Source organism: Streptomyces sp. A01 (assembly GCF_059026195.1).
Genome location: NZ_JBWLKN010000004.1, coordinates 113721 through 227826 on the forward strand (window position 1 = coordinate 113721; position 114106 = coordinate 227826).

Annotated in this window: 94 protein-coding genes, 2 pseudogenes and 1 riboswitch (2 of these 97 only partly in view); of the genes and pseudogenes, 54 read left to right on the plus strand and 42 right to left on the minus strand. The window is 72.4% G+C overall.

Going from position 1 to position 114106, the window contains the following annotated elements:
* A protein-coding gene (locus tag AC5P1B_RS06710; RefSeq protein ID WP_493885614.1) for an MMPL family transporter crosses the window boundary here: on the minus strand, positions 1-1120 show its 5' portion. The gene continues 1013 nt to the left of window position 1, outside the view; only the first 1120 of its 2133 coding nucleotides appear in the window; the start codon lies at positions 1118-1120; its stop codon lies beyond the left edge, outside the window.
* Positions 1121-1253: 133 nt separating this feature from the next.
* Between AC5P1B_RS06710 and rpe the strand changes: the two genes are divergently transcribed.
* Both rpe and AC5P1B_RS06720 read left to right on the plus strand, forming a co-directional pair.
* Positions 1254-1949, plus strand: a complete 696-nt coding sequence (rpe, locus tag AC5P1B_RS06715; protein WP_493885615.1) for a ribulose-phosphate 3-epimerase — start codon at positions 1254-1256, stop codon at positions 1947-1949.
* A gap of 127 nt (positions 1950-2076) precedes the next feature.
* Positions 2077-3105, plus strand: coding sequence for a sugar-binding transcriptional regulator (locus AC5P1B_RS06720; protein WP_493885806.1), 1029 nt, complete (start codon positions 2077-2079; stop codon positions 3103-3105).
* Between the two features lie 118 nt (positions 3106-3223).
* Here AC5P1B_RS06720 and AC5P1B_RS06725 read toward each other — a convergent pair whose 3' ends face one another.
* The 3 genes from AC5P1B_RS06725 to AC5P1B_RS06735 all read right to left on the minus strand — a co-directional run bounded on the left by AC5P1B_RS06725 (position 3224) and on the right by AC5P1B_RS06735 (position 7233).
* On the minus strand, positions 3224-4414 hold the full coding sequence (locus tag AC5P1B_RS06725) for a zinc-dependent alcohol dehydrogenase (RefSeq protein ID WP_493885616.1): 1191 nt from the start codon (positions 4412-4414) through the stop codon (positions 3224-3226).
* Positions 4415-4941: 527 nt separating this feature from the next.
* Positions 4942-6075: a baeRF2 domain-containing protein gene (locus AC5P1B_RS06730; RefSeq protein ID WP_493885617.1), complete on the minus strand. Its 1134-nt coding sequence runs from the start codon at positions 6073-6075 to the stop codon at positions 4942-4944.
* Between the two features lie 201 nt (positions 6076-6276).
* Positions 6277-7233 carry an LLM class F420-dependent oxidoreductase gene (locus tag AC5P1B_RS06735; protein WP_493885618.1) on the minus strand — a complete coding sequence of 319 codons (957 nt, stop codon included), beginning with the start codon at positions 7231-7233 and terminating at the stop codon, positions 6277-6279.
* 267 nt (positions 7234-7500) lie between these two features.
* Here AC5P1B_RS06735 and AC5P1B_RS06740 point away from each other — a divergent pair, with 267 nt between their 5' ends.
* The 4 genes from AC5P1B_RS06740 (at position 7501) to AC5P1B_RS06755 (ending at position 11268) form a co-directional block, all read left to right on the plus strand.
* Positions 7501-7824 (plus strand): plasmid stabilization protein, encoded by a 324-nt coding sequence (locus AC5P1B_RS06740; RefSeq protein WP_493885619.1) that lies wholly within the window; start codon positions 7501-7503, stop codon positions 7822-7824.
* 174 nt (positions 7825-7998) lie between these two features.
* Positions 7999-8670 carry an HhH-GDP family DNA glycosylase gene (locus tag AC5P1B_RS06745; protein WP_493885620.1) on the plus strand — a complete coding sequence of 224 codons (672 nt, stop codon included), beginning with the start codon at positions 7999-8001 and terminating at the stop codon, positions 8668-8670.
* 251 nt (positions 8671-8921) lie between these two features.
* Positions 8922-10427, plus strand: coding sequence for a GuaB1 family IMP dehydrogenase-related protein (locus AC5P1B_RS06750; protein ID WP_493885621.1), 1506 nt, complete (start codon positions 8922-8924; stop codon positions 10425-10427).
* Between the two features lie 340 nt (positions 10428-10767).
* Positions 10768-11268 (plus strand): Lrp/AsnC family transcriptional regulator, encoded by a 501-nt coding sequence (locus AC5P1B_RS06755; protein WP_493885807.1) that lies wholly within the window; start codon positions 10768-10770, stop codon positions 11266-11268.
* Positions 11269-11287: 19 nt separating this feature from the next.
* On the opposite strand, the gene AC5P1B_RS06760 is transcribed toward AC5P1B_RS06755, so the two are convergent.
* Positions 11288-12787 carry an MFS transporter gene (locus AC5P1B_RS06760; protein ID WP_493885622.1) on the minus strand — a complete coding sequence of 500 codons (1500 nt, stop codon included), beginning with the start codon at positions 12785-12787 and terminating at the stop codon, positions 11288-11290.
* Positions 12788-12945: 158 nt separating this feature from the next.
* Between AC5P1B_RS06760 and AC5P1B_RS06765 the strand changes: the two genes are divergently transcribed.
* The 3 genes from AC5P1B_RS06765 to AC5P1B_RS06775 all read left to right on the plus strand — a co-directional run bounded on the left by AC5P1B_RS06765 (position 12946) and on the right by AC5P1B_RS06775 (position 17039).
* Entirely contained in the window at positions 12946-13965 is a 1020-nt protein-coding gene (locus AC5P1B_RS06765) for a LysR family transcriptional regulator (RefSeq protein ID WP_493885623.1), read from the plus strand.
* Positions 13966-14314: 349 nt separating this feature from the next.
* Positions 14315-15163 carry a carbon-nitrogen hydrolase family protein gene (locus AC5P1B_RS06770; RefSeq protein ID WP_493885624.1) on the plus strand — a complete coding sequence of 283 codons (849 nt, stop codon included), beginning with the start codon at positions 14315-14317 and terminating at the stop codon, positions 15161-15163.
* Between the two features lie 151 nt (positions 15164-15314).
* Positions 15315-17039, plus strand: a complete 1725-nt coding sequence (locus AC5P1B_RS06775; RefSeq protein ID WP_493885625.1) for a flavin monoamine oxidase family protein — start codon at positions 15315-15317, stop codon at positions 17037-17039.
* 219 nt (positions 17040-17258) lie between these two features.
* Here AC5P1B_RS06775 and AC5P1B_RS06780 read toward each other — a convergent pair whose 3' ends face one another.
* The 3 genes from AC5P1B_RS06780 to AC5P1B_RS06790 form a co-directional block, all read right to left on the minus strand.
* A complete protein-coding gene (locus AC5P1B_RS06780; RefSeq protein ID WP_493885808.1) occupies positions 17259-17918 on the minus strand; it encodes a DUF5995 family protein in 660 nt (219 codons plus the stop codon).
* 170 nt (positions 17919-18088) lie between these two features.
* On the minus strand, positions 18089-19528 hold the full coding sequence (locus AC5P1B_RS06785; RefSeq protein WP_493885626.1) for a uracil-xanthine permease family protein: 1440 nt from the start codon (positions 19526-19528) through the stop codon (positions 18089-18091).
* Between the two features lie 481 nt (positions 19529-20009).
* The gene (locus tag AC5P1B_RS06790; protein WP_493885627.1) at positions 20010-21287 is read right to left on the minus strand and encodes an MFS transporter; all 1278 of its coding nucleotides are present in this window, start codon (positions 21285-21287) and stop codon (positions 20010-20012) included.
* Positions 21288-21396: 109 nt separating this feature from the next.
* Between AC5P1B_RS06790 and AC5P1B_RS06795 the strand changes: the two genes are divergently transcribed.
* From AC5P1B_RS06795 to AC5P1B_RS06850, 12 genes are all read left to right on the plus strand, one after another.
* Entirely contained in the window at positions 21397-22620 is a 1224-nt protein-coding gene (locus AC5P1B_RS06795) for an ROK family transcriptional regulator (protein ID WP_493885628.1), read from the plus strand.
* A gap of 312 nt (positions 22621-22932) precedes the next feature.
* Complete coding sequence (locus AC5P1B_RS06800; RefSeq protein ID WP_493885629.1) at positions 22933-24375, plus strand: hypothetical protein; 1443 nt, start codon at positions 22933-22935, stop codon at positions 24373-24375.
* A gap of 356 nt (positions 24376-24731) precedes the next feature.
* Positions 24732-24862, plus strand: a riboswitch (FMN riboswitch).
* A 194-nt stretch (positions 24863-25056) separates the two neighbouring features.
* Entirely contained in the window at positions 25057-26151 is a 1095-nt protein-coding gene (gene ribD, locus AC5P1B_RS06805) for a bifunctional diaminohydroxyphosphoribosylaminopyrimidine deaminase/5-amino-6-(5-phosphoribosylamino)uracil reductase RibD (protein WP_493885809.1), read from the plus strand.
* A gap of 1 nt (position 26152) precedes the next feature.
* A complete protein-coding gene (locus AC5P1B_RS06810) occupies positions 26153-26800 on the plus strand; it encodes a riboflavin synthase (protein ID WP_493885630.1) in 648 nt (215 codons plus the stop codon).
* Positions 26797-27030, plus strand: coding sequence for a hypothetical protein (locus tag AC5P1B_RS06815; protein ID WP_493885631.1), 234 nt, complete (start codon positions 26797-26799; stop codon positions 27028-27030). The genes AC5P1B_RS06810 and AC5P1B_RS06815 overlap by 4 nt, the downstream gene beginning before the upstream one ends.
* On the plus strand, positions 27027-28358 hold the full coding sequence (locus AC5P1B_RS06820; RefSeq protein ID WP_493885632.1) for a bifunctional 3,4-dihydroxy-2-butanone-4-phosphate synthase/GTP cyclohydrolase II: 1332 nt from the start codon (positions 27027-27029) through the stop codon (positions 28356-28358). The genes AC5P1B_RS06815 and AC5P1B_RS06820 overlap by 4 nt, the downstream gene beginning before the upstream one ends.
* 199 nt (positions 28359-28557) lie before the next feature.
* On the plus strand, positions 28558-29043 hold the full coding sequence (ribH, locus tag AC5P1B_RS06825; protein WP_493885633.1) for a 6,7-dimethyl-8-ribityllumazine synthase: 486 nt from the start codon (positions 28558-28560) through the stop codon (positions 29041-29043).
* 35 nt (positions 29044-29078) lie between these two features.
* Positions 29079-29351 (plus strand): phosphoribosyl-ATP diphosphatase, encoded by a 273-nt coding sequence (locus AC5P1B_RS06830; protein WP_493885634.1) that lies wholly within the window; start codon positions 29079-29081, stop codon positions 29349-29351.
* A gap of 158 nt (positions 29352-29509) precedes the next feature.
* Complete coding sequence (gene hisG, locus AC5P1B_RS06835; RefSeq protein WP_493885635.1) at positions 29510-30358, plus strand: ATP phosphoribosyltransferase; 849 nt, start codon at positions 29510-29512, stop codon at positions 30356-30358.
* 142 nt (positions 30359-30500) lie between these two features.
* Positions 30501-30950, plus strand: a complete 450-nt coding sequence (locus AC5P1B_RS06840) for a PH domain-containing protein (protein WP_493885636.1) — start codon at positions 30501-30503, stop codon at positions 30948-30950.
* A gap of 193 nt (positions 30951-31143) precedes the next feature.
* Positions 31144-32619: a hemolysin family protein gene (locus AC5P1B_RS06845; RefSeq protein WP_493885637.1), complete on the plus strand. Its 1476-nt coding sequence runs from the start codon at positions 31144-31146 to the stop codon at positions 32617-32619.
* Positions 32616-33761, plus strand: a complete 1146-nt coding sequence (locus AC5P1B_RS06850) for a hemolysin family protein (RefSeq protein ID WP_493885638.1) — start codon at positions 32616-32618, stop codon at positions 33759-33761. Before AC5P1B_RS06845 ends, AC5P1B_RS06850 begins: the two co-directional genes overlap by 4 nt.
* A 499-nt stretch (positions 33762-34260) precedes the next feature.
* Here the strand turns inward: AC5P1B_RS06850 and AC5P1B_RS06855 are convergent, their stop codons facing one another.
* Positions 34261-36165, minus strand: a complete 1905-nt coding sequence (locus AC5P1B_RS06855; RefSeq protein ID WP_493885639.1) for an AAA family ATPase — start codon at positions 36163-36165, stop codon at positions 34261-34263.
* Positions 36166-36643: 478 nt separating this feature from the next.
* On the minus strand, positions 36644-37249 hold the full coding sequence (locus AC5P1B_RS06860) for a uridine kinase family protein (RefSeq protein WP_493885640.1): 606 nt from the start codon (positions 37247-37249) through the stop codon (positions 36644-36646).
* 153 nt (positions 37250-37402) lie between these two features.
* On the opposite strand from AC5P1B_RS06860, the gene AC5P1B_RS06865 reads away from it, so the two are divergent.
* Positions 37403-38800 carry a C39 family peptidase gene (locus tag AC5P1B_RS06865; RefSeq protein WP_493885641.1) on the plus strand — a complete coding sequence of 466 codons (1398 nt, stop codon included), beginning with the start codon at positions 37403-37405 and terminating at the stop codon, positions 38798-38800.
* Between the two features lie 461 nt (positions 38801-39261).
* A complete protein-coding gene (locus AC5P1B_RS06870) occupies positions 39262-40251 on the plus strand; it encodes a MarR family transcriptional regulator (RefSeq protein WP_493885642.1) in 990 nt (329 codons plus the stop codon).
* Between the two features lie 186 nt (positions 40252-40437).
* Here the strand turns inward: AC5P1B_RS06870 and AC5P1B_RS06875 are convergent, their stop codons facing one another.
* Genes AC5P1B_RS06875 through AC5P1B_RS06895 form a run of 5 tightly spaced genes read right to left on the minus strand, consistent with a single transcriptional unit; the run spans position 40438 to position 45487 of the window.
* Entirely contained in the window at positions 40438-40728 is a 291-nt protein-coding gene (locus AC5P1B_RS06875; RefSeq protein WP_493885643.1) for an acyl carrier protein, read from the minus strand.
* Positions 40710-42578: a fatty acyl-AMP ligase gene (locus tag AC5P1B_RS06880; RefSeq protein WP_493885644.1), complete on the minus strand. Its 1869-nt coding sequence runs from the start codon at positions 42576-42578 to the stop codon at positions 40710-40712. Before AC5P1B_RS06880 ends, AC5P1B_RS06875 begins: the two co-directional genes overlap by 19 nt.
* Positions 42579-42591: 13 nt before the next feature.
* On the minus strand, positions 42592-44067 hold the full coding sequence (purF, locus tag AC5P1B_RS06885; RefSeq protein ID WP_493885645.1) for an amidophosphoribosyltransferase: 1476 nt from the start codon (positions 44065-44067) through the stop codon (positions 42592-42594).
* The gene (locus tag AC5P1B_RS06890; protein ID WP_493885646.1) at positions 44064-44609 is read right to left on the minus strand and encodes a hypothetical protein; all 546 of its coding nucleotides are present in this window, start codon (positions 44607-44609) and stop codon (positions 44064-44066) included. Before AC5P1B_RS06890 ends, purF begins: the two co-directional genes overlap by 4 nt.
* On the minus strand, positions 44606-45487 hold the full coding sequence (locus tag AC5P1B_RS06895) for a hypothetical protein (RefSeq protein WP_493885647.1): 882 nt from the start codon (positions 45485-45487) through the stop codon (positions 44606-44608). Before AC5P1B_RS06895 ends, AC5P1B_RS06890 begins: the two co-directional genes overlap by 4 nt.
* 1802 nt (positions 45488-47289) lie before the next feature.
* Here AC5P1B_RS06895 and AC5P1B_RS06900 point away from each other — a divergent pair.
* The gene (locus tag AC5P1B_RS06900) at positions 47290-49758 is read left to right on the plus strand and encodes a putative bifunctional diguanylate cyclase/phosphodiesterase (protein ID WP_493885648.1); all 2469 of its coding nucleotides are present in this window, start codon (positions 47290-47292) and stop codon (positions 49756-49758) included.
* A gap of 153 nt (positions 49759-49911) precedes the next feature.
* Here the strand turns inward: AC5P1B_RS06900 and AC5P1B_RS06905 are convergent, their stop codons facing one another.
* Positions 49912-50337, minus strand: a complete 426-nt coding sequence (locus AC5P1B_RS06905; protein WP_493885649.1) for a DUF779 domain-containing protein — start codon at positions 50335-50337, stop codon at positions 49912-49914.
* Positions 50338-50576: 239 nt separating this feature from the next.
* Positions 50577-51911: a helix-turn-helix domain-containing protein gene (locus tag AC5P1B_RS06910; protein WP_493885650.1), complete on the minus strand. Its 1335-nt coding sequence runs from the start codon at positions 51909-51911 to the stop codon at positions 50577-50579.
* 646 nt (positions 51912-52557) lie between these two features.
* On the opposite strand from AC5P1B_RS06910, the gene AC5P1B_RS06915 reads away from it, so the two are divergent.
* From AC5P1B_RS06915 to AC5P1B_RS06930, 4 genes are all read left to right on the plus strand, one after another.
* Entirely contained in the window at positions 52558-52836 is a 279-nt protein-coding gene (locus tag AC5P1B_RS06915) for a hypothetical protein (RefSeq protein ID WP_493885651.1), read from the plus strand.
* A 392-nt stretch (positions 52837-53228) separates the two neighbouring features.
* Complete coding sequence (locus AC5P1B_RS06920) at positions 53229-54449, plus strand: S8 family peptidase (RefSeq protein WP_493885652.1); 1221 nt, start codon at positions 53229-53231, stop codon at positions 54447-54449.
* 278 nt (positions 54450-54727) lie between these two features.
* On the plus strand, positions 54728-55285 hold the full coding sequence (locus AC5P1B_RS06925; RefSeq protein WP_493885653.1) for a PadR family transcriptional regulator: 558 nt from the start codon (positions 54728-54730) through the stop codon (positions 55283-55285).
* Between the two features lie 64 nt (positions 55286-55349).
* Positions 55350-57071 carry an acyl-CoA dehydrogenase family protein gene (locus AC5P1B_RS06930; protein ID WP_493885654.1) on the plus strand — a complete coding sequence of 574 codons (1722 nt, stop codon included), beginning with the start codon at positions 55350-55352 and terminating at the stop codon, positions 57069-57071.
* Positions 57072-57156: 85 nt separating this feature from the next.
* On the opposite strand, the gene AC5P1B_RS06935 is transcribed toward AC5P1B_RS06930, so the two are convergent.
* Positions 57157-58338, minus strand: coding sequence for an agmatine deiminase family protein (locus tag AC5P1B_RS06935; protein WP_493885655.1), 1182 nt, complete (start codon positions 58336-58338; stop codon positions 57157-57159).
* Between the two features lie 248 nt (positions 58339-58586).
* Between AC5P1B_RS06935 and AC5P1B_RS06940 the strand changes: the two genes are divergently transcribed.
* On the plus strand, positions 58587-59159 hold the full coding sequence (locus tag AC5P1B_RS06940) for a TetR/AcrR family transcriptional regulator (protein ID WP_493885656.1): 573 nt from the start codon (positions 58587-58589) through the stop codon (positions 59157-59159).
* Positions 59160-59299: 140 nt separating this feature from the next.
* On the opposite strand, the pseudogene AC5P1B_RS06945 reads toward AC5P1B_RS06940, so the two are convergent.
* Positions 59300-59620: pseudogene (locus AC5P1B_RS06945) on the minus strand (SDR family NAD(P)-dependent oxidoreductase); the annotation flags it as partial.
* 226 nt (positions 59621-59846) lie between these two features.
* On the opposite strand from AC5P1B_RS06945, the gene AC5P1B_RS06950 reads away from it, so the two are divergent.
* From AC5P1B_RS06950 to AC5P1B_RS06960, 3 genes are all read left to right on the plus strand, one after another.
* Positions 59847-60290 carry a MarR family winged helix-turn-helix transcriptional regulator gene (locus AC5P1B_RS06950; RefSeq protein WP_493885657.1) on the plus strand — a complete coding sequence of 148 codons (444 nt, stop codon included), beginning with the start codon at positions 59847-59849 and terminating at the stop codon, positions 60288-60290.
* 224 nt (positions 60291-60514) lie between these two features.
* Positions 60515-61075, plus strand: coding sequence for a quercetin 2,3-dioxygenase (locus tag AC5P1B_RS06955; protein WP_493885658.1), 561 nt, complete (start codon positions 60515-60517; stop codon positions 61073-61075).
* 392 nt (positions 61076-61467) lie between these two features.
* Positions 61468-62130, plus strand: coding sequence for a dienelactone hydrolase family protein (locus AC5P1B_RS06960; protein WP_493885659.1), 663 nt, complete (start codon positions 61468-61470; stop codon positions 62128-62130).
* Between the two features lie 224 nt (positions 62131-62354).
* Here the strand turns inward: AC5P1B_RS06960 and AC5P1B_RS06965 are convergent, their stop codons facing one another.
* From AC5P1B_RS06965 to AC5P1B_RS06985, 5 genes are all read right to left on the minus strand, one after another.
* Positions 62355-63287, minus strand: a complete 933-nt coding sequence (locus tag AC5P1B_RS06965) for a M56 family metallopeptidase (protein WP_493885660.1) — start codon at positions 63285-63287, stop codon at positions 62355-62357.
* A 301-nt stretch (positions 63288-63588) separates the two neighbouring features.
* Positions 63589-64287 carry a DUF5134 domain-containing protein gene (locus tag AC5P1B_RS06970; RefSeq protein ID WP_493885661.1) on the minus strand — a complete coding sequence of 233 codons (699 nt, stop codon included), beginning with the start codon at positions 64285-64287 and terminating at the stop codon, positions 63589-63591.
* Positions 64288-64579: 292 nt separating this feature from the next.
* Positions 64580-64744: a DUF6191 domain-containing protein gene (locus AC5P1B_RS06975; RefSeq protein ID WP_493885810.1), complete on the minus strand. Its 165-nt coding sequence runs from the start codon at positions 64742-64744 to the stop codon at positions 64580-64582.
* Between the two features lie 242 nt (positions 64745-64986).
* Positions 64987-65379, minus strand: coding sequence for a VOC family protein (locus AC5P1B_RS06980; RefSeq protein WP_493885662.1), 393 nt, complete (start codon positions 65377-65379; stop codon positions 64987-64989).
* Positions 65380-65505: 126 nt separating this feature from the next.
* On the minus strand, positions 65506-66189 hold the full coding sequence (locus tag AC5P1B_RS06985; protein WP_493885663.1) for a glycerophosphodiester phosphodiesterase: 684 nt from the start codon (positions 66187-66189) through the stop codon (positions 65506-65508).
* Between the two features lie 344 nt (positions 66190-66533).
* Here AC5P1B_RS06985 and AC5P1B_RS06990 point away from each other — a divergent pair, with 344 nt between their 5' ends.
* The 4 genes from AC5P1B_RS06990 to AC5P1B_RS07005 all read left to right on the plus strand — a co-directional run bounded on the left by AC5P1B_RS06990 (position 66534) and on the right by AC5P1B_RS07005 (position 70491).
* Entirely contained in the window at positions 66534-67931 is a 1398-nt protein-coding gene (locus AC5P1B_RS06990) for a DUF6421 family protein (protein ID WP_493885664.1), read from the plus strand.
* 26 nt (positions 67932-67957) lie between these two features.
* Positions 67958-68737: an SDR family NAD(P)-dependent oxidoreductase gene (locus AC5P1B_RS06995; RefSeq protein ID WP_493885665.1), complete on the plus strand. Its 780-nt coding sequence runs from the start codon at positions 67958-67960 to the stop codon at positions 68735-68737.
* On the plus strand, positions 68716-69804 hold the full coding sequence (locus tag AC5P1B_RS07000; RefSeq protein ID WP_493885666.1) for a threonine aldolase family protein: 1089 nt from the start codon (positions 68716-68718) through the stop codon (positions 69802-69804). The genes AC5P1B_RS06995 and AC5P1B_RS07000 overlap by 22 nt, the downstream gene beginning before the upstream one ends.
* A gap of 87 nt (positions 69805-69891) precedes the next feature.
* Complete coding sequence (locus AC5P1B_RS07005; protein WP_493885667.1) at positions 69892-70491, plus strand: transglutaminase domain-containing protein; 600 nt, start codon at positions 69892-69894, stop codon at positions 70489-70491.
* A gap of 436 nt (positions 70492-70927) precedes the next feature.
* On the opposite strand, the gene AC5P1B_RS07010 is transcribed toward AC5P1B_RS07005, so the two are convergent.
* Positions 70928-71647, minus strand: coding sequence for a lysophospholipid acyltransferase family protein (locus AC5P1B_RS07010; protein WP_493885668.1), 720 nt, complete (start codon positions 71645-71647; stop codon positions 70928-70930).
* A 224-nt stretch (positions 71648-71871) separates the two neighbouring features.
* Here AC5P1B_RS07010 and AC5P1B_RS07015 point away from each other — a divergent pair, with 224 nt between their 5' ends.
* The 7 genes from AC5P1B_RS07015 (at position 71872) to AC5P1B_RS07045 (ending at position 78093) form a co-directional block, all read left to right on the plus strand.
* Positions 71872-72186 carry a TlpA family protein disulfide reductase gene (locus AC5P1B_RS07015; RefSeq protein WP_493885669.1) on the plus strand — a complete coding sequence of 105 codons (315 nt, stop codon included), beginning with the start codon at positions 71872-71874 and terminating at the stop codon, positions 72184-72186.
* A 72-nt stretch (positions 72187-72258) separates the two neighbouring features.
* Positions 72259-72342 carry a putative leader peptide gene (locus AC5P1B_RS07020; RefSeq protein ID WP_493885811.1) on the plus strand — a complete coding sequence of 28 codons (84 nt, stop codon included), beginning with the start codon at positions 72259-72261 and terminating at the stop codon, positions 72340-72342.
* A gap of 67 nt (positions 72343-72409) precedes the next feature.
* Complete coding sequence (locus AC5P1B_RS07025; protein ID WP_493885670.1) at positions 72410-72916, plus strand: flavin reductase family protein; 507 nt, start codon at positions 72410-72412, stop codon at positions 72914-72916.
* Positions 72917-73107: 191 nt separating this feature from the next.
* Positions 73108-73893: an electron transfer flavoprotein subunit beta/FixA family protein gene (locus tag AC5P1B_RS07030; protein WP_493885671.1), complete on the plus strand. Its 786-nt coding sequence runs from the start codon at positions 73108-73110 to the stop codon at positions 73891-73893.
* Positions 73894-74046: 153 nt separating this feature from the next.
* Positions 74047-75009: an electron transfer flavoprotein subunit alpha/FixB family protein gene (locus AC5P1B_RS07035; protein ID WP_493885672.1), complete on the plus strand. Its 963-nt coding sequence runs from the start codon at positions 74047-74049 to the stop codon at positions 75007-75009.
* A gap of 178 nt (positions 75010-75187) precedes the next feature.
* Positions 75188-76483, plus strand: coding sequence for a DUF6986 family protein (locus AC5P1B_RS07040; protein ID WP_493885673.1), 1296 nt, complete (start codon positions 75188-75190; stop codon positions 76481-76483).
* A 128-nt stretch (positions 76484-76611) separates the two neighbouring features.
* Positions 76612-78093: an AAA family ATPase gene (locus AC5P1B_RS07045; RefSeq protein WP_493885674.1), complete on the plus strand. Its 1482-nt coding sequence runs from the start codon at positions 76612-76614 to the stop codon at positions 78091-78093.
* 106 nt (positions 78094-78199) lie between these two features.
* Here AC5P1B_RS07045 and AC5P1B_RS07050 read toward each other — a convergent pair whose 3' ends face one another.
* From AC5P1B_RS07050 to AC5P1B_RS07085, 8 genes are all read right to left on the minus strand, one after another.
* Positions 78200-79402, minus strand: coding sequence for an acyl-CoA dehydrogenase family protein (locus AC5P1B_RS07050; RefSeq protein ID WP_493885675.1), 1203 nt, complete (start codon positions 79400-79402; stop codon positions 78200-78202).
* A 35-nt stretch (positions 79403-79437) separates the two neighbouring features.
* Positions 79438-80331 (minus strand): thioesterase II family protein, encoded by an 894-nt coding sequence (locus AC5P1B_RS07055; protein WP_493885676.1) that lies wholly within the window; start codon positions 80329-80331, stop codon positions 79438-79440.
* Positions 80324-81763 carry an FkbM family methyltransferase gene (locus tag AC5P1B_RS07060; RefSeq protein ID WP_493885677.1) on the minus strand — a complete coding sequence of 480 codons (1440 nt, stop codon included), beginning with the start codon at positions 81761-81763 and terminating at the stop codon, positions 80324-80326. Before AC5P1B_RS07060 ends, AC5P1B_RS07055 begins: the two co-directional genes overlap by 8 nt.
* Positions 81751-83157 (minus strand): alpha/beta fold hydrolase, encoded by a 1407-nt coding sequence (locus AC5P1B_RS07065; protein ID WP_493885678.1) that lies wholly within the window; start codon positions 83155-83157, stop codon positions 81751-81753. The genes AC5P1B_RS07060 and AC5P1B_RS07065 overlap by 13 nt, the downstream gene beginning before the upstream one ends.
* A gap of 114 nt (positions 83158-83271) precedes the next feature.
* Positions 83272-83934, minus strand: coding sequence for a chlorinating enzyme (locus tag AC5P1B_RS07070; protein ID WP_493885679.1), 663 nt, complete (start codon positions 83932-83934; stop codon positions 83272-83274).
* 273 nt (positions 83935-84207) lie between these two features.
* Entirely contained in the window at positions 84208-86229 is a 2022-nt protein-coding gene (locus AC5P1B_RS07075; RefSeq protein ID WP_493885680.1) for an amino acid adenylation domain-containing protein, read from the minus strand.
* 280 nt (positions 86230-86509) lie between these two features.
* Positions 86510-88288 carry a hypothetical protein gene (locus AC5P1B_RS07080; protein ID WP_493885681.1) on the minus strand — a complete coding sequence of 593 codons (1779 nt, stop codon included), beginning with the start codon at positions 88286-88288 and terminating at the stop codon, positions 86510-86512.
* Positions 88289-88497: 209 nt separating this feature from the next.
* Positions 88498-89490, minus strand: coding sequence for a LacI family DNA-binding transcriptional regulator (locus AC5P1B_RS07085; RefSeq protein ID WP_493885812.1), 993 nt, complete (start codon positions 89488-89490; stop codon positions 88498-88500).
* 285 nt (positions 89491-89775) lie between these two features.
* Between AC5P1B_RS07085 and AC5P1B_RS07090 the strand changes: the two genes are divergently transcribed.
* On the plus strand, positions 89776-90759 hold the full coding sequence (locus AC5P1B_RS07090) for an ROK family protein (RefSeq protein ID WP_493885682.1): 984 nt from the start codon (positions 89776-89778) through the stop codon (positions 90757-90759).
* A 76-nt stretch (positions 90760-90835) separates the two neighbouring features.
* Positions 90836-91135 (plus strand): annotated as a pseudogene (locus AC5P1B_RS07095) (protein kinase domain-containing protein); the annotation flags it as partial.
* 44 nt (positions 91136-91179) lie between these two features.
* On the opposite strand, the gene AC5P1B_RS07100 reads toward AC5P1B_RS07095, so the two are convergent.
* Both AC5P1B_RS07100 and tnpA read right to left on the minus strand, forming a co-directional pair.
* On the minus strand, positions 91180-92391 hold the full coding sequence (locus AC5P1B_RS07100) for an RNA-guided endonuclease InsQ/TnpB family protein (protein ID WP_493885683.1): 1212 nt from the start codon (positions 92389-92391) through the stop codon (positions 91180-91182).
* Complete coding sequence (gene tnpA, locus AC5P1B_RS07105) at positions 92375-92854, minus strand: IS200/IS605 family transposase (RefSeq protein WP_493885813.1); 480 nt, start codon at positions 92852-92854, stop codon at positions 92375-92377. The genes AC5P1B_RS07100 and tnpA overlap by 17 nt, the downstream gene beginning before the upstream one ends.
* Before the next feature lie 568 nt (positions 92855-93422).
* Here tnpA and AC5P1B_RS07110 point away from each other — a divergent pair.
* Positions 93423-94475: an NUDIX domain-containing protein gene (locus tag AC5P1B_RS07110; protein WP_493885684.1), complete on the plus strand. Its 1053-nt coding sequence runs from the start codon at positions 93423-93425 to the stop codon at positions 94473-94475.
* A gap of 265 nt (positions 94476-94740) precedes the next feature.
* Here the strand turns inward: AC5P1B_RS07110 and AC5P1B_RS07115 are convergent, their stop codons facing one another.
* Entirely contained in the window at positions 94741-96129 is a 1389-nt protein-coding gene (locus tag AC5P1B_RS07115) for a dipeptidase (protein ID WP_493885685.1), read from the minus strand.
* A gap of 145 nt (positions 96130-96274) precedes the next feature.
* Between AC5P1B_RS07115 and AC5P1B_RS07120 the strand changes: the two genes are divergently transcribed.
* The gene (locus tag AC5P1B_RS07120; protein ID WP_493885686.1) at positions 96275-97534 is read left to right on the plus strand and encodes a geranylgeranyl reductase family protein; all 1260 of its coding nucleotides are present in this window, start codon (positions 96275-96277) and stop codon (positions 97532-97534) included.
* Positions 97535-97661: 127 nt separating this feature from the next.
* Here AC5P1B_RS07120 and AC5P1B_RS07125 read toward each other — a convergent pair whose 3' ends face one another.
* The gene (locus AC5P1B_RS07125; protein WP_493885687.1) at positions 97662-98153 is read right to left on the minus strand and encodes a nitroreductase family deazaflavin-dependent oxidoreductase; all 492 of its coding nucleotides are present in this window, start codon (positions 98151-98153) and stop codon (positions 97662-97664) included.
* Between the two features lie 127 nt (positions 98154-98280).
* Here AC5P1B_RS07125 and AC5P1B_RS07130 point away from each other — a divergent pair, with 127 nt between their 5' ends.
* From AC5P1B_RS07130 to AC5P1B_RS07140, 3 genes are read left to right on the plus strand one after another with little or no spacing between them, the layout of a single operon-like run.
* Entirely contained in the window at positions 98281-98985 is a 705-nt protein-coding gene (locus AC5P1B_RS07130) for a TetR/AcrR family transcriptional regulator (RefSeq protein WP_493885688.1), read from the plus strand.
* A 57-nt stretch (positions 98986-99042) separates the two neighbouring features.
* Entirely contained in the window at positions 99043-100305 is a 1263-nt protein-coding gene (locus tag AC5P1B_RS07135; protein ID WP_493885689.1) for a sensor histidine kinase, read from the plus strand.
* A gap of 26 nt (positions 100306-100331) precedes the next feature.
* Positions 100332-100997: a response regulator gene (locus AC5P1B_RS07140; protein WP_493885690.1), complete on the plus strand. Its 666-nt coding sequence runs from the start codon at positions 100332-100334 to the stop codon at positions 100995-100997.
* Positions 100998-101116: 119 nt separating this feature from the next.
* Here the strand turns inward: AC5P1B_RS07140 and AC5P1B_RS07145 are convergent, their stop codons facing one another.
* From AC5P1B_RS07145 to AC5P1B_RS07155, 3 genes are all read right to left on the minus strand, one after another.
* Complete coding sequence (locus tag AC5P1B_RS07145; RefSeq protein ID WP_493885691.1) at positions 101117-102364, minus strand: DUF2797 domain-containing protein; 1248 nt, start codon at positions 102362-102364, stop codon at positions 101117-101119.
* Between the two features lie 245 nt (positions 102365-102609).
* Positions 102610-103416: a maleylpyruvate isomerase family mycothiol-dependent enzyme gene (locus AC5P1B_RS07150; protein WP_493885692.1), complete on the minus strand. Its 807-nt coding sequence runs from the start codon at positions 103414-103416 to the stop codon at positions 102610-102612.
* A gap of 166 nt (positions 103417-103582) precedes the next feature.
* On the minus strand, positions 103583-104806 hold the full coding sequence (locus tag AC5P1B_RS07155) for an MFS transporter (RefSeq protein WP_493885693.1): 1224 nt from the start codon (positions 104804-104806) through the stop codon (positions 103583-103585).
* A gap of 17 nt (positions 104807-104823) precedes the next feature.
* Between AC5P1B_RS07155 and AC5P1B_RS07160 the strand changes: the two genes are divergently transcribed.
* From AC5P1B_RS07160 to AC5P1B_RS07170, 3 genes are all read left to right on the plus strand, one after another.
* Complete coding sequence (locus tag AC5P1B_RS07160; protein ID WP_493885694.1) at positions 104824-106083, plus strand: ROK family protein; 1260 nt, start codon at positions 104824-104826, stop codon at positions 106081-106083.
* Between the two features lie 214 nt (positions 106084-106297).
* Positions 106298-106906, plus strand: a complete 609-nt coding sequence (locus tag AC5P1B_RS07165) for a helix-turn-helix domain-containing protein (protein WP_493885695.1) — start codon at positions 106298-106300, stop codon at positions 106904-106906.
* A gap of 157 nt (positions 106907-107063) precedes the next feature.
* Positions 107064-107582, plus strand: coding sequence for a GNAT family N-acetyltransferase (locus AC5P1B_RS07170; RefSeq protein WP_493885696.1), 519 nt, complete (start codon positions 107064-107066; stop codon positions 107580-107582).
* 110 nt (positions 107583-107692) lie between these two features.
* On the opposite strand, the gene AC5P1B_RS07175 is transcribed toward AC5P1B_RS07170, so the two are convergent.
* Entirely contained in the window at positions 107693-108742 is a 1050-nt protein-coding gene (locus tag AC5P1B_RS07175) for an SMP-30/gluconolactonase/LRE family protein (RefSeq protein WP_493885697.1), read from the minus strand.
* Between the two features lie 183 nt (positions 108743-108925).
* Here AC5P1B_RS07175 and AC5P1B_RS07180 point away from each other — a divergent pair, with 183 nt between their 5' ends.
* Positions 108926-109369, plus strand: coding sequence for a MarR family winged helix-turn-helix transcriptional regulator (locus AC5P1B_RS07180; RefSeq protein WP_493885698.1), 444 nt, complete (start codon positions 108926-108928; stop codon positions 109367-109369).
* On the opposite strand, the gene AC5P1B_RS07185 is transcribed toward AC5P1B_RS07180, so the two are convergent.
* Positions 109356-114106 carry the 3' portion of a trypsin-like peptidase domain-containing protein gene (locus AC5P1B_RS07185; protein WP_493885699.1) on the minus strand. Its footprint extends 223 nt past the window's final position, so only the last 4751 of its 4974 coding nucleotides appear in the window; its start codon lies off the right edge, out of view — the gene reads right to left on this strand; the stop codon is at positions 109356-109358. The genes AC5P1B_RS07180 and AC5P1B_RS07185 overlap by 14 nt on opposite strands.

The window sequence follows — 114106 nt, forward strand, 5'->3', positions numbered from 1 at the left end:
GGCGGTGGGAGATGCGCGCGCCGACCTCGGCCCACAGGCCGCGCTCGGTCGGTTCCGGCGAGCCGTGGTGCGGGATGAGCGGCCAGAAGACCCACCGTCCGCAGATCACCAGCAAGGCCGGGAACAGCGTCATCATCGCCAGCAGTGCGACGGCGACCCCGATGGCGCACACCGGGCCCAGTCCGCTGGTCGAGTTCATCTCTGCGGCGAGCAGGACGAGCATCCCGGCCCCGACGGTGGCCCCGCTGGCGAGCACGGCCGGGCCCGCGCGGTGCAGGGCCATGGCCATCGCCTCGTGCCGGTCCTCGTGGCGGCGCAGCTCTTCCCGGTAGCGGGCGACCAGCAGCAGGGCGTAGTCCGTTCCCGCACCGAAGACGAGGACCGTCAGGATGCCCGCGCTCTGGCCGTTGACGGTCAGTCCGGCGTGCTCGGCGAGCAGATAGATGATCGCCTGGGCGGCCAGCAGCGCACCGACGACCGAGACCACGGGCACCAGCAGCAGGCTGGGACTGCGGTAGGTGACGAGCAGGGCGACGATGACGACGGCGAGAGCGGAGAGCAGCAGCGTCGAGTCGATGCCCGAGAACGCCTCGGCGAAGGCGGCCGAGGTGCCGCCGGGGCCGGTGATGTGCACCGCCAGGCCGTCCTCGCTCTCGCCCGTGACATCGCGCATGGAGTCGACGGCGGGGGCGATGCGCTCCCAGCCGTCCGCGTCCATGGTGATGGGCACGAAGACTTGCGCGGCGCGTGGCGCCTCGGCCCGGTCGAAGGCCGGGCCGCGCGTCTCGCCCCCGCGTACGCCGTGCTCGGTGAGGGTCTTCAGCTTGGCGGTGGCCTCGCTGATCCGCTCCCGGTCCCGCGCGGTGAGGCCGTCCTCGCGTGCGTAGACGACGATGGCCGGAATCACCTCGGGCCTGAAGTCCTCGGAGAGCTCCAGGACTTGGGTGGACTCCGCGCTGCCCGGCAGCCATGAGGCGGCGTCGTTGTCCTGGGCGTCGGTGAGCTTCTGCGCGAGCGGGGAGAGGGCGGCGATCACCACCAGCCACAGCACGAGAACCAGCCACTTGGACCGGCGGCCGCACACGGACCACGCGATGCCGCGACCTCGTATCTCCGGCATGAGCCCCCCTGCGGCCGGTGGCTGCCACTTTCGCACGCACCTACGTGATCCGCGAGACTTTTGGGCCGACTCGATGCGGAATGCGGCAATCCTGGGTCCACCCGCCACCGTCGGCCGTGGCAGGCTTGGCGCCATGGCCGTTCAGATCAACCCCAGTATCCTCTCCGCCGACTTCGCTCGCCTGGCGGAGGAGGCGGAAGCCGTATCGGGCCCCGAGGGCGCCGACTGGCTGCATGTCGATGTCATGGACAACCACTTTGTCCCGAATCTGACACTCGGCGTCCCCATCGTGGAGTCGCTCGGCAAGGCGACGGGCATCCCCCTCGACTGCCACTTGATGATCGAGGACCCGGACCGCTGGGCCCCGCAGTACGTCGAGGCAGGAGCAGGCTCGGTCACCTTCCACGCCGAGGCGGCCGCGGCGCCGGTGCGGCTGGCGCGCGAGATCCGGGCGAAGGGCGCCCGGGCATCGATGGCGCTCAAGCCGGGCACGCCCATCGAGCCGTACGAGGACCTGCTGCCCGAGCTGGACATGCTGCTGGTGATGACGGTCGAGCCCGGCTTCGGCGGGCAGGCGTTCCTCGACATCATGCTGCCGAAGATCCGCCGCACCAGGGAGCTGATCTCCAAGCACGGCCTGGAGATGTGGCTGCAAGTGGACGGAGGGGTTTCGTCTTCGACCATTGAACGCTGTGCTGAAGCGGGAGCCGACGTGTTCGTCGCCGGTTCGGCCGTCTACGGGGCGGACGACCCGGCCCAGGCGGTCAGCAGGCTGCGGGCGCAGGCACGTGAGGTGACCTCCACCGCCTCCTGGGCGTGCGGCCACTGAGCCACGGCTCGGTGAACGCCAAGGTAAAGGGCGAACCAAGGACCGCCGTTTCTGACAGGATGACGGTTGAGTCCAGAACGTGAACAGTGAGGAGAACGCGGTGTCGACGGGCCGTTCAGCCACGCGGATGGGACCCGCCGAGCTGGTGCAGGCGGCGGCCATGGCGCGCCGCTTCTACCTGGAGGGCAAGTCCAAGATCCAGATCGCCGAGGAGTTCGGCGTCAGCCGCTTCAAGGTCGCCCGCGTACTGGAGACCGCGCTCGACCGTGACCTCGTGCGCATCGAGATCCGGGTGCCCGCCGAGCTCGACGCCGAACGCTCGGACGCGCTGCGCGCCCGCTACGGGCTGCGGCACGCGGTCGTCGTCGAGTCCCCGGCCGAGGGTACGGACGAAACGACCACCGGCGCCGTGGGTGGCGCCGGTGGCGCCCCCACCGACCCGGAGAACCTGGGCGAGGTCGCCGCCGACCTGCTGGGGGAACTGGTCGCCGAAGGCGATGTCCTCGGACTCGCCTGGGGCCGCTCCACGATCCACATGGCCGCCGCCCTGCACCGGCTGCCGCCGTGCACGGTCGTCCAGCTGACCGGCGTCTACGACGCGGGCACCGCCGAGCGCGGCTCGGTCGAGGCCGTGCGCCGCGCCGCCGCCGTCTCCGGCGGCGAGGCGCACCCCATCTACGCGCCGATGCTGCTCCCCGACCCGGCGACCGCCGCGGCGCTGCGCCGCCAGCCCGGCATCGCCCGCGCCTTCGACTACTTCGACAAGGTCACCGTCGCCGCCGTCTCCATCGGCTCCTGGGCGCCGGGCATCTCCACCGTCTACGACATGCTGACGGAGGAGGAGCGGGCGCATTACGCGTCGCTCGGTGCCGCCGCCGAGATGTCCGCCCACCTCTTCGACGCCGAGGGCCGCCGCATCGGCCGCGATCTCGGCGAGCGGTGCATCACCGTCGAGGCGGACCGGCTGCGCCGTATCCCGGAGGTCGTCGCCATCGCGGGCGGGCAGCGCAAGGCCGAGGCGATCGGCGCGGTGCTCCGCTCCGGCCTCGTCACCAGCCTGGTCACGGACACCGCCGCCGCCGACTACCTGCTGACGGAGACCGGCCCGGGGCCGCGCCCCGCGCTGGAGCGCACGGACCCGGACGGCGTCAGCTGACGGGTCCGGTCTGGCGGCAGGAGGCCCGGAGCGCGGTGGACTGTGCGGGCGGTCGGCTCGTACCGCGGGCGGAGGGACCGGCGCCTGACCCGGCCTGTGCGCCGACTCGGGCGCCGGCTTACGCGCCCGGCTTGATGAGCGTCTTCACCATGCCGTGGTCCTTCGCCTGGAACGTGCGGTAGGCCCACGGGGCGTCCTCCAGCGGCACCTTGTGCGTGGCGAAGCCCTCGGTGCCCAGCGGGTCCCCGTCGGTGAGCAGCGGCATGATGTCGTCCACCCAGTGCTTGACGTTCGCCTGGCCCATCCGCAGCTGGATCTGCTTGTCGAACATGGTGAGCAGCGGAAGCGGGTCCGCCATCCCGCCGTACACGCCGCTCAGGGAGATCGTGCCGCCCCGGCGCACGATGTCGATCGCCGCGAGCAGGGCGGACAGCCGGTCCACTCCGACGTGCTCCATCAGCTTCTCGGCGGCCAGTCCGGGCAGCATCCCGGCGAGTTGCTGGGCGAACTTGCCGACCGGCGCTCCGTGGGCCTCCATGCCGACCGCGTCGATGACCGCGTCGGGCCCGCGCCCGTCGGTCAAGTCGCGGATCACGTCACCGAGATTCTCGCGGTGCTCACGCAGATCGAGCACGCGCACGCCGTGCGCGCGCGCCCGTTCCAGGCGTTCGGGAACGAGGTCGACGCCGATGACGCAGTCGGCTCCGCGATGCGCGGCGATCCGGGTGGCCATGTCGCCGATCGGGCCGAGCCCCAGCACCGCCACGCTGCCACCTGGCGGGATCGCCGCGTACTCGACGGCCTGCCACGCGGTGGGCAGCACATCGGAGAGGTAGACGAACCGCTCGTCGGGCGGCCCGTCGGGCACCTTCACCGGCAGCGTGTCGGCGAACGGGACCCGCAGGAACTCCGCCTGCCCGCCGGGGACCTGGCCGTACAGCTTCGTGTAGCCGAACAGGGAAGCGCCCATGCCGCGCTCGTGGACCTGCGTCGTCTCGCACTGGGAGTGCAGTCCCGCCTGGCACATGAAGCACGTGCCGCAGGAGACGTTGAACGGGATGACCACCCGGTCGCCCGCGGCCAGCGAGGTCACCTCGCTGCCGACTTCCTCGACCACGCCCATGGGTTCGTGCCCGAGGATGTCGCCCTCGTCGAGAAAGGGGCCGAGGACCTCGTAGAGATGGAGGTCCGAGCCGCAGATCCCGCTGGAGGTGATGCGCACGATCGCGTCCGTCGGCGTCTGGATCTGCGGGTCGGGAACCGTGTCCACCCGGACATCACGTTTTCCGTGCCAGGTCAGGGCCCTCATCACGACTCCGTTCTACGGGATTTCTACGGGATTACTACGGGAACCGGCGCGCCGGTCCTTCGCCGGTCCTTCCAGCGGTGTCCGTGGCGGGAAGTGCTGATCGGCGCCGGTGGCGGTCGGTGTCCCTGGCAGTCGGTGCCCGTCGCGGCCGGTGTCCAGGCGGCGTGCCGCCGTGGTGCGCCGCCCGGGTACACCGGACGCCCGCGACTCAAACCGGGTGACCGCCCCCTCCGCCGTCTCCGGGGCCGGCGGGAGCGGGCGGCGTACAGGAGCGGCCGGGAGAAACGTGGCCGGGAGCGGTGCGGGGCGCCGGACCGGAAGGTCACTTCTTCCGGTCCGGCGCCCCTGTCTCCACTCACTCCCCACAGTGAGGCCGACCGCTCGGCCTGTCGCCGAGTGCCCGCCCCGGCACACCCGAAACACTCGGCGCGGGCGTTGATGAGTTCTCTCTCGCCACCTGGACACGCGCACCCGTACGCGCCGCGTACGCCCGCACTCCCAGGTCGGTGCTCCCATCGGTGCTCCCGTCAGTGCTGCGGGGGAGCGGCCCACCGCAGGAGTGCGCCGAGGCCGCCGACCGGGGCCGCGTCGGGGTCGCTGACGAAGACCGCTTCGGCGCGGTTGGCGATGGCCGACCGCAGCAGCGCGTCGTCCGCGCGTGCCGGGGTCGGGTGCACCTCGCCGAGGTACTGGAGTTCCGTGCTGCGGACCGCGAGTTGATCGCTCTCGGGGCCGACCCACACCTCGCGGCTGGTGTCCTGCCCGTGCGGCGCGACCAGAAGCGTGTCGATCTGGTGCTCCCGCGCGGCTTCCACGAGCGCGGGCACACCCGCGACGGCGTGGGCCATCTCGCTGTGCTCGTCGCGCCCGGCTTGGTAGCGCTCCACTATCGCGGAGATGCGCTCGACCTCGCGGACGGCGCGGGCCTGGGCGATGTCGCGCTCAAGCTGGGGGCTGCCCGCCCCGGCGGGTCGCCCGCCGTGCTCGCTCTCGACGGCCGACGACCGCAGGGGTTCGGGCAGCCGGTCGCGTACGGTGCGCCGCTCCCGTGCGTCACCGACCAGGACCAGCACCTCGGCCCCGCTCTCCTGGCAGAGGTCGGCCGCGGTGGCGGCGATCTCGCCCGCGTTGTGCTCCCAGGTGTTCTCGACCGCGGTCTGGAAGTGCCGCTCGGACCACTCCGCCGTCGAGGTGCGGTGGAGTGGCCAGTCGTCGCCGGTGACGTGTCCGGCGTCCTGGCGGCTGGAGTCGTGGCGCAGTTCGAAGTCGGCGCCGGCGCGGTCCACGTAGGCCACCAGGCAGGCCGGAGTCTCCCCGGCGCCGCGCAGCAGGGGGGTGATCCTCGGCAGCGGGGCCCAGGCCGTGAGGGGCGCGGCGGGCGGACCGGCGAGGGGTACGTCGAGGACGACCTCGCCGTCGGCGGCGAAGAGGGCACGACCCGCTCGCTCACCCGGCTTCCCCAGCTCCCTGGTGTGGAGCGCGCCGTACACCGCGTCGCAGGTGGCGGGGGTCGCGCCCAGGGCGGCGAGCTCATCGGACACGGCGCGGGCGGAGAGTTCCTGGTGTTTGGCCGCGTCCTCGGTGACGTGGGAGGCGTCGGTGTACACCGACGCCCACGGTCCCGGGTGCTGGAGGATCGGCCGAAGGTGCGTGAGCTGCATGATGCCTCCTGTGGGTCACACGGTGCGATGGCGGCTCACGGCCCGGGTGCCCTGTCCGAGCGAAACGGAACAGGTTACGTCCGCGGCCGGACGGTAAAGATCCCGATGCGCCGGTCAACGGTCCGGGTAGGCCGGGCGGGCCCCCGAGGGCCGGTGGTTCTTCGTCGCTCCGTGGGGTGGTACGGCTGTCCGGCGGTGCGTTCAGACGGGCAGCTGCGGTAGGACCTTGGTGCGGTAGAAGTCGAAGAACCCGCGCTGATCAGGACCCATCTGGTTGACGTAGACGGTGTCGAATCCCGCCTCGACGTAGGCGTTCAGTGCTTCGAGGTGGGTCTCGGGGTCGGTTCCGCAGGGCACGTTCTCGGCGATCTGCTCGGCGGTGACCAGCGTCGACGCCTGCTCGAAGTGGCGCGGGGTGGGGAGCACCTGTGCGAGTTCGCCGGGTAGCTGACCGCTGGGCCACAGCCGGTGCGCGGTGCGTACGGCCTCTTCACGGTCCAGGTTCCAGCACACCTTGAGCCCGGCGAACGCCGGTTTCTGCCCGCCGCCCGCGCGCCGGAAGCGTGCTATCGCGTCGGCGTCGGGGGCCATGGTGACGAAGCCGTCTCCGACGCGCCCGGCGAGCTCGGTCGCCGCGGGGCCGAACCCTGACACGTCGATGGGCACCGGCTCGTCCGGGACGGTGTACAGCCGGGCGTTCTCCACCGTGTAGTGCCTGCCGTGGTGGTCGACCTCCTCGCCCCCGATGAGCTGCCGTATCACCTGCACCGCTTCGTCGAGCATCTCCAGCCGTTCCGGTGCGGTCGGCCACCGGTCGCCCAGGACATGCTCGTTGAGCGCTTCACCGCTGCCGACACCGAGCCGGAAGCGGCCGTCGAGCTGCACGGCGCTGGTCGCCGCGGCCTGGGCCGTGACCACGGGATGCAGCCGGATGGTGGGGCAGGTCACGGCGGTCTCCACCGGCAGGGAGGTCGCTTCGGAGAGCGCACCGATCACCGACCACACGAACGGACTCTGGCCCTGTTCGTCACTCCACGGGTGGAAGTGGTCGGAGATCCACAGCGCGGAGAACCCGGCCTGTTCCGCCATGCGCGCCTGTTCGACCAACTCCTGCGGCCCGTGTTCCTCACACGAGAGGAAGTAGCCGTACGTCGTCATGCGTCCTCCTCGGCGCCGTCCGGTATGGCACGCCGGGTAACCGGAAGCGGAGCCGGGAAACCTCCCAGCTCACGGGCCCGCGAGGGCTCGTACCGGCTCCCGGTCCGGGTGCCCCGCCGCGCCGGGGGAGCGCGTTTCGGCGCCTGCGGGACGGGTACCGGGGATGGACACCGCGAACGGCGGGCGCCTGCCGCAGGGCCCGCTCTCACGGGACGAGAGGCAAGGAAGCACGAGCGTAAGGAAGCACTGGTAAGGAGAAGTGCCGCCATGCCACGAGGAACGAGCGACAAGCGCGAGCGCCAGTACGAGAAGATCAAGGAAAGTCAGGAAGAGCGCGGGACGAGCGACAAGCGGGCGAAGGAGATCGCCGCCCGGACAGTCAACAAGGAACGCGCCCGTGCTGGTGAGTCCAAGACAGCGAGCCGTACCTCCACGCAGGACATGTCGTCCTCCCGCCGGGGAGGCCAGCGCTCCCACACCGGTGCGGCGGGCCCGACCAGGGACCAGCTGTACGAAGAGGCGAAGAAGCGTGGCGTCGAGGGCCGTTCGTCGATGACCAAGGACGAGCTCGCGAAGGCGCTCGGCCGCTGAGCCCGCGCCACCAGCCCCTTACCCCTCACCCCTTACCCCTTACCCCTCACGCCGTTGTTCCCCGGCCCCTCTGTCCCACCCTCAGCCCGGAGCTCTCCCGAACTCCTGATCCCGTGATCTCCGGGCGTGCGGGAGCGGCGGGCGTCGCGGGCGCGGAGGAAGAAGGGACCGATCATGACGACCGACCGCGGGAAGACCGATGGGGCCCAGCCCACCGCCCGTGCCCTGCTGACCACGCATGGCCAGACGTACGCGGCGGAGGCGGGCATCCGGCTGCGGGACACCCCGCAGCCGCTGTATCAACTCCTCGTCCTGTCCGACCTGCTCAGCGCCCGTATCCGCGCCTCCGTCGCGGTCGCGGCCGCGCGCGCCCTGTTCGAGGCGGGCATGCGCGGCCCCCGCGGCATGGCCGAGGCGACGTGGCAGCAGCGCGTCGACGCCCTCGGCAAGGGCGGATACCGCCGCTACGACGAGCGCACCGCCACCCAACTCGGCGACGGGGCCAACCTCGTACTCGACCGCTACGGCGGCGATCTGCGGCGCATGCGCCAAGCGGCGGACGGCGATCCGCAAGAGCTGCGCCGTCTGCTCCAGGAGGTCCCCGGCCTCGGACCCGCGGGCGCCGACATCTTCCTCAGGGAAGCGCAGCAGGTGTGGCCCGAGTTCGCCCCGTATCTCGACTCCAAGGCATTGCAGGGCGCGGAGCGTCTCGGCCTGCCTGCCAAGCCCAGCGGGCTGGCACGGCTGGTCACACCCAAGCAGACCGCGGGTCTGGCGGCGGGGCTCGTCCGCGCGGCCCTGGACAAGTCCGTCGTCGAAGACGTCCGCAAGCGGGTGTCGGCGTAGGCGGTGACGGCCGCCGCGCATGGCCGCTGCCGGGCGCCGCGACGCGGCTGGTTCGCCTCTTGCGCGGCTCTTGGGCGAAGGTACAGAGGAGACCCCGCGCCCTTGGCGGAAGCCATAGAAAAGGGAACGCCGGTTCGCCACTTCCCGCCGCCATCGGTGATGATGGCGTAGGAGCCGCAGTCCGAACCCGACTGGGCCCGGTGCTGACTCCCCACCCGCCCTTCCGTAAAACCGCAGGTGAGAGAGTTAGCATGCGATTTCTTAACGATATGAAGCCGTCGTACGACCTGACGTACGACGACGTGTTCATGGTGCCGAGCCGCTCCGCCGTGGGCTCCCGGCAGGGCGTCGACCTCGCCTCCCCGGACGGGACCGGCACGACCATCCCGCTCGTGGTCGCCAACATGACCGCCATCGCGGGACGGCGGATGGCCGAAACCGTCGCCCGGCGCGGCGGCCTCGTCGTGATCCCCCAGGACATCCCGGTCGACGTCGTCACCGAGGTGATCAGCTGGGTGAAGACGCGGCACCTGGTGCTCGACACTCCGATCGTGCTGACCCCCTCCCAGACCGTCGCCGACGCGCTGGCCCTGCTGCCCAAGCGCGCGCACGGCGCGGGTGTCGTCGTCGCCGACTCCGGCGACGGCACCGGTCCCCGCCACGGGCACTCCGTGGACGAGGCGGCGGGCGCGGCGCGCAGCGGACGGCCGGTCGGCATCGTCACCGAGTCCGACCTGACCGGCGTGGACCGCTTCACCCAGCTCTCCGAGGTCATGTCCAAGGAACTGCTGGTGATCGACGCGGACATGGACCCCCGGCTGGCCTTCAACCAGCTCGACGCCGCGCACCGCAAGCTCGCGCCCGCCGTCGACAAGGACGGCAGGCTCGTCGGCATCCTCACCCGCAAGGCCGCCCTGCGCGCCACGCTCTACACCCCCGCGACCGACGCTGACGGCGCCCTGCGGATCGCCGCGGCCATCGGCGTCAACGGCAGCGCTGTGACCCGGGCCAAGGCCCTCCTCGAAGCGGGCGTGGACACGCTCGTCGTGGACACCGCGCACGGCCACCAGGAGTCGATGCTCAGCACGCTGAAGGCGGTGCGCGCGCTCGACCCGCAGGTGCCGGTCGTGGCGGGCAACGTCGTCGCCGCCGAAGGTGTGCGCGATCTCATCGAGGCGGGCGCCGACATCATCAAGGTCGGCGTCGGCCCCGGTGCCATGTGCACCACGCGCATGATGACCGGTGTGGGCCGCCCGCAGTTCTCCGCGGTGCTCGAATGTGCCGCCGAGGCACGGAAGTTCGGCAAGCATGTATGGGCTGACGGCGGAATCAGGCACCCGCGCGACGTCGCGATGGCGCTGGCCGCCGGTGCGTCCAACGTCATGATCGGCTCGTGGTTCGCCGGTACGTACGAGTCGCCCGGCGATCTTCAGCAGTCCGCTGACGGGCGGCTGTACAAGGAGAGCTTCGGCATGGCGTCGGCGCGTGCCGTACGCAACCGTACGAGCGAGGAATCGGCCTACGACCGGGCGCGCAAGGGCCTGTTCGAGGAGGGCATCTCCACCTCGCGGATGTTCCTCGACCCGGCCCGGCCGGGCGTCGAGGACCTGATCGACTCGATCATCGCCGGTGTGCGCAGCTCCTGCACCTATGCGGGCGCGGGCTCCCTTGAGGAGTTCCACGAGCGGGCCGTCGTCGGCGTCCAGAGCGCCGCGGGCTACGCGGAGGGCAAGCCGCTGCACGCCAGCTGGGCGTAGCCGTAGCCGCGGCACTCCCGTGACGGTGCCGCGCACCCCCGTCCCCTTGGCGCCCCCGCCCCGCCCCCGCCTCCGTGGCGGGGACCGGGCGGGGGCGCCGTGGTCTGGTCCCGCCGTGCGGGGGGTGAGGGCCCGTACGGTGCGTACGGGCTCCGGCCGTCCGCGGCCCGGATCACGGCCTCCGGGGACTGGGGGCCGATCACTGCCGCGCCGGGAACACGCGCGCACGCGCGTGTGGGCAGCCGCCCGTCAGCGGCGCCCGCTCCGTGCCCTCACCTGGTGCTCGCCGGGGCGAGCGGGGCGCGGGCCCGTGGTCTACTTCGTACAGGCATACAGGCATATGCCGTTCCCCGACCGGCCACCGCAGAGAGATGAACCACCCGCAGTGCGACTGAACCCACTCGACGAACGCATCGTGCACGCCCTCGCCGAGGACGCCCGCCGGTCCTACGCCGACATCGGCGCCCAGGTCGGCCTGTCCGCCCCCGCCGTCAAGCGGCGCGTGGACCGGCTGCGCGCCGAAGGCGCCATCACCGGTTTCACCGTACGGGTGGACCCGGCGGCGCTCGGCTGGGAGACCGAGGGGTTCGTCGAGCTCTACTGCCGCAGGAACACCTCACCCGAGGACATCCACCGGGGCCTCGCACGCTACCCGGAGGTGGTGTCCGCGTCGACCGTCACCGGTGAGGCGGACGCCATCGTCCAGGTCTTCGCCGCCGACATGCGGCACTTCGAAGGCGTCCTGGAACGCATCGCGGGCGAGCCCTTCGTCGAACGGACGAAGTCCGTGCTCATCCTGTCACCGCTGCTGCGCCGCTTCACGTCGGGGGCCCCGACGTAGCGAGCGCCCCACCGCCGTCTCAGGAGCGGGTCCGGGCAGCCCGTCCGCGCAGTCCTGCCGCCACCACGAAGGTGAGCAGCACCAAAGCCGCCGCTGTGACGCGGTATCCGGTGGCGACCGCGTGGGTGTACGCCGAGATCACCTCCGCGTGCGCGGTGCCGCCCGCCCTCGACGCGGCGGACAGCGCGCGGGAGGCCGAGCCGTCCTGGTCGCCGAGGGTGGCGGGGAGGCGGGCGGAGAACCGCGCGGAGAGCACCGTGCCGATCACCGCGACGCCGAGTGCGGCTCCCAGTTCCCGCGCGGCGGCGTTCAGCCCGGAGCCGACACCCGCCTTCTCCGGGGGCAGGGACGTCACCACGGCGTGGGACAGAACGGGCATCGTCATGCCGCAGCCCGTCGCCATGACCAGCAGATAGACCATGTACAGCGGGTACGGCGTCCCGGCGTCCGCCGTGGACAGGGCGAGCAGTCCGGCCGCGATGGTCAGCAGACCACCGGCGACGGTCGGCAGGGTGCCGAAGCGCGCCGCCCAGCCCAGGCCGCGCCGGGTCACGAGCATCATGCCGACCGCCACCGGCAGCACCCCGAAACCGGCCTGGAGCGCGCCGAACCCCTTCACGTACTGCAGGAACTGCGCGTTGACGTAGAACAGCGCGAACATGCCGAAGAAGGTGGCGGCCAGCCCGATCGTCCCGGAGCGTACGGCGGGCAGCTTGAACAGCCGCGGGTCGAGGATGGGGTGCGCGGTGCGCAGCCCGTGCACGGCGAAGACGGTGAGCAGGGCGGCGGCCAGCCCGAAAGCGGCCAGTACGGGCGCTGACGACCAGCCCCGGCCCGGTCCCTCGATGACGCCGTACAGCAGCGAGAACAGGCCGAGTACGAGCAGCACGGAGCCCGGCACGTCGAGGGCCACCCGGTTCCGGGGCGGGCGCGGCGCGACGCGCGCGGTCCAGCCGAGCAGCGCGAGCCCCAGCGGCACGTACGCCCAGAACAGCCCGCGCCACGGCAGGTACTCCAGGATCAGCGCCCCGCCGGTGTTGCCGAGGATGCCGCCGACGGCGACCGCCGCGCTCCAGCCGGCGACGGCGGCGCCGCGCCGCTCGGGGGCTGTGACGTGCAGCAGCAGCGACATCGTCGCGGGCATCACCAGCGCGGCGCCCGCGCCGGACAGGCCGCGTCCGGCCAGCAGCAAGGGGACGGAGGACGCGGCCGCCGACAGCGCGGCACCGGCGGTGAACAGCCCGAGCCCGGCCAGCAGCGCGCCCTTGCGGCCGAACCGGTCGCCGAGCGCTCCGGCGGGGATCAGCAGTCCGGCGAAGACGATGACGTACGTGTCGACGATCCACAGCAGCTCGGCGGACGAAGGCCGCAGACCGCTCGCCGAGAGCAGCGGTATCGCGAGGTTGATGGCGGCGACGAGGGACTGCGCGACGAGCACGGCGGCGCACATCGCGAGGAGGACGCCGCGGTGACCGGCCGGAGAGCGGGCGGGAGCGGCGGTGGAAACGGTCGCGGACATGGCGAAGAGACCCCCGGGGGGACGTGGTGGATGGAAGGGGAGGGAGGGGAGGGAAAGGCAGAGGGACAACGAAGGGAAAGCCGAGAGACCGACGTGCAGGACGCTAGAGCCGCCGGTTGTTGATCTCAAATGCAAGGTCCACAGGGAATACTTGCGTCATGCGCAAAGAACCTGTTCGGAGCGGGGAACACGGCCCCCGTACCGACCTGAATCTGCTGATCGCCCTGGACGCGCTGCTGGAGGAGGAGAGCGTCACGGCCGCCGCCGACCGGCTGGGGCTGTCAGGGCCCGCGATGAGCCGTGCCCTGGGGCGGGTGCGTGCCGCGCTCGGCGACCCCGTCCTCGTCCGCGCGGGCCGCCGCATGGTCGCCACTCCCCGCGCGCTCGCGATGCGCGCCGAGGTGCGGCGGCTCGTCGGCGATGCCCGCGCCCTGTTCGCCGCCGCCGAACCGGTGGACCCGGCGTCCCTGACCCGCGCCTTCACCCTCTCCGCGAACGATGTGCACGTCATGGCCTTCGGCGCGCGGCTGCTCGCCGGCGTCGCCGAGCAGGCGCCGCACGCGGCCGTGCGCTTCCTCGCCGAGGGCTCGTCGGGGACCGTGTCGCTGCGGGACGGCGCGGTGGACCTGAAGGTCGGCATCCCGGACCACAACGAACCGGAGACCAGCAGCGAGCCGCTGCTCACCGACCGCATGGTCGCCGTCGTACGGCCCGGCCACCCGCTGACCGAGGGCCCGGTGACCGCCCGGCGTTTCGCCGCGGCCAGCCATCTCGTCGTCTCCCGGCGCGGCCGTCTCGCCGGGCCCGTCGATGACGCGCTCGCCGCCCGCGGTCTGCGGCGCCGGGTCGTCGGGTCGGCCCCGACGCTGGCCGCCTCGCTGTTCCTGCTGCCGCACAGCGACGTGGTCGGCCTGGTGCCCGGCAGGCTCGGCCGGGCGGCGGTCACCGCGCTGGGCCTGCGGACCTTCGAGGTGCCGCTCGATCTGCCGCCGCTGCCGATCGCCATGGCCTGGCATCCCCGGCACGACGCCGACGGCGGCCACCGCTGGCTGCGCCACCTGGTGCGCGAGGCGGTGGCGGCGGTGCCTGAGGAGCCGGGCGACGGGCCCCGCCCCGGAGGGAGCCGCCCGCCGGTTGACGGTCCCCGTGACCGGTCCGGGCCCGCCCTCAGCCCATGAGCGGGTGACCGGGCGGGGGAGCCATGCGACGGGGACTGACGGCGCCCGTCCGCCTGCCGTGAGGCTCGCCAGCGGTGCCCCTCACAAATGCGGGCACAAGACCCGGCACGGTCCCCGCAGAAGCCCTCGCGCCCGCCTCGATGACTGCCGCCCTGCACGCCTCACCGCCTGCGGCAACCCCGGGTGCAACGAATCGCCGCAGAAGCCCCTCAACGCGCAATGAATCGGTCGCTGGCGCGCAACGGACGCGCCTTGTCCGCCGTGAGCGGCGGACCGTACCGTCTATAGGGCCCCACCTGAACGTTCGTGGCCGCGCCCCCTGCCCCGCATCACCCGTCCGAGGGATTCCATGACGTCGTCGCGCACCGCCTTGCTCCAGAGTTCCGGACGGCTTGGCGACGTCGCGCACAATCTCCGGGTCCTCGACGAGGCCGCCGCGCGAGCCGCCTCCGCCGGGGCCGGGCTGCTGGTCACCCCGGAGATGTTCCTCACCGGCTACGCGATCGGCGCCCAGATCCACGAGCTGGCAGAACCGGCCGACGGCCGCAGCGCGCACGCCGTCGCCGAGATCGCCGCCCGGCACGGTCTCGCCGTCGTCTACGGCTACCCGGAGCGCGGCCCGGCGCCCGACGCGGTGGAGCCAGGCGCACCGGCGCCGGAGCCGGGCCATGAGCAGGTCGTCTACAACGCGGCCCAGCTGATCGGCCCCGACGGCGAACGCCTCGCCAACTACCGCAAGACCCACCTCTTCGGCGCCTTCGAGCAGCGCTGGTTCACCCCCGGCCAGACCTCCGTCGTCCAGGCGGAACTGAACGGGCTCCGCGTCGGCATCATGATCTGCTACGACGTGGAGTTCCCGGAGAACGTCCGCGCGCACGCCCTCGCCGGTACGGATCTGCTGCTGGTGCCCACCGCGCAGATGCACCCGTTCCAGTTCGTCGCCGAATCCCTCATCCCGGTCCGGGCGTTCGAGAACCAGCTGTACGTCGCCTACGTCAACCGCTGCGGCCCGGAAGGCGAGTTCGAGTTCATCGGCCGCAGCTGCCTGGCGGGACCCGACGGCGTCGTCAGGGCCCGCGCCGGAGCCGACGACGAACTGGTCATCGCCGACGCCGACCCGGGCTTCCTGGCGCGGTCGCGGCAGACGAACCCGTATCTCCTCGACCGCCGCCCCGCGCTCTACGCCTCGTTGAGCTGACACCGTCGCCACCACCCACCGGCGCCGATCACCTCAATCACAGCCCGCCCCGCCCCGCCCGGCAGTGCGCCTGGCCGCGCGTCAGCGCCCGGACCCGCCCCGCCCCACCCAGCTCAGCCCCGCCCGCCCCACCGCAAGGAGCCCGCACCCCATGACGTCCACGGTGCCCACCGCTGTCCACGACGAGCAGTCCCCGCAGCCCGCCGAGCCGCCGGTCACCATGTTCGGGCCGGACTTCCCCTACGCGTACGACGACTACCTCGCGCACCCCGCCGGGCTCGGTCAGATACCGGCCACCGAGCACGGCGCCGAGGTCGCCGTCATCGGCGGCGGCCTCTCCGGCATCGTGGCCGCGTACGAGCTGATGAAGATGGGGCTCAAGCCCGTCGTCTACGAGGCCGACCAGATCGGTGGACGGCTGCGCACCGCACGCTTCGAGGGCTGCACCACCGACGGCATGCCCGGGGCCGAGGAACTGACCGCCGAAATGGGCGCGATGCGCTTCCCGCCGTGCTCCACGGCGCTCCAGCACTACATCGACCTGGTGGACCTCAAGACCCGGCCCTTCCCGAACCCGCTCGCCCCCGGCACCCCCTCCACCGTGGTTGACCTCAAGGGCGAGTCCCACTACGCCCGCACCCTGGACGACCTGCCGGAGGTCTACCACCAGGTGATGGAGGCGTGGAACAGCTGCCTGGAGGAGGGCGCCGACTTCTCCGACATGCAGCGCGCCATCCGGGAACGCGACATCCCCACCATCCGCGCGATCTGGTCACAGCTCGTCGAGAAGCTGGACAACCAGACCTTCTACGGTTTCCTCTGCGACTCCCCGGCCTTCAAGTCGTTCCGGCACCGGGAGATCTTCGGCCAGGTCGGCTTCGGCACCGGCGGCTGGGACACCGACTTCCCCAACTCCATCCTGGAGATCCTGCGCGTCGTCTACACCGGCGCGGACGACGACCACCGCGGCATCGTCGGCGGCAGCCAGCAGCTGCCCGAGCGGCTGTGGGAGCGGGAACCCGGCAAGATCGTGCACTGGGCCCAGGGCACCTCGCTGCGCTCGCTGCACGACGGCGACCCGCGCCCGGCCGTGACCCGGCTGCACCGTACGGCGGGCAACCGGGTGACCGTCACCGATGCCTCGGGCGACATCCGCACCTACCGGGCGGCCGTCTTCACCGCGCAGAGCTGGATGCTGCTCTCCAAGATCGAGTGCGACGACTCACTGTTCCCCATCGACCACTGGACGGCGATGGAGCGCACGCACTACATGGAGTCGAGCAAGCTCTTCGTGCCCGTGGACCGGCCGTTCTGGCTGGACACCGATGAGGAGACCGGCCGGGACGCGATGAGCATGACGCTCACCGACCGGATGACGCGCGGCACCTACCTGCTGGACAACGGGCCCGACCAGCCCGCCGTCATCTGCCTCTCGTACACGTGGTGCGACGACAGCCTCAAGTGGCTGCCCCTGTCCGCGAACGAGCGGATGGAGGTCATGCTCAAGTCGCTCCGCGAGATCTACCCGAAGGTCGACATCCGGAAGCACATCATCAGCAACCCGGTGACCGTCTCCTGGGAGAACGAGCCCTACTTCATGGGCGCCTTCAAGGCCAACCTCCCCGGCCACTACCGCTACCAGCGGCGCCTGTTCACCCACTTCATGCAGGACCGGCTGCCCGAGGACAAGCGCGGCATCTTCCTCGCGGGCGACGACATCTCCTGGACGGCGGGCTGGGCCGAGGGCGCGGTGCAGACGGCGCTGAACGCCGTGTGGGGCGTCATGCGGCACTTCGGCGGCGCCACCGACGCGACCAACCCGGGCCCCGGTGACGTCTACGACGAGATCGCGCCCGTGGAACTCCCGGAGGACTGACGGGACTGACGGGACTGACGGGACCGACAACGGGACCGACAGGACTGCCGGGACCGCTGTCGGGACTGTCGGGAACGACAGGAGCCACAGGCTGACGGGGAGGCTGCCGAACGTTCGGCGGCCTCCCCGTCAGTGTCCGGTAACCCGCCTCCCCGGTACGGCCGGTCGCGGCTGGGCGCGTGCCAGGTGCGGGCGGTCCCGGCTCACCTGCCGCCCGCCTCAGCCGGTACGCAGCGGAGTCAGCAGGCAGCGGCCGACGAGCCCCACGCTCGCGTCGATCCCCTCGGCGAACTCCTCCGCCAGATCAGGGAGTCGGCGAAGACCCCACAGCGCGCGGAACGACGCCCAGGCCGCGTCGCGCGCCCGGTCCAGGCTCCACGAGCCGACCAGGTGGGTGAGCGGGTCCGCCACGTCGAGCAGATCGGGGCCCGGCATCAGGTCCTCGCGGACGCGCTCCTCCATGCCGGACAGCAGATCGCCCACCCGGTCGAAGTCGGCTTCCAGCGCGTCCGGTTCCATGCCGTACGCGTGGCAGGTGTCGACGAGGGCGAGGGCCAGGTCGTTGCCGATGTGCGCGTTGATCCCGGCCAGGGCGAACTGCACGGGGCGCACCGCCGGGTGCCGCCGCGCCTGGAACAGCGGGCGCCAGCAGGCGGGCGGCCGCCGGCTCGCGGCCACCGCGTCCACGGCGCTGAGATAGCGCGCGGCGAAGCGCGCCGCGAGCCCTTCCGCCGTCTGCTCGCTGGTGAAGTGCCCGGCGGAGAGCCGGTCTTCGACCTCCTGCGTGACGGACAGGTACACGCTGTTGAAGACCGCCAGGCCGTCGCGCTCCGGCAGCGCGCGCTCCAGCGCGCTCATCCGTTTCAGCACCTCGGGCATGGTGGGCACGGCCGCGCGGCTGGCGCTGCGGGGGACGACTCGCTGCTTGGCCAACGTCATGCCGTCAGCGTCCCAGCCGGTCCGCGGGCGCGGTGGCCGGGAGCCGCCGCTTCCCCACAACGGAGTAACCGCCGTATCAGCGGGAGGACATGGGACATGCGCGCGCGGCCTCAGCTGGCGCCCTTCGCGGTGTCGTCCGTCCGCGGCGTGCCGTTGTCGTCGTACGTGCTCGTCCCCTCGTCCAGCAGCGGGGCCCGGTCGCCGATGGCGGGGGCGGGGTGCGGGCCCTTGAGGTGGGCGGGCGCCAGTGCGCGGAGCACGTGGTAGCCGCTGATCACGACGAGGGTGCCCAGCGCGATGCCGCTGAGCTCGAAGTTGTCGCTGATCTTCAGGCTCACGCCGCCGACGCCGATGATGACGCCCGCCGCGACCGGCACCAGGTGCAGGGGGTTACGGAGGTCCACCTTGTTGTGCACCCAGATCTGCGCGCCGAGCAGGCCGATCATGCCGTAAAGGATCACGGTGATGCCGCCGAGCACCCCGCCGGGGATGGCGGCGACCACGGCGCCGAACTTCGGGCAGAGCCCGAAGAGGAGGGCGAATCCGGCGGCGGCCCAGTAGGCGGCGGTGGAGTACACGCGGGAGGCGGCCATGACGCCGATGTTCTCGGAGTACGTGGTGTTGGCCGGGCCGCCGACCGCGGTGGAGAGCATGGTGGCCACGCCGTCGGCGGCGATCGCCGGGCCGAGCTGGTCATCCAGCGGATCGCCCGTCATCTCGCCCACGGCCTTGACATGCCCGGCGTTCTCAGCGATCAGCGCGATGATCACCGGCAGGGCGACGAGGATCGCGGACCACTCGAAGCTCGGTGCGTGGAAGGAGGGCAGCCCGACCCACTGGGCGTCGGAGACGGCGGATAGGTCGAGCCGCCAGTGGTCCACGGCCTCGGGGCCGCCGTTCACCGAGTGGATCTTGCCGAAGGCGCGGTCGAGGAGCCAGGACAGGACGTAGCCGAAGACCAGGCCCAGGAAGATCGCGATCCGGGACCAGAAGCCGCGCAGGCAGACCACGGCCAGACCGGTGAAGAACATGGTGAGCAGCGCGGTCCACTGGTCGGTCGGCCAGTAGGTGCTGGCCGTCACGGGCGCCAGGTTGAACCCGATCAGCATGACGACGGCGCCCGTGACGACCGGCGGCATCACCGCGTGGATGATGCGCGCGCCGAACTTCCGTACCGCCAGGCCGCTGAGGAACAGCGCGCCGCCGACCACAAAGATCGCGCCGGTGATGGCCGCGCTCCCGCCGCCCTGGGCACGGATCACCGCGGCGACACCGACGAAGGAGAGGCTGCACCCGAGATAGCTGGGCACGCGGCCCCGGGTGGCGAGCAGGAACAGGATGGTCGCGACGCCCGACATCATGATCGCGAGGTTGGGGTCGAGCCCCATCAGCACCGGAGCGACGAAACTCGCCCCGAACATCGCCACCACATGCTGTGCGCCGAGGCCGGCCGTTCTGGGCCATGACAGCCGCTCATCGGGTCTGACCACGGCTCCAGGGGCGGGAGTGCGCCCGTCGCCGTGGAGGGTCCAGCGCACGCCGAGGCCCATAGGAGTGCTCCACTTCTTCGCACAGTGATGATCTGTGTCAGGCTAATGCGGCAAAAGCGTGCTTTATCCCGAGTTGGCGCCGGGATGCCCGGCCGCAAGCATGACGCTGAGTAGTATCACCCGCCCATCGGCCCTGACGTGACCGTGGCGCCGCCACGGGCTCGTACGCCCAGCGGCAGACTCCCTACGGCCAGCGGCAGACTCCCTACACGCCGCCGCCGACTCCGGGCGGCTCGCCGAAGACTCGGTACGCGCGGCCGCGGGCGCGGTGCGTGCCGCCGCGGGCTCCGTGCGTGCCGCCGCAGATTTCGTACGCGCCGCCGCCCCAGCCGGACGGGAGCGGCGGAGTCGGCCGGGACGGCGGCGAGCGGCGGTGGTCAGCGGTGTGCGGCGCCGGCCGGCCGGGCATCCGGCCTGCCGCCCCGGCCGGCATGGCCGGTGGGGGCCGAGGGCGGGGCCGGGACGGCGGTGCCCGGCCCGCTCAGCCGTGGTCCGGCCGGCGCGCGCCCTCGCTCGGGGGCCGTGTTCCCGGGGCGCCCTGCGCCGAGGGGGCGGCGGTCTGGTCCTGACCGGCCGGGCGCAGCACGCCCGCGCCCGCGACCAGTCCCAGCGCCAGCAGTGTCACCAGCCCGAACGACACCGTCAGCGAGGTGATGTCGGCGACCGAGCCCATCGCTGAGGGGGCGATGAGCCCCGACGTGTAGGTGATCGTCGCCACCCCCGCGATGGCCTGGCTCGGTGCCGGGCCGCTGCGCGCGGCGGCGGCGAAGGCCAGCGGCACCACGACCGCTATGCCGAGGCCGAGCAGCGCGAAGCCGCCCATCGCCATCACCGGGTGCGCGGCGGTGACCACCAGCACTCCGCCGAGGGTCGCGCACACCCCTCCGGCCCGCACCGTGCGTACGGGGCCGAACCGGGTGACCACCGCGTCCCCGGACAGCCGCGCCACCGCCATCGTGCAGGCGAACGCGGTGGTGGAGGCGGCGGCGAGGCCGGGGGACGTGTCGAGCTCATCGCGCAGATACACCGCCGACCAGTCCAGGCTCGCGCCCTCGGCGAAGACCGCGCAGAACCCGATCGCGCCGATGATGAGCGCGGACCGGGGTGGCAGCGCGAAGCGCGGCGGCGGGTGCTCCTCCGGTGTGCTGCGCAGGTCCAGTACGCCCTGACAGGCCACCGCGCCCAGCGCGGTGAGCAGCACAGCGGTGGCCGCCAGGTGCGGCCTGGCGTCCACCTCGGCGTGTGCGGCGACCGTGCCCACGGCCGAGCCGATGAGGGCGCCCACGCTCCACATGCCGTGCAGCCCGGACATGATCGACCGGTCGAGGCGCTGTTCGACCTCCACGCCCAGGGCGTTCATCGCGACGTCCGACATGCCCGCCGTCGCGCCGAAGACGAACAGCGCGCCGCACAGTCCGAGCAGATTCGGGGCGAGCGCGGGCAGCGTGAGCGCGAGGGTCCACAGCGCGAGTAATCCGCGCAGCGCGGCGCGCGCGCCGAAGCGGTGGCTGATCCGCCCCGCGAGCGGCATGGCTATCGAGGCGCCGAGGGCGGGGAAGGCGAGTGCGAGGCCGAGCTGGCCCGCGCTGACGTCCACATGGTCCTGCACCCAGGGGATGCGGGTCGCGAAGCTTCCGGTGACTGATCCGTGCACGGCGAAGACCAGGGCGACGGCGACGCGCGCCCGGCGCACCCGCCGTGCCGCGTCCCCCGGCCCGCTTCCGGGCCCGGCCCCATCCGGCCTCTCGATCGCGTTCATGCACTCCAGCCTCTCCGCCGCGGGTGTCCGCGTCAGTTCGTCGCGTAAACTATCAGGAAGGCTCCCTAATGAATAATGTTTTCCTCCAGGCCCATGCAAGGATTCCCGCATGACCCCGACGCGCGTGCACTCCACCGGCCGCACCGCTTCCCCCAGCACCGCCCGCGCCATCAACGACCGGCTCGCCCTCGGATTCCTCCAGCGCGAGGGGCCGCTGACGGCGAGCCAGCTCAAATCGCTCACCGGGCTCTCCCGCCCCACCGTCGCCGACCTCGTCGAACGACTCCAGGGGGCGAACCTGATCAGCGTGGTCGGCGAGAGCGGAGCCGAGCGGCGAGGGCCCAACGCGCGGTTGTACGGCATCGTCGCCGATCGCGCCCACCTCGCCGGAGTCGACGTACGCACCGACAGCGTCACCGTCTGCGTCGCCGACCTGCTCGGCCGCGCGCTCGCCGAGGCGTCGCTCCCCATCGGCCCCGAGACCGCCGGCGCGCCCGCCGTCGAAGCCGCCGTGGCCCTGCTGGAACGTACGGCCGCCGACGCGGGGGCCGGTCCGCTGCACACCGTCGGTGTCGGCGCGCCCGGCCTGCTCGACCCGGCCACCGGCACACTCGGCCACACCGGCTGGCTGCCCGGCTGGCACGGGGCCCTGGTCGCCGCGCTGCGCGACCGGGTCGGCGCGCCCCTGCTGCTGGAGAACGAGGTCAACCTGGCCGCCGTCGCCGAGCAGCGGCTCGGTGCGGCCCGCGACCGGGACACCTTCGTGCTGCTGTGGCTGGGCAGCGGAACAGGCGCCGCCGTCGTCCTCGACGGCGCGCTGCGCCGGGGCGCTTCCGGCGGCGCGGGAGAGATCGGCTTCCTGCCGGTGCCCGGCACCGGCGGCCTGCCGGGTGCGGGCGGCTGCGACGGCGGCTTCCACTCGCTGGCGGGCGGCGCGGCCCTGCGCGCGCTCGCCCACCGGCACGGGCTCGCGGCCGAGGGCGAGGACGCCCACGCGGTGGCGGCCGTGCTGCGTACGGCCGTCGCCGTGCTGGAGAAGGACGGGGCGGCCGGACCTGAGAACGCCTTCCTCGACGCGTACGCGGACGGCGTCGCCATCGGGGCCGCCGCCGTCAGCGCCGTGCTCGACCCCGGCTGCGTGGTCCTCGGCGGTGAGAGCGGCCTCGCCGGTGGCGAGACGCTGGCCCGGCGCGTACAGGAGCGGGTCGCCCGGATGTCCCCGGTCCGCCTGGACGTCCGCCCGGGCACCGTGGGCGGTGGCGCCGTGCTGCGCGGCGCGGTGCTCACCGCGATGGACGCGGCCCAGGACGACCTGTTCGGCGTCGCGCGCTGACCTCGTGCTCGCGGCTGCCGGACAGCACGAGCCGCGTCCATCCGGCGAGTTGCCCCACGATCACGCGAGCGCGCCGAGCGCCGTGCGGGAAGAAGGGGAGGACGATCAGCGCGGGGACGCAGGCCGCCGTCACCAGCAGGAGGGGCAGCAGCGCGAGGGCTACGACAAGGGCACGCACCGGGGGCGCGGACAGTGGTTGCACGGGGATAAGGTCCCTTCGGTCGGTGGGAACCCCACTGTGCGGAGCGCGCGTTGAGTGCGGTAGCGGCAACGGGGTTGCCAGTTCCTGGCAAAGGCCAAGGGGGCAACGCGGTGACGGATGTGACGCGGCGGACTGCGGGTTCCGGCGCGGTGGAGCGCGGCGAGGTGGCCGAGGTTGCGGAGCTCGGCAACGCGTTGACGGCCCTCTTCAACGACCTGGGCATCAGCCAGAACCAGTACGCGTACCGGGTGAAGCTCGACAAGTCGGCGGTCTCCCGCTTCCTGCGCGGGCGGCGTATCGCCCCGCAGGACTTCGTGGACCGCCTCGTCAGCGAGGTCGAACGGCACCGGGGCAGCGGCCTGCAGCCGGAAGTGCGGCAGCGGCTGCGCGCGATGCGGCTGGAGGCGCTGCGGGTGTGCGACCCGGGCGAGCACCGGCTGGAACTGCTGCGTGACGAGGTCGAGCGGGCCAAGCGCGACGTCCACCGGCTGCGGCAGCACCAGGAGGGCCTTTCGCTGCTGCTGGACAAGAAGCAGGCGGAGGCCGACGAGGCGCGGCGGGAGCTGGGCCGGCTGCGCACGGACTGGGCCGCCGAGCGGCTGGGCAGCGACGAGCTGCTGGGGCAGCTCGCCCGGCTGCGCGAGGAACTGGACCGCACCAGCAGAGCGAAGGAGACGGCGGAGGCGCGCTGCGCCGACCTGGAGGCGCGGCTGAACGCGCTGGAGGTGCGGCTCGCCGAACAGCATGAGGCGGCGGGCGGGACCGGGAACGTGGTGCCGCTGGAGGCGTTCCGGGAGCGGCTGACCGCGCTGTGGGAGGCGGGCGAGGCACACGAGGCCGCGCGGGAGCTGGCCGAGGCGGCGTGGGCCAGGCCCGTCGGTGACGTCGTCGAGCTGTGGAAGTGGCTGCTCGACCAGCGGGCGCGAGCCGACGCCGAACAGCTGGTGTCCGACGCGATACGGCTGCGCCCGTGGCAGCAGGTGGCGCAGATGGTCGAGGTGACGCACGACGGCATCCGGGTCAGGCGATGGCTCAGGGAAGCGGGGCGGCGCCGGTCCCGCGTGGACGTTCTGCGGCTGTGCGAGCGCTGGCCGTCGGCCGGGCGCAGAGGGCCGCTGTTCAACGGCTGGTGCCAGAGCAGGAGCTCGGAGGAGACGGTCCGGCTGGTGTGGGATCTCGGCCACCTGCCGAACCGGAGCGCGGTCGGGGAGCTGTGCACCGCGATCGGTCAGGGCCTGTCCTCGCAGTGCGTCGAGGTGGTCAACGGCCTCCTGGACCTCGGCTGCGAGGAGGAGGCGCGGACCGTTCTGCGGGTGCTCGTCGGGCGGACCCCCCGGAAGCTGATCCTCCCTCAGCAGCTGGAGCGGCAGCAGCTCGGCAGCCGGGTCCGGCACGTGGACTTCGTCCTGCGCGTGCTGGCCGAGGAGGCCGACGACGACTATCTGACCGACTTCTCGGCGGTGCTGCGCGCCGGGGACACGGCCGAGTCCCGGTTGCTGCGCGACCGCTTCCGGCGGGCCGTCGCCGAGGCCGGGCAGGACCTCGCTTGGTGAGAGCCGCCCGCCGGGCCGCGCGTGCGGCGTCAGGATGATCTGGAGCGTGCCACGCCACCGCCCTCCGTCAAGGGTGGAGAGTCCACGGCCTGATTCCTGGTCAAAGGACCGTGGACCCCGTGTGCCGTGGGGCCCACCGGCTACGTGGCGCTTGGCCGGTGCCGTACGCACGCAGCCGGTCGGCGAGCTTGTGGTGGGCGGGCCCAGGCGCCGCATCTCCTCCGGGAGGCGACGCGGACCGGGCCGGAGACAGCCCGAAACCGGCGAAAACAAGCCGCGGCTGTGAGTCAGACCACAGGTTCCACCCGTATGCCCGCTCGGCAGGCATGGCAGACTGGAACCTGTACCAGTGACGTCAGCGCACTCCGGGGTCGGTGAAAGTCCGAACCGGCGGTTATAGTCCGCGACCCGTCCGCTGCCAGCGGCCGGTTGACCAGGTGAAACTCCTGGACCGACGGTTAAAGTCCGGATGGGAGGCAGTGCGCGGCGGGTGAGCACCGGTGCGCCGCTGTGGCGGTTCATCCTTACGGGTGAGCTCCCTTTCCCGGTTTTCCCGGTTTCGGCGCCCCCCGGTGTGACACACCCGTTGTTCTGTCATCTCGACAGCCCCGGAGTCCGTGCCCGAAGAGGCAGGAGGACCCGGTGGCCCCCGAATCGGCAGCCGCGGCAGAAGCCGCCGCCATGCGCCACGCCATCGCGCTCGCCGCCCGCGGCCTTGGAAACACCAGCCCCAACCCCGTCGTCGGCTGCGTCATCCTCGACTCCTCGGGCACGCCCGTAGGCGAAGGCTGGCACCAGCGGGCGGGCGGTCCGCACGCCGAGGTCCATGCCCTGCGCGCCGCCGGTGAGCGGGCCCGTGGCGGCACCGCCGTCGTCACCCTTGAGCCCTGCGACCACACCGGCCGCACCGGCCCCTGCACCCGTGTCCTCATCGACGCCGGAATCGCCCGCGTCGTCTACGCCGTCGCCGACCCCACCCCCGCGGCGACCGGCGGCGCCCGGACACTGGCCGCCGCCGGAATCACGACCGAGGGCGGACTGCTCGCCCAAGCGGCGGCGGCCGGGAACGAAGCCTGGCTGACCTCGGTCCGGACCCGGCGCCCGTTCGTGCTGTGGAAGTACGCGGCCACCCTCGACGGGCGGATCGCCGCCGCCGACGGCAGCAGCCGGTGGATCACCTCGCCCGAGGCGCGCGCCGACGTCCACCGGCTGCGCGCCGAGGCCGACGCCGTCATCGTCGGCTCCGGCACCGCCCGCCTCGACGACCCGCAACTCGCCGCCCGTACCGCGGCCCCAGACGTCAGCCAGCCGCTGCGGGTCGTCATCGACACCCGGGCCGTCGTCGTACGGCCCGGCGCGCGCGTCCTCGACGGCACCGCCCCCACCCTGGTCGCCGTCGCCGAGGACGCCGACACCTGGCACCTGGACGGACTCGCCCGCGTCCTGCGGCTGCCGGCGGGACCCGGCGGCCGGGGCCTGGACATCCCGGCGCTGCTCCACGCCCTGTACGAGCAGGACATCCGGTCGGTGCTGCTGGAAGGCGGCCCCACGCTGGCCGGGTCCTTCGTCGCGGCCCACGCCGTCGACAAGGTCGTCGGCTACCTCGCTCCCGTGCTGCTCGGCGCCGGGCCCGCGGCCCTCGCCGACGCCGGAATCACCACCCTTGGGCAGGCGTTGCGGCTCGACGTGACCGACACCGCGCGCATCGGCCCTGACCTGCGCATTACGGCCGTGCCACAGCCACTGGCCGCTCCTTCGACCCCTCAGGAGAGCTGACGTGTTCACCGGAATCGTTGAAGAACTGGGTGCGGTCGCCGCCATCGAGAACCGTGGGGACTCCTCCCGGTTCCGGCTGCGTGGCCCGCTCGTCACCGAGGGCGCCAAACACGGCGACTCCATCGCCGTCAACGGCGTCTGCCTGACCGTTGTCGAGACCACCGACGGCGAATTCACCGCCGATGTGATGGCCGAAACGCTTCACCGCTCCAGTCTCGGCACGCTCGTCCCCGGCTCGCGCGTCAACCTGGAGCGCCCCATGGAGCTCGGCGGCCGCCTCGGCGGCCACCTCGTGCAGGGGCACGTGGACGGCACCGGCGTCATCGCCGAGCGCGTGCCCGGCGAGCACTGGGAGATCGTCAAGGTCTCGCTGCCGCCCGAGCTGTCCCGTTACGTGGTGGAGAAAGGGTCCGTCACCGTGGACGGAATCAGTCTGACCGTCGTCGAAGCGGCCGCCACCCACTTCACCGTCAGCCTCATCCCCACCACGCTGAGCCTCACCACGCTCGGCGCCAAGCAGGTCGGCGACCCCGTCAACCTGGAGGTCGACGTGCTCGCCAAGTACGTCGAACGGCTCCTCAACGCGAGCGGCACCGCGCTCCCCGCCACCAGCGGCGCGCGACCGGCACCCGAGGGGGTCATCCGGTGAACCCCGCCGACCGGCCGGGCAGCCAGGCGTTCCCGCTGTCCGATCGGCACGTCATCCGGTCCGGCACGACCGGCGACGCGTCCGGTCCCGCCGCCCTCGCCTTCAGCAGTGGCCCGGCCTCCTCCGGCCCGGTCTCCCCCGGCCACCTCACGCCCGCCCTGTGGGGCGCCCGCGCACGGTGGCAGCGCTCCCGCCCGGGTGCGCCCGTCCTGGAAGGAGCGCCCGCATGACCGCGCCGCTCAGCTGGTACGACTCCCGCGCCACCGACTACCGGGGCCCCAGCGGCCCCGCCATCGACGGCCTCGCCCTGGACCCCGTGGAACGTGCCATCGGCGAGATCGCCGCCGGACGGCCCGTCGTGGTCGTGGACGACGAGAACCGGGAGAACGAGGGCGACCTCGTCATCGCCGCCGAGAAGGCCACGCCCGAGGTCGTCGCCTTCATGATGAGCGAGTGCCGCGGGCTGATCTGCGTCCCGTTGGAAGGTTCCGACATCGACCGCCTCGACCTGCCCCAGATGGTCGAGCACAACACCGAGTCGATGCGGACCGCGTTCACCGTCTCGGTCGACGCGGGCCCCGAGCACGGGGTCAGCACCGGCATCTCCGCCGCCGACCGGGCCGCGACCATCCGGCTCCTCGCCAACCCGCACAGCGCCCCCGGCGACTTCGTCCGCCCCGGTCACGTCTTCCCGCTGCGCGCCCGCTCCGGCGGCGTCCTCACCCGCAACGGGCACACCGAGGCCGGGGTGGACCTCGCCCGGCTCGCGGGGCTCCGCCCGGCCGCCGCCATCGTGGAGATCGCGGGGGAGGACGGCGCGATGCTGCGGCTGCCCGAACTCGTGCCGTTCGCCCGCAAGAACGGCCTGGCGATCATCTCCATCGAGGACCTCATCGCCTACCGCGCCTCGGCGGAGCCCACCGTCCGCCGCGAGGCCGAGACCCGGCTGCCCACCGCCTACGGCGACTTCCGCGCCTACGGCTACCGCTCCACCGTCGACGGCATCGAGCACATCGCCCTCGCCCAGGGCGACCTCGGCGACGGCGAGGACATCCTCGTCCGCGTCCACTCCGAGTGCCTGACCGGCGACATCTTCGGCTCCCAGCGCTGCGACTGCGGCACCCAGCTCCAGGCGTCCATGCGGCGTATCACCGCCGAGGGCCGTGGCGTCGTGCTCTACCTGCGCGGCCACGAGGGCCGGGGCATCGGGCTGCTGTCCAAGCTGCGCGCGTACGAACTCCAGGAGCGCGGCAGGGACACCCTCGACGCCAACCTGGAGCTCGGCCTGCCTGCCGACGCCAGGGACTACGCCGCCGGGGCGCAGATGCTCGCCGACCTCGGCGTGCGCTCCGTACGGCTGATGACCAACAACCCCGAGAAGGCGGCCGCCCTCATCGAGCACGGCATCCGCGTCACAGGCCGTGAGCCGATGCCGGTCGAGGCGGGCGAGCACAACCTGCGGTACCTGCGCACCAAGCGGGACCGGATGGGCCACGAGCTGCCCTGGCTGGACCTGGACCTGGACACCGACCACGGCGCGGCCCTGGGCGGCCAGTAACCGAAGGACCGGTGACGGGATGGCGCCGGCCAACGGAGACCCGCGGCGTCGGCCAGTGGACCTGCCCGTCAACTGGCGGCCCTCGACACACCCCCGTCAACCACGCCCGTCGAGCACCGCGAGCACCACCCCGCACAGCAACCTGACATCCCGCATCAGCACAGCGCGCACAGCGCGCACAGCGCACCAAGGAGAGAGCATGAGCGGCAAGGGCGCCCCGGAACTGTCCGTGAAGAACTGCGGAGACCTGCGCGTCGCCGTGATCGCGTCGCAGTGGCACGAGCAGATCATGGACGGCCTCATCGGCGGGGCGCTGCGCGCCCTGACCGAACTGGGCATCGACGAGCCCACGGTGCTGCGGGTGCCCGGCAGCTTCGAGCTGCCGGTGGTCGCCAAGGGCCTCGCCGGTCGCGGCTACGACGCGATCGTGGCACTCGGCGTCGTCATCCGGGGCGGCACGCCGCACTTCGACTACGTCTGCCAGGGCGTCACCCTGGGCCTGACCCAGGTCAGCGTCGAGACCGGGGTCCCCGTCGGCTTTGGCGTGCTGACCTGCGACGACGAGCAGCAGGCGCTGGACAGGGCCGGGCTTGACGGCTCGCGGGAAGACAAGGGCCACGAGGCGGTCACCGCCGCCGTCGCGACCGCCACGACCCTGCGGTCGGTGTCCGAGCCCTGGCGCTGAGCAGCCCCGCGCCACCCCGTAGGCTAAGGACCACCATGGCCAACAAGACATTCGAGGAGCTCTTCACCGAGCTCCAGCAGAAGGCCGCCTCGGGCGACCCCAGCACATCCCGCACCGCAGAACTGGTGGACAAGGGCGTGCATGCCATCGGCAAAAAGGTCGTCGAGGAGGCCGCGGAGGTGTGGATGGCCGCCGAGTACGAGGGCGCCGACGCCACCGCCGAGGAGATCTCCCAGCTGCTGTACCACGTTCAGGTGATGATGGTCGCCCGCGGCATCTCCCTCGACGACGTATACGCTCACCTCTGATCCGCCGACACCCGTAAGCGGGCAGCGGCACCGCCCGCGGCGGCGACCCCGCCTCGTGCGCCGTTCGCCTCGCACGTTCTCGCCCACACCGACGCACCGCACACCGACGCATCGCATCCCAACGCACCGCATCCCAACGCACAAAGGAACCTGACCTCATGCTGCGCATCGCCGTCCCCAACAAGGGTTCACTGTCCGAGCCTGCGTCGGCGATGCTCCATGAAGCGGGCTACCGGCAGCGCAAGGACCGGCGCGAACTCGTCCTCGTGGACACCGCCAACGGCGTCGAGTTCTTCTTCCTGCGCCCGCGCGACATCGCCGTCTACGTCGGCTCCGGCCGCCTGGACATCGGCATCACCGGCCGTGACCTGCTGCTCGACTCCGGCTCCCAGGCCGAGGAGATCATGCAGCTCGGCTTCGCCGGGTCCACCTTCCGCTACGCCACCCGCCCCGGTACCGCCAAGGACGTCAGCGAGTTCGGCGGCATGACCGTGGCGACCTCCTTCTCCGGCCTCGTCACCAAGCACCTCGCCGACAACGGCGTCGACGCCTCCGTCGTGCACCTCGACGGCGCCGTGGAGACCGCCATCCAGCTCGGCGTCGCCGAGGTCATCGCCGATGTCGTGGAGACCGGCACCACGCTGCGCAACGCCGGACTGGAGATCATCGGCGAGCCGATCCTGGAGTCCGAGGCGGTCGTCATCCGCCGTACGGGGGAGCGCACCGACGACCCCAAGGTGCAGCAGTTCCTGCGCCGCATGCAGGGCGTCCTCGTCGCCCGCAGGTACGTGATGATGGACTACGACATCCGCGTCGAGCACGTGGAGCGGGCCGTGGCGCTCACCCCCGGCCTTGAGTCGCCCACCGTCTCCCCGCTGCACCACGAGGGCTGGGTCGCCGTCCGGTCCATGGTTCCCTCGCGGGACGCCCAGCGCATCATGGACGAGCTGTACGACCTCGGCGCCCGCGCCATCCTCACCACCGGCATCCACGCCTGCCGCCTGTGACCCCGCGCCCGTCCCGCGCGGCGCGGCAGTGCCCGCGGCCGGGGGACGGGCCACGCTGGGCCGCCGTCACGGCGGCGGCCCGCCGGGTCCCGCACCGTACGGGCCCGCCGCAACCGACCGACGTGATCTGAGAGGCTGACGAGTGTCCGCGCCCCTGCCCGACCTGCCGATCACCTTCCGCCCGACCCGCACCCGGGTCGTGCTGACGGTCGTCAGCGTCGTGCTGTTCGCCACGCTGCTGATCATCGCGCTGATCCTGCCCGCACTCAGCCCGGGGGAGCGGGTCAGCTTCATCTTCACCGGACTGGTGTTCTCCGGCGTGCTGGCTGTTCTCAGCAGGCCCAAGGTCATCGCTGACACCACCGGTGTCACGGTCGTCAACCTCACCGTCAAGCGGCAGCTTGAGTGGCCCGAGATTGTACGGGTCAACCTCCGCTCGGGCGATCCGTGGGTCTTTCTCGACCTCGCAGACGGCACCAGCCTGCCCGCCCTCGGCATCCAGCCGGGCATCGCCAAGGCGCAGGCCATCCACGACGCGCGGACGCTGCGCGCGCTCGCGGAGAAGTACGGGACAGGCGACCACACGCACTGAGCACTCTGCCGTCCGCCACAGCTCCTTGATTACCCTGTATCCCCAAGGCGCGCCCCTGTGCCTCGCCCCCCGGCGGAATCCCGCGCGCAGCGCGCGGGCCGGGTGGGCCCCTGCGATTCGAGGAGTGACTCCCTCCAGCGATGGACGGTTCGTCCTGTAGTACCCGCGCCGCCTCATCTTCGAAGGCGGCGGCATGAGCCTCACCGTTTCCCTGACGCTGCTCGCCGCGGCGTTCCTCCTGATCCTCGCCAACGGCTTCTTCGTCGCCGCCGAATTCGGACTCATCACCGTGGGGCGGCCGGAAGCCGAACGCGCCGCCGCCGGGGGCGACCGCAGAGCGCGCACCGTCGTGCAGGCGCTCCACGAGCTGTCGTTCCAGCTCTCCGGCACCCAACTCGGCATCACCATCACCTCCCTCGTCGTCGGCATGCTGGCCCAGCCCGCCCTCGGCCACCTGCTGACCGGCCCCCTCACCGCGGCCGGGCTCCCTGCGGGCGCCGTCCCCGGTCTTGCCGTCGTCGTCGGCATGCTGGTGGCCTCCGGTACGCAGATGGTGATCGGCGAACTGGTCCCCAAGAACTGGGCGGTCTCCCGCCCGCTTCAGGTCGCCCGCTTCGTCGCGGGCCCCCAGCACGCCTTCGCCCGCTTCTTCCGCCCACTGATCTCCCTCCTCAACGCCGTCGCCAACCGCCTGGTGCGGATGCTGGGCGTCGAGCCGACCGACGAGCTGGCCACGGCTCGTTCCCCCGGCGAACTCGTCTCCCTCGCCCGGCACTCGGCCCAGGCCGGGGCCATCGAGCAGGACACCGCCGACCTCTTCGTACGGACGCTCTCACTTGCCGGGCTGACCGCGCACCACGTCATGACGCCGCGCGTACGGGTCAGCGCCCTGCACGCGTCGGCGACCGCCGCGGACGTCCTGAACCTGACCCGCGCGACGGGCCTGTCCCGCTTCCCCGTCTACCGGGGCAGGCTGGACGAGGTCATCGGCATGGTCCACCTCAAGGACGCGCTCGCCGTACCGGCCCACGACAGGCTGCGCGTCCCCGTCGACACCATCGCGCAGCCACCCCTGCTGGTGCCCCGGACCCTTCCCGTGCAGCCGCTGCTGGAGCGGCTGCGCAGCGAACAGCCGCTCGCCGTCGTCGTCGACGAGTACGGCGGCACGGCCGGGGTCGTCAGCCTGGAGGACATCATCGAGGAGCTGGTCGGCGAGGTCCGCGACGAGCACGACGTGGCCGACCGGCCGCAGCTCGCCCAAGTCGGCTGCGAGGACGGCCGACTGGCCTGGGAGGCGGACGGCAGCTGCCGCGTCGACGTCCTGCTGCGCATCGGGCTCGACGTCCCCGAGGGACCGTACGAGACCGCCGCCGGACTGGTCGCCGGCCTCCTCGGCCGCATCCCCGTGCCCGGTGACACCGCCGAACTGCCCGGCGGCTGGAAGCTCGCCGTCCGCCAGGTCGGCCACCACCGCGCCGAGCGGGTGAGGATCACCCGCGCCACCGGGCCGGCCGGCGCCCCTCCCCTCCCCGGTGCCACGATGCCGACCCACGCCATGAGCGCGGGCACACCGTGTACGCCGGGCACGGTGCTGTGCCCTGCCGGAGTGACGACCGGCGCGGGGCCGGGCACCGTACGCGCCACGGCGGCCCGGGGGGCACGGCGATGACCGCGCTGCAACTCCTGTTCGCCGCACTGCTGGTGCTCGCCAACGGCTTCTTCGTCGGCGCCGAGTTCGCACTGGTCTCCGTACGCCGGAGCCAGATCGAACCCCGCGCCGCAGAAGGCTCAAGCCGCGCCCGCACGGTGCTCCAGGGACTGGAGAACCTGCCGCAGATGATGGCCGCCGCGCAGTTCGGCATCACCATCTGCTCGCTCACCCTCGGCGCGGTCGCCGAACCGACCGTCGCCCACCTCCTGGAGCCGGTCTTCCACGCCGTGCATCTGCCCGAGCAGCTGATCCACCCCCTCGGCTACGCCATAGCGCTCGCCGTCGTGGTCTGCCTGCACCTCGTCATCGGCGAGATGGTGCCGAAGAACCTCGCGATGGCGGCTCCGGAGCGGACCGCGCTGTGGCTGGCGCCGGGGCTGGTCGCCTTCGCGCGGCTGTGCCGCCCGGTCACCGCGCTGTTCGGGACGTGCGCCAGGCTCGTGCTGCGGCTGTTCCGTGTCGAGCCCAAGGACGAGATCGAGGCGGTGTTCACCAGCGAACAGCTCACCCACCTGGTCGCCGACTCCCGGCAGGCCGGGCTGCTCGCCCCCGGCGAGCAGGAGCGGCTGGCCGACGCCCTCGAACTGGGCACCCGCCCGGTCACCGAGGTGCTGCTCGACCCGGCCGCCCTGGTGACCGTCGACGCCTCGGTGACACCCCGGCAGATCGAGGAGCTGACCGTACGCACCGGGTACTCCCGGTTCCCGGTGTGCGCGCCGGGCGGCACCTTCATGGGCTACCTGCATGTGAAGGACGTCCTCGACCTGGAGGAACGGGAGCGTGCGGTACCGCAGCACGTGTGGCGGCCGATCCAGACGCTACGGGCGGAACTGCCGCTGGACGACGCCCTCACCGTGCTGCGCCGGGCAGCCTCCCACCTGGCGGCTGTCGCCGACGGGACGGGGCGCGTGCTCGGCCTGGTCGCGCTGGAGGACGTCCTGGAGAAACTGGTCGGCGAGGTCCGCGACCCCTCCCACCGGGCCCCGTCCGCCCTGCCCGCCCCTGCGGCCACCGAGACCCCACCGGGCGCGCGCGTGGCCGACCCACGCCAGGGGCTGTCGCCGCTGCCCCCCACCGAAAGGAACGCCATGGCCGGCTGAGGTGCCCCTGGCCCGAGGCCACCCGTCGCCCTCAATCGCCGGGCGGGCTTTATTTGAGGCCGTCGTCGACTGACGTCACGTGCCCCTGGTCCGCTGCTCAGCGTTGCCCTCAAGCGCCGGGCGGGCTGAATTGGTCCCGCATGTTCCAGCCTGTCCGGCGTTTGAGGACGCACATGCGGGCGGGACGTCCCGCCCGCATGAGTCGGCGCACGTTCACCCGAGGCGGTCCTGTACACATCAGTCGGTCCTGCGCATATCAGCCCGTCCGGCGTTTGAGGACACATGTGCGGACGGGACGTCCCGCCCGCACGAGCCGGCGCGCGTTCACCCAAGGCGGTCCTGCGTATACGTACAACAGCCCGTCCGGCGATTGAGGACACAGGTGCGGTCAGGATGACCGAACCCGCACAGGCATAGGGAGCCCTCGCGACGCCCAGGCACGGGCCCCGCCCGGGACTCGCCCCTCCGGCCCAGGAGAAAGCGCCCAGGGGCCCGACCCCTACGTGAAGGGTGGGTCCTTTCGGTCGCGGTCGACAGGGCCGCGGCCAGAGAGGACCTCACCATAAGCCTGCATGAGATCCGGCAGCCGCAACGTGGCAAGGTCCTCACGATCAGGCGTACCGCTCCACCCCGACAGCCGTAAGTCCCGGTAGGCGCAGCTCTTCTCGTACAGGGTGCGCAAGAAGCGCCCGTTGCCCAGCTCGTCGATCCAGCCCTGGTCCACGACGTGCCCGCTGATGCTGCGCAGCTCGTCCACGGCCTCCTCGTCCCAGCGGTCGCCGTTCTCCGCGGCCAGCACCTCGCCGATGCGAGTGAGTTCCAGCGGGCGGTAGCTGGGGAAGTCGACGCGGGTGGTGAAGCGGGAACTGAGGCCGGGGTTGGCGGCGAGCAGCCGGTCCATGCCCTCCGGGTATCCGGCGAGGATCACCACCAGCCGGTCGCGGTTGTCCTCCGCCCGCTTGAGCAGGACTTGCAGCGCCTCGTCGCCGTACGCGTCGCCCTTGCTGTACCCGGAGTTGGACAGGCTGTACGCCTCGTCGACGAAGAGCACTCCGCCGAGCGCCGAGTCGATCAGCTCGTTGGCCTTGACGGCCGTCTGCCCCAGGTATTCGCCGACCAGGTCCGCGCGCCCGGCCTCCACGAGGTGGTCGCCGCCGAGCAGGCCGAGCGCGTAGAAGACCCGGCCGAGGATGCGGGCGACGGTGGTCTTGCCGGTGCCGGAGGGGCCGGAGAAGACGAAGTGCCGCTTCGGCGGCTGGACGGGCAGCCCCTGGCCGGTGCGCAACCGGGCCATATGCAGCTGCGCCGACAGCGCCCGCACCTGCCGTTTGACCGGTTCCAGGCCGACCATCCGGTCGAGTTCGCTGAGGGTGGCGGCGAGCAACTGCGGGTCGGACGGCCTGGGTGGCAGGTCGGCCGGGCCGGGCTGCCCGTGCAGCGGGGTGCGGCCGCGTGGCCCGTCGGTGACCGGCGAGGCCGGGGCGAGCGATGGGTCGGGGTCGGGCCCGGTGCGCAGTTCGCGCCCGTCCACGGGGTCGGCGGTCGGCAGGGGTTCCGTTTCGACGCCGTCCAGGGCGTCGGCGGCGTCCTGCCCCGCCCCGGCCAGGGAGACCGCGGCCAGGTCGGGGCTCTCGTCGAAGCCGTCCCCTTCCGCGATGGCGGCGAGCCGCGCGGCGGTGTCCATGAACGACGCGTCGATCCGGTGCACCGCGCGGTACAGCGGAAGGGCGGCGGCGCTGCGGCCGGTGCCCTCGTGGGCGCGCGCCAGCCAGTAGCGCAGCTCCTTGCGCTGGGGCTGTTCGCTGCGGCAGCGCATGAGCGCGGTGGAGAGCAGCGGTTCCGCCTGGGAGTACATCTCCAGCCTGACCCGGGCCATGCCGCCGAACAGGCCGGCCTCGATGCCGAGCAGCGGGTCCTGGAGGAGTGGCTCGGTGTGCCGTACGAGCTGTTCCCAGTCCTTGACGAGGTAGGCGCGACAGGCGTGCAGGAACCGTGCCTGCGGGTCGGCCTCCACGGGCGGGCAGCCCGCCAGCGCCCGGTCGAGCTCGGGCACATGGCGGCCGTCGAGCCAGTGCGAGGCGTGGGCGAGCAGCAGGTCGCGGCCGCTCTCCAGGACTGGTTGTACCCACCAGCCCAGCCAGTACCAGGAGTTGAGCGAACGCCGGTGGCGGGCGCGCTGCTCGCCGAACCGGTCGCGGTGGCTGTACATGCGCAGCAGCGCGGTCGCGGTGTCAGCGCGGAGCGCGTGCAAGCCCAGCCACGCGTCGGCCATGCCAGGATCGAGTTCGACCGCGGCCCGGAATTCCTCTTCGGCCTGCGGATACGCGCCCATCGTGTAAGCGTCGACGCCGCGCAGCCAGGTGAGATCGGCCGGGGCGTGCGAGCCCTGGATGCCGAAATCCATCACGTCCCCCACAAACCGAGCCCCCGTGGTGTGGCGCCGGGCGGGTGCCCGGCCGCCGCTTCGTCGAACCGCAGTGCTGTGGCCGGGGATTGGCCAGTGTGCCAGTGCGTCCGCCCGTTGGCTGCACTGAAAGGCATCGTACCTGCGGAGACGGTGCCGACCGAAGGGTGCGCACGGCTGTTCGTGCCGGAGGGTCGTGATCCGGTCGCACCCGGCGGACTCCTCCATGGTGACCGAGGGTGAGGGTCGCGCGGCGCAAAGCACGCAAAACGCAGGCCGAGGGCAGAACGAAGCCCCCGATCACGGGGGAACAACCGGGGGCTTCGCGTCTGTGGGCGACCCGTATGAGTCGCACATTGAGAACGTAAGACCTGTATGGCCCCCAGGTCAAGCGGAGTTGGGGCACTTGTCTGACAGTGGCTGACGGCTGAGGGCAGCACAACCGGAGGTATTCACGCAGAGTGAGGCTGACGGTGGCTCACGCGGTGGCCCCAGGGCCTGGCAGCACCGCGTATCGCTCGCCGCTCGTATCTCGCTGGAGAACCAGTGCATGAGCGTGAGAGCGCGTCGGGTCGGTGGCGAAATGCGCGCGTTCGGCCGGCAGCCAGTCGCCCCAGAACCCGGTCATCCCGGGCCCGTCCCGGCGTTGCCCCCGGTACCAGGAGTCACGGTCGGCCAACTCCATCCACAGGAGGCACGCGAGGAAGGGCCGCACCGCGCGGCGGCCCGCGCCGACGCCTTCGATAAGGACGACGGAGGCGGGGCGCAGAGTCCCTTGTCCCGTGAATCGGCGGGCCTCCCAGTCGTAGATGCCGTACCGCGCGGTGGCGCCACGAGCCAGCGGCTCAAGGACCTGCTCATGTAGTCGTCCCGTCCAGCCGAAAAGTTCCGCGTGCGTGGCCAGGTCGTCGGTGTGCAGCACCGGCGCGCCGCCGAGGGCCGCCGCGAGCCGCCCCGCGAAGGTCGTCTTGCCGGAACCGGCGTGCCCGTCCACGGCGACCAGCCGTACCGGGCCGCAGGAGGGAGGCAGGGCGCGCAGCCGCCCGGCGAGCTGCACGAGTGAGGGGTCGATGCGGGCGTTCACCGGGACACCCTACGGTCCGGTGACCAGTGGTCCATGCCTGTGGTCATGACGCGCCGGGGAGTGCGGGCTCTGGCCTGACGGGAGCCGGAGCGGTCATAGTTGGGTCACCTGTCGTGCACCTGCCGCCGCACCGGATGACTGGGGATTCCCATCATGAGCAGACACACCCCACGCCGTACCGTCCTGTTCGCCGCCCTCGGCGCGACCGCCGGCCTGTCCGCCGTCTCCCCGGCGCACGGCTCGTCGCGGCCGCAGGGCCCAGGCGCCGGAGCCGCGGGGGGCGCGGCCGCGGCGGAGCGCGCCCCGAGGACGACCGTGGACTACCACGCCTGGACGAGCGGCGCGGACTGGCGCGAAGGCAGCGCGCGCGGGGTGCGGGTACAGGACGGCGCCAGACCCGGCATCGTCATCGGCGAGCCCGCCGGGTCCACCGAGTACACCGACCCGCATGGCGGGACCAAGGCGACCTGGGAGTACGCCACCTGGACCAGCCCGGCGCGCACCCTCCCCGTGCCGGCGAACGAGGCGGTCGTCTCCTGGAACGCGCACACCCCCGAGGGCACCTGGCTGCAGGTGGAGCTGCGGGCGACGTACACCGACAAGACGGAGAGCCCGTGGTATGTGATGGGCCGCTGGGCGGCGGGCGACAAGGACATCAAGCGCGCCTCCGTCGACGACCAGAGCGACAAGAAGAGCAGCGTATGGACGGACACCTTGTCCATCGACTCGGGACCGGCGGGTGAGGGCCTGCGGGTCGCCTCCTACCGGATCAGGCTCACCCTCTACCGCAAGCCCGGCACCCCGGTGACTCCGACCGTGTGGCGGGCCGGTGCCATGGGCTCCGACGTACCCGACCGGTTCACCGTCCCGGAGACCGACCCCGGCCCGGCCACGGGGCACGAGCTGACGGTGCCGCGCTACTCGCAGGAGATCCACAAGGGCCAGTACCCGGAGTACGACAACGGCGGCGAGGCGTGGTGCAGCCCCACCTCCTCTCAGATGATCATCGAGTACTGGGGCCGCAAGCCCAGCCCGTCCGACCTCGCCTGGGTCAATCCCGACTACGCCGACCCCCAGGTCTGCCACGCGGCCAGGTTCACGTACGACTACCAGTACCAGGGCTGCGGCAACTGGCCGTTCAACGCCGCGTACGCCGCCACCTACCGGGACCTCGCGGGCGTCGTGACCCGGCTCTCCTCCCTCACCGACGCCGAGACGCTGGTCAGCGCCGGAATCCCGCTCATCACCTCACAGTCCTTCCTCGCCGAGGAACTGACCGGAGCGGGCTACGGCACGGCCGGTCATCTGATGACGGTCATCGGTTTCAACGAGCTCGGCGATGTCATCGCCAACGACCCGGCGAGCGCGACCAACGAGGCGGTGCGCCGCGTCTACGACCGGCGGGAGTTCGAGAACATCTGGCTGCGGACCAAGCGCCGCAACGCGAGCGGCCAGGTGGTGGGCGGTACCGGTGGCGTCGCCTACGTGTACTTCCCGGCCAAACCGTCGGCCCGTCAGCTGCGGGCCCTGCGCGCGGTGGGAATCCGCTGACACCAGTGCCCGCCGTACTGTTCCGGCCGTCGGTGCGTGAGCGCGTCAGCGCCCCGGCGCGGGGGTGAACCCGCACGTCAGCGGGTCGGCGGCCCGGCGGGAGGGGGAGTGGCGGCAGGGCGGGCGGTACGAATTTCCGGGTGTCTGGCCGACCGGTTCGCCATGCCGGGCACGAGGACCGTCCGCGCACCGGCCACCGGCCGCCATGAACCGCTGGTGCGCGGCGTGGTACGGCCGTGAACTGGAATGGTTCCGATAGCCGCGACAACGCGCGAAAAACCCGTTTACTGTCCGCGCCCGCGCGTCACGCGTGCGCACTGATATCGCGGTCGGCTGTTGTCCGGCGCTATTGCGGCGAGAAACGTCCGTTGACGCGGTCGTACCGGGCTGACTAGATTTTTCATCGGCCTATGCGGGGGGAAATACCGCGCCGCGGTCTGCGACTGTGCGGGGGAGTGGAGTTGCGCGGGTTCAGTGAGCTGCGTCTCGGCGATATCGATGACATTCCCGTGTCCGTTGTCGTTCAGCCCGCCGCCACCATCGTCTCGTTGCTTTCCGAAGCCGTAGGCCGGCCGGGGAGCGGGATGCCGACGAGCTGGAAGCGGCTCGTCATGGACGCGGTCCCGGTCGACTGCGCGGACCGGATTCGCCTCCTTTTCGGTTCTTCCGCACTCCCCGCTCTGTACTGCCTGGCGATGGCGGAGCCCGGCGGTGAACCGGATATGGCGGTTTCCCTCAGACGGCTCGAAGAGATGTCCCCGCGGGACTTTGTCGAGCGGATCAGGGAAGGCCGCGGCGGATCACCAAATTCCGTTTTCTCCGCCATCTTTGAGAGTCCAGCGGTTTCGCTGCACGCCTACGCCCGCGCCATCCGCGCCGTATGGACGGCCTTCGCCCCGCTCTGGCACCGGGCCGCTCCGCTGATCGAGCGCGAGACGGAGCGCGTCGGGGTCGCCGCCGTCACCCACAGCCTGGACGCCGTCCTCGCGGACCTCAGCCCGGCCAGCCGCTTCGTGAAAGGCTCGCTGTTCCTGCCCGCCTCCTACCCGGTGCGCGCCGACCGTGGTGACCGGCGGCTGATCCTGGTGCCGCTCATCTCCGGGAGCCGCGCCTGCGTCTACAAGATCGACCAGCCCGGGGCGGTGTGGATCGGGTATCCGGTTCCCGGCATCGCGGGGCTGTGGCGTGACGCGGGACCGCCCGCCAGGACCGCCGCCTCCGACGCGCTCACCTCGCTCCTGGGAGAGGTCCGCGCGGTCATCCTGCGTAGCGCCGACAGCTCGACCAACATGAGCGAACTGGCCGAGCGCGTGCACTGCACCGCGAGCACCGCCACGTACCACTGCCGCCAACTGGAGATGGCCGGGCTCCTGGTGCGCGAGCGGTGCGGCCGGGAGATCCGCCTGCGGCGCAGCGCCCGCGGCAACACGCTGCTGGCCGCGCTGTCCTGACCGCTCCCCGCCCCGCACGCCACCACTTCCGCGCCGCACCCCACCACTCCCGCCCCTCACCGTCGCCCGCGCCGGTCGCGTACCGCCGTGCTGGTCGCGTACCGCCGTTCCGGTCCGTACGCGCCGCCGGAGAGGCAGCGGCCTTGCCGGCTCCACCCACCCCCGGGGGGCGGAGCCGGCAAGGCGTCAAGCCGAGGGCTCCGAGGCGGCCTCGGCGCCACGCCCCAGCGCCTCCATGAGCTCCTGGGCCAGTTCGACGACCGTGAGCCCGCCGACCAGGAGCTCGCGGCTCAGGGTCACCCCGGACCACCGCTCCAGATCGTTGATCAGCACCGTGCCGTTGACCGAGTCGATGCCGAACGCGCTCAGCGGGAGCTCGGGGTCCACCGACCCCACCTCCATCTCCACCGTGTCGGCGAGCAGCCTCCGCAACCGCTCGACGGCACGGTCCACCGTGATCACCGGTGTCGCCCCCATGGTGTGCCTCCCTCTGCTCTCTGCTGGACCACCTGCTCTTTGCTGGACCACTGGCCGTGCGGCGTCAGCTGCCCCGCCCTTATCTGCCGGCCGCACTCACGGCGCCGGACCTTGCCGCTGGTGGTGCGCGGAATCTTGTTGCGGGCCACCGCGTACAGCGTGATCGTGGCCGGGATCGCTCTGGCGACGGCGATCCCGGCGGCGCGCAGTGCCACGGCCAGCCGCTCCGGGTCGCGCTCGGTGGTCTCCAGCACCACGGCCACCTCACGGTCGTCCGCGCCGCGCGGCCAGGCGGCGGCGCGCTGATGGGCGAACGCGGGGTGCGCCTCGGTGGCCACCGCCTCGGCGTCCTGCGGGAAGTAGTTCTCCCCGCCGATGATCAGCAGGTCCTTGATCCGCCCGGTGATGAACAGCTCACCGCCCTCCAGGAAACCGAGGTCGCCCGTGCGCACGAAGACCGCTTCGGGGTCCGCGCCCTCGATCCGGGCGGCGAAGACCTCCTCGGACTCCCGCGCCCGGCCCCAGTAGCCCCGGCAGTTTCCCGGCGCGTGCACCCAGATCTCGCCGACGCCCCCTTCGGGCAGCGCGCCGCGGCTGTGCGGATCGACGACGCGGATGTCCGTACGCTCCAGCGCCGGGCCGCAGCCGACCAGTTCGACGCCGTCGTCGGACGGGGGCACGGGGACCGCCTTGCCCTCGGCGAGCGCGTCCCGGTCGTAGTGCGCGACCACCGTCGGGACCAGCGACGGGCTGAGGCTCACCCCGAGGGTGCACTCGGCGAGGCCGAACCCGGGCGAGAACGCCGCGGCGCGGAAGGAACTCGCCTCGAAGGCGGCGGCGAACCGGCGCTGCGTCGCGGCGCGTACCGGCTCGGAGCCGTTGATCGCCACCCGCCAGGACGCCAGGTCGATGGCCGCGCGTTCCTCCGCGGAGACGCGGTTGACGCACAGGTCGTACGCGAAGTCGGGGGCGGCGGTGAACACGTCGTCCTCACCGGCGATGGCCCGCAGCCAGACCCGGGGGTCACGGACGAAGGCCGCCGGTTCGATGCTCACGGTGCGCGCCCCGGACACCAGGGGCAGCACGACGCCGGTGCACAGTCCCATGTCGTGGAAGCACGGCAGCCAGGACACGATCGTGGTGGCCGGTCCGACCTCGCACCGGTCGCGCATCGCGGCCTGGTTGGCCACCAGGTTGCCATGGCCGACGATGACGCCGCGCGGGTCACCGGTCGATCCCGAGGTGTACTGCAACAGGGCCGTCGTGTCCGGGTCGAGGGCGGCGGGGTCGGGCAGCGCCGGGGTGGCTGCGGCTTCTGCGGCTTCTGCGGATTCCGCGGCTTGCGCGGCCCCGGCGGGCTCCCGTACGGCGACCCAGGCCACCGAGGGCAGTCGGTCCTGGTCCGCCGCCTCGGCCTCCCGCGGGGAGGACACCAGCACGGCGCACGGGGCGCAGTCCCCGCAGATGGCCGACAGCCGGTCGGCGCGCGCCGACCCGCGGGTGACGGATGCACGGAAGGCGGGGACGGGCACGGCGATCATCCCCGCGTACAGGCAGCCGACGAAGCCCACGTGGAAGTCGAGACCTGGCATGGCCGGCACGATCACCCGGTCTCCCACGCCGCCCACCGCCAGCAGTGCGGCCGCCACCGTCCTGGCCCGTGTGTCGAGCCCGGATGCTGTCAGCCGCTCGGCGGGTTCGCCGCCCGCGTCCAGCGCGGTCAGCAGGGGTTCGTCGGCGTGGGGCCCCGTGGCGCGGATCAGCAGCGCCTCAACGATCGTACGGGCGTCCAACGGACGGGCGTCGCGGTGGCCGGACGCCCGCGCCGCCGGTGAAGGTGCGATGTTCACGCTGGTGTTCTCCTCATTCGGCACGTCCTGGGAACGCGAGGGCGGAGTCGGAGTCCGGCCGCGCGGCAGGGAGCGGCAGACTGACGGGGGAGGCGGGAACAGCGGTCGGGTAGCGGCCGGTGAGGCACGCGGTGCAGTAGTTGCCGGGGTCCCCGCCCGTCGCGGCGATCAGCCGGTCGAGCGGCAGGAAGGCCACCGTGTCGCAGTCGAGCTGCCCGGCGATCGCGCTGACCGGCAGCCGGGCGGCGAGCAGTTCGGCGGGATCGCCGGTGTCGATGCCGTAGAAACACGGCCAGCGGTACGGCGGCGAGGCGATGCGCAGATGTATCTCGGCGGCCCCGGCCCGGCGCAGCAGCCCCGCCACGGTACGCATCGTGGTGCCGCGCACGAGCGAGTCGTCCACGAGCACCACCTGCCGCCCGGCGACCGCGGCGGGGATCGGGGCGAGCTTCCTGCGGACCAGCGCCTCCCGGGAGCGCTGGTCACGTTCGATGAAGCTGCGCCCGGTCGCCCCGGAGCGCGACAGGCCCTGCACGGTGCTCAGTCCGGCGCGCTGGGCGTAGCCGTCCGCGGCCACCCGGGCCGTCTCGGGCGTGGCGACCACCACCGGCGGCTCGGCTCCGCGCCGGGGCGGCGGCGGGGCGTAGTCGGCCAGTGCCTGCCCGGCCCGGTAACGGGACCGGTAGACGCTGCGGCCCGACAGCCCGGAGTCGGGCCGGGCGAAGTACACGTACTCGAACAGGCAGGCCGCCGTCTTGGCGTCGGGCGCGGCCAGCCGGGAACTGCGGGTGCCCCGGGCGCCGATGGTCAGCACCTCGCCAGGCTCCAGCTCGCGGACGACGTCACCGCCCACGGCGGTGATGGCGGCCGTCTCCGAGGCCAGCAGCCAGGTGTCCCCGAGCATCCCGAGGGCGAGCGGCCGGAAGCCGTGCGGGTCGCGCACGCCGATCAGTTCCCGGCCGTCCGACAGGACGAGCGCGTACGCGCCCTCCAGCCGGGGGAGCACCGTGTGCAGGGCGGCGTGCAGGTCGCCGCCGGTGGCCGCCGTCTCGTCGGCCAGGAGGTGGGCGAGGTGCTCGCTGTCGGTCGTTCCCGGTCCGTGCCCCGGGCCCGGCGCGCGAGGGTCCGGGCGGCTGTTGACGAGGGTGCCGTTGTGCGCGACGGCCAGCGCGCGCCCGGGCAGCACGATGGGCTGCGCCCCGGCCAGACCGCCCCGCGCGCCGTCGGTGGAGTAGCGGACATGGCCGAGGGCCAGCGGTCCCGAGGGCAGGCCGCTGATGTCGGCGAGTGCTTCGGCCACCAGCCCGGCGCCATGCTGGGCGACGAGGGAGTCGCCCGTGCCCACGGCGATGCCGGCCGTCTCCTGGCCCCGGTGCTGGAGCGCGAGCAGCAGCTCGCGCACCAGGTCCGCGTGCCGGCCCGTCGGCCCGCGGGCTCCGGCGACCCCGCACGCCTCGCGCGGCTTGTCCGCGGTGGACCCGTCGCTCATGGGGCGTCACCGACGGCACTGGCGTCACCGGCGTCGTCGAGCCACGAGGTGAAGGCGTCCAGGTCCGGCAGGATGAGGGTCGAGCAGGACAGCACGGCGAGGTTCTGCCGCATCTCGGTGATGGTGACGACGGTGGTCCCGGCACGGTAGGCGGACAGCATCTCGGCGGCCGTTCCCATGCTCGGCTCGTGCCCCGGCAGCCACGCCACGCAGACGTCGCTGTCCGCCGCGAGACGGGTGAGCTGGTGGAACAGGTCGGTCAGCTCGATGAGTTCCGGGCCGAGTTCGCGGCGGTGGATGGTCTGCCGTGCGGCGAGGGCCGCGTGGGCGGCGCGTACGTCGGCCGGATGCCCGGCGAGCCAGTCGCGCATCATCACCCCGGGGTCGTGGACCAGCGCGTCCGGCCTGCGCTCGGTGATGGCGGCTGTCAGTGCCGCACGGTACGACTGGTCGGTGACGTGCGCGCCGGGGCGGGCGCCCTGCATGGTCCCGGCGAGGAAGAACGAGCGGGCTTGGCGGCGTGCGGCCGGTGGCGCGGTCATTCGTCCTCCAGGGAGTACGCGGCCAGTTCGAGCCCGGCGGGAGCCACGGCCCGGTGGATCGCGGCAGCCTCCAGCAGGAACGCCGTGACGTCCGCCTCCGTGGCCTGGACCGCGTCGGCCACCAGCTCGGCGTCCCGCTGGAAGGCAGCGCTGCCGTACGCGCTGACCACGCCCTCGTTGTCCTTGGTCACCAGCGCGGAGGCCCCGGCGGCCGCCCCGCCGTGCGCCCGCGCCAACGGCAGGATCAGCTCCGCCATCCGCCGGGTGCCGGGGTGGACGACGCGCACCGAGACGCTGTGCTGTTCGGGGTGGACGAGCAGCGGCCTGACCCATTCGGCGGGTGGCGGTACGGCGGCGAGCCGGACGTCGGGCCGCAGCGTGAACGAACGCGACAGGACGTTGTGGCCGCGCCGCGGGCTGTACCGCACGTAGTCCAGGCGTACCGAGTCGTCGTCGAGCAGCCAGGTCGCCCGCATCCGGGCGGGCGCGGGCGAGCCGTCCGCCCGGATGCGGAGCGGGTACGCGTCGACCGTGACCCGCACCTCGCCGTCGACGGCCGCCGCGCGTTCCAGGCGCGGCGGGCGCTGGTGCAGCAGGTACGGGTCGAGCAGCGTGACGCACTCCGGCTCGCGGTAGACGGCCGCCACATGGCGGCCGTCGATGAGGTAGTCGGCCTTGACCCCGGTGCGCTCGGCGACCGCGTGGCCCGCGGCGAACGACTGCCACGCGCAGGAGGCGCCGAACCGCTCGGGGGCGGCCCGGGTGCCGTAGTACTCGTGGAACTGGGACGCGCTGTTGTACGGCATGCCGACGAGGACGTCGTCGAGCACGCGGTCCTGGACATCGGACAGCTGTGCGGCGGCTTGCTGGGTGGTCATGACCGGCCTCCTTGACCGGCGCGGCGGCCCGGGCCGGATGGCTGTGGCGAGGCCGACGCGCGTACGAGGTGGTGCGTCCGTCGGCGTCAGCAGGGGCGCGCGCGGACGGTGGGAAGGGCTGCGGTACTGGACGAATCGGGCGAGAGGGGCCAGGCGGGGAAACCGTGGAGGGGCGGTTGCCGCCGCCTGGCCCACGCGTGTTCGGCACGGCGCGCCGGGATCACCGCCGGGGGCCGCGCCATCCGGGGCGGGCGTGTGTGAGGCGGCGGAGAGCCAGGACATGTCCGTCGGCGTGGGAAAGCCGGGGGCGCCGTGCGTGGGCGACAGACCGGCGGGTGGAAGGAAGGAAGGTGAGTGGGAGGTGGGCGGGTGAGACCGAGACGAACGCCGTGGGGGTGCCGTCTCTTTCGCCGTCGGCTGAGCGGGGCTTACGCCGGACGCGCGGAATTCCTCAAACGCCGGGCTGGTCACGGTGCTGAGGACCCGTTCATCGCTTCTGGGACGGTGACCGGGTGAGGGTCTTCGCGCGGTGTTCTTGCATCACAACTCCAACGGAAAGTCAGCGGTGGCCCGAAAGCGCCGGGTGTTGGCGGGCTGCGAACGCGGATATCACGTCCGTGCGAAGGGCATGAGGCGTGTGGTGATGCGATTCGCCCAAGCCCCCGCGAACATCCGCGCGGAATACCGAACGGGGCATCCGTTGGACGGCTGTGGAAGTCGCATCGATGCCCCCGTGCTGCGACCTGTATGTCAACGCCCCCGTACTGGTATCTCCTTCAAGTTTCCGGTGCGTAACGCAGGAGAGCCAGCCTTTCGAAGAATTTCAAAGTGACAAGCGGGCTCTCCGGATTGGCACCGTCTTGACCTGCCCGGCTGCCGGAAGCGACAAGAGTGCTGCTCCGCGCACTTGACAACCCTTGCCGATAAACGCGGACGGTGGGCTTGTCGGGTGTGACACGCGTCTCGCCCGTAGGGGGCCGACTGCGCGATGACAGTCGGCCGGATGGAGCGGACACGCTCAACACCGACTACGCGTCGGATACGCGGGCGGGTCCCACCTCGGATACCCAGGACGGCCCGCCGCGGCGTGAGCGGCCCTGCTCGGGCCAGCGGCCGGTGATCCGCGCCGGATTCGCCGCCATGGATGCGGGTGGTGTCGGAGTGGGTGAGCCCTTTTCGGCCAAGGTGGCTCACGGCGCTGCCCGCGCTCCGGGCGCACGTACGTCACCTCCACTCCGGAGACCACTACAGACGGAGTGGAGGAACGTCACGGCTGGCGCAATCACTGGCACGACAGCGGACCGGTCAAGGACCCGCGGGCCCGCGGGGCACGAGTGGATGACCGGTCGCGGCAGTGCGCTGGGCCGGAGCCGTACGCCCGGTCCGCGCCGCCGGCGCGCACCGCGACGCAGCGCGGACCAGCCGGGAAACGCGCCCGGACCTGGCACGACGGCGCGAGCCGGTCGCCCGGGCCGACCGGTCGCACGGGCGGGGAGCGGCTGGGATGAACGCGGGAGAAAGCGCAGGGGACGCTGCGGCGAATCACGGTGTCCCGAGGCCATCTTCCGCCCCCGGGCTCCCACCGGACCCACATCACACGCCCGCTACGCGACGCGGACGCCCTCAGCACGGCAGAATTCGGCCTGGCCCGTGGTCGCATGCGGATCGTAGATTTCCGTTTACGTCTTCCCTTCGAACGGCCGATCAGTAATGTCGGCTCAGCAACGGCGCGCGGAGACCGGACCACCCCCCCCGAGAGCTGGAGAGCAACTGATGGAGCGGGCCGCAGTGAGGCGCGAGGCGTGACCGCGAGGCCGAGCGGGAGACAGGACGCCGAGCGGTACGGCACGGCGCCGGAACGCGCCGAGCCGTACCGTACGGCGCCGGAAAGTGAAGCCGACCGGCTCCAGCGGTTCGCCAGAATCTGGAGCAGGGCCGTCCACCCGGCCCTGGGAACATCCATGCCCGAGGCCGAGTTCGAGCGCTGCCTGGTGCCCTTCGCGCGTCGGCTGAGCGACGCGCTGCGCACCGTGCCGCTGGACACCCGGCCCGCCTACGAGGTCGGCGGCGCGCTCGTCACAGTCCAGGGCGCCGACGCCGGGGTGCTGCCCCTGACGCTGGGCGTGCTCGACGCCTACCTGGTGCTGTACTGCCCGCCGGACCGCCCGATGGCGGCCGAGGAGAGCCGGTCCCGCTGCGCCCGGCTCCAGCACGCGCTCGCCGCCGGTTTCGCCCGCGCGCTCAGCGACCGCGTCAAGGGCGAGCAGGAATCCGTCTCCCGGGACGCGCTCGCCGCCCGGGCCGCCGCCGAGCAGGCGCTGCACGCGAGCGAGGCACGCTTCCAGGCGGTGTTCGACGGCGCGGTCATCGGCGTCGGCGTCGCCGACCTGGAGGGCCAGGTGCTGCTCGTCAACGACGCGGTGGCCCAGATGCTCGGCCGCCCCGGCGACCACCTCCTCGGTGAGAACGTCGTGGACTGGGCCCACCCGGAGGACATCCCGGCGGCGATGGACATCTACCACGAGCTGATCACCGGTCAGCGCGAGCACTTCCGCATGGAGAAGCCGTACTACCGGGGCGACGGCAGCGTGCTGTGGACGAATCTGACCGTCACCCTGCTGCGGGACGCGACGGGCGCCCCGCAGTACCAGCTCGCGCTCATGGAGGACATCACCGAGCAGCGCAGGCTGCGCGAACGCCTGCGGTACGAGGCGACGCACGACGAACTCACGGGCCTGCCCAACCGCACGCTGTTCTTCGAACGGCTCGACGAGGCGGTCGCCGCCGTCCCCGGATCGGCTGCCGCGCACGGCTCGGTGGCGGCCACGGGCGCGCCCGCCGTGCTGGAATCCGCGCCGGACCAGGCGTTCGACGACGGCGCCCTGGAGACCGCGGGCCCCGCCGCCGATGGCACCGCCACTGTTGACACCGATGTCAACGCCGCCGACCCGGCGCACCTCGCGTGCGACGGCGCCGCACGGCTGACGGACGACAGCACCGCGCCCCTCGCGCGCGACGGCGGCACGCCGCCCGCCGACGAGGCGGACACCAGCCGCTTCGGCATGTGCTACCTCGATCTGGACGGCTTCCGGGCCGTCAACGACAGCCTCGGCCACGTCGTCGGCGACCAGTTGCTGATAGCCGTCGCCGAACGACTCCAGACGTGTGTGAGCTCCCCGTACGAGCTGGTGGCCCGGCCCGGGGGCGACGAGTTCTTCGCGCTGACCGTCGGCCCGAGCGCCCAGAGCGACGCTGTCGCCCTCGCGGAACGCATGCTCGCCGCGCTCGCCGAGCCCGTCCGGGTCAAGGACCGCGACCTGCTCGTACGTGCCAGCATCGGCGTCGCCTGCGGGGCCCGCGGGGAGACCAGCAGGGCGGCGGTGATGCGCAGCGTCGACATCGCGATGTACCGGGCCAAGGCGGCGGGCGGCAACCGCTACGAGGTCGCCGACGCGGCCTCCGACGCCCGCGTCATCGCGCGCCACAGCCTGACCAACGGCCTGCCCGCCGCACTGGAGAACGGCGAGTTCTTCATCGAGTACCAGCCGCTGGTACGGCTCGTGGACGGCACCGTGCGCGGCGCTGAGGCACTCGTGCGCTGGCTGCATCCGGTGCACGGGGTCCTCGGCCCCGACCAGTTCATCGCCCTCGCGGAGAGCACCGGGCTGATCGTGCCGCTCGGCCGCTGGGTGCTCACCGAGGCCGCCCGGCAGGCCCGCGCCTGGCGGGACGCCGGTGACGCGGGAGACCAGCTGCGGGTCAACGTCAACCTCTCGCCCTGCCAGCTGCGGTACCCGGACCTGGTCTCCGACACCGTGGCGGTGCTCGACGACGCGGGTCTCGACCCTGCCGCGCTGTGCCTGGAAGTCACCGAGAACGACCTGATCGGGGCCGACGAGGAGGCGCTGCGCCCGCTGCGGCAGCTCGCCGACCTGGGCGTGGACATCGCCCTGGACGACTTCGGCACCGGCTACTCCAACCTGGCCTATCTGCGCAGGCTGCCCGTCAGCACGCTGAAACTGGACCGCTCGTTCACGCTGGGCATGCAGCGGGACCCCGCCGACCCCATCGACGTCAAGATCGTGGAAGGCATCGTCTCGCTCGCGCACACGCTGGACCTGGCGGTGACCGTGGAGGGCGTGGAGACCGGGTCGCAGGCCGAGCACCTGCGGATGCTGGGCTGCGACACCGCGCAAGGCTGGTACTACGCCCGCCCGGGTCCGCCGGACCGGCTGCACGAGCTGGCCCTGACCGACGTCGCCAGCGGCTGACCGCCGACGCCTGGGCGCCGGTCGCGGGGGTACCGGTCGCGGGCGGCCGGTCGCTCCCGGCCGGTCGCCGACGCGGAGACCGGGCACGGCCAGCGGGCGGCTGGCGCGCCGTCCGCGTCAGCCGCCCGCACCGGATGCCAGGGCGCGGACCGCTCAGCCGTCGAGAAGCTTCCGCTCCTCGTCGGTGAGCAGCCGGGAGCGGATCAGGAAGCGCACCCCTTCGGGGGCTTCCAGAGAGAATCCGCTGCCTCTGCCCGGCACCACATCCACGGTGAGACGTGTATGCCGCCAGCGTGCGAACTGGTCGGCGGACATCCAGAAGTCGATCGGGTCGTCCACGCCAGGCACCGTCAGCGAGGCCAGCAGCGCGTCGGACGCACCCGTACGGAACTCGCCCCTCAGGTAACACATGGGCGAGCTGCCGTCGCAGCAGCCGCCGGACTGGTGGAACATCAGCGGCCCGTGCGCCCGCGTGAGGTGCCGCAGGAGCCCGGCCGCCGCCTCGGTCAGCGCGATGCGCGACACCCCGCCCGCCTCACCCGAGGCCGACTCGTCACCCGTCGCGGACTCTTCGCTCATGGCGGCTCCGTAGGTAGTCAGGCGGCGTAGGTTGCCAGGCGGCCGGGAGGACCGGGTCCGGCCAGTGAGCCAGTACGGCGCGTGGCCAGTCAACGCCCTACGACGTTGCGAAGAGGTTGCCTACGGCGGCGCGGCTCGCGTCAGGCGCCGCCTGCGGGCCTTTCCGGGCACAGGTGACGGACCGGTCGCAGCCGTCGTGTCGCGGGACCGGCCCGCACCGCCCCTGACGGCGCGGAGGGTCAGCCCAGCCGCAGGGACAGCCTCCGCAACTCCTCGGCGATCAGGGCCCTTGAGGTCAGCGCGGCGGTCCGGAGGGCGGGCGAGGCGGTCTCCCACGCGGCGTCCAGGTCGCCCGCGCAGGCATAGCTGTCGGCCAGCCGCAGCGTGAGCAGCAGGCGCAGCGGCTGCCTCCACTCCGGGAGGTGGACCAGCGACGCACGCGTGGAGCGCACCGCCTGCCAGGCGATCCTCCGGTCACCGGTCGAGACGGCGAGATCCCGCAGGGCCGCTCCGGCGTTGGCCTCCAGGTGCGTCAGCCCCTGGGTGCCGTCCAGGCGCCGGGACTCCTCCCGGTCACGCTGGTCGAGGGCGTCGAGCCGCCGCCGGGCCAGTGCCAGGTGCCGCCGGCACTCCCGGCGGTCGCCGAGCAGCGCGGTGCCGCGCGCCTGGTGGAGATGGGAAAGCATGACGGCCCAGCCCCGGTCCGGGGTGAGCTCGCGCATCGCCTGGGCGTAGGACAGGGCTGACGCCACATCGTGCTCCACCCGTGCGAGCATGGACATCTCGCCCAGCAGGGTGGCCTGGGCCACGATGTCCCCGCTGGCCTGCGCCCATCGCATGCCGTGCGTGAACCAGGCCATGGCGGTGGCGTTCTGGCCCCACTGCTTGCGCAGGCGACCGGCCAGCACGGCGTAGTGCGCGCTGAGGATCAGCTGGCTGATGGGCAGGTGACCGGACGCGTGCACCGACCGGGCCCAGCCCACCACCAGGCGCAGCACCCGCTCGGCCCAGGCCCGGTCGCCACTGGGCAGCTCGGCGCGGTTTCGCAGGACCAGGCACTCCAGCAGGGCGGTCAGGCCGTGGATCAGGTCCGTGTCCAGCCTGTCCGGCGGCTCGGGCAGGCCGTGGGTGACGACGCCGAGCACGTACGGGAAGTCCGGGACCGGGCAGTGCGCGTTCCCGTGCAGCGGGCACATCAGCTCGGCGTGGGTCAGCCGGGCGGGCCAGTGGCTGGGGTCCAGCAACTCGTCCGTCCCGCCGACGGCTTCCGCGGGCATGGGCGAGAACAGCGTCTGGTGCGCGGCGACCGTGAAGTCGGCCGCCGCTGCCTCCCTGGGCGGACCCGCCAGGGCGGAGGCCAGCGCGCCGCCGGTGTCAAGCACCTCGTCCAGGCGCCGCACGGCCGCCCCGAGCGGCTCGCGCTCGCCGCTCTCCCACCGGCTGATCAGGCTGTGGTCGTAGCCCACCAGCGTCCCGAGTTGACGCTGCGTCAGCCCGCGCCTCCGCCGCCAGGCGCGCAACCGCCTGCTGAAGTCCGCCCAGGACCGCGCGTCCCGGTCTCCGTTGGAGGACACAGCTTCCCCTCGCTGGTGCGCTCGGTGGGTCTCGGCGCGGGCTCGGAGGCCGACCGCGATCCGGACAGCGCCTCAGCTGAACCCGCCGCGACCGGTCATGACATGGGGTCTATGGGTGTGCTGACGCAGCGGTGCGCGGTGGGGAGGTGGCGAGGAGGAGCCGGCGCGCGGATGACGATCCGCGTGGTCCTGGCCGCCATGGTTGTGGAGCACCGGGTACCGCTTGTACGGGCTGTATAGCGCGTCAACCCGCGTGGAGGGAAGCGGCGCGGGCCGTTCTCGCGCTCCTGGCTGGAACACGTCTTCGGCGTACCGGTATCCGGACGCCAGGCCCCCGCGTGACGCCGTACGGGACCGGGGGTGCGCGGCACGCCGCACGAGAGTGGCCGCCCGGGACCGCTTGGTGTCAGGTGTTGCCTGTTTTTGACAACTCGCCGCTGCGGCAGCACAACGCGTTGACGCGGCAGGCCCCCGATGCGACGGTTCGATCGCTCGGTACACGTCATGGACATGCGGACTTCGCCCCCCGGCCTCCTCCCACCTGGCCGACCGTCAGGTGCGGCGGTGCCGGACGGCGCGCCGCTGGTCCACGCAGCCACGGGGCCGCACCCGTTCAGTGCCCCGGGTTCCAGCAGGAGGACAGATAGTGACCAAGCACATCACCCCCCACGGTGGACCGGTCCGGCGTGCGCGTCCGAACGTCACCGGCACCGGAATGGCCGACTACGGCGAAGGCGTCACCGTCAGCGGCCTGAGCAGCCACCCCACCGGCCGCGCCGGACCCGGCGGCACCGCAGGCTCACCGCGCCCCTGCGGTGAGCCCGTCGGTCTGACCTCCGGCGGCCGCGACCGCCGTCCTGACGGGACGACGTTCTTCCAGCCGGTCCCCGAGGTGCTCAGCGCGTACGGCCTGAGCGTCCACTGAGCTTCCGGCCCCACCGGAGCTCCACCGCTGTCACCCCCACCCGAGCCCCACCAAGCCCCGCCTGGTGCGGGCGCGCCCGCACCCCTCCGGTGCCGGCGACCCACGCGACTCCCACCCGCGGCGACGCGGCGGGCTGGGATACCGCGGGCGCCGGGAGACCGGAGACGCGAGGCGCGCTCCGTACGCGCGGATGAGGCCGGACCGCTCCGTAGGGACCGGCGAACCAGCGGCCGGGCAGTGCGCTCGGACCCGCTCTGGCCCCTCGGTCCGGTCCCCGGGCCCCGCCCTGTCGGTCCGCCCGGGACGTTCCCCCAGCGCACGTTCCGCACCGCCTTTTCACCCCCCGCTCGCGCGCGTACCTCAGCGCGCCACGATGAGGAGGACCCCTCACCATGGCACCACTGACGCGTAAGGCAAGGATCGTCACAGCGATCACGGCGGTGGCCGCCGCCACCGCTCTCGGACCGGTCACCGCACTGCCCGCGGAGGCCACCCCCGGCGCACACCAGACCGAGGGCCGCATCGTCGACGCGAATACGGCGGGCGCCGTCAAGGGCAGCTACATCGTCACGCTCGACAAGGCCGCCGGACTCAAAGCCGCCTCGCCCGAAGGCAGGAGACTGATAGCCAAGTACGGCGGCACGGTCAAGCACACCTACCGCACCGCGCTCAACGGCGTCTCCGCACAGCTCAGCGAGGCCGAGGCGAAGAGACTCGCGGCCGACCCCGCCGTGGACCGGGTCTTCCAGGACACCAAGGTCCACGCCACCGCCACCCAGCCCAACCCGCCCTCCTGGGGCCTGGACCGCGTCGACCAGGCCAACCTGCCGCTGGACAAGAACTACACCTACCCCGACAGCGCGGGGGCCGGGGCCACCGTCTTCGTCATCGACACCGGTGTGCGCATCAGCCACCAGGACTTCGGCGGCCGCGCCGTGAACGGCTACGACGCGGTTGACGGCGACAACGTCGCCCAGGACGGCCACGGCCACGGCACCCACGTCGCCTCCACCGCCGCGGGAACCGCGTACGGTGTGGCCAAGAAGGCGAAGATCGTGGCCGTCCGGGTGCTCAACAACAGCGGATCGGGCACCACGGCGGGCGTCGTGGCAGGCATCGACTGGGTCACCAGCAACCACAGCGGGCCTTCGGTGGCGAACATGTCACTGGGCGGCGGCGCCAGCACCGCGCTGGACACCGCGGTACGCAACTCCATCAGCAAGGGTGTGACCTACGCCGTCGCCGCGGGCAACGACAACCGCGACGCCCGCAACACCTCACCGGCCCGCGTCACCGAGGCCCTCACCATCGGCTCGACCACCAACACCGACGCCCGGTCCGGCTTCTCCAACTACGGCTCCATCCTGGACCTGTTCGCCCCGGGGTCCAGCATCACCGGCGCCTGGCGCACCAGCGACACCGCCACCAACACCATCTCCGGAACGTCCATGGCCACGCCGCACGTGGCGGGCGCCGTAGCCGTCTACCTCGCCGGGCACGCCAACGCCACCCCGGCCCAGGTCGCCACGGCGCTGGTCAACGGTGCCACGTCCGGCAAGGTCACCAGCCCCGGCAGCGGCTCACCCAACAAGCTCCTGCGTATCGTCCCGTAACCCGGCCCGCCCAGCGCTCGCACCTCGGTCCGCCGACGTGCGGCCGCTGCGGCCCGAGCACGAGGTGACCGGTCCTCCGGGGCTGGCGGAGGGCGTCTGACGGGCTCCGGCCCGGTCCAGGCGCCCTCTTCCGCGTTCCCGGGCGGAAACCGGGGCCCAGCCACCGGCTTGGGCAGCGGGCCGGCAGCCCCTCCAAGCCTGGCTGCCTCCGGGTGAGCCGCGTCTCACCCTGGCGGTGCCGCTTGTCTATGCAACGAGTTGCATAGGAGGATCGTGGCATGGCGCTCGACCACGCGATCCTCGTCTCCCTGCTGGAGAAGCCGGGCTCCGGCTATGAGCTGGCCCGGCGGTTCGAGCGGTCCATCGGCTATTTCTGGACCGCCACGCACCAGCAGATCTACCGCGTCCTCAAGCGCATGGAGAGCGACGGCTGGATCGACGTCCGCGAGGTGCCCCAGCAGGCCCGGCCGGACAAGAAGGAGTACTCCGTCGCCGCCCCGGGCCGGGCCGCCCTGTCCCAGTGGCTGCACGAGCCGATCGAGCCCGAGAGCGTCCGCCACGACCTCGCCGTGAAGATCCGCGGCGCGGCCTTCGACGACCCGGCCGCGCTGATCCGCGAGGTCGAGCGGCACCACCAGATCCATACGGACCGGCTCGCGCACTACCTCGCGGGGGAGCGGCGCGACTTCACCGGACCCGAGGCACCCCGGACGCCCGACGCCGGGCGGGAGCTCCAGCACGTCGTGCTGCGCGGCGGCATCGCGTACGAGCGGATGACGCTCACCTGGCTCGACGACGTACTCGCCACCCTCCACCGGCTCGCTTCCCCGCGCTGAACCGGTGCGGCGAGCCGCCCCCGCCCTCATCCCTCAACCCTCGAAGCCGGAAAGGCGAACACCCATGGCCGACCAGCTGCTGTTCAACCCGCGCACCTACGACCCGGCGCACTTCGACCCCGAGACCCGCAGGCTGCTGCGCGCCACCGTCGACTGGTTCGAGGACCGCGGCAAGCGCAGGCTGATCGAGGACTACCGCTCCCGCGCCTGGCTGGCGGATTTCCTCGCGTTCTCCGCCGAGGAAGGGCTGTTCGCGACCTTCCTCACCCCGGCCTCCGCCGCCGGGGACGAGGCGGACAAGCGCTGGGACACCGCCCGGATCGCCGCCCTCAACGAGATCTTCGGGTTCTACGGGCTCGACTACTGGTACGCGTGGCAGGTGACCATCCTCGGTCTCGGCCCGGTCTGGCAGAGCGACAACGCCGCCGCCCGCACCCGCGCGGCTGAACTCCTCTCCCAGGGCGAGGTGTTCGCCTTCGGCCTGTCGGAGAAGGCCCACGGGGCCGACATCTACTCCACCGACATGCTGCTGGAGCCCGACGGCGACGGCGGTTTCCGGGCCAGCGGGTCCAAGTACTACATCGGCAACGGCAACGCCGCCGGGCTCGTCTCCGTCTTCGGCCGCCGCACCGACGTCGAAGGCCCCGACGGCTACGTCTTCTTCGCCGCGGACAGCCGCCACCCGGCGTACCACCTCGTGAAGAACGTCGTCGACTCCTCGAAATACGTCAGCGAGTTCCGCCTCGACGGCTACCCGGTCGGTCCCGACGACGTCCTGCACACGGGCCGCGCCGCGTTCGACGCCGCCCTCAACACCGTCAACGTCGGCAAGTTCAACCTGTGCACGGCCTCGATCGGCATCTGCGAGCACGCGATGTACGAGGCCGTCACCCACGCCCACCACCGCGTCCTCTACGGCCGCCCCGTCACCGCCTTCCCGCACGTGCGCCGCGAACTGAGCGACGCCTACGTCCGCCTCGTCGGGATGAAGCTGTTCAGCGACCGCGCCGTCGACTACTTCCGCTCCGCGGGCCCCGACGACCGCCGCTACCTGCTGTTCAACCCGATGACGAAGATGAAGGTGACCACGGAGGGCGAGAAGGTCATCGACCTGATGTGGGACGTCATCGCCGCCAAGGGCTTCGAGAAGGACACCTACTTCGCGCAGGCCGCCACCGAGATCCGGGGGCTGCCGAAGCTGGAGGGCACGGTCCACGTCAACCTGGCACTGATCCTGAAGTTCCTGCGCAACCACCTGCTCGACCCGGCCGAGTACGCGACCGTGCCGACCCGCCTCGACGCGGCCGACGACGCGTTCCTCTTCCGGCAGGGCCCGGCCCGGGGCCTCGGCTCCGTACGCTTCCACGACTGGCGCACCGCGTACGACGCGTATGCCGACGTCCCCAATGTCGGCCGCTTCCGGGAGCAGGCGGACGCCCTGTGCGACTTCGTCAGGACCGCCGCCCCCGGCGAGGAGCAGAGCCGCGACCTGGATCTTCTGCTCGCCGTCGGCCAGCTGTTCGCGCTCGTCGTGCACGGCCAGCTGATCCTGGAGCAGGCGCGCCTGACCGGCCTCGACGAGGACGTGCTCGACGAGTTGTTCGCCGTCCTCGTACGCGACTTCTCCGCGCACGCCGTCGAGCTGCACGGCAAGGACTCCGCCACCGCGGAACAGCAGAACTGGGCGCTGGGCGCCGTCCGGCGCCCCGTCGTGGACGAGGCCCGCTCGGCGCGCGTGTGGGAGCGCGTCGAGGCGCTGGCCGGGGCGTACGAGATGGCGCCGTAACACCGGGGGCCCGCCGGGGCCCGCGTCGGCCTGCCCGCCCCCAGGGGGCCCGGGCAGGCCGACGCGGTGACGCCGGTGACGGGGATCAGCCGGTGGCGGGCTTGCCGGGCTGGTCATGGGTCGAGCAGTGGATGCCGCCACCACCGGCGGCGATGGTGTCGATCTTCACGGGCACGATGTCGCGTCCGGGGAAGTGCTCCCGCAGAATCCCGCGCGCCCGGTCGTCGGCCCGCTTGTCACCGAACTCGGGCATGAACACGGCGTCGTTGGCGATGAAGAAGTTCGCGTAGGACGACACGAAGTCGCTGCCTTCCCCGGTGATCCGGTCCGGGTCGGGCTGCGGAAGGTCGATGACCCGCAGGCGCCTTCCGCGAGCGTCGGTGGCCTTGGTGAGCACGGACCGCGCCTGGTCGGAGGAGCGCGACCACGAGTCGGGGGGAGTACCAGGGAACGCCTTGTCGAGCAGGACGACGCCGGGTGCGGTGAACCGCACGAGGCTGTCCACGTGCGCGTCGGTGATGTCCTCGCCGCGTACTCCGGCCAGCCAGATCACCTTCTTGACGCCCAGCGTCCGCTTGAGCTCGGCCTCGATCGCGTCCCGGCTCTCGCCGGGGTTGCGGTTGCTGTTGACGATCGAGCTCTCGGTGACCAGCAGGGTGCCCTGGCCGTCGGTCTCGAAGGACCCGCCTTCGGAGACCAGCCGGGCCCGGGTGCGCGGGATCTTGTACTTCGCCAGCAGGGTGCGCCCGATCTTGGCGTCGTTGGCGTGCTCCTGTTTTTCCTTGCCCCGCTTGTCCTTGCCCCAGCCGTTGAAGTTGAAGTCGACGCCGACGACCTTGCCGGACTGCTCCACGAACACCGGGACGGTGTCGCGCGCCCACAGGTCGTCCACCGCGAGCGGAATCACTTCGACCTGTGAACCGCAGGCCCGCTGAGCGGCGGCCCGCTGGCCGGGTCTGGCCAGCATGACGACGTACTCGTACTCCGCGACGGCCCGCGCCACCCGCGCGATGTCCTCGCGTACGTAGGGCAGGTACTCGCCCCAGATCGACTCAAGGGCGGGCCAGGACATGAAGGTGCGCGCGTGGCTCTCCCACTCGGCGCCGAACCGGCGGTCCGCGCCCGCCGGGGAATCCGGGCTGCCGGCACTGGCGGCGCCGGACTTCGGCTGGTCCTGCGGCCCGCACGCGGACACTCCGGCAGCGACCACGCCGACACTGGCGAACGCGCGCAGCGCGGTACGGCGGGACAGGGGGTGATCGGACACGGTGACTCCCGGGGGTGGGACGAAGGAGCGGAAGGGGCGGAGGGAGCGGAGGGGGAGGTCGGAGGCGGACCTGGGCCGGGTGTCGCGCGGTGCGGCCCACGACGGCGCGCTGACAGCGGTGAGGCGGTCAGCGGTGACGCGGAGTGCTTGTCCGGTCGCGATCGGCCGAGTCAATTCCTGACTGAAATTTCAGTCAGGAAGGACGGTAGCATTGAGAGCGTCGACCCACGCAACGCGGAAGTGAGCGCATGTCCCGTCGCCGTACCGTCATCCTGGAGGCAGCCGCCAGAGTCATCGCCCAGCGCGGCGTCAGGGGCCTGCGCGTCGAGGAACTCGCGGAGGAGGCCGACGTGTCGACCTCCCTGATCTACTACCACTTCCGGGACCGAGCGGGTTTGCTGGCGCACACGCTGGAGTTCATCAACACCCGGGCCGAGCAGTACACCGAGCCCGTCGCCGATCCCGATGCCGATCCCCGCGCGCACCTGGAGGAGATGCTGCTGCTGGAGATGCAGGACACCCCGGAGGTCATGGAGAACAGCACGGCCTGGGGCGAGCTTCGCGCCACCGCGGTCTTCCAGCCCGAGCTGCGCGAGCAGCTCCGCGTCGCCACCGCGGGCTGGACCGACTACGCGAGCGAGCTCATCGACCGTGCCCAGCGGCATGGCAGCGTCCCGCCCGAGGTGTCCGCCGACGACGCGGCCGACCGCCTCACCGCCCTGGTCGAGGGTCTCAGCAAGCGCTGGCTCAGCGGCTCGCTGACCCTGGAACGCGCCCGTGACCTGCTCCGCGGTGCCATCAAGGCGGAGTTCGGCCCGTGAGCCCGGCCGCCCCCGTACGCGGCCCCGCCCCCGTACGCGGCCCCGCCCCCGTACGCGGCCCCGGCAGCTCCGCCCGCCGGTCGCACCACGCCGCGCGGTGTGCGCCCCGCCGACCGCCTGGGCTCCATGGGGACCTCGGCCGGCGGGCCCATCTCTGCGATGGCGGCGTTGTCGACCAGGACATCGACCTGCCAGCCGCACGCCTGGAGGCGGTGCGGCGCGTCGGTGATGTCCAGGTTTTCGACCCGCAACGTGACGCCGCGCCTGTCCGCCTCGCTGATGACCTCGGTCATCTGCGGGCGGTTCTCCACCGCGGCGATCACATGGCGGCCGCGGTCGGCGAGCCGCAGAGCGGCCTCCCTGCCGAAACCGGAGCCCGCGCCGGTCATGAGAATGCGCTTCTTTTCCGACACCAGTGGTCCTCTCGACGCCTGCCGCTCACGCCTGACCCGCGTCAGCATGGCCACGCCCGCTGGTGCGGAGAGCGAATGACTCCACCGGACGTCATGTCCGGCGAGGGCGGCGCGCAATCGCCTGCCGCGGCGGTCCGGGCCAGGGCCCGGCCTCTCGGCCTCACGGCGGCGTGGCCCGGCGACGTGCGGGCAGTGCGGGAGCGGCCTCGGTGCCTCTCGTGAACGAGCGCCGCGCCGTGACTATGCTCAAGGTTCCCCCGCTGTCAGAGGAGCCATGAGCGAGCCCGCACGGAACCTGCCGCAGTCGCTCGTCCAGGCCAAGCGCTGGTTCGAGGACGCGTTGCTCGCCAGCATGCAGGCCGCGGGTGAGCGGCCGCTGACCGCCGCGCAGGCCGCCGTCTTCGCCACCCTCGACGCGGAGGGCACCTCGATCTCCGAGCTCGCCCGCAGGGTCGGTGTCACCCGGCAGACCGCCCATCAGGCCGTACACAGCCTGATCGGCATGGGCCTGCTGGAGCAGGTGCCCGACCCCGCCTCAGGGCGCAGCAGCCTGGTCCGCGCCACCACCGAAGGCGCCCGCGCCCATGAGCGCGCGCTGGCCACGATCGCCGTCATCGAAGACGTCCTCGCCGAGCGCATCGGCACCGCCGCCGCCACCGCGCTGCGTGAGGCGCTGGCCGCTCCCTGGGGCGAGCCACCCCTGGTGCGGGCGCCCTGACGCGCTGAACGACGCCGTCTCGGCTGCTGGGTCGATCGGCTGGTTGACCGAGTGGTTGGACCGGGCGGCCCATGGGTGCCGGTCGGCCGAACAGGGTGCGGCGGCCCGTCCCTCCGCCCCGGGCCCGCGTTTCCCTCCCACCGTGACCTCATACGCCTTCATCACCTGAGTGTCAGGTAGCCTGACAGTGTCGATTCGATGTTCCTCGCCCCCGGAGGTTGTCCATGACCATGGAGTTCGCCACCCGCTACCGCTCGCGCTCGCACCTCCCCGCCGAGCCGGGCGTGCCGTACTTCGTCGAGAAGGGCATGGGGGACCGCGCTCACCTGTTCGGCGACCTGGTCACGGTCTACGCGGGCGCTGAGCAGACCGGGAACACCTTCAACTTCTTCACCGTCGAGGGCCCCAAGGGCGACATCATCCCCACCCACACCCACGCGGACACCTACGAGGTCTTCTACGTCACCGACGGCGCGGTCCGGCTGTTCACCGAGGACCTTCAGGGTGAGCAGCACGAAAAGCTGCTCACCGGCGGCGACTTCGGCTTCGTGCCGAAGAACTGCCCGCACGCCTACCGCATCGAGCGCCACCACAGCCGGGTCGTCGGCGTGGCCGCGGGCCCCGGCAGCACCTTCGAGCGCTTCTTTGAGAACCTCGGCACCCCCACCGACCACATCGGACTCCCGCATCAGCCGCACATCCCCACCCCCGAGGAGTTCCGCGCAGCCGAGCAGAACTTCGACGTCCGCTACCTGCCCAACCACCGGTGGCGCACAGGTAACTGACGGCACGTCGCCCCGCAGGTCAGCTGCCCCGGGCTCGCCCGCTGGCGCTGCCCTGTCCCGGGGGAAACGTCACCTCTCCGGTCCTTGCCCGGCTGCTCCCTCCGCTCGTCGCGCACCCCGCCCCGGTGTCCCCCGGTGCGGTACTTCGACGCGTGCCCGAATTCGGCCCGCGTCCAGGCGGCGACGGCGTATCCGCGCCGCGGTATCCACTCGGGTGCCGGTAACCGTTCGCGCCCAGTCGTTTACGCGCCGTTCGTGCGGGCTGTCGGGGTGAGCGATATGCGCCGGATGCCGGTTCTGGCGTGCATGGGGTCCGCCGCGTGGGTACCCGCCGTCGGACATGGCATGTGAGACATGTGAGACCGGGAGGATCACAAGGAGGTGACATCGGCATGATCTCCGAGATGGTGATGGTGCCCGCGGGTGGCGCGGCGCTCGCGGGCGATCTGGTGGTGCCCGGCCCCGTACGGTCGGTGGTGCTGTTCGCGCACGGCAGCGGCAGTTCCCGGCACAGTCCGCGCAACCGCGCGGTCGCCGCCGAGTTGCACGGGGCGAGGCTGGGCACGCTGCTGCTCGACCTTCTGACCGAGCACGAAGAGCGTGAGGACGCGGTGACGGCCGAGCACCGCTTCGCCATTCCCCTGCTGTCCCGCAGGCTGGTGGCCGCGATCGACTGGCTGGATCAGCAGCCGGAGACCAGCGGCGTGCCGGTGGGCCTGTTCGGGGCCAGCACTGGCGCGGCAGCGGCGCTGTCGGCGGCCGTCGAGCGGCCGGAACGGGTGTACGCCGTCGTCAGCCGGGGCGGGCGGCCCGACCTGGCGGGCGACGCGCTGGAGCAGGTCCGCGCTCCGGTCCTGCTCATCGTCGGCGGGAACGACACGACCGTCCTGCAGCTCAACCGCGAGGCCGCGGAGCGGCTGACCGCGCCGCACGACATCCACGTCGTACGGGGGGCCACACACCTCTTCGAGGAGCCTGAGGCGCTGGAGCAGGTGGCCACCGCCGCCCGCGACTGGTTCCTCTCGCCGAAGGCGAGCGAAGGGGGCACGGCCTGACGTCGGCGGCCGAAGCCGCTGCTGGTGCCTATGCCTAGGCCGTTGCTGGTACCGAATACCGAAGCCTCGGCCGGGGCGGGGGCCGGAGCAGCCCGCCCGTGCTCGCCGCGCGGAGCCTGACCCGGCCCGCACGGTCCGGTCGGTGCCCGCACGGTCCGGTCGGTCAGGTCGTCGGCGCACAGCACCGATCCGGCGGTGGGCGATGCGGGGTCGGCGGTCGCGGACTAACTCAGCGCCCGCAGCGCGGGAACGAACGTGACCAGCACCGGGACGATGGGGACGAACGCGGCGGCGGCCGTCATGCGCCAGCGGCGTGCCGTGGTGAAACGTCGCCCCGGGGTGAGCAGCCGGTCGACGCGCTGGGGGACCTGGGCGATGCTGGGGCACGGCCCGAACACCCCGCGCTCCTCGTTGAGTTCGACCAGGGCGAGCGCGATCGTCAGCCGCCCGAAGCGGCGCGAAGCGACGTCGTCGGCAGCGAGCTCGACGAGCCGGTGCACCTGGTCACGGAAGGCCGCGAAGACCGGTACCTGCGGGAATCCACCGGCGAGCGCCGCCGAGGCGTTCAGCAGCCAGTGGTGGCGGGCTTCGGCGTGGCCCTGCTCATGAGCGAGCACCGCGTCCAGCTGCCGCCGGTTGAGCCGCCGCAGCGCGGCGGTGGTGATCACGAGCTGCGGCGCCGATCCCGGCAGCCACCACGCGTCCGGTCGGTCCCCCTCAAGCACCACGAGACGGTCGGCGCCGGGCTCCTCACCCGGCAGCCGCGGGGAGCGCACCAGCAGGTCCGCACGCTGCTGCCTGCGCTGGGCGCGCGAGCCGCGCACTTCGCGGGTCAGCATGACGGCGGTCCACACGGCTCCGCAGGCGAGAGCGACAGCGACAGGCGCGGCCCACGGCCCGTAGGCGGTCAGCGCGTACGCCTCCATCACACCGCTCGGCGCGGGCGCGAAGATGTTGCCCCGGACGGCTTCCCACGCCGCGGCGGCGCTCAGCGACATCGCGAGCGCACAGCACATCAGCACGCCGACCACGACGCACTGCCACACCCACAGGGCGAGCACCGGTTCGCGGTCGGGCCAGTCGGAGCGGGTGAGCATCCGCGGCGCCATTGCCGCGGCCATCGCTCCCAGGACCAGCAGCACGAGCGGGACCATCATGGTCCTCAGCCTATGAGGGCGGCGGCGGGCCTTGTACGGTCCTGCGCCCGAAGTGACGCATGACACGGACACGGAGCGTTGCGGAGTGACTACCTCCGGAAGATCCCCGGCGGGCGCCGTCACGGAGCGAACGCGATCCGCGAGCGGCGCGAGGGCGATGCGAGGCGTCCCCAGGACGGCACCGGGGCCAGTGGCCCGGGCGCCCGCGGTGTGTGCCTCGCTGGTGACCCTCGTCGCTGGTGAGACCCTCGCCCGTCGCCGCACCGCCTGGCCGCCCACCGCTCGTATCGCCCGTCGGCGGTCACAGCGCCAGCAGCATGGCGAACATCCCGATGCCCATGACGGCGTGGCACGCGGTGACGAGCTCGGGCCGCTGTGCCCAGTCGGCCGCGTCGGCCGCCCGCGCGGCGGCGGGCTCCGGGCCGGTCCCGTCTGCGGACCCGCCGCCGGGCACGGCTGTCTCAGGAGCCAGGCGTATCCCCGAGCGCACAGCATGGGCCGCGAAGTAGGCCAGCAGGACCCCGGTCAGAACGGGCGTGCCACCGGGAGCGCCACCCGGGCCGTGCCCCGCGTGCTCGGGGGGTGCGGGGCCGCCGGTCATCGTGAGCGCCATGTACACCATCGCCACGGCGCCTATGGCGTGGTGCAGGTGATGCAGCCGGTCGCTCGCAGGCAGGCACTGCGGGTGTCTCGGCGCCCGCGTTCGCCGTTGTGGCCGGGGCTTCGGCGGCTGTCGCCGGGGATGGCCGCGCCCGGCCGCGAGCAGGGCCTGGGCGGCGGCCACGGTGAAGACCGCAGCGAACAGCGGCGGCCCCCAGGGCCGTGGGTCGAGCACACCGGTGGGCACCGCCATCACCGCCATGCCGAGCCCCATCAAAGCCTCGGCCCCCGCCGACCGCCGCTGTTCGTCCGCCGCGCCGCGCATACGCAGCAGGCAGTACCCGCCCGCCGTGGCGCAGAGCCCCACCAGCAGCCAACCGACCAGTGGCGGTCCGTGCACGGCATACCTCCCGCTACGGGTACGCGGAGAGGATGCCCGGCCGGGCATGGCACATGCGTGTCAGGGAAGAGCGCACGGGAGCAGCGGGGGAGCGCGGGCGGCCAAGCGGTGCCCCGTGTGCCGCGCCGGGCACCACGCGCTCCCTTACGCGCCGGTCGCCACCGAGGCGTCCGGTGCCCCGCCGGGCACCGCCCCGGCCGCGCGGCCCCTGCCCCACGCCGTCATGCGGCGTGAGCCGGGCGGTGGGAGACGGGGAGGAGGGGGCGGGAGGACGGGGGGAGGGTGGTCCGCGTCAGACGGTGGGGGCCGTCGCGGGCCGTATCGTCACCTTGCCCGAGACGAGGTCGATCGGCCCCCTGCCCGGGTCGCTGTCCCCGATGTCGTCGAGGCACAGCTCCATGCGGTCGCGCTCGGCCTGCTCATGCTTGCGGCCGGGGGCGAACAGCTCATCCAGCATGTTGAACAACGCGACCTCCTCGGGCGGCACTGTCTTCCGGCAGCTTTCCGGCAGCTTTTCGACGGGCTTTTCGGCAGCTTTTCGGACCTGGTCCCTGACAGCACAACGCCGCGCGGCCCTCTCCTGGTTCCCGCGCCGGTCGGCCGACGGCGTGGGCCCAGGCCGGCGCCGGGCCCGCAGCCGCCGTCCGGTGCCGCCTCAGGTGAAGGGTGACCGCGCGGTGCGCTGTGTGAGGGCTCGCGTCAGAGCCCGGGGCGGTAGCGCAGCGGGTGATCCGCCGGGATCTCCACCAGGACGATCTTCACGCCGTCTGGGTCGGCGATCCACATCTCCACCAGGCCCCACGGCTCGCGCAGCGGCGGGCGCAGGATACGCACGCCGCGCTCCGACAGCTCCTTGTGCGCGGCGTCCGCGTCGGCGACCTGGAGCCACAGCTGCAAGCCGGGCGCGGGCGGAGTGTCGGCGCGCCCCGACACCTCCAGGAAGCCGCCGCCGAGGAAGTAGACCGTGCCGCGCTCCGGTCCTGTGCCGAACTCGCGTGAGACGTCAAGGCCGAGGGTCTGCCCGTAGAAGGTCCGTGAGCGCTCGGGGTCGGTGGGCCGCAGGAGTACTCGGCTGCTCAGTACATGCACCATGCTGGTGACCTTACGCATTCGCGTACGCGAACGCGGTCGAAATCGGTCAACCGACGTCCTGCGGCCTCACCCGTCCCAGCCGCCCGGGGCGCCGTCGCGGGGAGGCGCCTTCCCGGCGGCGGGGGGTCATGCCGTATAGCAGGCTGATCGCTTGATCTCGGGGAAGTCGGTCGTGCCGCCGTCGAGGCCCATGCCGCGCGCGATCTTCAGGTGTTCCGGGGTGTTGACGGTCCAGCCGATGACCTTCAGCTCCGCCGCGTGGGCGCGTTCGACCAGTTCCAGGGTCAGCCTGCGGAGGTTGAGGATGAGCATGGACGCGCCCACGGTCAGCGCGCGGTCGATCACGTCCAGGCCGTAGCGGCTGGCGACCAGCCCGGTCCGCACGCCCGGCAGCAGCTTCGCGATCTCGGCGATGGCCTCGTCGTGGAAGGAGATGACGTCGACGCGGCCGACCAGTTCCCGCTCGGTGAGCACCTCAGCGAGGGCGCGAGCCGCCGCGACGTCCTTGATTTCGGCCTGAATCGGCGCCCTGACGGCGTTCACCACCTCCTCGAAGACGGGGACGCGCTCGCCTTGCCCGGCGTCGAGTTCCCGTAGCTCGGCGAGGGTGAAGTCGCGGATCGGGCCCTTGCCGTCGGTGGTGCGGTCCACGTCGGCGTCGTGCATGACCACGAGCGCCCCGTCCTTGCTGAGGTGCAGATCCAGCTCGATGACGTCGAGTCCCTCGCGGTCCGCGCGGAGGAACGAGCGCAGGGTGTTCTCGGGTTCGACACCCATCACGCCACGGTGTCCGATGGTGAGAAAGGTCAACGCTGCTCCTCTTCGGGGCCGCTCAGGGACTGTCCAGGACTGCGCTGAGTGCGAGGGGCACGCGTTCGCCGCGCCGCCGCCCTCGGCGGCGGCCAGCCTAACGGCCCTTGCCGTCCAGGCGGTGTACGCCGGGAATCCGCCAGGCGTGGCGGCGTCAGGAGCGCGGCGTGAGGGCCCGGATGCCTGAAGGGATCGGTCGTGTTGATCACCAAAACCGCTTCCGACAGGAAAAACAGCGGCCCAAACCGGGTTCCGGCCGAATAATTTCTCGCATCTCGACTTGAGAAGGGGATCTCCTCACAGATACGGTGGCGCCACGCGAGTTCTTCCGTGGAGGAGTGATCATGACGAAAATTCTTGCGCCGGAGACGGTGGTGAGTGGCGTTCTGTCCGCGGAACGGGTGGTGGACCACCCGGCTTGGATCGTGCTCAAGGACGCTGTGCAGACGATCCGGCCCTGGCAGTCCAAGGACGGCTCGATCGATCTCGCGGCCGAGGGCGCCCCCGCGGCCGACGCCGTGCGGCGCGAGGTCGACCGCGTCGTCTCGGCCATCGAAGAGCTGGCCCCTTTGCTTCCGCACGACGCGGCGTACCACGAGGCGCTCGTGACGGACCTCCGCCGCTGGGCCGACTCCGGCTACGGCGTGCCCGACTTCCTCGACTCGCTGCTCGCCTTCCAGCCCGCGCAGCTGCGCGCCGACGGCCTGCAGCACCTCGTGGTCTTCCCGATGTACACGCAGAACGGCAACCCGGACCGCAACTTCGAGGCGGTCGTGCTGCGCGTGGTGTGGCCGGAGTGGCTGGCGAAGCTGGAGCGCACCCGCTACGACAACCCGATGTTCCTCGGCATCACCTTCGAGGACTTCACCGCCGGTTACGACACCAACTCCGCGGTCCTGTTCCCGGAGACCATCGCCGTGCGGGAGGCGCCCGAGCGCTTCACGTGGGGTGGCATCTTCTGTGACCGCGAGGCCGCGCGGTTCCGCCGGGTCAGCGAGGCCGCGGTCGAGACGCTCGGCATCGAGCTGCCCGACGAGGTCGGCGAGCTGCTGGCCGACCAGCAGCGCTGCCAGCAGGCCTTCGTGCTCTGGGACATGATCCACGACCGCACGCACAGCCACGGCGACCTGCCGTTCGACCCCTTCATGATCAAGCAGCGGCAGCCGTTCTGGATGTACGGCCTTGAGGAGCTGCGCTGCGACCTCACCGCCTTCAAGGAGGCCGTGAAGCTGGAGGCCGAGGGGTACGGGCAGGCGCGCGATGTGCAGTACGCCGTGATCTTCGACCGGATGTTCCGCTTCCCGGTCACCGGTGACCGCGTGCGCAACTACGACGGCCTCGGTGGCCAGCTGCTGTTCGCTTATCTCCACAAGCGCGACGTCGTACGCTGGACGGACAACACCCTGCACATCGACTGGGCGCGCGCCCCCCAGGTCACCAACGAGCTGTGCGGCGAGATCGAGAAGCTCTACCGCGACGGCATCGACCGGCCCAAGCTGGTGCACTGGTTCAAGGCGTACGAGCTGGTCTCCTCCTACCTCGCCCCGCACCCCGGCTCGGTATGGGCCAAGGGCCCCGACGCTCTGGACCTGTCGCTGCCGCCGCGCAAGCTGGTGGACGACGTGCTGGCGGACGAGTTCCCGCTCAGCATGTTCTACGAGGCTCTCGCCAAGAAGCTGAAGGGTGTGATCGCCTCTACGAAGGGCATCACGGCCGAGAGCGCGGAGCGGATAGCCGCGTGACCACGTCCGATCAGGAGGCGACGAAGATGACTGACAACGCAGTGGCCAGCTCGGCGAACGCGAACGGAGGCTCCCTTGAGGGCGCCGTCGTCGCGGTGGCCGGAGCGGCCGGCCCCGCGGGCCGTGCCACCGTGCTCCGGCTGGCCGAGGCGGGCGCGATCGTCGTCGCCGCCGACGCCGACGCGGCACGCCTCGCCGAGGCTGTCGACGCCGCGCGCTACGCACATGGTGGCGCCACCGTCACCGGCGACACCGTCGATCTGCTCGACCCGCTCGCCGCGCGCGAGTGGGCCACCCGCACCGAGAAGGAGTTCGGCCGCGTCGACGGCCTGGTGCACCTGGTGGGCGGCTGGCGCGGGTCCGCGACCTTCGCCGAGACCGACCTCGACGACTGGGAGGTGCTGCACAACCTCCTCGTACGCACCGTGCAGCACACCTCCCTCGCCTTCCACGACGGGCTGCGTCGTAGCCGCAACGGCCGCTACCTGCTGATCAGCGCGGCCGGAGCGAGCAAGCCCACCGCGGGCAACGCCGCCTACTCCGCGGCCAAGGCCGCCGCCGAGGCGTGGACCCTCGCGCTCGCCGACGCGTTCCGCAAGGCGGGGGGCGAGGAAGGGCCGACATCAGCGGCTGCGATCCTGGTGGTCAAGGCGCTGGTGCACGACGCCATGCGAGCCGAGCGCCCCAACGCGAAGTTCGCGGGCTTCACGGACGTCAAGGAACTGGCCGATGCCATCGCCGGAGTCTGGGACCAGCCCGCACGAGAGGTGAACGGAAACCGCCTGTGGCTGACCGCGAAGCCGTAACCGCCCGCAAGACCGACGCCCGGCGCCGCCACGACCCGCAGGTCCGTGGCTTCGCCAGCGACAACTACGCGGGCGCCCCGCCGGAGATCCTCGCCGCGCTGGCCCTGGCGAACGAGGGCCATCAGGTCGCGTACGGCGAGGATGACTACACCGGGCACCTCCAGGACGTCATGCGCAGCCACTTCGGCCCGCTGGCGACCGCCTTCCCGGTCTTCAACGGGACCGGCGCCAACGTCGTCGCCCTCCAGGCGCTGACCGACCGCTGGGGCGCGGTCATCGCCGCTGACACGGCGCACATCCACGTCGACGAGTGCGGCGCGCCCGAGCGGGTCGGCGGGCTGAAGCTGCTCACCGTGCCCACACCGGACGGCAAGCTCACTCCCGAGCTGATCGACCGCGAGGCGCACGGCTGGGACGACGAGCACCGGGCGATGCCCCAGGTCGTCTCGATCACCCAGAACACCGAGCTGGGCACGGTGTACACGCCCGACGAGATCCGCGCCATCTGCGACCACGCCCACGAGCGGGGCATGAAGGTGCACCTCGACGGCGCGCGGATCGCCAACGCCGCCGCTTCGCTGGACGTGCCGATGCGGGCCTTCACCTACGCGGCGGGCGTGGACGTCCTGTCGTACGGCGGGACCAAGAACGGCATGCTCTTCGGCGAAGCCGTCGTGGTGCTCAACCCGGACGCCGTCCGCGCGATGAAGCACATACGCAAGCTGTCCATGCAGCTCCCCTCCAAGATGCGCTTCGTTTCCGTGCAGTTGGAGGCGCTGCTGGCCAAGGATCTGTGGCTGCGCAACGCGCGCCACGCCAACACCATGGCGCAGCGGCTCGCCGACGCGGTCCGCGGGGTCGACGGGGTGGAGATCCTCTACCCGGTGCAGGCCAACGCGGTCTTCGCGCGGCTGCCGAACGACGTGAGCGAGCGGCTGCAGAAGCGTTACCGCTTCTACTTCTGGGACGAGGCGGCCGGCGACGTCCGGTGGATGTGCTCCTTCGACACCACCGAGGACGACGTCGACGGGTTCGCGGCGGCGCTCAAGGAAGAGATAGCCAGGTAGCCCAAGCCACACCTGTCTATGCATGAATATACGGCCGACCGGAAATTGATTGACCTCCGGTCGGCCGTTCGTTTAGCGTCGCCGGGCATGGAGCTGATCCAGACTTCCCCCGAACTCTCCGCCTACCTGGCCGCCGACGAGGTCATCGACCACGCCCACCCGCTCGTGCGGGAAACAGCGGCCCGGCTGCGCCTGGCATCCGGCAGTGCATACGCATACGCCCAAAGCGCCTACGAGTTCGTACGCGACACCATCCCGCACTCCGCCGACGCGGCAGACATGCGCGTCACCTGGCGTGCCTCCGACGTACTGGAGCAGCGCACCGGCATCTGCCATGCCAAGGCGCACGCCCTGGCCGCGCTGCTGCGCGCCGAGGGAGTCCCGGCCGGGCTCTGCTACCAGCGGCTTGTGCACGACGACGGCGGTGGCCACGTCGTCCACGGCCTCATCGCCCTCAGGCTGCCGGAGCGCGGGACTTGGGCGCGGCAGGACCCGCGCGGGAACAAGCCCGGCGTCGACGCCCGGTTCTCCGTCGACGGCGAACGGCTGGCGTTCGTGCCACGGCCCGAGGACGGCGAGACCGACTACCCGTGGGTGAGCGCGGCACCGCATCCGGCCGTGCTCAGCAGCCTGCGGCAGGCCCCCGACCGCCCACGGCTGTGGCAGACCCTGCCCACCGGCCTGTGACTGCTGTCCCCGATGTCCGCCTTGGCCCACCGCAGGGGTGTGCCCCGCCAGGGGCGGGGGGAACTGCGCGACCAGCTCCCGCGCGCCCGCGGTTTGCGACGCGCGGTCAGGGGCTTCCCCCGGTGCGATCGGCGTGATCCGCCGGGCTCAGGGGAAGCGGCCCTGGCGCAGGGCAGGGGTGTGCCCCGTCAGGGGCGCGGGGAACCGCGCGACCAGCCACGACGCACCCGCGGTCCGCGAAGCACGGACAGGCGCTGGCCCCCGGCGCGATCGGCGTGCTCCGCCGGGCTCGGGGGAAGCGGTCCTGGCGCAGGGCAGGGGTGTGCCCCGTCAGGGGCGCGGGGAACTGCGCGACCAGCCACGACGCACCCGCGGTCCGCGAAGCACGGACAGGCGCTGGCCCCGGCGCGACCCACATGATCCGCCGGACACGGCCCTAGTGTCCGGCCGCCCGGGCCGGTGCCGGGGCGGTGCCGCCGAGGTGGGCGGGCACCCACCAGGTGTCGTCGGGGCCCTTGGGCCGCACCGGGTAGGCCCGCTGCGCCGCCTCAAGCAGCTCCTGCACCCGGGCCCGCAGCCGCTCGGTGATGGACTCCACGGGCTCGCCGGGGTCGGCCGCCATCGGCTCGCCGACGCGCATGGTGATGGGGAAGTGGTTACGGCCCATGTCGCGCTTGTGGCCCTTGGTCCACACACGCTGCGTGCCCCACAGCGCCATCGGCAGCAGGGGCACGCTCGCCTCCTGCGCCATCCGCGCCGCACCGGACTTGAACGCCTTCAGCGTGAACGACTCCGAGATGGTCGCTTCCGGGAAGACCCCGATGATCTCGCCCGAGCGCAGCGACCTCACCGCGTGCCTGTAGGCGTCGACGCCCTGCTTGCGGTCCACCGGTATGTGCTTCATGGCGCGCATCAGCGGCCCGGAGACCTTGTGCCGGAAAACGGACTCCTTGGCCATGAAGCGCACCAGGCGCTTGGCGGGGCGTGCGGTGAGTCCGGCGAAGACGAAGTCCAGATACCCGATGTGGTTGCTCACCAGGACCGCTCCGCCCCGGCGTGGAATGTTCTCCGTGCCCTGAATGTCGAAGCGCAGATCAAGCGCCTTGAACATGGTGCGGGCGGCGCCGATCACGGGCGGATAGACGAGTTCTGCCATCGAGGGGGGACCCTTCTGCGATTCCTGGGGGAGGATGATCCCGGCGGAAGTTACGCGGCCGTAGGTACAGGCTTTCCGCTGATGGTGCCTGATGTCGGGCCTCGCGACCAGCCCCCGGGCGGGGGAGTAACGGAGATACTCATCACGGGCCATGGCCGGATGACGGAACCGCGAGACGCGGAGGACGGGCGGCCGGGCCGTCCGCATGCCGCATTCTTGGACGCATGACATTGCGACTGTCGGCCACCGAGCTGGCCGCCGACCGGCTCGGGGCGCGCGCGACGCTGGTGCAGTTCTCCAGCGCGTTCTGCCAGCCGTGCCGGGCGACCCGCCGGGTGCTCGCCGAAGTGGCCGGCATGGTCGAGGGCGTCACGCACCTGGAGATCGACGCCGAGGAGCGGCTGGCCCTGGTCAGACGGCTCGCCGTCGAGCGGACGCCCACCGTGCTGGTGCTCGACGCCACGGGCCGCGTGGTGCGCCGGGCGGAGGGCCAGCCCCGTACCGCCGACGTCATCGCCGCCCTCGCGCAGGCCCTCTGACGAGCCGTGATGTGCCTCCCACCGGCTGGACGGCACTTGACGGCGCCGACCGCGCATCGTCAGTGTGACGCTATGCGGCCTGGCCTTCTCCTTCTTTACGGACGCGTCCATGTGGACCTCGTTCGTCACGCGAGTGCGTGCTGTCCGAGTCCGTGAGCACCCACGGCTCGCGCCTCCGGCCCATGGCCGGGGCAACCAGTACTCGCATCAGAAGGAACAGCTCATGACGGCCTCGCCCGACCTCGGCGCGCCCCGGCTCGCCCCCGCCGAACTCCTCCGCTCGGTCTTCCGCCGGCACGCGACCACCGTCTCCGTGATCACCGCGGGCGGCGACCGTCCTGTCGGCTTCACCGCGACCTCGCTCACCTCCGTCGCCGCCGAGCCCCCGCTGCTGTCCTTCGGTGTCGGCACCGGCTCCTCCAGCTGGCCGGTGCTGGCCGAGGCGGAGCATGTCGGTGTGCACCTGCTCGGCGAGCACCAGCGGGAGCTGGCCGCCACCTTCGCGCGCAGCGGCGCCGACCGGTTCGCGCCTCCCACCCGCTGGCGACGGGGCCCCGAGGGCGTGCCGCTGCTGGACGGCGTGCTGGCCTGGGTGGTGTGCGAGGTCGTCGCGCGCATACCCGCCGGAGACCACCGCGTCGTCATCGCGCGGGTCGCCGCGGGCGACCCCGTCGGAGCGGGCCGCCCGCTGCTCTACCACCAGGGGCGCTTCAACGCTTTGCGGGACTGAGCAGTCCCCGGGCGCCCCCGTTGGCAAGGTCACAGTTCACCGCGCTTGCTTCTGGGGAAAACCGTAGGTGTACTGACGAGTAATATTTTGATCGCGGGTGCGAACCGCCCCGATCAGGATCTGCCCCTGTAGGCGCCTATGCTGCCAGCACACGGCAGTTTGCGAAGAGACGATGCAGTAGGAGAGCCGGCGTGAGCTTGAGGATCGTTGTCTGTGTGAAGTACGTGCCCGACGCCACCGGCGACCGGCACTTCGCCGAGGACCTGACCACCGACCGTGACGCGGTGGACGGCCTGCTGTCTGAGCTGGACGAGTACGCGGTCGAGCAGGCACTCCAGATCGCCGACGAGGCGGACGACGCGGAAATCACTGTGCTGACCGTCGGCCCGGAGGATGCCAAGGATGCCCTGCGCAAGGCGCTGTCCATGGGCGCTGACAAGGCCGTCCACGTCGAGGACGACGACCTGCACGGCACCGATGCGCTCGGCACCTCGCTTGTGCTCACCAAGGCCATCGAGAAGATCGGTTACGACCTGGTGGTGTGCGGCATGGCCTCCACCGACGGCACCATGGGCGTGCTCCCGGCCATCCTGGCCGAGCGCCTCGGTGTTCCGCAGGTCACGCTGCTTTCCGAGGTGGCGGTCGAGGACGGCAAGGTCACCGGCCGCCGCGACGGTGACTCCGCCACCGAGCAGCTTGAGGCGGCGCTGCCGGCGGTCGTGTCCGTGACCGACCAGTCGGGCGAGGCCCGCTATCCCTCCTTCAAGGGCATCATGGCCGCCAAGAAGAAGCCGGTGGAGTCCTGGGACCTTGAGGACCTGGACCTTGAGGCCGAAGAGGTCGGCCTTGAGGGTGCCTGGACCAAGGTCGACGGCGCGACGGAGCGCCCGGCGCGCTCGGCCGGAACCATCGTCAAGGACGAGGGCGAGGGCGGCAAGCAGCTCGCCGAGTTCCTCGCGGGCCAGAAGTTCATCTAGCCCGCTGAGTCCGCAGTCCGCACGCGGCTCGTGGCGGCCCGGCCGGTTCGCCGGTTCGTCAGCTCCCGCCCCGCCGCCGCCGGCTGAGGACGCGTCCGCTGGGCCCGGTGCCCCTCAATCGCCTTCGCACTTTCTTCGCAGGAGAGCAGAACCATGGCTGAAGTACTTGTCTATGTCGACCATGTGGACGGCGCTGTGCGCAAGCCCACCCTTGAGCTGCTGACGCTGGCCCGCCGGATCGGCGAGCCGGTCGCCGTGCACCTGGGCGCCGGTGCCGACACCGCCGCCGCGGTGCTCGCCGAGCACGGCGCGGTGAAGGTGCTCGCCGCCGACGCCCCGGAGTTCGCCGACTACCTCGTCGCCCCGAAGGTGGACGCGCTGCAGGCCGCCTACGAGGCCGTCTCCCCGGTCGCCGTGCTGGTGCCGTCCTCCGCCGAGGGCAAGGAGATCGCCGCCCGCCTCGCGGTGCGCATCGGCTCGGGCATCATCACCGACGCCGTCGACCTGGAGGCGGGCGACGAGGGTCCGGTGGCCACGCAGTCCGCTTTCGCGGCGGCGTTCTCCACCAAGTCCCGCGTCACCAAGGGCACCCCGGTCATCACCGTCAAGCCGAACTCGGCCCCCGTCGAGGCCGCCCCGGCCGCCGGCGCGGTCGAGCAGCTGACCGTGACCGTCGCCGACAGCTCCAAGGGCACCAAGGTCGTCTCCCGCACCCCGCGTGAGTCCTCCGGCCGCCCGGAGCTGACCGAGGCCGCGATCGTGGTCTCCGGTGGCCGCGGCGTCAACGGCGCCGAGAACTTCCCCGTCATCGAGAGCCTGGCCGACTCCCTCGGCGCGGCCGTCGGCGCCTCCCGCGCCGCCGTGGACGCCGGCTGGTACCCGCACACCAACCAGGTCGGCCAGACCGGCAAGTCGGTCTCGCCGCAGCTGTACATCGCGGCGGGCATCTCCGGCGCGATCCAGCACCGTGCGGGCATGCAGACCTCGAAGACCATCGTGGCCATCAACAAGGACGCCGAGGCCCCGATCTTCGACCTGGTCGACTACGGCGTCGTCGGCGACCTCTTCGCGGTCGTCCCGCAGCTGACCGAGGAGGTCACGGCCCGCAAGGGCTGACCGCTCCTCGTGTGTCACGGCAGGCCCCGCGCTTTTGGCGCGGGGCCTGCCGTGTATCCGCAGACGGTCGGACCGTCCCCCGGACGGCTGTTGACCTGGGTGCGCGCTACAGATAAATTCGCTCTACGGATTAGTGATTCCGGTCAGCGGAAAACACAGCGAAGGGGAGGGCGCGGGAATGGGCCAGCACGAGACGGTGGCGACGAGCCTCGCGGGCGCCGTACGCGAGGACATCGGGACCGCGCTCGCCGCGGTGGACGCCGAGCTGGCCCGCCGCTACCCCGGCGACCCCGGCACCCGGCAGCCCGTCCACACCGTCTACGTTCCCGCCGACGCCTTCGCCGCTGGGACGATCCGCTCCTGGGGCGACCAGGCGCTGCGCGCACTCGACGAGCACGCGGACAGCCCCGCCGCCCTCGCCGGGATTCTCGGCATCGCCGACGAACTGGCCGAGCCCGTCCACACCCGGGTACGGGAGAAGCTGCGGCGCGAGCCGGTCGAAGACCTGCGGGTCGACTTCGAGGACGGCTACGGGCCGCGCCCCGACGCCGAGGAGGACGCGGCCGCCGCCCGCGCCGCCCGGCTGGTCGCCGAGGCGTACGAGTCGGGCACCGCCGCCCCGTACATGGGCATCCGCATGAAGTGCATGGAAGCGGCCGTACGCGACCGGGGCATCCGCACCCTCGACATCTTCCTCACCGGACTCATGGAAGCGGGCGGCCTGCCCGCCGGGCTCGTCCTCACCCTGCCCAAGGTCACCTACGCCGAGCAGGTGAGCGCCATGGTGCGGCTGTGCGAGGAGTTCGAGGAGGCGCGCGGGCTCGCGGCGGGCCGGATCGGCTTCGAGATCCAGATCGAGACCACGCAGTCCATCCTCGGCGCCGACGGGCGCGCCACCGTCGCCCGCATGATCGACGCCGCCGGGGGCCGCGCCACCTCCCTGCACTACGGGACCTTCGACTACAGCGCCTCCTGCGGTGTCAGCGCCGCCCACCAGTCCCTGGACCACCCGGTCGCCGACCACGCCAAGGCCGTCATGCAGGTCGCCGCCGCCGGCACCGGCGTACGCCTCTCCGACGGCTCCACCAACGTCCTCCCGGTCGGCCCCGCCGCCCGTGTCCACGACGCGTGGCGGCTGCACCACGGCCTCGTACGACGCTCGCTCGCGCGCGCCTACTACCAGGGCTGGGACATGCACCCCGGCCACCTGCCGACGCGCTACGCCGCCGTGTACGCCTTCTACCGCGAGGGACTCGAACAGGCCGCCGCCCGCCTGACGGCGTACGTGAACCGCGCGGGTGGCGACGTCATGGACGAGCCGGCGACCGCGAAGGCACTCAGCGGGTATCTGCTGCGCGGCCTGGACTGCGGGGCCGTGGACGCCACCGAGGTGTCCGGGCTGACCGGCCTGGACCGCGCCGCGCTCGACCAACTCGCCGGGCGTACGCCCACGGCGGCGACCGGGGCGGTGTAGGCCCCGGCGCCGCTGAGAACGCCGGAGAGGGCCGGGAGCGCCGGAAAAAGCAGAGGCCCGGTCCTGCGCCGCGCCCCTACCATGCGCGAGGAGCGGCACCCGACGGTGCCGACGCATGGGGGTGCGACATGGATGGCACAGACGGCGTGAGCGACACCGAGGTCGCGGAGTTCGGCAGGCTCTTCAGAGGCTTCCTGGACCAGATCGTGCACCGCGAGGACATCGACGAGGACCGGTCGCTGACCCTGCGGCTGCGCGACCACCTCGGGCAGCCACCGGAGCGGCTGCCCGTCATGCGGGGCAACTACGCCGGGTTCGACCACGCCAATGTGTACCTCGCCGTGGAGCGCTGGTTCGGCTCGGAGGGCCGCACCCACGAACTGATCGGCATGACCGGTGAGAACCGGCGCCTGGATTCGCTGTCCGAGATCGTGGAGGCGGCACAACGCCACGGACGCTATGCCATCGGCGCGGTCGACTACGCGTACGTGCCCATCGCCATCGACGAGGAGATGGCCTGCGTCTCCGTCGGTGTCTATCTCGGGGTGGACGGCGATGACCGCTATGTGGTGCTGCTGCGCGGGCCGAACGAGGACTACGGCAAGGAGAGCGTCGACCTGGAGGTGCTCGCTCCCACCCGGGAGGCCGCGAAGCGGCTGCTGGCCGGGATCGACCGGCTGATGACCGAGCACAACATCTTCCGGGGCAAGGTCCTGTCCTTCCAGGGCACCGACTTCGAGGACGGGATCGGACCGTTCCGCTTCCACCCCCGGCCCAGCCTGCGGCCCCGCGACATCGTGCTGCCCGACGGGCTGCTTGAGCGTGTGGAACGGCAGGTCCTCGGCGTGGCCCGGCGTCGCGAACAGCTGCGCGCCCACGGCCAGCACCTGCGCCGGGGCCTGCTGCTCTACGGGCCGCCCGGCACCGGCAAGACCCACAGCGTGCGCTACCTGCTCTCGCAGCTGCCGGAGTTCACCGTGGTGGTGCTGGCCGGTACGAGCATCCAGCACGTCGGCGCCGCCTGCTCGCTGGCCCGCAAGCTGCAGCCCGCACTGGTCGTCCTGGAGGACTGCGACCTGATCGCCGAATCCCGCGACTACGCCGAGGACGGGCAGCCGCTGCTCTTCCAGGTACTCAACGAGATGGACGGCCTCGGGGACGACACGGACGTCACGTTCCTGCTCACCACCAACCGGGCCGACCTGCTGGAACCGGCCCTCGCCCAGCGCCCTGGCCGCGTCGACATGGCCGTGGAGATCCCGCTGCCGGACGCGGCCGGGCGGCACCGGCTGTTCGAGCTCTACGGAGGCGGCCTGGGGCTCCCGGAAGACGCCGTGGCCGACGCGGTCGCCCGCAGTGAGGGCACCACCGCTTCCTTCGCGAAGGAACTGGTCCGCCGGGCCGTGCTGTTCTCGGCGGAACGCGAGGCGGCCGCGGTGGAGGCCGTCGACCTGACCGCCGCGCTCGATGAACTCCTCTCCGACCAGGACAGGCTGACGCGGCGGCTGCTCGGCGTCCGGGCCCAGGACGGCGGGCTGCTGGCCGCGGAAGCCGACGAGGACGATGACGACGACGACGGCGGCGGCGGCGAGTTCGGCGACGAGGATTGATGTCCACGAGCCCGGCGACCGTGGCCCCGACGGGGAGGGCGGCGACGGCTGGCAATCGCTCCCGAACCGCTCCTGAACCGCTCCCCAACCGCTTCCGGTGCGCGCTCTAGGAAGCGGGCGGTGGCGGCGGTGCCGGGGTGGTGGGGCCCTCGGGGCCGGTCAGGGCGTGGGAGACGATGTCGCGCATGACCTCGCTCGGGCCGGCGGCGAGCGTGGCGGCCCGGGTGTCGCGCAGGGCGCGCGAGGCGGCGCTGTCCTCCAGGTAGCCGTGCGAGCCCTGGAGGTGCAGGCTCGTGTCCGCGATCTCGCAGGCCAGTTCGGTGGCGTACAGCTTGGCCATGGAGCACTCCGTCACCGCGAGATCGCCCTGCTGCGCGCACCAGGCGGCGTGGTAGACGAGTTGGCGGGCGGCGGCCAGCCGCGTCGCCAGATCGGCGAGCCGGTGCCGCGCCGCCTGCGAGGCGGACAGCGGTGCGCCGAACAGCGTTCTTCTGCGCAGGTGCTGCTGGAGGTCGGCGAGGTCGCGGTCCATGCCGCCGATGGCCAGCACCGCGGCGACCAGCCGTTCCTGCTGCAACCCGCGCATGAGGTAGTAGAAGCCGCTGTCGAGGCGGCCGATGAGCCGGTCGGTGGGGACCCGGACCCCGTCGTAGACGACGTGAGCCGTGCCCGCTGAGCGCCAGCCGACGGTCTCCTGCGGCCGGGTCGTCACACCGGCCAGACCGGCGTCGATGACCAGCAGCGACAGGCCCGTGGTGCCGCGGCCCGCACCGCTGGTGCCGGGCGCCGTGCGGACGGCGGCGACATGGAAGTGGGCGGCGGTGCCGTTGCTGACCATGCTCTTGGTGCCGCGCACCACGAAGTGGTCACCGTCGAGAACGGCCGAGGTGGACAGGCCCGCCAGATCGGAGCCCGCACCGGGTTCGGTGATGGCCAGCGCGGCGATCCGCTCGCCGCGGATAGCGGGCGTGAGGTAGTCCCGCCGCAACTTGGGGCTGCCCGCCGCGGCCAGATAGTGGGTGGCCATGTAGGCGTGCACGGAGATCGCCGCCCGCAGGCCGCCGTAGCCCGTGCGGCCCAGCTCCTCAAGGAAGACGACGGAGGTGAACAGGTCGCATCCGGTGCCGCCGACGGAGCGCGGGTAGTGCAGGCCCAGCAGGTCGTGGGTCCCGAGCGCCTTCCACAGCGCGCGCGGCAGGCCGCGCTCACGTTCCCACACGTCGGCGTGCGGGGTCACCTCCGTCGCAAGGAACTCACGTACCTGCGAGCGGAAGTGCTCGTGACCGTCGGTGAAGTAGGCGGAGCGCATGCTGACGTCCTCTCAGCTGGCGGGGACGGGCCGGGTCAGTGCGACCGGGCGCCGTGCGGGAAGCGGCAGGTGAGCCGTGCGAGGTCGGCGCGCGGCAGCCGCAGGAACGCCTCGGGGTCCTGCCGGAGGAAGAAGTGTTCGCCGGGCAGGTGGTGCGCGCTCAGCCCGTACGGCGCGTACCGCCGCCAGGCGGCGACCGAGGCGGGCGGCGCCATGGTGTCGTCGGAGCCGTCAAACGTCGTCAGCGGCACCGGTACGCGCCGCCCGCTCGCGTCCGGCCAGGATTCCGCGAGCTTCAGGTCGGCCCGCAGCATCGGGGTGAGCATGGTGAACAGCGCGTCGTCGCGCAGCACGTCTTCCGGGGTGCCGTGCAGGCGGCGCAGGTCAGCCCGGAACTCGCGCTCGGGAAGACCGTGGATCGCCGGATACGGGCGCGGAACGCCGGGCGCCCGGCAGCCGGCGAGGAACAGGTGCTCGGGCGGCTCGGGAGCGCGGGTGTGCGCGTCGGCGCCCTCGCCTCCGGTGACCGCCGGGGTGGGCGGGGGCGCGGCTGGCCGCCGCCTGACGTCGTCGGGCAGGGGGCGGGTCGCCGCTTCGTAGGCGAGCATGCCGCCCAGGCTGTGGCCGAACAGCGCGTAGGGCGCGGGGACTTCGTACGCCAGCGCCGTACGGAACGCGGTGACCAGCGCGGGCCACGTCGTGTACGGGCGTTCCCGCAGCCGCCGTTCCCGGCCGGGCAGCCGCACGGCGACGAGTTCGACATCGGCGGGCAACCGCTCCGCCCAGTGGCTGAACGCGGCGGTCCCGCCTCCGGCGTGCGGGAGGCAGACCAGCCGCAGCCGCGCGGTGGGGCGCGGCAGCGGCCGGTGGAACCAGCGGGCCGTCGGCCGTGCGGCCGACGGCCCGCCGGTGAGCCCGTGATCAGACATGGCCGGTGGCGCGCGGCGCGGGCGCTGAGGCCTCCACAGCGGCCGCGAGCGCGGCGAAGCTCCCGGTGGCGAAGATGACGTCGGGGGCCAGCGCCTCGTCGCCGAGCCGGGCCTCCAGCTGGGTCAGCAGGCGCACAGCGGTGAGCGAGTCGCCGCCGAGGTCGAAGAAGTCGGCGTCGGGCAGGGCGGTGCCCTGGCCGAAGATCCCGGTCCAGATCTCGGCCAGTACGGCGGTGCGCGTGGTGCTGGGGAGGGCGGAGTGGGCACTCCTGTGGCGGCGCGGTGGGGCCGGGGAGACGCCGTCGAGGGTCGCGTCGGGCAGGGCGGCGGTGAGCACGAGCCGCGCGGGAACGGGAAGGTCGGGCGTGCGCCGCGTGACGTGTTCGCGCAGGTGCCGGCCGAGGAGGCTGAGGGTGGGGCCGTACGCGGCCGCTGTGGCGCGCACCCGCGCGGGGCGAGCGGCCGCCCGCTGGCTGCGGGGCCGGTGGGCGTACACGTTGTGGCAGGGGGTGAGCACGAGCCTGGGGTCCTGGTCGTGCGTCACGGCGAAGCCGCGCCGTCGCAGCAGGTCCACCACCCGCTCCAGGCGGCCGTCGATGTCGTGGACTTCCAGCACCACTTGGGCGATCCGGCGCCACAGGGCGTCGTCGATCCCGGCCAGGACCTCCGCTTCCGCCTTCTCCACGTCGATCTTCAGCAGGTCGATGGTGTCGAGCTCCGCGTCAGCGGCGACGTCGGTGAGGGTGCGCACGGCGCACCGGCGCTGCTCCGCCGTCATCCGGTCGGCGACGAGCCGGTCCAGGTGCGGCCCGTGCGAGGTGCGCTGCCCAGTGAGCAGGTAGCCGCGCAGGACGGCGAAGTCCTCCGCCTGGTCGGCGAACCCTCCGGACATCACGCTGTTGTTCGGGTAGTAGGTCAGCCCGGCCTCGCCCCTGGCGCTGCCGAGCGCGCAGGGCAGGACGGTCGCGTCGGCCCCGTACAGTTCGGCGTTGACCGCGACGGCGGTGGCGAGTTCCGCCACGGGTTCGACCGCGATGATCCGGGCGCCGGGGCTGTACCGGGCGGCGTAGAGGGTGAACATGCCGATGTTGGCCCCGACGTCCACGACCACGGCGCGCTCGGGAAGCGTGATGCCGTGGCGCAGGTACGAGTGGTGGACGAAGATCTCCCGGTAAAGGAAGTCGGTCTCGCCCCGGTTGACCCCGGCGACGCGCAGTTCCTCACCGGGTTCGTGCCAGCCCAGCCCCCTGTCGAGCCGCCCGGCGGCCTGGAGGGTCGCCGACCGGTGCAGAAGCGGGGCGTGGGCCGGGTCGGGCACCACGTACGCGGTGGGCTCCGGTGTCCCGCGCACGGCGGCGTCGGCGACGGCGGGGTGCTCACGCAGTACATGGGACATCAGCTCGGCGGCTCTGTCCTTGGTCAGTTCGGGCATGGGTCCTTCCCCGTAGGGTCGCAGGTGGCGTTGTCCGGGGTGCTGGGTCTGGGCGGAGGGGCCTCCTGGGGATACGCGGGCGGGCGCCCGGTGCCGCCTGGAGGGGCGGAAGCGGGCGCGGTGGTGTGGTGGGCGGCGCGCAGGCAGGCGAGCGGGTCGTCCAGGAACTCCGCGGCGACCTGGACCAGTTCGGGGGCGGCGGCGAACGAGGCCAGATGGTCGCCGTGCGGCAGCAGCCGCAGCGCGCCGCACGGCAGCAGCCTCGCCGCGTGCCGGGAGCCGTCGGGGTGAGCGGTGGTGTCCTCGGGGCTGGTGACCACCAGGGTCGGCTGCCGTATCGCCGCGAGGAGCGGACGGCAGTCGGTGGTCATGACCGCGCCGTTCAGCAGCCCGTACCGGTACATCAACTCCGCGCTCGCGTACGGGTGGACCAGGTGATGGGAGACCTCAGGCGGCATCGCGTCCACGGTGCCGGGTCTGCGCATCATCCGGTGCAGTCCGGCCGCGCGCTCGCGGTTGCGGCCCGCCATCGCCAGCAGGTTCTCCACGTCCCGCTGATGCTCGGTCTTCGGGGCGTCCACCCCGAGTTCGAAGTCCCCGTGCCACAGACTGAGCGAGGACACCCTGGGCGAACCCACCGCCGCCGCGGCGGCGATGGCCGCACCCCCGCACAGGCCGAGGACATCGGCCCGCGCGACACCGAAGCCGTCCAGGACGGCCAGCAGGTCATCGGCCTGCGTCGCGAGGTCGTACCCGGCCAGCATGGGCAGCCCGTAACCGGGCCGGGCGGCGAACATCGCCCGGCTCTCCCACGTCAGGACGTAGTGGGTGGCGGACAGCGCCGTCAGCCACGGCGCCACCAGGCCGACCGGCATCCCCACCGGCGGTACGGCGACCACCGCTGGGCGGCCGCGCGCTCCCGCCGCGTAGCAGCGCAGCGGTGTGCCGTCGCGCGCGGGCACCACGACGGGCGCCCCGGGCGAAGCGGCGAGCGCCGCCCGTACCGCGGCGTCCGCCTCCGCCGCCGCACGCCCCGCCGCCCCCGCCGGTTCGGCCGCGCACTCCGCCACCGGGTCGCTCCCCCGGGTGCCGCGGGAGTGCGCGGCGTCGGGGGCGTGGTCCGGGTCGGCGCCGCGGGCGGCGATGCCGGGCCAGAGCCGTCTGCTGACGGCGAGTTCGGCCGACCACAGGGCGCCGGTGTCGGCGATGACCTCAAGGCGGGGCAGCCCGAGCCGCGCGGTGAGCAGGTTGAGGGTGCGCTGGAGCGCGGGCAGTGAACCGGCGGCGGGTGCGGTGCCCGGGGGCGGGGCGACCCGCAGTCGTTCGGGCACGGTGCCGATCAGGGACGCGGTGTCCACCAGCGCGTCGGCGAGTGCGCGCGGCGAGTGCGGCATTGCTGTCTCCCCTTCTGCGCGCCGCCCCCACCGGGTGGCGGCGCTCCAGGTCGCGAGGCGGTTCCGCGGCGGGCTGTCCGGAGTGTGCGGGTGCGTGCGGGCGGGGGCGTCCCGCTATCGGCTGGGGAACGGGTGATCGCGTGTGGTGTGGGTGGCGATGCGGTTGTGCCCGAAGGTGTCCTTCCCACTGACCAGTACGGTGCCGAAGCGGTCGAGGCTCACCCGGCCGCCGTACTCCTCGATGGCGTCGGTGTCCGGGTAGACGCGTACGGACGTGGGGACGTAGCGGGCGACGAAGCCCATGCGCATGTCCTTCGTCCGGCCGCTGTGCGGATGCGAGGCGTGCATCAGCGTGGACCAGAAGACGATGAACTGGCCCGCCCGCATCTCCATGGAGACGGCCTTGGACGCGTCGGGGACCCAGTTCTCGTCGATCTGGAGTTCCCGGTAGTCGTAGCCGAAGAAGCCCCGGCGGGTGCCGCCCTTCTCCAGCGCGTTGGTCTTGTCCGGGTCGTAGTGCATGCGCTTGGTCTCGTCGTAGAACATCGTGCGGTGCGTGCCGGGGATGAACCACGGGCATCCCATGTCGATGGTCGCGTCGCTGAACGCGCACCACACGGTGATCGTGCCGCCGAAGCCCGAGCCGCCCGGCCACAGGATCTGCGGGCTCCCCGACGCGTTGGCGAACGTGTCGGCCTGGTGCCAGTCCGTGCCCTCGTCGCCCGGGTACTTGGGGAAGAACTCGGTACGCCAGCACAGCACGTCGGGCCCCAGCACTGCCGACCCGGTCGACGATCTCGGGGTGGCGGACGTGGTCCGCCAGGAACTCCTGGTCGAGGTGGCGGTCGTAGTCGGCGATGTTGGTGGCGCCGGAGACCGCGTCCTTGTCCTGGTAGACCGCGGCACCGCGATCGAGCAGCCGCAGCCGCTCGCGGGCCCAGACCTGCTTGATCTCGTCCGGGCCGTAGAGCGTGAACGGCCCCGCGTAGCCACGCGCGTGGAGGTCCCGCAGCTCGTCCTCGCTGAGAGCGAACCCCGTCGCCTCACATGTCATCCGATCTCCTTCGTCCGTGGAGCCGTGCCGCGCAGTGCGGCGTCGACGTGCGCGGCGAGCGCGCGCACCGTCGCTCCTTCGATGAGCACCGTGATGTCAAGCTCGGTATGGAAGTCCGCGTTGACCTTGTCGAACATGCGCGGCAGCGTCAGCGACGTGCCGCCCAGGTCGAAGAAGTCGGCGTCCACGGGAATGTCCGCGGCATCGAGCACCGCGGCCCACACGGCGGCCACGCGCTCCTCGGTAGCGCTGAGCACGGGTTCGCCGTCCGGCGCTCCGGCCGCCGTGGCCCCGGCGACCGGCAGCGTCCGCACGGTGGCCAGCGGACCGTCCGGCGGGTCCGGCGGCGACTCCCGCCGACCGGTCAGCGCCGCCTTGTCGATCTTGCCGTTCGAGGTGAGCGGCAGCGCGGGCAGCGGCACGTACGCCGATGGCCGCATGTGCGCGGGCAGCACGGACGCCGCCAGTTTGCCGAGTTCGGCGGGAAGCCGGTCCGCCACCTCCGCGTCGTGCGGCGCGGCGGTCGCCACGTAGGCGATGAGCCGCACATCGTCCTCGCCGTAGTCGCGCGGCAGCACGACGGCGTTCTCCACCTGGGGATGCCGGAGCAGCAGCGACTCGACCTCGCCGGGCTCCACGCGGTAGCCGCGGATCTTGAGCTGGTCGTCGGTGCGCCCCAGGAAGGCGTACTGGCCGTCGCCGAGCCTGACCACCCGGTCCCCGGTGCGGTACACCCGCCGCATGCCGCGGCGGCCCGGCTCTTCGACGAACCGCGCGTGGGTGAGATCGGGACGGCCCAAATAGCCGCGGGCCAGCGCGGAACCCTCGATGTACAGCTCGCCTGGCGTCCCGTCGGGCACCGGGTCGCCGTCGGTGTCGCGTACGTGGAACGTCAGCCCCGGCAGCGGGAGCCCGATGGGGCTCGGTCCTGACGTGGCCAGGTCGGCACGCAGGACCGGGCGGTAGGAGGCGTGCACGGTGGCCTCGGTGATGCCGTACATGTTGACCAGTCGCGGCGACTCGTCGCCATGCCGCTCGATCCACGGGCGCAGTGCGTCCGGCTGGAGGGCCTCGCCGCCCAGGACGACCAGGCGCAGCGCGGTGAGCGGGTCGGCGGCCTCGGCGTCGGCCGCCGCGAGCCTGCGGAAGGCGCCAGGTGTCTGGTTGAGGACGGTGACCTCACGCTCACGCAGCAGAGCGTGCAGGGCACGCGGGGAACGCGCCGTGTCGTACGGCACCACGACCAGTCGCCCGCCGTGCAGCAGCGCTCCCCAGATCTCCCATACGGAGAAGTCGAAGGCGGCCGAGTGAAACCACGCCCACACATCATCCGGGCCGAAGCCGAACCACTGCTGGGTGCGCCGGAAAAGGCGGACCACCGTCTGGTGTTCGACGGCCACGCCCTTTGGCTGACCGGTCGATCCTGAGGTGTATATGACGTAGGCCAAGTCGGAATCCCGGCTGGCCGCCACCGGCTGCCGAACGGGTTCGGCAGGTGGCGTCCAAGCGTCGCCACTGTTTTCCGGGCAGCTGACCAACGGGCTTCGCAGCAGGCTTCCCGGAGGGTATTCCAGCTGGTTTTCCGGTCGGTTTTCCAGCGGCGCGGTGAAGCTGTCAAGAAGCGGGTCGAGGTCTATCACGGCTATCCCCAGCCGGGATACCGGGTCGCGCAGATCCGTGACGGTCACCACCACCGGGCAGGCGCAGTCCCTGATCGTCCACCGCACCCGCTCGGGCGGATAGCCGGGGTCGACGGGCACATACGCCCCGCCTGCCTTGAGAATGCCCAGCATCCCGACGATGGCCCCGGCGCCGCGTGGCGTATAGAGCGCGACCCGGGTGTCCGGGCGTACGCCGCGTTCGCGGAGCGCGGCGGCGAGCAGACCGGCCCGCTCATCGAGTTCCCGGTACGTCATGTGCTGGTGCTCCGAGGTGACAGCGACGCGCTCCGGATGGCGGGCGGCGACGTCCTCGAATAGCTCATGCAGACATGGGTTGAGAAGCTGGAGCGAAGTCACGCGCCCCCCTATCGGCAATTACTGCCTGGAGATGGATTTTCGCGCAGGACATTCTGTAAACCGGCGAGTTGCCAGGGAGCACGGTGCCACCCGCGCAGTTGCGCAGTCAACCCCGTTCGTCACCGTCCGTGTTGGTTCCGTGAGAGTGGCCGAAAGCGAATTCATGGCGCCTCAAAGATCCCACGCGTGTCAGCGGAATCCATTCGTCCGTGCGGCAGTCGCTGAATCAGGAATATGCCATGACCGCCAGCGGCACGTGCCAATGACATTTGGGGGCTGTTCAGGGCGCTATGAGCAGGCTCGACCGGGTAAGTCCCGCGGCGTGAAGGTCCTGTTCCAGCGCGAGCACCCGCCGCGCCGCGAGCCGTGGGTCAGGACCGGCCACGCCGATCAGCCCCCAGCGGCCCGGTACCGATGTGATGGCTTGGGCGTACTCCCGGGGCCGGCGATGGTCTACGGCTGCTTTGAGTCGGCGCAGGTCCGTACCGGCCGTCGGGCGGACCACTTTGGTCGCCGCGTAGACACCCGCGTGTCCGGGGCCCTCGCGGCTCCGTCCGAACTCCTGGCGCGCCACGGCGAGGAAGGCCCGGACGTACTCGGCGCCGTTGGAGGACAGATTCAGGTCCTGCGTCCCGACCACGGGGGCGGCACCGAACCGCCCGCCGAGCCGCGCGATGGCGAAGTCGACCCCGCCCTTGACGAACCCGAGGGCCCGGCCGCCCCCTTCGAAGGCCTCCAGCAGTTGGTTCATTCCCGATCGCACCAGGCGGTAGAGCTCGGCGGCGATGCCGAAGCGCCCGGATGTCTCCTCATCGACAAAGACACTTCCCTCCCAGACGCTGCCCCGTGTGATCTGCACGGTCGCCCCCTCGGCGAGACGGCCCGCGACGACGAGGGCGGAGGGGGCGAGGATGAACTCATAGCCCGGGACCGTGTGCCGCAGGCAGTCGGTGTGCACCTCGAAGACGTAGTCCTCGCCCGTCTCCATCGCCTGCCGCGCCAGCGGCCCGGCAGCGTCGGCGTCGTCGAGGGGCACCGCTGTCCTGATCCGGCTGCCCGTCAGCGCCTCGGCTGGCTTGAAGCAGCCGTGCGTCAGCCCGTAGCGGTCACGCAGCAGCCGGGCCGCCGCCGCCAACCGGGCGGTCATCTCCGCCTCACTCGCCCAGGCTCGGGTGAGGGAATAGCCGGGCAGTTGGGGGAGTTCCAGGCCGAACGTCTCGTGGAACGGGGTGAGCCGCCACTCGGCCGCCAGCGTGTCGTACGGGTCGGCGTGCCCGGGCACCGGCAGCGACTCGGCGGCCTCCACCGTCGGGTACAGCGTCGTCTTGCGGTTCCACCGCTCGGCGACCTCGGGGCCGTTGGCGTCCACCCGTAGCCGGTCAAGACCCGCCGTACGCTTCAGCCACAGCAGCAGGATCTGCGTCTCCGTGTCGAGGGCGAAGAGCCGGATCACCGACTGCGGCGCCGCACGCAGCCGGTCGAGCAGCCGCTTCAGGGGCGGCGCCGGGGCGTCCGCCGGGTGCGCCACGGCCAGGGCGAGCAGTTCCTGGGACAGGTAGGAGAAGCCCATGCCCCGGACTTCCACCACCTCGGCGCCAGCCACCTCCACCGCCTGCCGCCAGGGCTCGGTGCGCCCGACGACGAGATCACCGGGAGCGGCGAGATACACCGACCTCGCCTCGGTGTAGGTGGCGAAGTCATCGGGGGACGTGCCCCGCACCAGATGGGACAGATCCGCCTCGTAGCACTGCTTGAGCGTGGTGGCGCCGCCGAGCACGATCGCCGGCAGCTCTCCGCGCGCGGCGCCGAACGGCAGCAACTCGACGCGCGCCGCGTCCGCGACGTCGGGGAGGTCCAGACCGGTCAGCCGCCTTGCGATGTCCGCCAGTTCACCGGGGGAGAGCACGTCGGGACCGGTGCAGAAACCCTCCCAGCGCAGTGCGTGGCCGTTGTGGTGGACGGTCACCGGATCGGTGACCGCCGGAGTCGTGGCCCCGGCCGGCGACGCCGCCGCCGGGTGCGGTCCTGCGGGCGTGGTCTTGCGAGGAGGGGTCTGCAACGCGGGCTCCTGATGGCTCAGGAGAAGCGTTTCGAATGCGCGACATGCTAGGCACCCGGAGAGGAGAACGGCAGGACATGAGCCGCCATGAGTGACATGACCGCCTTGGTGCCGAAAGCCCCGCCCCCGCCTCCCGCCGCTCAGCACGCCCTCAGCACGCCCTCACCACGCGCCCCGCGGCGCGGCGGGCGCGTCGCGGACCCCGGGCGCTACGGCACGCGCGTCGGCGGCAGTTCGCCGGAGCCGCGTGCGATCAGGCGGGTGGGCAGCACCACGCGCTGAGGCGCTCCGGCGGCGCCTTCGAGACGGCGGAAGAGCATGGTCGCCGCGGTCCGGCCGAGTTGGGCGGCGTCCTGCGCCACCACGGTGACGGCGGGGGAGAGCAGGTCGGCCAGCTCGAAGTCGTCGAAGCCCACGAGGGCGGCCCGGCCCGGCTGACCGGCGAGGACCCGCACGACCGTGACCGTCACCCGGTTGTTGCCCGCGAAGAGCGCGGTCACCGGCTCGGGCCCGGCCAGCATCGCCTCGGTCGCCGACCGCACCCGGCTGGGATCGGTCGGGCCGAGGGAGATCCACGCCTCGTCCACGGCCAGTCCGGCCTGCGCCATCGCGGCGCGGTAGCCGCGCAGCCGCTCGACGGCGGTGTGGATGCGGGGCTGGTCGCCGATGAAACCGATCCGCCGGTGTCCGTGCGCGATGAGATGGGCGACCGCGTCGCGGGCACCGCCGTAGCTGTCGGACAGCACGGCGTCGGAGTCGATGCGCCCGGCGGGCCGGTCCACGAAGACGGTGGCGACTCCGGCGATGATCTCCGGGTCCAGATAGCGGTGGTCGTCACCGGCTGGGATGACCACGAGGCCGTCGACGCGGCGTGCGCACAGCGCGAGGACGAGTTCCTGTTCGCGGGCCGGGTCCTCGGCGCTGGAACCGTTGATGAGCAGGGCGCCGTGGGCGCGGGCGACCTCTTCGACGGCGCGGCTCAGCGGCCCGTAGAAGGGGTCGGCCAGGTCTTCGAGGACGAGGCCGATGCTCGCCGTGCGGCCCTTGCGCAGGATGCGGGCGCTGTCGTTGCGCCGGAAGCCGAGCGCGGTGATGGCCTCCTGCACGCGTCGCTCGGTGTCGGGTGTGACGCCTGGTTCGCCGTTGACCACCCGCGAGACGGTCTTCAGGCCGACTCCGGCTCGCGCCGCGACGTCCTTCATGGTGGGCCGGTTGCCATAGCGGGGCGAGGTGGTGCCGTTGCGTGGTGTGGTGCCCCAGGCCGGGTCAGTCACGGTGCGCTCGTCCTGTCGCTGGGTTGTCGGGTGGCGGCGTGGTGTCGAGCATAGCCTTTGGATAACGTTGTCATAGGTCGAGTGAGGTCGGTACCGGGACCGGAACGGCAGCCGTCCTCACCCGCCCCCCGAAGCCGTGGGCAAGCCGCGTACATTCGGCTTCCGCTCCGCCCCGAACAGCCAGTTCCCATCCGCCTGTCAGGAGACCGTCGTATGCCAGAGGAACTCGTCGCCGCGCTGGACATCGGTGGCACCAAGATCGCGGGTGCTCTGGTGGACGGAGCCGGGGCACTGACCGTACGGGCGCGGCGCCCCACCCCCGCCCAGACGGACGGCGCGACCGTGATGCGGGCGGTGTCCGCCGTCATCGGGGAACTGGCGGCCGCGCCGCAGTGGTCGCGCGTCACCGCCCTCGGTATCGGCAGCGCGGGCCCCGTAGACGCCTCGGTCGGCACCGTCAGCCCGGTCAACATTCCCGGCTGGCGTGACTTCCCGCTGGTCAGCGAGGTGCGCGCGGCGGTCGGCGACCTGCCGGTGACCCTGGTCGGCGACGGCGTCGCGATGGCGGCGGCCGAACACTGGCAAGGCGCCGCCCGCGGGCGCACCGACGCGCTCTGCATGGTCGTCTCCACCGGTGTGGGCGGCGGCCTGATCCTGGGCGGCCAGCCACTCCTTGGTCCCACCGGCAACGCGGGACACATCGGCCACATCAGCGTCGATCTCGACGGCGACGCCTGCCCCTGTGGCAGCCGTGGCTGCGTCGAGCGCATCGCCAGCGGCCCCAATATCGCGCTGCGGGCCGTCGCCAACGGCTGGAGGCCCGGCCCCGACGGGGTGAACGCCGCCGCGGTCGCCGCGGCGGCGCGCGCCGGGGACCCGGTCGCCCGCGCCTCCTACGAGCGCGCCGCGCAGGCTCTGGCCGCCGGGATCGCGGCGACGGCCACGCTCGTCGAGGTCGAGTTGGCGGTGATCGGCGGTGGCGTGGCGGGCGCCGGTGATGTCCTTTTCGTGCCACTGCGGCGCGCCCTGCGGAGCTACGCGACCCTCTCCTTCGTCAGCGAACTGGACGTCGTCCCAGCTCAGATGGGTAACGACGCCGGACTGGTCGGCGCCGCCGCGGCGGCGGCCCGCGCTGGTGGGCTCCCCGGGTTCCGGCCGACGGCGGATCGCCGCTCCGCGGAGCGCGTCGGTCCGTGACCGGCGAGCCCTAAGCTGAGGTCGGCTAGGCGCGCGAGCTCAAGCGCGGTGAAGAGGGCACGAGGGGACACCGGCAGTGACAACGGGGGACAGCAGCACGGACCTGACCGGCAGGGTGCTGGGCGGGCGGTATCGCGTGACGCACCAGCTCGGCCGTGGTGGCATGGGCGTGGTCTGCGCGGCAGTCGATGAAGTGCTCGGCCGGGAGGTCGCGGTCAAGGTGCTCCGCGCCTTCACCGACGCCTCCCCGGAGGAACTGGCCGATCTCCGGACGCGCATGCGGCGGGAGGCCCGGGCCGCCGCCCGCATCCGGCACTCCGGCGTGATCACGGTGCACGACGTGATAGACGAGGCAGGGCTGCCCGTCATCGTCGTGACTCCTCCTCCCGGATGAATCCGGGTGGCTTCTCCCGTCGGTGGCTAGGCCACGTCGGGAAGGGCCAGCCCGGCCCTGATGGCGACGTTGAGTGCGCCGACCTGATCGGCGTTGGCGGTGTGGCCGCACTGGGTGCACTCGAACTTCTCTTGTGTGGTGCGGTTCTCGCCGGACACGTGCCCGCAGGCGGGGCAGGTGCGGGAGGTGTTGCGGGGGTCCACTGGGATCAGTACACGACCGGCGCTTTCAGCCTTGTGCGCGAGGATGCCCAGGAACACCCCCCAACCCGCGTCGTAGATGCTTCTGTTCAGCCCGGCCTTCGCGGCGGCACCGTTCGCAAGGAACGTGCCGGGGCTCTGGGGGTCAGGCTTGGGCTTAGGGGCGCGGATCATGTTCGCGATACTCAGGCGCTCGTGCGCGATGACGTCGTAGGCGCGGACCATCGCCAGCGCGGTCTTGTGCGCGTGGTCGGTGCGCTGACGCCGCACTTTGCGGTGCAGCGTGGCGACCTTCTCAACCGCCCGACGGTGCTTTGCTGTGCGGTTCTCCCGCTTACAACGCGGGAACCTCTTAAGCGCTCGCTGAGCATCGGCGAGGGCCCCTGCGTCGCGTCGTGCGTGCCTCGGGTTGGGCTGGTGCTCACCCTGGGACGTGGTGAGGAAGTGGGCGATGCCCATGTCGATGCCGGTCACGGCACCGGTCGCGGGGAGCGATTGGGCGAGTACGTCGTCGCAGGCGAGGATGACATACCACTGTCGTCCCTCGCGCTTGACGGACACGGTCTTGACCCGCCCCGCAACCGGGCGGTGCTGATGCACGCGGACGTGCCCGACGCCTTGCAGCCGCACGCGGGTGACGCGGTCGTGCGGCGTGGAATCCCATCGGCAGCCGTCGCCGTCCTTGGGGAAGTCCACCGTGTCGAACCAGTTCACGCCACGAAAGCGCGGGTAGCCAGGCTTCTCGCCGACCTTGATGCGGCGGAAGAACGCCTGCATCGCCTTGTCGAGACGGCGTAAGGTGGCTTGCTGGCTGGAGAAGGACCAGCGGCCCTGCCGCTCGGGGTCGAACGCCCGGATGTCCCTCAGCTGCGCGGACTGCTGCCCGTACTTCACGCTCGTCTTCGAGGCGTGCCGGTAGGCGTCGCGGCGTTCTTGCAACGCGCCGTTGTAGAGAGAGCAGTGATCCCGCAGCATCTCGGACAAGGCCACGCTCTGGCGGACGGTGGGGCGCAGGAGGAACTTATACGCGCGGTGCACGCCCGGCTTCCCCCTTTCCCCTCTTCTGCTTCTTCGTCCCGGGGCGTTCCCACTGGGTGTTGATGTACTTGTCCACCGTGTCCGTGCCGGCCGCGCCGACTGAGGTGGCGAAGAACGATGACGACCACAGGGTGGGCATCTGAGGCTTCAGGTATGGGTACTCCTGGCGGAGCACGCGCGAGGGAAAGCCCTTGAACTGGTGCGCGACGTAGGACGCGGATGCCTTCGGCTCGTGCTTGACGGACAGGTGCATGTGGTCGGGCATCACCTCAAGGGCGGTGATCTCCCAGCCCTGCTCGGCGGGCTTGGCCTCGATCAGCTCGCGCAGCCGGACCGCGACCCGGCCGCCCAGGACCCGGCGGCGGTACTTCGGGCACCACACCACGTGCAGCCCCAAGTCATACACGCCGCCGGAGTACCGGCGAACCGTCCGCACCACAATCACGACGATCACCATACACATCACGGGCATCTAGTCGGCGAAAGTCAACAATGCGGTCCCATATGCACAGTTGAGGTCAGAACAGCCCAGAGAAGCGATTTCCCCACACCTCAAGGCGCGGCTCCCCTCGCTGGATGGCGGATGGGTCCGCCGGGTGACATGTTCGCTGACGCCAGGTCACGGTCACGGTGGCGGACGAGGGCAGCCGTCGATCCGTCAGGCCCAAGGCGCGACGGCCAGCAGCTGGCAGTCACCAGGCGGCGGCCTGGGAACAACAGCCGCGCGCCCCGGCCGCCGACGTGACGGGCGACGGACAGCAGGCGACGGGTTACCGGTGGCTGGTTACCGGCGAGAGGTGACCGGTGACCGGCGGCCGGCGAGAGGTGTCCACCGGACCGTTGCCGTAGTTGCCGTAGTTGCCGTACAGGACGTGGTCCACGTCCCCGCCGGCGTGCTGGTGTCATCCCGCCCGGCCCGGTCCCGGCGCGGCTGCCTGACGGCAGCTGGCCATTCCCCTACGGTGCCAGGCCGCGTTTTCGTGGCAGGGTGATGCGGGCAACTCACAGAGGGCGACCGAGGAGGGGGAACCGTGATCGTCTGGCTGAACGGCACGTTCGGCGTGGGTAAGACCAGTGCGGCTCGCGAGCTGCTGGATCTACTGCCCGGCAGCACGCTCTTCGACCCGGAGCTGGTCGGGGGCGGCTTACGGCAGATGCTGCCGGGCAAGCGCTGGGAAGAGGTGACGGACTACCAGGACCTGTCCGCCTGGCGCCGCCTCGTCGTGGACACCGGGGCGGCCCTTCTCACCGAACTTGAGGGGGTGCTGGTAGTGCCCATGACGCTGCTGCGGCAGGACTATCGAGACGAGATATTCGGTGGCTACGCTTCGCGCCGTATACCGGTGCGGCATGTACTGCTGCACGCGGAGGAAACGATCCTTCGCGAGCGCATCGCCAGCCGTGAGGAACCCGCAGGTCAGCCCGGAGCGAACGAGTCCGCGCGCCAGTGGAGCGCGGATCATCTCGCCCAGTACCGGGCCGCGCTGCCCTGGCTCAAAGCCGACGCGTATCTGGTGCGCACCGACGGGCTCACCCCACGGCAGACCGCCGAGTGCGTCATGGAGGCGGTCCAGGGCGGCGCCGGAGCGTGCGACATCGTGCAGACTCCGGAACCTACGGCCGAGACCCTGGCCGCCGGGGTGCTGCTCTTCGACGAGAGCGACCGGGTGCTGCTGGTCGATCCGACGTACAAGCCCGGCTGGGAATTCCCCGGTGGCGTCGTCGAACCCGGCGAGCCCCCCGCTGAGGCCGGAATCCGCGAGGTCGGCGAGGAGCTGGGCGTACGCCTCCGCAGCCCGCTCCGGCTGCTGGTCGTGGACTGGGAACCGCCCAGACCTCCCGCTTATGGCGGCCTCCGACTGCTCTTCGACGGCGGCAGGCTCAGCAGCGGGGAGGCGGGCGAACTGCTGTTGCCGGGTGCCGAACTGCGCGGCTGGCGCTTCGTCACCGAGTCAGAGGCCGCCGGACTGCTGCCGCCCGTGCGGCTGACCAGGCTGCGCTGGGCGCTGCGGGCGCGCGAACGCGGCTGCCCGCTCAATCTGGAGGCCGGTGTCCCCGTCGGCGGTGACCCCTACCCCGCGTGAACCGTCCGGCCACGTCGGCCGCCCGGCCCCACCCCGTGCCCGGGCCTCGCACCGGCCCTTGGCCGCGCCCGTGGGGCAACCACTGTGAGCAGCGCGTACGGCACCGGGGGGCCGGATCTCCGCGACGAGTCCCCGACGCGTTGCCACGGTGAGCGACACACCCACCCCCCTCGCTGGCCGCGACAGTCGGGGCCGGAGGGCGGCGGCCGCGCGGCCGGGTCGCGGGTGGCGGGCTCGGCCGACCCGCCACCGGTGACCTGTGCGGCTAGGCCGCGACGCTCGCCGCGAACTTGGTGAGGAACAGCGCCTCCGCCAGCGAGAGCCGCTCCAGCTCCTGCGGCGACACGCTCTCGTTGACCGCGTGGATCTGCGCCTCCGGCTCGCTCAGCCCGATGAGCAGGATCTCGGCTGCCGGGTAGAGCGAGGCCAGGGTGTTGCACAGCGGGATGGAGCCGCCCATGCCGGAGGTCTGCATCTCCTGGCCGTCGTAGGCGATCCGCAGGGCCTCCGCCATCGACGCGTACGCCGGGCTGCCGGTGTCGGCGCGGAACGGCTGGCCCTGGCCGACCTGCTCCACCGAGATGCGCGCGCCCCACGGAACCGCCGCTTCCAGGTGTGCGCTGAGCAGTTCGGTGGCCTTGGCGGCGTCCGTGCCCGGGGGCACCCGCAGGCTCACCAGGGCCCGGGCGCTCGCCTGCACCGAGGGCGTGGCGCCGATCACCGGCGGGCAGTCGATCCCCAGGACAGTGACCGCCGGACGTGCCCAGACCCGGTCGGCGACCGTGCCCGTGCCGATCAGGCTCACCCCGTCGAGCACCTTCGCGTCCTTGCGGAAGTCGGCCTCCGGGTACTCCAGGCCCTCCCAGCTCGCATCGGACTCCAGACCCTGGACGGTGGTCGAACCGTCCTTGTCGCGCAGCGAGTCAAGCGCCCGGATAAGGGCGGCGAGCGCGTCCGGGGCGGCGCCGCCGAACTGACCGGAGTGCAGGTTGCCCTCAAGGGTGTCCACCTGGACCCGGACCAGCGTCATGCCACGGAGGGTCGCCGTCACGGTCGGCAGCCCCACCCGGAAGTTGCCGGTGTCGCCGATGACGATCGTGTCCGCCGCCAGCAGCTCCGGATGGGCCTCGGCGTACCGCTCAAGACCACCGGTGCCCTGCTCCTCCGAGCCCTCGCAGATGACCTTGACGTTGACGGGGACGCCGCCGTGGGCTTTCAGCGCCCGCAGCGCCGTCAGGTGCATGATCAAGCCGCCCTTGCAGTCGGCGGCGCCCCGCCCGTACCAGCGTCCGTCGCGCTCGGTGAGCTCGAAGGGCGGCGATATCCAGGCGCTCTCGTCCAGCGGCGGCTGCACGTCGTAGTGCGCGTAGAGCAGGACGGTCGGCGCGCCCGCCGGTCCCGGCAGGAACCCGTACACGGACTGCGTGCCGTCCGGGGTGTCCAGCAGCGCCACGTCCTCGAAGCCCTCTGCGTGCAGCGCGTCGGCCACCCACTTGGCCGCAGCCTCACACTCGCTCTTGGGGAACTGGGCCGGGTCGGCGACCGACTGGAAAGCCACCAGCTCGGCCAGCTCCGACAGGGCCCGGGGCTGGAGCGAGGCGACGGTCTGAGCGAGCGCGGCGTTGTCGGGCTGGCGAAGTGGTCCCTGCTCCATGGAACGCTCCTTGTAGGCGCGGCGTTATGTCCGTACGTACGGGCGAATGGTCGATCGATCTTCCCACAGTGGGGCCGCTGAGCGGCGCGCCGTAGGATGCGAGCGGTAGCCGGAGCGAGTGGTCGAGCGGGAGTAGAAGCGCATCGTGAGCAGCGACAACAGCGGCGAGAACAGTGTCAACGGCGGCAGCGCGGCCGAGGACAGTGAGTCGGCGTGGGACGTCGTCGTGGTGGGCGCGGGCCCTGCGGGAGCGTCCGCCGCGTACGCCGCCGCCTGCGCGGGCCGACGGGTGCTGCTGCTGGAGAAGGCCGAGCTGCCCCGCTACAAGACCTGCGGTGGCGGCATCATCGGGCCCTCGCGGGAGTCGCTGCCGCCGGGCTTCGAGCTTCCGCTGCGGGACCGTGTGCACGCGGTGACCTTCTCGCTGAACGGCAAGCTGTCCCGCACGCGCCGTTCCAAGCAGATGCTGTTCGGTCTGATCAACCGGCCCGAGTTCGACGCGGGTCTGGTCGAGTCGGCCAAGGCGGCCGGGGCGGCGCTGCGCACGGGCGTCACCGTCCTGCGGGTGGAGCAGCACGGCCCGTCGGTCCCCGACCGGCGCACCGTCGCCGTCGTGGTCTCCCAGGTGGCCGCTTCGGGGGAGCGCGAGGAGGAGACGATCCTGGCGCGCTCCGTTGTGGGCGCGGACGGCAGCGCCAGCCGGATAGGGGCGCATGTGGGCGTCAAGGTCGACCAGGTCGACCTCGGTCTTGAGGCGGAGATCCCCGTGCCGCCGACCGTCGCCGAGGACTGGGCGGGGCGCGTCCAGATCGACTGGGGGCCCATACCCGGCAGTTACGGCTGGGTCTTCCCCAAGGGTGACACCCTCACCGTCGGCGTCATCTCGGCGCGTGGCGAGGGAGCGGACACCAAGCGCTACCTGGAGGACTTCATCGCCCGGCTCGGGCTCGCCGGATTCGAGCCGAGCGTCTCCTCGGGACATCTGACGCGCTGCCGGGCCGATGACTCGCCGCTCTCCCGTGGGCGGGTGCTTGTCTGTGGTGACGCGGCGGGTCTGCTGGAGCCGTGGACCCGGGAGGGCATCTCCTTCGCGCTGCGCTCGGGACGGCTGGCGGGCGAGTGGGCGGTGCGAATAGCCGAGGCACACGACGCGGTCGACGCGCGTCGGCAGGCCCTGAACTACGCCTTCGCCATCAAGTCGGGCCTGGGGGTGGAGATGGGGGTCGGCCGTCGGCTGCTGTCGGCTTTCGAGCGGCGGCCGGGCGTGGTGCACGCGGCGATCACCGGCTTCCGCCCCGCCTGGCGGACCTTCGCGAAGATCACTCGCGGAACGACGACCCTGGCCGAGATCGTCCGGACGCACCCCTCGGTCCGTCGCGTGCTGACCGCCGTCGACCGCGGCTAGCCCCGCAGCCCGCAGAGGCTTCTCATGGCGCGGGTGCCGACCACGACTGCCGGGGGCCGGGTGCAGCGCCGGGTGGGCGGACGCGGGCGGGTGGCGGCGCCTCACGCCGATCCGGGCCCGTGCGCCGTCAGGCGGCCGCTCGGCGGGCGGCGCGAGCGGAGCGTATGACGTGGCCGTTTTCCGTGATCTTGAAGATCGGATGGCGGGGACCGACGGCGGCCAGTTCCTCGTCGGTCGACTTCCCGGTCACGCCGTCGAAGAAGGTGCCCACCTCAAAGCCCCACCGGGTCAGATACGCCCGTAGCGCCTTGGTCTTCTCCTCGCCTTCAGGCAGCTCCTGTGCGTCGAACGGCTGGACATGGCGCCCCTTTCTGAGCTGGCCGCCGCCCGCCGCCCGCATGTTGCGCACCCACTGGGTGTGGCCGCGCGCGGCCACCAGATAGCGCTGGCCGTCGAGCGTCAGGGGATTGACGGGGACGCTGCGCCACTCTCCCGATGTGCGGCCCCGCACGGACAACTCGGCGCTGCCGAACAGGGAGATGCCCCGCCGGGCCAGCCAGGCCACGCCGCCGCCGACCACGCGGCTCTCGAACCGGCCCGGCTTCATGTAATGCGCCATGACATGCCACCTTCCTTGAGAGAGCACTGCTCTCGCTTGAGATCAGTGTGCACGACCCGTGAGCGCAATGCAAGAGCGGTGCTCTCGTTTCTGTCCGGTGCTCGCGAGGGATGGCAGACTGGTGCCCATGAGTGCGATCAGAGGCGCCCGGGAACGGGCCCGTGGCGAAGTGACAGCGGCGATCAAGGAAGAGGCGCGGCGGCAGCTGGCCCGCGAGGGAGCGGCCAAGTTGTCCCTGCGCGCTGTCGCCCGGGAGCTGGGGATGGTCTCCTCCGCTCTCTACCGCTACTTCCCCAGCCGGGACGACCTGCTGACCGCCCTCATCGTCGACGCCTACGACGCGCTGGGGGAGGCGGCGGAGTCCGCGCTCGCGGCGGAGGCCGACGGCGCACCGGCCGTCCGCTGGGCCGCCGTCTGCCGTGCTGTACGGGAATGGGCGCTGGCCCACCCGCACGAGTACGCGCTGATCTACGGTTCGCCCGTGCCCGGCTACACCGCACCGCAGGACACGGCGGCGCCCGCCGCCCGCGTCGGCCTCGCCCTCATCGCCGTACTCCGCGATGCCCATGAGGCGGGAGCTCTGCACGAGTCCGCTGAGCCGACCGCCCCGAAGCCGGTGCGGGACGACGCGGCGCGGCTCGCCGAGCAACTCGGGGTGGATCTGCCCGCGCCGGTGCTGGCCGGTCTCACGGCGACCTGGGCGCAGCTGTTCGGCCTGGTCAACTTCGAGGTCTTCGGTCAGTTCAACCACGTCGTCGAAGCCCGTGAGGAGTTCTTCGACCAGGCCGCCGCCGGGCTCGCACGCCAGGTGGGGCTACTCCCGAGGGAGTAGCCGCAGGCACCGCCGTCGGCTGACGCGCGACGTTCCGGCGCCGACTAGCGTTGCGGCATGAGCGAGGAACGAGCCCTCAGAGCGGGCGAGGAGCGGCCCCGGGGGGTGTGGCGGCGCGGCGAGCCCTTGTGGGAGCGCTGGGCCGGTCTGCCGCACCAGCGGTTGCCGTGGATCTCCTCGGCCGTCCTGGCGTTCTTCCAGCTCGGCGGGTCGAACTTCGCCTCCCACAACCAGTCCGACCGTGTGAGCCTCGACGCCTTCGCCCGTCTCCTGCTCGTGCTCGGCCCCGCCATGCTGGTGCTGCGGCACCGCTATCCCCGGCTGGTCGTGTTCGGCACCTGCGCCGTTGTGACGGTCTACCTGGGCGCGGGGTACGCGTATGGGCCGATCTTCCTCAGCGTCGCGTTCGCGTGCTTCGCCGCCGTCACCGCGGGCCACCGGCTGGCCGCCTGGTGCGCGGTCGGCATGGCATGGGTGGGCCACGCCCTCGCCACGCACTGGCTCTACCGCTGGCTGCCGCCGGCCGGGGACGAAGCGGCCGGGTGGTGGCAGGAGCTGGGGATCGCCGCCTGGGCGCTCGTCGTCCTCGCGTTGTCCGAGCTCGCCCGGGTCCGCCGCGAGCAGCTCACCCGGGAACGCGTGGAGCGGGAGGTGGCCGAGCGCCGCCGCGCGGACGAGGAGCGGCTGCGTATCGCGCGCGAACTCCACGACGTACTCGCCCACAGCATCTCCGTCATCAACGTCCAGGCCGGTGTCGGACTCGCCCTGCTCGACCAGGACCCCGAGCAGGCGCGGGCCGCGCTGACCACCATCAAGGGAGCCAGCAAGGAGGCGCTGGGGGAGGTGCGGCAAGTGCTGGACACCCTCCGCACGCCGGGCAGCGCTCCGCGCTCACCCGCCCCGGGGCTCGACCGGCTGGGCGAGCTCACGGAACAGGCTTCGGCCGCCGGGCTGACCGTGGAAGTCACGGTGCGGGGGGCCAGGACCGGCCTGCCGCCGGGCGCCGACCTCGCCGCCTTCCGTATCATCCAGGAAGCACTCACCAACATCGTGCGCCACTCCGGATCGCGCGTCGCCCGCGTGGAACTGCGGTACGCACCACGCCGTCTTGAACTCGTCGTCGAAGACGACGGCCCGGCCAGTGCGGCCGATGCCCAGGGAGGTCGCGCGGAAAGCGTCTCCGGCGGCAACGGACTGGTCGGCATGCGGGAACGTGCCGCCGCGTTCGGCGGCACGGTCGAGGCGGGGCCGCGCCCCGGGGGAGGGTTCCGCGTCCTCGCCCGCATCCCCCTGCCGGAGAAGGCGCACCAGGAAAGCTGAAGCCCGACAAGAAAGCTAGGGACACCGTGATCCGCGTCGTGCTCGCCGATGACCAAGTGCTGGTACGCGCCGGGTTCCGCGCACTGCTGGCAGCCCAGGCCGATATCGAGGTGGTCGGCGAGGCAGCCGACGGCGAGGAGGCCCTGCGCCACGTGCGCCAACTGCGGCCCGACGTCGTCCTCATGGACATCCGGATGCCGGTGCTCGACGGGCTCGGGGCAACCCGGGAGATCACCCGGGACGCGGGCCTCGGCGAGGTGCGCGTGGTCATGCTCACCACCTTCGAGCTGGACGAATACGTCTTCGAGGCGATCCGCTCCGGCGCCTCCGGATTCCTGGTGAAGGACACCGAGCCCGAGGAACTGCTGCGCGCCGTGCGGTCCGTGGTCGGCGGTGACGCGCTGCTCTCGCCGAGCGTGACGCGCCGTCTGATCTCCGAGTTCGCCGCTCGGTCCAAGGAGCCCGCGGCCGCCGCCGGGCTGAACGAGCTGACCGAACGTGAGCGCGAGGTGATGGCGCTCGTCGGCATCGGCCTGTCGAACGAGGAGATCGCCCGGCGGCTCGTGGTCAGCCCGCTGACGGCCAAGACGCACGTCAGCCGCACCATGGTGAAGCTGGGCGCCCGCGACCGGGCCCAACTCGTCGTCCTCGCCTACGAATCCGGGCTGGTGCGGCCAGGCTGGCTCGGCTGACGGCGCCCACATCGGCAGGCGTCGGCAGGCCCTCGGGCGCGGGAGCGCGGCGGAGGCCGGATCACAGCAGCCCGACCACGGCAGCCGGATCAGGAACAGTCGGGTCAGGAACAGCCGGGTCAGAACAGCGGCTCGGGCGCCGGGCCGGGGGCGGGCGTCGTACGGACGGACGCCGTGGTGTCGGCTGAGAGCGGGGCCGCTGACAGCGGCCAGCCCGCGAGCTGCCGGGCGTCGAACAGCAGCAGCCGTCCGTCCGTCGCTCTCAGATACACATCAGGGCCGGTCACCGCCACGACCCAGCCCGCCACCGTGCGGTGTCCGGTGAGCTGGATGACGCCGGGCGACGTGCGTGGGGTGTCGTCGGGGGCCTGGTCCGAGGGGCCCTGGTCCGGTCCCGGTCCCGGTCCCGGTCCATGGCGGTGGGGCGGGGACGGCGACTCCGCCATGGCGGGCCCGTCCGCTATGTCTCCGGCGCCTGGGTCCCGCGCTCCTGCCGCGACCGCCCCGCTGTCCCCGTCCGGTATGTCGTCCGTCTGCGGCACATCGCGCGGGTCCGGTGCGTCGCCCGCGCTCGCGCCCGGGGTGGCGGAGCGCCATGTGCCGGACCGCTGCCCGTGCTGGGCGGGGGCCCGGGACAGCTCGTCGAGCAGACGGTCCAGCGAGAACGCCTCGTCGTGATGGACGGGGGCGCAGGGCAGGAGGCGCAGGGATTCCGGCAGCCCGTCCAGCGTGCCCGCGCGCTCGTGGGCAGCGGCGAGTTCGGCCGCGCGGACTCCACGCGGAGGCAGCGTCTCGCGGGCCGCACGCTTCGCCGCGTACGGGAAGCGGTCGGGCAGGGCGAGGGCGGCGCCCAGCACGGCCTCAGCCCGGCGCGCGGCCATCAGCGGGCCGCGCCCCAGCAGCACGTAGGACAGCGCGGCTTGTTCGAGCAGCCGGACGCCCTCGCGCTCGGTGGCGGTGATGCCGACCTTGACCAGCCCGGGGCCGAACCAGGCGAGATAGACGTCGTACGGGCGGGGGTCGTCGGTGCGGGTGTCGGCTGCCACCGAGTACGAACGGTCGAGCCGGGCGCACTCCGCGCACTGCGCCGACACGGCCGACTCCGGGACGGGAGCGCCGACCGGGCACGGAGTATGCCGCTCGGCTCGGCGGACCCCGACGCAGCGCCGCTCCGCGCCGGCGGTGAACGCGATGGGCCGCCCGGACGGCAACGGGGAGGCGCGCTCGCCGTGCCCGGGATGGCGCCAGCACAGCGCCGGACCCGCCGCACGGTCCCAGCGCAGCCCGGTGCACTGCCAGACCACCTGGTCGGCGAGCCGGGAGTCAACGGGCATGGCGCGATGCCCGCCCGCACGGTCGGTGGTCATCGCCGCCCGTTGAGGGAGGCGTGTCCGCACGGCGGACGGCTGCCCGCCGGTGGCCGCCGCCGCACCCCTGTGACGCTCATCCGCCTGTTCCTCTTCCTCTCGGCTTCTTCTTGTGCGCCGTCGCCGTCAGCGTCGCCGTCGCGGTCGCCGTCAGCGTCGCCGTCGCCGTCGCAGTCGCGGTCGCCGTCGCTAACCCAGCCGCCGAAGCTGCTGCTGGCTGCCGCTGCGGCCGCCCTCGCGGCCCGTCAGCCGACGACCGGCGAGTGCTCGCGCCACAAGCGCGCCAGACCGATGTCTCCCGTTGTGCGTATCTCACCGTTCGGCGGCCGGTTCCACACGGTCAGATAGAGATCCGCCACCGATCCGCTGATCTCGCATTCCGTCACTTCTCCGGCGCCCTCGGCGCCCTGCGGGTGCGGGTCGGACGGCACCAGCGGGTGGCTGGAGGCGGTTGCCGTGTCCTCCCGCACGGCGACCGGCGGGCCCGCGGAGAGCTGGACCGCCCACCGTGCCGCGGTGTCCGTGGCGCGCAGCCGCAGCACACCTGGCCGGTCGCTGCGCACCTTGCTGCGCTCGCGGGCGTGGAACCCCATCAGCAACTCGTCGATGCCGTCGTCGGCGAAGTCCGCGTCGGTCACGGACACCCCCGAGCCCGCGGCCAGTTCGGCGTCCACCCGGTGGATCGCCGTCTCGTGTGCCTGCCGCCGCGACCAGAAGGTCAGCGGCGAAGGGGCGGGCAGAAACGTCCAGCACGACAGCTCGGGCGGCGCCGCAGCGAGCGCCTTCACCAGCGCTTGGTGACCGTCCCTGAACCACCGGATCAACGCGGGGCCGTCCAGCCCCGGGTCCTCCGGCGGGTGGACCGGCTCGGGCAGCGCGCCCGCCACGAAACCCGTCGCCCACCGGTGCACCCGGCCGGTGTGCGTCACGAGATCCCGTACAGCCCACTCCGGGCAGCTGGGCACGGCGGCGTCAAGCCCGGCCCGCTCGGCGGCGTCGGCCAGCAGAACTCCCTCGCGATGGAGGACGTCGATCAGCTTGGTGGTGTCCATGTCCCGAGTCTGGCAGGCGGCACTGACAATCCCCCGGGCTCGTCCGCGACCGTCATCCCGCCATCCCACCACCCTGCCAATCAGGCAGACCGTCCGCCCGCGCTCCCCGCTTGACCGTCAGCCGTCAGCCGTCAGCCGTCAGCCGTCAGCCGTCAGCCGTCAGCCGTCAGCCGTCAGCCGGACGGAGCGCGTTGCGCGTCGTGTACGCGACGACGGCCGCGACCGCCGCCAGCAGTGCGACGGTCGTCAGTGCGGTGGGCAGCGAGAACCAGTCGGCGAGGAAGCCGATCGCGGGCGGGCCGCACAGCATGCCCCCGTAACCGAAGGTGGAGGCGGCGGCTACGCCGCTCGGCCCGGTGAGAGCGCCCGCGCGTTCGATGGCGATCGGGAAGATATTGGCCAGCCCGAGCCCGGTGACGGCGAAGCCGAGCAGCACCAGCCACACGTTCGGGGCGAGCGCGCCGAACAGCATCCCGGCCGCTGCCGTCGCCCCGCCCGCCACGAGGGCCCGGGTCTGGCCGAGGCGTTCGAGGAGTGCGGTCCCTGACAGCCGCCCGATGGTCATGGTGGCGGCGAAGACCGCATACCCGGCGGCGGCCACGCCCGGGTGTGCGTCGAGGTCCTGCTCCAGATGGAGGGAGCCCCAGTCAGCGAGGGCTCCCTCCCCGTACGCCGTGCACAGGGCGATGAGGCCGAGGACGGCGACCAGGAGGCGGGCGCGTCCGGCGGGGGCGCTTCCCTCCGCCGCGGGCGGCTGTTCGCGGGGGCGCCGTGGGATCGGGTGTGCGAGCAGGGATCGCCCGGCGGCCACAGCGACGACCAGGCCGATGAGGGTGAGGGCCGTCAGATGGCGGGTGGCCGACAAGTGCGCGGCGACCAGTCCGCCCAGCCCGGCGCCCAGCATGCCGCCCAGGCTGAAGGCGGCGTGGAAGCTGGGCATGACGGGGCGGCGCAGGGCGGCGACGAGATCGACGGCCGCGCTGTTCATGGCGACGTTCAGGGCCCCGTATCCGGCGCCGAAGACGAGCAGCACCAGTCCGAGGGAGAGCACCGAGTGGGTGCGCGGTGGCAGCGCGACGCTCAGCGAGAGCAGGACGGCGGCGGCGACCGTCACGGGCTGGTGCCCGTACCGCTGGCAGAGCCGTCCGGTGAACATCATGGTCGCGACGGCGCCGCCGGACACGCCGAGCAAAGCGAGCCCGAGATCACCGGCGGAGGCGCCGGTCTGGTGCTTGATGGCGGGGATGCGGACGACCCATCCGGCGAAGATGAAGCCGTCGAGAGCGAAGAAAACGGTCAGCGCGGTACGGAGGCGGGCGAGGGCGGGAGTCACGGTGGTGGTCCGGCGTCCTCCCCAGGCGACCGTCCGTATTTTGTTTAGCGTCGGCACAAAGCCAGAATAGGGGCGTGACCCTGACACGGACAAGACTGGAACGCGGCCGCAGCGCCCTGGGCCCGGCGCTGGAACTCGTACACACCGGCCGCGCGCCCACCCGCGCCGTCCTCACCGCCGAACTCGGCGTGACCCGCGCCACAGCCGGAGCGGTCGCCGCCGAACTTGAGGCGCTCGGACTCATTCAGGTGGACTCGCGGCCCGGCGCCGCGGCCGGTACCCAGGGCCGCCCCTCCCACCGGCTGACCGTCGCCCCGCGCGGCCCCGTCGTGCTCGCCGCGCAGGTGCACGCCGACGGCTTCCGGGCGGCTCTTGTCGGCCTCGGTGGGCGGATCGTCGCCACAGCGCCCGGCTGTATGGCTGTGCCCGCGGACCCGGCGGCCGTGCTGGACGCCGTGGTGGAGGCCGGTGCCGGGCTCCTCCGGGAGACGGGGCGGCGCTGTCTCGGTGCGGGGCTGGCGGTCCCCTCGGCCGTGGCGGAGCCGGAGGGCACCGCGCTGAACCCGCTGCACGTCGCCTGGGAGGCGGGTGCTCCGGTACGCGACCTCTTCCGGCGCAGCCTCGCCGCCGCCGGCATCCCCGGCCCTGCCGGGGCCTCGGACGAGAGGAGTGGGCCGGGTGCGGCGGACCCGGAGGCGCACGGCCACACCGGAAACGACGTCAACCTCGCCGCCCTCGCGGAACATCGCCACGGCGCGGGCAGCGGCGCGCGGCAACTGCTGTGCGTGGCCACCGGGCACCGTGGTGTCGGTGGTGCGCTCGTCCTCGACGGCCGCTTGCACACCGGCAGTTCCGGTCTCGCCCTGGAGGTCGGCCACCTCACCGTCAACCCGGAAGGCCGCCCCTGCTACTGCGGCAGTCGCGGCTGCCTCGACGTCGAGGCGGACCCGCTCGCCTTCCTGACCGCCGCGGAACGCGCGCCCGGACCGGAGGTCTCGCTCCTCCAGCAGGCCCGCGACCTGCTCCACCGCGAGTACGGCGACCCGACCGTACGGAACGCGGCCCACCAGCTCATCGACCGGCTCGGCCTCGGCCTCGCCGGGCTGGTCAACATCCTCAACCCCGACCGCATCATCCTCGGGGGGCTGCACCGCGAACTGCTCGACGCCGACCCCGAGCGGCTGCGCGCCGTGGTCGCCGAGCGCAGCCTGTGGGGCCGCAGCGGCGGAGTCCCGATCCTGCCCTGCACGCTCGACCACAACAGCCTGGTGGGCGCGGCGGAACTGGCCTGGCAGCCGGTCCTCGACGACCCGCTGGCCGCGCTGGGGCGCTGATCACATGGGCTGACGGCGGCACGGGAGGTGGCGCGCGGTGCCGCCCGGCGTGCGGTCCGACCGGGCCCCGGTCGCGACGACTGCCGCTGCGATTCCGCGACGGCAGCTGCCGGCCGCAGCGACGGTTGCTACGACGGCTGCCGCGGTGTGCTGGACGGGTGCGCTGGACGACCGCACTAGGTCGGTCTCTCAAATATGAGATAACTTCTCTCTTATGAGAAGCGGTGAAGCGGAGCCGACGCCCGGCGGCGACACGGGGGGCTCCGATCCTGTGGAGGCCCGGCTGGCGGAGCGGCTGGCGGAGCTGCGGACGGAACGCGGCTGGTCGCTGGAGGAGCTGGCGCGGGGGACGGGTATCAGCCGTTCCACCCTGTCGCGGCTGGAACGCGGCGAGATCAGCCCGACGGCGGCCCTGCTGGGCAAGCTGGGCGCGGTCTACGGGCGGACGACATCGCGGCTGCTCGCCGAGGCGGAGACCGAGCCGCCGCAGCTGGTGACCGCCGCCGCCCAGCTGGTGTGGCGCGACGAGACCTCGGGGTTCATCCGTACGGCCGTGTCCCCGCCCCACCCGGGCCTGCGCGGCGAGCTCGTCCAGGGCGTCCTGCTGCCGGGCGCGGACATCGCCTATGACGAGCCGCCGCCCGTGCCCGGCATGGAGCAGCACATCTGGGTGCTCGACGGAGCGGTGGAGATCACCGCCAACGGCGGTACGTACGAGGTCAGGACGGGCGACTGTCTGCGGTTCCGGCTGTGGGGCCGCTCGCGGTTCCGCTGTCTGGGCTCCCAGCCGGTCCGCTACGCGCTGATGATCATCATGCCGTGAACCGGGCGCTCACCGCTGTGCGCACCGCGCCGCACCAGTGTGCGCACCGTACGGCCGGTACGCGCCTGCGCGCGGCCCGAGCGGCGGCTGATCTCTCTGATTTCCCCTCCCCCCGACCCACCCGCCCCGCCCGCGGCACGCAGCAAAGGACGGCACCATGCACACCATCACCCGGCTGTCCGCCGGTGACTTCGGCGGCAGCGTCAAGGGCCTCGCCGACGTGTTGGCCGCCACCGTCAACGGTGGCTCCTCCGTCGGGTTCCTCGCCCCCTTCGACCAGGCCGCGGCGGCCGAGTGGTGGCAGGCCCAGGCTTCCGCCGTGGCCGATGGCAGCCTCATCGTCTGGGTCGTCCGTGACGCCCGAGGCATCGCCGCCACCGTCAGCCTGGCCCTGAACGGCAAGCCAAACGGACGGCACCGCGCCGAGGTCGTCAAGCTGATGGTCCACCCGGACGCCCGCGGCAGGGGCCTGGGACACGCACTCGTCCGGACCGTCGAACAGGGCGCGCGCGAAGCCGGGGTGACCCTCCTGCTCCTGGACACCGAGACCGGCAGCCCCGCGGAGCGGCTCTACCTCACCCACGGCTGGTCCCGCCTCGGTGTCGTACCCGGTTACGCCGCCGACGCGCACGGCTCCCTCCAGGGCAGCACCTTCTTCTTCAAACAGCTCGGCTGACCGGTGCGCGGACGGCGCCGACCGCCGTCGCGCGCCTGCGCCTCGGGGGCCGGGCCTCGGGCCCGCGCGCGTCACCCGTAGCCAGTCGCACACGCGGTCGTCTCGTCCCGTCAGATGCCGTGCACAGCGGCGACGGTGAAGGGGGCCTGGGGAGTCCCCGGGCCCATCGGGCCGCCCTTGTCGAACTGTGAACGGACCACCAGTGTGCGTCCGCCCTGCCGGACGAGCGTGGTGGGGATCTGCAGTGCCTCGTCGGTGATCCGCCGCTCCTCGCGTGCGCCGGTACCCTCACCGGTCAGCCGCCAGCGACTGACGGAGTTGCTGGCGTTGTGCGCCACCCACAGGGTGTTGTGGCGCAGTTCGAGGCCGTCGGCGTGCCGCATGTCCCCCCGCAGGGCGACCCGGCGGATGTCACCCGAGGCGAGGCCGACCCGGTAGAGGCCGCCGCCCGTCATGTCGGCCGTCAGCAGGTAGCGGCCCGAGGGGTCGGCGACGATTCCATTGAGGGTGATCGTCCCGGAGCCGTCCGGGGCGGCGGCGGACAGGTCGAAGCGCGTGGTGAGCGTGGAGCGCCCGCCGTGCGCCGCCGCACGCTTCAGTTCGCCCGGGGTGACGCGGTAGAGCACCGATCGCACGCTGTCGGTGACGTAGGCGCTGCCGTCCGGGGCGATGGCGAGGTCGTTGACGAACGCCGGGTCCTGGCCGGGGATGTCGAAGCGGGCGATCAGTTCGCGTGTCCGGATGTCGTACACGGCGACGCCCGCCGTGGAGTCGGTCACCCACAGCCGCCCGGCGCGGTCCACCTTCAGCCCGTTGGCGGTGTCCCGACCGTCCGTCCCCGCGGGCAGGAAGACCGTGGCGGTGCGATGCCCCGGGGTGATCCGGTAGACCGCGCCGGTGCTGTACGAACCCACGTAGAGCTCTCCGGTCCGCGGGTCGGCGGCGATGCCCTCCGGGTACGCCCGGCCTTCGGGCAGTTCGTACGCCGTGTGAATCCGCGCGTGCGCGGCGCTTGTGGGGGCCGGCTCGGACGGGCGGAGTCCGGCTTCGGCCGCTGAGGCGGAAGGTGAGGCGCTGAGCAGCGCCAGGGCGGTGGTCATGGCCGCGGTCAGGGCCAGTGTCGTCGCGGCCGTGCGTGGGTGCCGGAGGGATCGGGGCATGGCGTCTCTCTTTCGTCTGCTCCGCGGTGTGCGCGAGCGGTGTGCGTGAGTGGTGTGTGCGAGCGGTGTGCGTGAGTGGTGTGTGCGAGCGGTGCGCACAGGCATTCATGTAGTTACGCACACTAGTTAGAGCTCTAATGCTCGTCAACACCCTTATGGGTGCGTGGCCGATACCATGCCGGAATGACGTCCATGCCCGCCGCCGAGCGCATCGGCTCGCATATCAAGCGAGCGGAGAAGGCCCTCAACGCGACCAAGCACGCGGCGCTCAAGCCGGCCGGCCTGACCGTCGCGCAGTACGCGGCCCTGCTGTATCTCTCCGAGAGCCCCGGGATCTCGGCCGCCGCGCTGGCCAGGGCGTGTGGCGTCACGCCCCCCACCATGAACACGGTCCTGAAGAACCTTCAGGAGAGCGGTCTGATCGAGCGCACCCCGCACGAATGGCACAAGAACGTCCTGGAGACCCAGCTCACGGAGGCGGGGAGGACCGTGATGGCCGACGCGGACGCGCGGGCCATCCGGGTGGAGCGGGCCCTGGCCGCCGAGTTCACCGAGCAGGAGCGGGAGACGCTGGTCAGCCTCCTGGGCCGCTGCGTGGACCTCCTCGAATCGGTCAGGCCCGGTTAGCTTCTTCCTCCGGCAGGGCCGGAGCCGCGGCCGGCCCGGAAGCCGAGGGCTGCTGGGGAACCAGGTCCGGAGCCGGGCCTCCCCGGCCGGCCCCTGCTCCGAGGCGGCGGCGTACGCGGTCGGCGTCCATGTGCGCCGGATTCGCCTCCAGCCAGCCACGGGCGTACGCGGCGGCCTGGCGCCACTGGTCCGGGGCGCACTCGTCGCGCTCCAAGAGGGCGGCCAGCAGCGAGCCCACGCCGGGACCCGGCTCCCGCCCGAGCATCCAGGTCAGCCCGCAACCGATGGCGCGGGCGGCCTGGCCCCTGGAGAGGCGCTTGGACAGCACCAGCCGCAGCAGGGGCTTGGCTTCGGCGCTCTCGACTCCGTCGGCTTGCCGCAAGGCCCGTTCGATCGCGGCGTGCTCATGCTCCTCGGACAGCCGGTTGTTCCGCAGCAGCGCCAGCAGCACGGGGCGGGTCTTGAACGTCCGCCCGCTGGTCCTGGTCAGCAGGGCGAGGGCTTCCTCGGCCGCCTCCCACAGCTGCTCCGGGGCCAGCTCCGGGGTGCGCAGCAGGGCCACGATGACGAGCCGCGCCTTGATCACCTCGTCCGAGCGGAGATACGCCAGCGCCTGACCGGCCACCGCCTGCTTCTGCTCGGCCACGAGGTCCGCGCCCTCCAGCAGGGCGCAGAAGTCCTTCCAACTGAGCACGGAGGCGAGGGCGGCGTGCACGGCGGAGACCATCATGCGGCGGTCCGGCTGGTCGCCCGCCCGGGCCCCCGCGCCGCCTTGCGCCGTACCCGTTCTGGCCGTGCCGTTCGTCCTGGTTTCCCCGGTCCGCCCCGGCCCGGTGCCGGCGGGTCCCTCGTCGGGGCGGGTCAGCAGCCGCAGCAGCACCGTGCCGCGTTCCGGATCGTCGGGGTGGGCCAGCAGCCAGGCCCGGGTTTCCTCCACCCCGCGCAGCCAGGCGCCGAAGGCGTCGTCACCGTGGTCGGTGAGGAAGGCGCGTACCTCCCTGGCCGACTCGTGCTCAGGGTTGGTCGCGTACCAGTTGAGCGCGTGGACGCTGAGGGCACGCCACTGCTCCTCGCTCAGCCCCGGGCGGCCCGCCAGGGCGCGCAGCACCCGGGGAGCGTCGGCCGCCGTCTCCCGCTCGGCGAGCCAGGCCAGACCGAGCGCTGTGGCGCGCGCGGCGCTCTCGCCGGTCAACGGGCGGTCCAGCAGTGCCAGCAGCGGGGGCAGTGAGCCCGTGGTGTCATCCGTCTCCAGCAGTGCGGTGGCCCGCTCGACGGCCGCCGCCTCCTGCTCAGTGGTGAGCTGGCGGCAGCGGAGCACGGCGGCCAGCGCGGCGCGCGCGGCGCGCCCGGTGTCGGTCGTGTCGAGGCGGGCCAGGGCCCGGGCGGCGAGGTTCCGGGCCTCCGGCGCCGTCAGCCCCGGGCAGCCGAGCATCGCCGCGATGTCACTCAGGTCGGGCGGCGCGGGGGAGTCGGCCGCCGCGGGCCAGCCGCGTGCGCCGCCGGTCCAGCCGCGTGATCGGACCACCCGCAGCCAGACGGTCCCCCGGTCGCGGTGGCGCCAGGGCCGGCCGAGCCAGTCGACGGCGTGGCGCAGGGCGTCCTGCTCCTGGTGCGGCAGCAGGCCAGGTGCCGAGAGCAGCAGACACAGGCTCCGGCTCACCTCGGTGCTGTCGGCGCGGCCCCTGCTGTCCGTGCTGTCCGTACTGACCGTGTCGTCCGCTCTGTCCGTGCCGCCGGCGCGGTTGTACGAGGCCAGCCAGTCCAGCGCGGCCTGTGCCGCGCGGCGGGTCTGGTCGCGCCGCAGGCCCTGGCAGGCGAGTGCGGCGCGGTGGACGGCGGCCGATTCGGGCGTGTGGGCGTGTGCCTCCAGCCAGTTGAGGGCGAAGTCGATGGTCCGCCGGTGCCATGCGCCGGACGGGGCGCGGGTGAGGAGCCCGCACAGCACCTGTGCGGTGTTGGCCCCGTCGGGATGCGTCTCGGCCCAGGCCAGGGCCCGTTCGGCCAGATCGGCCGACGCGTCCGGAGGCAGGCCGGTCTCGGCGAGCAGCGGGCGAATGACGTACCCGGCTGGAGGCGTGTCCCCGAACGCGGCGATCCACGAGAGGGCGAAGCCGACGGCCTGGTCGCGCTGCTCGCCGCTGGCGGCCCGATGGGTGAGCAGCGGGCCGAGTACGAGCGCCGCCGTCGCGGTCTCGGCGTGCCCGTGGCCGAGCCACGCCAGCGCGTGCTCGACGGCGCGGTCCGACCGGAGCTCGGCCAGGTCGTCGCGGCACAGCAAGGCGTGCAGGACGAACCGTGCCGCGGGCTCCGCCTCGTTGTCCGTGAGCCACGCCAGGGCGAGGCCCGCCGTCTGCTTGCGCTGCTGGCGGCTGAGGTGCGGCTGGGCGACGAGCGGGGCCAGTACGAAGCTGGCGGTGGGGTGGCCCGCGTTCCCCGCGCCGATCCAGGCAAGCGCGAAGGAAATGGCGCGGCGGGCGGAGGTGTGGTCCAGATCGGTGCGGGACAGCAGCCGGTGGAAGACGAACGTCGCGTCCAGCGTGTGATGCACGTGCAGCCAGCTGAAGGCGTACTGCGCCGCGCCGGTCAGCTGGGCGGGTTCCAGGGCGCGGGCCGGGCGCAGCAGGGCGCTGAGGACGAACCGGGCGGCGCGGTGCCGCTTCCACAGGTCGAGCCAGGCCAGCGCGTAGGCGATGACCTGCTCCTGGTAGGCGGCGGGCAGGTCGCGCCGCTCCAGGAGGGCGTGGATCACGTGGTGGGAGGTCTCCGCCTCGGGGCCGCCCCGGTACAGCCAGGACAGCGCCGCTTCGACCAGGCGCTCGGGCACCCCGGCCGTGGCGGACTCGACCGCCTGGGCCAGCAGGGCGCGGGCCGTCGGAGAGTCCTTCTCACGGGTGAGCCACGGCTGGGCGACCTCGTCCCACACGGTGTCGACGGACGCCTGCCACGGCCTGCGGCTGAGCAGGGTGAGCAGTGCCTGCCGCCCGTCCTCCCCGGCGCGCTTCAGCAGCGCGCCGAGCCGGGGTGCTTCGTCGCGCAGCCAGCCGCCGGTGATACGGGCGACCTCGCGGCTGTCGGCGTCGCCGAGGTCGGCGGCGAGCCGCGCCAGGTGCCCGGTGAACCCACCGAACGTACGGGCGCTGATGAGAGATGTGGAGAACACGGCCCGTACCGATTCCAGGTGGACCGGCGACACGGGCAGCAGGAGCTGGCGTACCAGCTCGTCCGTGACGATGTCGTGAACGACCATCAGCTGGTCCTCGTGCGGCTCCTCAAGCCAGCCCAGCTCGGTGAGGGTGCGCACGACGTACTCACCGTCGAGCCCGCTGCCCCGCCCCGCAAGGAAGGCGTCGACGGCGGCGACGACCGCGTCACGCGGCTGCGGGCACGCGTACGCGGCGACGGTGGCGGCGAGCTGCCGGTCACCGGGCGGCCGGGCCCGTTCCGCCGCTTCGCGGCTGTCCCAGTCGGCGCCCTCGGGGGCGCGCAGCCGGTCCTCCTGGAGCCGGGGGTCCAGCCACGCCAGCAGGTCGTCGCTGCGCCACCCGGAGAGCTGGGGGATGGCCTGCCGCGCCAGGAAGCGCCGTTCGATCTGGGCGGCGACCAGCAGCGCGATGATGGGGCGCTGGCCGCACGCGTCGCGCAGCGCCGCCTGGCCCCAGGCGTCGAGCGCGCGCGGGGCGACGACGGGCAGCATCGCGTCGATCACGGCCGACTGGTGGCCGGTGTCCTGGCGCAGCGCCACCTCGTCGAAGAGCTGGCGGACACCGCGCTTGCGGAGGACCGGCAGGGTGCCGGGCCGGGTGGAGGCGATGCAGGCGACCTGGATGCCGCGCTCACCGGCGCCGAGCATGAACTCGTCGGCGAGGGCACCGAGGTCCAGCTGCGCGCAGGTGTCGAGGTAGTCGAGGACGAGCAGCACCCGGGGCCGGCGGGCCTCGAAGACGGCCTGTTCGAGGTGGCCGACGGTCAGGGAGCGCTGCCGGTCGGTGCGTACGTGCAGGACATGCCAGCCGTCGTCGTGCGCCGCCTGCGCCACCTCGAAGCAGGTGCGGGTCTTGCCCGTGCCCGCCGCGCCCACGAGCAGCACGCCGCGCCCGCGTTCGGCGTCGCCGAGCCGCTCCAGGAGCCGCCGGGGCGCGGCCTCGCTGTGCGGCCCCGGGCTGACGAACGGCAGGTGCTCCGGCAGCAGATAGCTGCGGGTCCCGCGCAGCTTGCTCAGCACGCTCTCGTGGGTGCGTACGTTGCTGGGCAGGGCGCGGGGCGCGCCGCCGGGCAGCGGGACGTCCACCGGCTCCGGGCTGACCTCGTGCGCGCGCAGGTAGCGCGCGAACTTGCCGCCCGTGGCGAGGCCGTCGACCCGGGTGGCGAGGGTGGAGCGGGTACCCGCCGGGGACAGGTGGGTGGCGTAGACGCCGACGATCAGGTGCTCGGCGTCGGGTCCGGTGCCGAGCGGGCTGAGTACCGCGGCCCCGGAGAACCCCTCCCAGGGCGAGCCAGCCCCGGTCAGGGCCGTGGGCTGGGCGGTGTCGTGCCACAGGTCGAGTCCGTCGGCGCCGGGCAGGGACGCCAGCTGGATGCTGCCGGTGGTCTGCCGCCGGCGCGGCAGCCCGTCCTCGCGGGCGAAGCGGGGGAAGCCCATGGCGTGGAAGCCCACCGTGCCCACGGCCGTGGGCAGCCGCCCGAACCGCATCGGCGGCAGCTCGTCCATGGGCTCGGCGAGGATCAGCAGCGCCAGGT

Excerpts from the sequence above, each read along its gene's own strand:
- rpe (WP_493885615.1), top strand. The coding sequence starts at position 1,254 with ATGGCCGTTCAGATCAACCCCAGTATCCTCTCCGCCGACTTCGCTCGC.
- AC5P1B_RS06720 (WP_493885806.1), top strand. The coding sequence starts at position 2,077 with ATGGGACCCGCCGAGCTGGTGCAGGCGGCGGCCATGGCGCGCCGCTTC.
- AC5P1B_RS06725 (WP_493885616.1), bottom strand. The coding sequence starts at position 4,414 with ATGAGGGCCCTGACCTGGCACGGAAAACGTGATGTCCGGGTGGACACG.
- AC5P1B_RS06730 (WP_493885617.1), bottom strand. The coding sequence starts at position 6,075 with ATGCAGCTCACGCACCTTCGGCCGATCCTCCAGCACCCGGGACCGTGG.
- AC5P1B_RS06735 (WP_493885618.1), bottom strand. The coding sequence starts at position 7,233 with ATGACGACGTACGGCTACTTCCTCTCGTGTGAGGAACACGGGCCGCAG.
- AC5P1B_RS06740 (WP_493885619.1), top strand. The coding sequence starts at position 7,501 with ATGCCACGAGGAACGAGCGACAAGCGCGAGCGCCAGTACGAGAAGATC.
- AC5P1B_RS06745 (WP_493885620.1), top strand. The coding sequence starts at position 7,999 with ATGACGACCGACCGCGGGAAGACCGATGGGGCCCAGCCCACCGCCCGT.
- AC5P1B_RS06750 (WP_493885621.1), top strand. The coding sequence starts at position 8,922 with ATGCGATTTCTTAACGATATGAAGCCGTCGTACGACCTGACGTACGAC.
- AC5P1B_RS06755 (WP_493885807.1), top strand. The coding sequence starts at position 10,768 with ATGCCGTTCCCCGACCGGCCACCGCAGAGAGATGAACCACCCGCAGTG.
- AC5P1B_RS06760 (WP_493885622.1), bottom strand. The coding sequence starts at position 12,787 with ATGTCCGCGACCGTTTCCACCGCCGCTCCCGCCCGCTCTCCGGCCGGT.
- AC5P1B_RS06765 (WP_493885623.1), top strand. The coding sequence starts at position 12,946 with ATGCGCAAAGAACCTGTTCGGAGCGGGGAACACGGCCCCCGTACCGAC.
- AC5P1B_RS06770 (WP_493885624.1), top strand. The coding sequence starts at position 14,315 with ATGACGTCGTCGCGCACCGCCTTGCTCCAGAGTTCCGGACGGCTTGGC.
- AC5P1B_RS06775 (WP_493885625.1), top strand. The coding sequence starts at position 15,315 with ATGACGTCCACGGTGCCCACCGCTGTCCACGACGAGCAGTCCCCGCAG.
- AC5P1B_RS06780 (WP_493885808.1), bottom strand. The coding sequence starts at position 17,918 with ATGCCCGAGGTGCTGAAACGGATGAGCGCGCTGGAGCGCGCGCTGCCG.
- AC5P1B_RS06785 (WP_493885626.1), bottom strand. The coding sequence starts at position 19,528 with ATGGGCCTCGGCGTGCGCTGGACCCTCCACGGCGACGGGCGCACTCCC.
- AC5P1B_RS06790 (WP_493885627.1), bottom strand. The coding sequence starts at position 21,287 with ATGAACGCGATCGAGAGGCCGGATGGGGCCGGGCCCGGAAGCGGGCCG.
- AC5P1B_RS06795 (WP_493885628.1), top strand. The coding sequence starts at position 21,397 with ATGACCCCGACGCGCGTGCACTCCACCGGCCGCACCGCTTCCCCCAGC.
- ribD (WP_493885809.1), top strand. The coding sequence starts at position 25,057 with ATGCGCCACGCCATCGCGCTCGCCGCCCGCGGCCTTGGAAACACCAGC.
- AC5P1B_RS06820 (WP_493885632.1), top strand. The coding sequence starts at position 27,027 with ATGACCGCGCCGCTCAGCTGGTACGACTCCCGCGCCACCGACTACCGG.
- ribH (WP_493885633.1), top strand. The coding sequence starts at position 28,558 with ATGAGCGGCAAGGGCGCCCCGGAACTGTCCGTGAAGAACTGCGGAGAC.
- AC5P1B_RS06830 (WP_493885634.1), top strand. The coding sequence starts at position 29,079 with ATGGCCAACAAGACATTCGAGGAGCTCTTCACCGAGCTCCAGCAGAAG.
- hisG (WP_493885635.1), top strand. The coding sequence starts at position 29,510 with ATGCTGCGCATCGCCGTCCCCAACAAGGGTTCACTGTCCGAGCCTGCG.
- AC5P1B_RS06845 (WP_493885637.1), top strand. The coding sequence starts at position 31,144 with ATGAGCCTCACCGTTTCCCTGACGCTGCTCGCCGCGGCGTTCCTCCTG.
- AC5P1B_RS06850 (WP_493885638.1), top strand. The coding sequence starts at position 32,616 with ATGACCGCGCTGCAACTCCTGTTCGCCGCACTGCTGGTGCTCGCCAAC.
- AC5P1B_RS06855 (WP_493885639.1), bottom strand. The coding sequence starts at position 36,165 with ATGGATTTCGGCATCCAGGGCTCGCACGCCCCGGCCGATCTCACCTGG.
- AC5P1B_RS06865 (WP_493885641.1), top strand. The coding sequence starts at position 37,403 with ATGAGCAGACACACCCCACGCCGTACCGTCCTGTTCGCCGCCCTCGGC.
- AC5P1B_RS06875 (WP_493885643.1), bottom strand. The coding sequence starts at position 40,728 with ATGGGGGCGACACCGGTGATCACGGTGGACCGTGCCGTCGAGCGGTTG.
- purF (WP_493885645.1), bottom strand. The coding sequence starts at position 44,067 with ATGAGCGACGGGTCCACCGCGGACAAGCCGCGCGAGGCGTGCGGGGTC.
- AC5P1B_RS06890 (WP_493885646.1), bottom strand. The coding sequence starts at position 44,609 with ATGACCGCGCCACCGGCCGCACGCCGCCAAGCCCGCTCGTTCTTCCTC.
- AC5P1B_RS06895 (WP_493885647.1), bottom strand. The coding sequence starts at position 45,487 with ATGACCACCCAGCAAGCCGCCGCACAGCTGTCCGATGTCCAGGACCGC.
- AC5P1B_RS06905 (WP_493885649.1), bottom strand. The coding sequence starts at position 50,337 with ATGAGCGAAGAGTCCGCGACGGGTGACGAGTCGGCCTCGGGTGAGGCG.
- AC5P1B_RS06920 (WP_493885652.1), top strand. The coding sequence starts at position 53,229 with ATGGCACCACTGACGCGTAAGGCAAGGATCGTCACAGCGATCACGGCG.
- AC5P1B_RS06925 (WP_493885653.1), top strand. The coding sequence starts at position 54,728 with ATGGCGCTCGACCACGCGATCCTCGTCTCCCTGCTGGAGAAGCCGGGC.
- AC5P1B_RS06930 (WP_493885654.1), top strand. The coding sequence starts at position 55,350 with ATGGCCGACCAGCTGCTGTTCAACCCGCGCACCTACGACCCGGCGCAC.
- AC5P1B_RS06940 (WP_493885656.1), top strand. The coding sequence starts at position 58,587 with ATGTCCCGTCGCCGTACCGTCATCCTGGAGGCAGCCGCCAGAGTCATC.
- AC5P1B_RS06950 (WP_493885657.1), top strand. The coding sequence starts at position 59,847 with ATGAGCGAGCCCGCACGGAACCTGCCGCAGTCGCTCGTCCAGGCCAAG.
- AC5P1B_RS06955 (WP_493885658.1), top strand. The coding sequence starts at position 60,515 with ATGACCATGGAGTTCGCCACCCGCTACCGCTCGCGCTCGCACCTCCCC.
- AC5P1B_RS06960 (WP_493885659.1), top strand. The coding sequence starts at position 61,468 with ATGATCTCCGAGATGGTGATGGTGCCCGCGGGTGGCGCGGCGCTCGCG.
- AC5P1B_RS06965 (WP_493885660.1), bottom strand. The coding sequence starts at position 63,287 with ATGATGGTCCCGCTCGTGCTGCTGGTCCTGGGAGCGATGGCCGCGGCA.
- AC5P1B_RS06975 (WP_493885810.1), bottom strand. The coding sequence starts at position 64,744 with ATGCTGGATGAGCTGTTCGCCCCCGGCCGCAAGCATGAGCAGGCCGAG.
- AC5P1B_RS06980 (WP_493885662.1), bottom strand. The coding sequence starts at position 65,379 with ATGGTGCATGTACTGAGCAGCCGAGTACTCCTGCGGCCCACCGACCCC.
- AC5P1B_RS06990 (WP_493885664.1), top strand. The coding sequence starts at position 66,534 with ATGACGAAAATTCTTGCGCCGGAGACGGTGGTGAGTGGCGTTCTGTCC.
- AC5P1B_RS06995 (WP_493885665.1), top strand. The coding sequence starts at position 67,958 with ATGACTGACAACGCAGTGGCCAGCTCGGCGAACGCGAACGGAGGCTCC.
- AC5P1B_RS07005 (WP_493885667.1), top strand. The coding sequence starts at position 69,892 with ATGGAGCTGATCCAGACTTCCCCCGAACTCTCCGCCTACCTGGCCGCC.
- AC5P1B_RS07010 (WP_493885668.1), bottom strand. The coding sequence starts at position 71,647 with ATGGCAGAACTCGTCTATCCGCCCGTGATCGGCGCCGCCCGCACCATG.
- AC5P1B_RS07015 (WP_493885669.1), top strand. The coding sequence starts at position 71,872 with ATGACATTGCGACTGTCGGCCACCGAGCTGGCCGCCGACCGGCTCGGG.
- AC5P1B_RS07020 (WP_493885811.1), top strand. The coding sequence starts at position 72,259 with ATGCGGCCTGGCCTTCTCCTTCTTTACGGACGCGTCCATGTGGACCTC.
- AC5P1B_RS07025 (WP_493885670.1), top strand. The coding sequence starts at position 72,410 with ATGACGGCCTCGCCCGACCTCGGCGCGCCCCGGCTCGCCCCCGCCGAA.
- AC5P1B_RS07035 (WP_493885672.1), top strand. The coding sequence starts at position 74,047 with ATGGCTGAAGTACTTGTCTATGTCGACCATGTGGACGGCGCTGTGCGC.
- AC5P1B_RS07040 (WP_493885673.1), top strand. The coding sequence starts at position 75,188 with ATGGGCCAGCACGAGACGGTGGCGACGAGCCTCGCGGGCGCCGTACGC.
- AC5P1B_RS07045 (WP_493885674.1), top strand. The coding sequence starts at position 76,612 with ATGGATGGCACAGACGGCGTGAGCGACACCGAGGTCGCGGAGTTCGGC.
- AC5P1B_RS07050 (WP_493885675.1), bottom strand. The coding sequence starts at position 79,402 with ATGCGCTCCGCCTACTTCACCGACGGTCACGAGCACTTCCGCTCGCAG.
- AC5P1B_RS07055 (WP_493885676.1), bottom strand. The coding sequence starts at position 80,331 with ATGTCTGATCACGGGCTCACCGGCGGGCCGTCGGCCGCACGGCCGACG.
- AC5P1B_RS07060 (WP_493885677.1), bottom strand. The coding sequence starts at position 81,763 with ATGCCCGAACTGACCAAGGACAGAGCCGCCGAGCTGATGTCCCATGTA.
- AC5P1B_RS07065 (WP_493885678.1), bottom strand. The coding sequence starts at position 83,157 with ATGCCGCACTCGCCGCGCGCACTCGCCGACGCGCTGGTGGACACCGCG.
- AC5P1B_RS07085 (WP_493885812.1), bottom strand. The coding sequence starts at position 89,490 with ATGAAGGACGTCGCGGCGCGAGCCGGAGTCGGCCTGAAGACCGTCTCG.
- AC5P1B_RS07090 (WP_493885682.1), top strand. The coding sequence starts at position 89,776 with ATGCCAGAGGAACTCGTCGCCGCGCTGGACATCGGTGGCACCAAGATC.
- tnpA (WP_493885813.1), bottom strand. The coding sequence starts at position 92,854 with ATGTGTATGGTGATCGTCGTGATTGTGGTGCGGACGGTTCGCCGGTAC.
- AC5P1B_RS07115 (WP_493885685.1), bottom strand. The coding sequence starts at position 96,129 with ATGGAGCAGGGACCACTTCGCCAGCCCGACAACGCCGCGCTCGCTCAG.
- AC5P1B_RS07125 (WP_493885687.1), bottom strand. The coding sequence starts at position 98,153 with ATGGCGCATTACATGAAGCCGGGCCGGTTCGAGAGCCGCGTGGTCGGC.
- AC5P1B_RS07130 (WP_493885688.1), top strand. The coding sequence starts at position 98,281 with ATGAGTGCGATCAGAGGCGCCCGGGAACGGGCCCGTGGCGAAGTGACA.
- AC5P1B_RS07135 (WP_493885689.1), top strand. The coding sequence starts at position 99,043 with ATGAGCGAGGAACGAGCCCTCAGAGCGGGCGAGGAGCGGCCCCGGGGG.
- AC5P1B_RS07145 (WP_493885691.1), bottom strand. The coding sequence starts at position 102,364 with ATGACCACCGACCGTGCGGGCGGGCATCGCGCCATGCCCGTTGACTCC.
- AC5P1B_RS07150 (WP_493885692.1), bottom strand. The coding sequence starts at position 103,416 with ATGGACACCACCAAGCTGATCGACGTCCTCCATCGCGAGGGAGTTCTG.
- AC5P1B_RS07165 (WP_493885695.1), top strand. The coding sequence starts at position 106,298 with ATGAGAAGCGGTGAAGCGGAGCCGACGCCCGGCGGCGACACGGGGGGC.
- AC5P1B_RS07170 (WP_493885696.1), top strand. The coding sequence starts at position 107,064 with ATGCACACCATCACCCGGCTGTCCGCCGGTGACTTCGGCGGCAGCGTC.
- AC5P1B_RS07175 (WP_493885697.1), bottom strand. The coding sequence starts at position 108,742 with ATGCCCCGATCCCTCCGGCACCCACGCACGGCCGCGACGACACTGGCC.
- AC5P1B_RS07180 (WP_493885698.1), top strand. The coding sequence starts at position 108,926 with ATGACGTCCATGCCCGCCGCCGAGCGCATCGGCTCGCATATCAAGCGA.